90 protein-coding genes and 2 tRNA genes are annotated in these 99238 nt (G+C 67.7%); 54 read left to right on the forward strand and 38 right to left on the reverse strand.

The features are described 5' to 3' along the window. Window positions 1–9 precede the first annotated feature (9 nt). Complete coding sequence (locus tag A5701_RS24625; RefSeq protein ID WP_067760441.1) at window positions 10–996, reverse strand: helix-turn-helix domain-containing protein; 987 nt, start codon at window positions 994–996, stop codon at window positions 10–12. Between the two features lie 323 nt (window positions 997–1319). Between A5701_RS24625 and A5701_RS24630 the strand changes: the two genes are divergently transcribed. Both A5701_RS24630 and A5701_RS24635 read left to right on the forward strand, forming a co-directional pair. After that, a complete protein-coding gene (locus tag A5701_RS24630) occupies window positions 1320–2237 on the forward strand; it encodes an alpha/beta fold hydrolase (protein ID WP_067760442.1) in 918 nt (305 codons plus the stop codon). Then, on the forward strand, window positions 2234–2524 hold the full coding sequence (locus A5701_RS24635) for a putative quinol monooxygenase (protein ID WP_067760444.1): 291 nt from the start codon (window positions 2234–2236) through the stop codon (window positions 2522–2524). Before A5701_RS24630 ends, A5701_RS24635 begins: the two co-directional genes overlap by 4 nt. A 30-nt stretch (window positions 2525–2554) precedes the next feature. On the opposite strand, the gene A5701_RS24640 is transcribed toward A5701_RS24635, so the two are convergent. From A5701_RS24640 to A5701_RS24660, 5 genes are all read right to left on the reverse strand, one after another. Continuing rightward, complete coding sequence (locus A5701_RS24640) at window positions 2555–3013, reverse strand: cupin domain-containing protein (RefSeq protein WP_067760446.1); 459 nt, start codon at window positions 3011–3013, stop codon at window positions 2555–2557. Between the two features lie 147 nt (window positions 3014–3160). Then, on the reverse strand, window positions 3161–4813 hold the full coding sequence (locus A5701_RS24645) for an acyl-CoA synthetase (protein ID WP_067760448.1): 1653 nt from the start codon (window positions 4811–4813) through the stop codon (window positions 3161–3163). An 8-nt stretch (window positions 4814–4821) separates the two neighbouring features. Next, window positions 4822–5442 carry a PaaI family thioesterase gene (locus A5701_RS24650; protein ID WP_067760586.1) on the reverse strand — a complete coding sequence of 207 codons (621 nt, stop codon included), beginning with the start codon at window positions 5440–5442 and terminating at the stop codon, window positions 4822–4824. Beyond that, entirely contained in the window at window positions 5439–6059 is a 621-nt protein-coding gene (locus A5701_RS24655; protein WP_067760450.1) for a cysteine hydrolase, read from the reverse strand. Before A5701_RS24655 ends, A5701_RS24650 begins: the two co-directional genes overlap by 4 nt. Next, window positions 6056–7048 carry a Rieske 2Fe-2S domain-containing protein gene (locus A5701_RS24660; protein ID WP_067760452.1) on the reverse strand — a complete coding sequence of 331 codons (993 nt, stop codon included), beginning with the start codon at window positions 7046–7048 and terminating at the stop codon, window positions 6056–6058. Before A5701_RS24660 ends, A5701_RS24655 begins: the two co-directional genes overlap by 4 nt. Window positions 7049–7197: 149 nt before the next feature. Here A5701_RS24660 and A5701_RS24665 point away from each other — a divergent pair, with 149 nt between their 5' ends. Genes A5701_RS24665 through A5701_RS24675 form a run of 3 tightly spaced genes read left to right on the forward strand, consistent with a single transcriptional unit; the run spans window position 7198 to window position 9736 of the window. Then, window positions 7198–8316: a PHB depolymerase family esterase gene (locus A5701_RS24665; protein WP_067760454.1), complete on the forward strand. Its 1119-nt coding sequence runs from the start codon at window positions 7198–7200 to the stop codon at window positions 8314–8316. Then, the gene (locus A5701_RS24670; protein ID WP_067760456.1) at window positions 8316–8696 is read left to right on the forward strand and encodes a nuclear transport factor 2 family protein; all 381 of its coding nucleotides are present in this window, start codon (window positions 8316–8318) and stop codon (window positions 8694–8696) included. The genes A5701_RS24665 and A5701_RS24670 overlap by 1 nt, the downstream gene beginning before the upstream one ends. Beyond that, the gene (locus A5701_RS24675) at window positions 8693–9736 is read left to right on the forward strand and encodes a TIGR03857 family LLM class F420-dependent oxidoreductase (RefSeq protein ID WP_067760458.1); all 1044 of its coding nucleotides are present in this window, start codon (window positions 8693–8695) and stop codon (window positions 9734–9736) included. The genes A5701_RS24670 and A5701_RS24675 overlap by 4 nt, the downstream gene beginning before the upstream one ends. Before the next feature lie 73 nt (window positions 9737–9809). Here A5701_RS24675 and A5701_RS24680 read toward each other — a convergent pair whose 3' ends face one another. Continuing rightward, window positions 9810–11306, reverse strand: coding sequence for an acyl-CoA carboxylase subunit beta (locus A5701_RS24680; protein WP_067760459.1), 1497 nt, complete (start codon window positions 11304–11306; stop codon window positions 9810–9812). Between the two features lie 85 nt (window positions 11307–11391). Here A5701_RS24680 and A5701_RS24685 point away from each other — a divergent pair, with 85 nt between their 5' ends. The 8 genes from A5701_RS24685 (at window position 11392) to A5701_RS24720 (ending at window position 19101) form a co-directional block, all read left to right on the forward strand. Further along, window positions 11392–12414: an LLM class F420-dependent oxidoreductase gene (locus A5701_RS24685; RefSeq protein ID WP_067760461.1), complete on the forward strand. Its 1023-nt coding sequence runs from the start codon at window positions 11392–11394 to the stop codon at window positions 12412–12414. Window positions 12415–12425: 11 nt separating this feature from the next. After that, entirely contained in the window at window positions 12426–13646 is a 1221-nt protein-coding gene (locus A5701_RS24690) for a cytochrome P450 (protein ID WP_067760588.1), read from the forward strand. Between the two features lie 109 nt (window positions 13647–13755). Further along, window positions 13756–14580 (forward strand): SDR family NAD(P)-dependent oxidoreductase, encoded by an 825-nt coding sequence (locus tag A5701_RS24695; RefSeq protein ID WP_067760464.1) that lies wholly within the window; start codon window positions 13756–13758, stop codon window positions 14578–14580. Window positions 14581–14638: 58 nt separating this feature from the next. Beyond that, window positions 14639–15256, forward strand: coding sequence for a TetR/AcrR family transcriptional regulator (locus tag A5701_RS24700; RefSeq protein ID WP_067760466.1), 618 nt, complete (start codon window positions 14639–14641; stop codon window positions 15254–15256). A gap of 23 nt (window positions 15257–15279) precedes the next feature. Continuing rightward, complete coding sequence (locus tag A5701_RS24705) at window positions 15280–15957, forward strand: hypothetical protein (protein WP_067760468.1); 678 nt, start codon at window positions 15280–15282, stop codon at window positions 15955–15957. Between the two features lie 2 nt (window positions 15958–15959). Continuing rightward, on the forward strand, window positions 15960–17864 hold the full coding sequence (locus A5701_RS24710) for a YhgE/Pip domain-containing protein (protein WP_067760470.1): 1905 nt from the start codon (window positions 15960–15962) through the stop codon (window positions 17862–17864). A gap of 68 nt (window positions 17865–17932) precedes the next feature. Further along, window positions 17933–18373: a VOC family protein gene (locus tag A5701_RS24715; protein ID WP_082954804.1), complete on the forward strand. Its 441-nt coding sequence runs from the start codon at window positions 17933–17935 to the stop codon at window positions 18371–18373. Then, the gene (locus A5701_RS24720; RefSeq protein ID WP_067760474.1) at window positions 18370–19101 is read left to right on the forward strand and encodes an SDR family NAD(P)-dependent oxidoreductase; all 732 of its coding nucleotides are present in this window, start codon (window positions 18370–18372) and stop codon (window positions 19099–19101) included. The genes A5701_RS24715 and A5701_RS24720 overlap by 4 nt, the downstream gene beginning before the upstream one ends. A gap of 1 nt (window position 19102) precedes the next feature. On the opposite strand, the gene A5701_RS24725 is transcribed toward A5701_RS24720, so the two are convergent. Together A5701_RS24725 and A5701_RS24730 are read right to left on the reverse strand one after the other, a co-directional pair. Continuing rightward, the gene (locus A5701_RS24725; RefSeq protein WP_067760476.1) at window positions 19103–20260 is read right to left on the reverse strand and encodes a Zn-dependent alcohol dehydrogenase; all 1158 of its coding nucleotides are present in this window, start codon (window positions 20258–20260) and stop codon (window positions 19103–19105) included. A 9-nt stretch (window positions 20261–20269) separates the two neighbouring features. Beyond that, the gene (locus tag A5701_RS24730; protein WP_067760478.1) at window positions 20270–21496 is read right to left on the reverse strand and encodes a cytochrome P450; all 1227 of its coding nucleotides are present in this window, start codon (window positions 21494–21496) and stop codon (window positions 20270–20272) included. 127 nt (window positions 21497–21623) lie between these two features. Here A5701_RS24730 and A5701_RS24735 point away from each other — a divergent pair, with 127 nt between their 5' ends. The 6 genes from A5701_RS24735 (at window position 21624) to A5701_RS24760 (ending at window position 27781) form a co-directional block, all read left to right on the forward strand. Continuing rightward, on the forward strand, window positions 21624–22007 hold the full coding sequence (locus A5701_RS24735; RefSeq protein ID WP_369807447.1) for a Rieske (2Fe-2S) protein: 384 nt from the start codon (window positions 21624–21626) through the stop codon (window positions 22005–22007). A gap of 5 nt (window positions 22008–22012) precedes the next feature. Further along, window positions 22013–23050 (forward strand): amidohydrolase family protein, encoded by a 1038-nt coding sequence (locus A5701_RS24740; protein ID WP_067760480.1) that lies wholly within the window; start codon window positions 22013–22015, stop codon window positions 23048–23050. Further along, a complete protein-coding gene (locus A5701_RS24745) occupies window positions 23047–24195 on the forward strand; it encodes an amidohydrolase family protein (protein ID WP_067760482.1) in 1149 nt (382 codons plus the stop codon). Before A5701_RS24740 ends, A5701_RS24745 begins: the two co-directional genes overlap by 4 nt. Window positions 24196–24339: 144 nt before the next feature. Next, the gene (locus A5701_RS24750; RefSeq protein WP_067760484.1) at window positions 24340–25311 is read left to right on the forward strand and encodes an alpha/beta hydrolase; all 972 of its coding nucleotides are present in this window, start codon (window positions 24340–24342) and stop codon (window positions 25309–25311) included. An 89-nt stretch (window positions 25312–25400) separates the two neighbouring features. Further along, window positions 25401–26543, forward strand: a complete 1143-nt coding sequence (locus tag A5701_RS24755; RefSeq protein WP_067760486.1) for an acyl-CoA dehydrogenase family protein — start codon at window positions 25401–25403, stop codon at window positions 26541–26543. Continuing rightward, window positions 26540–27781, forward strand: a complete 1242-nt coding sequence (locus A5701_RS24760; protein ID WP_067760488.1) for an acyl-CoA dehydrogenase family protein — start codon at window positions 26540–26542, stop codon at window positions 27779–27781. Before A5701_RS24755 ends, A5701_RS24760 begins: the two co-directional genes overlap by 4 nt. Here A5701_RS24760 and A5701_RS24765 read toward each other — a convergent pair. Next, window positions 27778–29745, reverse strand: coding sequence for a SpoIIE family protein phosphatase (locus tag A5701_RS24765; RefSeq protein WP_067760490.1), 1968 nt, complete (start codon window positions 29743–29745; stop codon window positions 27778–27780). The genes A5701_RS24760 and A5701_RS24765 overlap by 4 nt on opposite strands. 220 nt (window positions 29746–29965) lie before the next feature. On the opposite strand from A5701_RS24765, the gene A5701_RS24770 reads away from it, so the two are divergent. Genes A5701_RS24770 through A5701_RS24780 form a run of 3 tightly spaced genes read left to right on the forward strand, consistent with a single transcriptional unit; the run spans window position 29966 to window position 32274 of the window. Continuing rightward, window positions 29966–30466 carry an oxidoreductase gene (locus A5701_RS24770; RefSeq protein ID WP_067760492.1) on the forward strand — a complete coding sequence of 167 codons (501 nt, stop codon included), beginning with the start codon at window positions 29966–29968 and terminating at the stop codon, window positions 30464–30466. A gap of 13 nt (window positions 30467–30479) precedes the next feature. After that, a complete protein-coding gene (locus A5701_RS24775; RefSeq protein WP_067760494.1) occupies window positions 30480–31973 on the forward strand; it encodes a molybdopterin-dependent oxidoreductase in 1494 nt (497 codons plus the stop codon). Window position 31974: 1 nt separating this feature from the next. Further along, the gene (locus tag A5701_RS24780) at window positions 31975–32274 is read left to right on the forward strand and encodes a hypothetical protein (protein ID WP_067760495.1); all 300 of its coding nucleotides are present in this window, start codon (window positions 31975–31977) and stop codon (window positions 32272–32274) included. Here the strand turns inward: A5701_RS24780 and A5701_RS27775 are convergent. Next, a complete protein-coding gene (locus A5701_RS27775) occupies window positions 32237–32614 on the reverse strand; it encodes a hypothetical protein (protein ID WP_082969832.1) in 378 nt (125 codons plus the stop codon). The genes A5701_RS24780 and A5701_RS27775 overlap by 38 nt on opposite strands. Window positions 32615–32881: 267 nt before the next feature. Between A5701_RS27775 and A5701_RS24785 the strand changes: the two genes are divergently transcribed. Continuing rightward, window positions 32882–33376 (forward strand): DUF421 domain-containing protein, encoded by a 495-nt coding sequence (locus A5701_RS24785; RefSeq protein WP_067760497.1) that lies wholly within the window; start codon window positions 32882–32884, stop codon window positions 33374–33376. Between the two features lie 4 nt (window positions 33377–33380). Here A5701_RS24785 and A5701_RS24790 read toward each other — a convergent pair whose 3' ends face one another. The 3 genes from A5701_RS24790 to A5701_RS24800 all read right to left on the reverse strand — a co-directional run bounded on the left by A5701_RS24790 (window position 33381) and on the right by A5701_RS24800 (window position 36179). Beyond that, the gene (locus A5701_RS24790; protein ID WP_067760499.1) at window positions 33381–34586 is read right to left on the reverse strand and encodes an amidohydrolase family protein; all 1206 of its coding nucleotides are present in this window, start codon (window positions 34584–34586) and stop codon (window positions 33381–33383) included. A 124-nt stretch (window positions 34587–34710) separates the two neighbouring features. After that, on the reverse strand, window positions 34711–35739 hold the full coding sequence (locus A5701_RS24795; protein ID WP_067760501.1) for a hotdog fold thioesterase: 1029 nt from the start codon (window positions 35737–35739) through the stop codon (window positions 34711–34713). Window positions 35740–35816: 77 nt separating this feature from the next. Beyond that, window positions 35817–36179, reverse strand: a complete 363-nt coding sequence (locus A5701_RS24800; RefSeq protein ID WP_067760503.1) for a hypothetical protein — start codon at window positions 36177–36179, stop codon at window positions 35817–35819. A gap of 117 nt (window positions 36180–36296) precedes the next feature. Here A5701_RS24800 and A5701_RS24805 point away from each other — a divergent pair, with 117 nt between their 5' ends. Continuing rightward, window positions 36297–36704, forward strand: coding sequence for a hypothetical protein (locus A5701_RS24805; RefSeq protein WP_231968929.1), 408 nt, complete (start codon window positions 36297–36299; stop codon window positions 36702–36704). Window positions 36705–36713: 9 nt separating this feature from the next. On the opposite strand, the gene A5701_RS24810 is transcribed toward A5701_RS24805, so the two are convergent. Genes A5701_RS24810 through A5701_RS24830 form a run of 5 tightly spaced genes read right to left on the reverse strand, consistent with a single transcriptional unit; the run spans window position 36714 to window position 42466 of the window. After that, entirely contained in the window at window positions 36714–38216 is a 1503-nt protein-coding gene (locus tag A5701_RS24810) for a class I adenylate-forming enzyme family protein (protein WP_067760505.1), read from the reverse strand. Beyond that, window positions 38213–39148, reverse strand: coding sequence for an acyl-CoA dehydrogenase family protein (locus A5701_RS24815; RefSeq protein WP_067760507.1), 936 nt, complete (start codon window positions 39146–39148; stop codon window positions 38213–38215). The genes A5701_RS24810 and A5701_RS24815 overlap by 4 nt, the downstream gene beginning before the upstream one ends. Beyond that, complete coding sequence (locus tag A5701_RS24820; protein ID WP_197499217.1) at window positions 39145–40302, reverse strand: acyl-CoA dehydrogenase family protein; 1158 nt, start codon at window positions 40300–40302, stop codon at window positions 39145–39147. The genes A5701_RS24815 and A5701_RS24820 overlap by 4 nt, the downstream gene beginning before the upstream one ends. Beyond that, window positions 40299–41396, reverse strand: coding sequence for an acyl-CoA dehydrogenase family protein (locus A5701_RS24825; protein ID WP_067760509.1), 1098 nt, complete (start codon window positions 41394–41396; stop codon window positions 40299–40301). Before A5701_RS24825 ends, A5701_RS24820 begins: the two co-directional genes overlap by 4 nt. After that, on the reverse strand, window positions 41393–42466 hold the full coding sequence (locus tag A5701_RS24830; RefSeq protein WP_067760511.1) for an acyl-CoA dehydrogenase family protein: 1074 nt from the start codon (window positions 42464–42466) through the stop codon (window positions 41393–41395). The genes A5701_RS24825 and A5701_RS24830 overlap by 4 nt, the downstream gene beginning before the upstream one ends. A gap of 78 nt (window positions 42467–42544) precedes the next feature. Here A5701_RS24830 and A5701_RS24835 point away from each other — a divergent pair, with 78 nt between their 5' ends. Further along, entirely contained in the window at window positions 42545–43411 is an 867-nt protein-coding gene (locus A5701_RS24835) for an LLM class flavin-dependent oxidoreductase (RefSeq protein WP_067760513.1), read from the forward strand. Here the strand turns inward: A5701_RS24835 and A5701_RS24840 are convergent. Together A5701_RS24840 and A5701_RS24845 are read right to left on the reverse strand one after the other, a co-directional pair. Further along, a complete protein-coding gene (locus tag A5701_RS24840) occupies window positions 43374–44093 on the reverse strand; it encodes an SDR family oxidoreductase (protein ID WP_067760515.1) in 720 nt (239 codons plus the stop codon). The two genes, A5701_RS24835 and A5701_RS24840, sit on opposite strands and share 38 nt — an antisense overlap. Window positions 44094–44103: 10 nt before the next feature. After that, a complete protein-coding gene (locus tag A5701_RS24845) occupies window positions 44104–44925 on the reverse strand; it encodes a FadR/GntR family transcriptional regulator (RefSeq protein WP_067760517.1) in 822 nt (273 codons plus the stop codon). A 99-nt stretch (window positions 44926–45024) separates the two neighbouring features. On the opposite strand from A5701_RS24845, the gene A5701_RS24850 reads away from it, so the two are divergent. Both A5701_RS24850 and A5701_RS24855 read left to right on the forward strand, forming a co-directional pair. After that, window positions 45025–47409 carry a CoA transferase gene (locus A5701_RS24850; RefSeq protein WP_067760519.1) on the forward strand — a complete coding sequence of 795 codons (2385 nt, stop codon included), beginning with the start codon at window positions 45025–45027 and terminating at the stop codon, window positions 47407–47409. Window positions 47410–47427: 18 nt separating this feature from the next. Continuing rightward, entirely contained in the window at window positions 47428–47619 is a 192-nt protein-coding gene (locus A5701_RS24855) for a ferredoxin (protein WP_046185638.1), read from the forward strand. An 8-nt stretch (window positions 47620–47627) separates the two neighbouring features. Here the strand turns inward: A5701_RS24855 and A5701_RS24860 are convergent, their stop codons facing one another. Continuing rightward, window positions 47628–48914, reverse strand: coding sequence for a cytochrome P450 (locus A5701_RS24860; RefSeq protein WP_369807448.1), 1287 nt, complete (start codon window positions 48912–48914; stop codon window positions 47628–47630). 102 nt (window positions 48915–49016) lie between these two features. Between A5701_RS24860 and A5701_RS24865 the strand changes: the two genes are divergently transcribed. The 5 genes from A5701_RS24865 (at window position 49017) to A5701_RS24885 (ending at window position 53239) form a co-directional block, all read left to right on the forward strand. Next, window positions 49017–50144 (forward strand): aromatic ring-hydroxylating dioxygenase subunit alpha, encoded by a 1128-nt coding sequence (locus A5701_RS24865; RefSeq protein WP_156670260.1) that lies wholly within the window; start codon window positions 49017–49019, stop codon window positions 50142–50144. An 11-nt stretch (window positions 50145–50155) separates the two neighbouring features. Beyond that, window positions 50156–51742 carry an AMP-binding protein gene (locus A5701_RS24870; RefSeq protein ID WP_067760523.1) on the forward strand — a complete coding sequence of 529 codons (1587 nt, stop codon included), beginning with the start codon at window positions 50156–50158 and terminating at the stop codon, window positions 51740–51742. Between the two features lie 95 nt (window positions 51743–51837). Next, window positions 51838–52263 (forward strand): nuclear transport factor 2 family protein, encoded by a 426-nt coding sequence (locus A5701_RS24875; RefSeq protein ID WP_067760525.1) that lies wholly within the window; start codon window positions 51838–51840, stop codon window positions 52261–52263. Next, window positions 52224–52793 (forward strand): MaoC family dehydratase, encoded by a 570-nt coding sequence (locus A5701_RS24880; RefSeq protein WP_369807449.1) that lies wholly within the window; start codon window positions 52224–52226, stop codon window positions 52791–52793. Before A5701_RS24875 ends, A5701_RS24880 begins: the two co-directional genes overlap by 40 nt. Then, a complete protein-coding gene (locus A5701_RS24885) occupies window positions 52790–53239 on the forward strand; it encodes a MaoC family dehydratase (RefSeq protein ID WP_067760527.1) in 450 nt (149 codons plus the stop codon). Before A5701_RS24880 ends, A5701_RS24885 begins: the two co-directional genes overlap by 4 nt. Before the next feature lie 157 nt (window positions 53240–53396). Here A5701_RS24885 and A5701_RS24890 read toward each other — a convergent pair whose 3' ends face one another. Further along, the gene (locus tag A5701_RS24890; protein WP_067760529.1) at window positions 53397–54863 is read right to left on the reverse strand and encodes an aldehyde dehydrogenase; all 1467 of its coding nucleotides are present in this window, start codon (window positions 54861–54863) and stop codon (window positions 53397–53399) included. Window positions 54864–54960: 97 nt separating this feature from the next. Between A5701_RS24890 and A5701_RS24895 the strand changes: the two genes are divergently transcribed. Then, a complete protein-coding gene (locus A5701_RS24895; RefSeq protein ID WP_067760531.1) occupies window positions 54961–56307 on the forward strand; it encodes a lipocalin-like domain-containing protein in 1347 nt (448 codons plus the stop codon). Between the two features lie 58 nt (window positions 56308–56365). On the opposite strand, the gene A5701_RS24900 is transcribed toward A5701_RS24895, so the two are convergent. Next, window positions 56366–57514, reverse strand: a complete 1149-nt coding sequence (locus A5701_RS24900) for an SRPBCC family protein (protein WP_067760533.1) — start codon at window positions 57512–57514, stop codon at window positions 56366–56368. A gap of 40 nt (window positions 57515–57554) precedes the next feature. On the opposite strand from A5701_RS24900, the gene A5701_RS24905 reads away from it, so the two are divergent. The 5 genes from A5701_RS24905 (at window position 57555) to A5701_RS24925 (ending at window position 70883) form a co-directional block, all read left to right on the forward strand. Then, the gene (locus A5701_RS24905) at window positions 57555–58454 is read left to right on the forward strand and encodes a MerR family transcriptional regulator (protein ID WP_067760535.1); all 900 of its coding nucleotides are present in this window, start codon (window positions 57555–57557) and stop codon (window positions 58452–58454) included. Between the two features lie 60 nt (window positions 58455–58514). Then, window positions 58515–59237 (forward strand): DUF1906 domain-containing protein, encoded by a 723-nt coding sequence (locus A5701_RS24910; protein ID WP_067760537.1) that lies wholly within the window; start codon window positions 58515–58517, stop codon window positions 59235–59237. A gap of 543 nt (window positions 59238–59780) precedes the next feature. Next, window positions 59781–69035 carry a type I polyketide synthase gene (locus A5701_RS24915; RefSeq protein WP_067760539.1) on the forward strand — a complete coding sequence of 3085 codons (9255 nt, stop codon included), beginning with the start codon at window positions 59781–59783 and terminating at the stop codon, window positions 69033–69035. Between the two features lie 31 nt (window positions 69036–69066). Next, window positions 69067–69459: a holo-ACP synthase gene (locus A5701_RS24920; protein WP_065444533.1), complete on the forward strand. Its 393-nt coding sequence runs from the start codon at window positions 69067–69069 to the stop codon at window positions 69457–69459. A gap of 98 nt (window positions 69460–69557) precedes the next feature. Continuing rightward, window positions 69558–70883: a dipeptidase gene (locus A5701_RS24925; RefSeq protein ID WP_067760541.1), complete on the forward strand. Its 1326-nt coding sequence runs from the start codon at window positions 69558–69560 to the stop codon at window positions 70881–70883. Window positions 70884–70907: 24 nt separating this feature from the next. Here A5701_RS24925 and A5701_RS24930 read toward each other — a convergent pair whose 3' ends face one another. Together A5701_RS24930 and A5701_RS24935 are read right to left on the reverse strand one after the other, a co-directional pair. Further along, window positions 70908–71402 carry a DUF3060 domain-containing protein gene (locus tag A5701_RS24930; RefSeq protein WP_067760543.1) on the reverse strand — a complete coding sequence of 165 codons (495 nt, stop codon included), beginning with the start codon at window positions 71400–71402 and terminating at the stop codon, window positions 70908–70910. A gap of 70 nt (window positions 71403–71472) precedes the next feature. Then, entirely contained in the window at window positions 71473–71763 is a 291-nt protein-coding gene (locus A5701_RS24935) for a hypothetical protein (RefSeq protein WP_067760545.1), read from the reverse strand. Window positions 71764–71966: 203 nt separating this feature from the next. Here A5701_RS24935 and A5701_RS24940 point away from each other — a divergent pair, with 203 nt between their 5' ends. Beyond that, window positions 71967–72323, forward strand: a complete 357-nt coding sequence (locus A5701_RS24940) for an MmpS family transport accessory protein (protein ID WP_068266392.1) — start codon at window positions 71967–71969, stop codon at window positions 72321–72323. 12 nt (window positions 72324–72335) lie between these two features. Here the strand turns inward: A5701_RS24940 and bcp are convergent, their stop codons facing one another. Further along, window positions 72336–72809 (reverse strand): thioredoxin-dependent thiol peroxidase, encoded by a 474-nt coding sequence (gene bcp, locus A5701_RS24945; protein ID WP_067760549.1) that lies wholly within the window; start codon window positions 72807–72809, stop codon window positions 72336–72338. A 98-nt stretch (window positions 72810–72907) separates the two neighbouring features. Here bcp and A5701_RS24950 point away from each other — a divergent pair, with 98 nt between their 5' ends. Beyond that, window positions 72908–73135: a DUF3618 domain-containing protein gene (locus A5701_RS24950; RefSeq protein ID WP_067760600.1), complete on the forward strand. Its 228-nt coding sequence runs from the start codon at window positions 72908–72910 to the stop codon at window positions 73133–73135. Between the two features lie 4 nt (window positions 73136–73139). Here the strand turns inward: A5701_RS24950 and A5701_RS24955 are convergent, their stop codons facing one another. The 3 genes from A5701_RS24955 to A5701_RS24965 form a co-directional block, all read right to left on the reverse strand. Continuing rightward, the gene (locus A5701_RS24955; protein WP_067760551.1) at window positions 73140–74882 is read right to left on the reverse strand and encodes a DUF3556 domain-containing protein; all 1743 of its coding nucleotides are present in this window, start codon (window positions 74880–74882) and stop codon (window positions 73140–73142) included. Window positions 74883–75010: 128 nt separating this feature from the next. Further along, window positions 75011–75083: transfer RNA gene (locus A5701_RS24960), tRNA-Lys, on the reverse strand. Between the two features lie 147 nt (window positions 75084–75230). Beyond that, a complete protein-coding gene (locus A5701_RS24965) occupies window positions 75231–76469 on the reverse strand; it encodes a GNAT family N-acetyltransferase (RefSeq protein WP_067760553.1) in 1239 nt (412 codons plus the stop codon). Window positions 76470–76664: 195 nt separating this feature from the next. Between A5701_RS24965 and A5701_RS24970 the strand changes: the two genes are divergently transcribed. Both A5701_RS24970 and A5701_RS24975 read left to right on the forward strand, forming a co-directional pair. Next, complete coding sequence (locus A5701_RS24970; RefSeq protein WP_067760602.1) at window positions 76665–79022, forward strand: MMPL family transporter; 2358 nt, start codon at window positions 76665–76667, stop codon at window positions 79020–79022. A 201-nt stretch (window positions 79023–79223) separates the two neighbouring features. After that, window positions 79224–80420 (forward strand): Ig-like domain-containing protein, encoded by a 1197-nt coding sequence (locus A5701_RS24975; protein ID WP_082950092.1) that lies wholly within the window; start codon window positions 79224–79226, stop codon window positions 80418–80420. 8 nt (window positions 80421–80428) lie between these two features. Here the strand turns inward: A5701_RS24975 and A5701_RS24980 are convergent, their stop codons facing one another. From A5701_RS24980 to orn, 3 genes are all read right to left on the reverse strand, one after another. After that, window positions 80429–80785: a hypothetical protein gene (locus A5701_RS24980; RefSeq protein ID WP_067760604.1), complete on the reverse strand. Its 357-nt coding sequence runs from the start codon at window positions 80783–80785 to the stop codon at window positions 80429–80431. A 132-nt stretch (window positions 80786–80917) separates the two neighbouring features. Further along, window positions 80918–80993, reverse strand: a tRNA-His gene (locus A5701_RS24985). A gap of 45 nt (window positions 80994–81038) precedes the next feature. Next, the gene (gene orn, locus A5701_RS24990; RefSeq protein WP_067760557.1) at window positions 81039–81686 is read right to left on the reverse strand and encodes an oligoribonuclease; all 648 of its coding nucleotides are present in this window, start codon (window positions 81684–81686) and stop codon (window positions 81039–81041) included. A gap of 117 nt (window positions 81687–81803) precedes the next feature. Here orn and A5701_RS24995 point away from each other — a divergent pair, with 117 nt between their 5' ends. After that, on the forward strand, window positions 81804–83381 hold the full coding sequence (locus A5701_RS24995; protein ID WP_067760559.1) for a helicase HerA-like domain-containing protein: 1578 nt from the start codon (window positions 81804–81806) through the stop codon (window positions 83379–83381). A gap of 3 nt (window positions 83382–83384) precedes the next feature. On the opposite strand, the gene cmrA is transcribed toward A5701_RS24995, so the two are convergent. Then, window positions 83385–84191: a mycolate reductase gene (gene cmrA / locus A5701_RS25000; RefSeq protein ID WP_067760606.1), complete on the reverse strand. Its 807-nt coding sequence runs from the start codon at window positions 84189–84191 to the stop codon at window positions 83385–83387. A gap of 130 nt (window positions 84192–84321) precedes the next feature. Between cmrA and A5701_RS25005 the strand changes: the two genes are divergently transcribed. Then, window positions 84322–85671, forward strand: coding sequence for an MFS transporter (locus A5701_RS25005; protein WP_067760562.1), 1350 nt, complete (start codon window positions 84322–84324; stop codon window positions 85669–85671). Here A5701_RS25005 and A5701_RS25010 read toward each other — a convergent pair. Both A5701_RS25010 and A5701_RS25015 read right to left on the reverse strand, forming a co-directional pair. Next, a complete protein-coding gene (locus tag A5701_RS25010) occupies window positions 85668–86447 on the reverse strand; it encodes an MmpS family transport accessory protein (RefSeq protein ID WP_082950205.1) in 780 nt (259 codons plus the stop codon). The genes A5701_RS25005 and A5701_RS25010 overlap by 4 nt on opposite strands. Window positions 86448–86509: 62 nt before the next feature. Next, window positions 86510–87166: a TetR/AcrR family transcriptional regulator gene (locus tag A5701_RS25015; protein WP_082950206.1), complete on the reverse strand. Its 657-nt coding sequence runs from the start codon at window positions 87164–87166 to the stop codon at window positions 86510–86512. A 193-nt stretch (window positions 87167–87359) separates the two neighbouring features. Between A5701_RS25015 and A5701_RS25020 the strand changes: the two genes are divergently transcribed. From A5701_RS25020 to A5701_RS25065, 10 genes are all read left to right on the forward strand, one after another. Then, on the forward strand, window positions 87360–88106 hold the full coding sequence (locus A5701_RS25020) for a CoA transferase subunit A (RefSeq protein WP_067760614.1): 747 nt from the start codon (window positions 87360–87362) through the stop codon (window positions 88104–88106). After that, on the forward strand, window positions 88103–88753 hold the full coding sequence (locus tag A5701_RS25025) for a CoA transferase subunit B (RefSeq protein WP_067760567.1): 651 nt from the start codon (window positions 88103–88105) through the stop codon (window positions 88751–88753). Before A5701_RS25020 ends, A5701_RS25025 begins: the two co-directional genes overlap by 4 nt. An 11-nt stretch (window positions 88754–88764) precedes the next feature. After that, window positions 88765–90336 (forward strand): carboxyl transferase domain-containing protein, encoded by a 1572-nt coding sequence (locus A5701_RS25030; RefSeq protein WP_067760569.1) that lies wholly within the window; start codon window positions 88765–88767, stop codon window positions 90334–90336. A 5-nt stretch (window positions 90337–90341) separates the two neighbouring features. After that, window positions 90342–92348: an acetyl/propionyl/methylcrotonyl-CoA carboxylase subunit alpha gene (locus A5701_RS25035; protein WP_067760616.1), complete on the forward strand. Its 2007-nt coding sequence runs from the start codon at window positions 90342–90344 to the stop codon at window positions 92346–92348. Then, complete coding sequence (locus A5701_RS25040; protein WP_067760571.1) at window positions 92345–93511, forward strand: acyl-CoA dehydrogenase family protein; 1167 nt, start codon at window positions 92345–92347, stop codon at window positions 93509–93511. The genes A5701_RS25035 and A5701_RS25040 overlap by 4 nt, the downstream gene beginning before the upstream one ends. Beyond that, a complete protein-coding gene (locus A5701_RS25045) occupies window positions 93493–94002 on the forward strand; it encodes a MaoC family dehydratase (protein ID WP_156675552.1) in 510 nt (169 codons plus the stop codon). Before A5701_RS25040 ends, A5701_RS25045 begins: the two co-directional genes overlap by 19 nt. Next, entirely contained in the window at window positions 93999–94820 is an 822-nt protein-coding gene (locus tag A5701_RS25050) for a CoA ester lyase (RefSeq protein WP_067760575.1), read from the forward strand. Before A5701_RS25045 ends, A5701_RS25050 begins: the two co-directional genes overlap by 4 nt. Window positions 94821–95085: 265 nt before the next feature. Then, entirely contained in the window at window positions 95086–96177 is a 1092-nt protein-coding gene (pdhA, locus tag A5701_RS25055; RefSeq protein ID WP_067760577.1) for a pyruvate dehydrogenase (acetyl-transferring) E1 component subunit alpha, read from the forward strand. Beyond that, complete coding sequence (gene bkdB / locus A5701_RS25060) at window positions 96174–97220, forward strand: 3-methyl-2-oxobutanoate dehydrogenase subunit beta (protein WP_067760579.1); 1047 nt, start codon at window positions 96174–96176, stop codon at window positions 97218–97220. Before pdhA ends, bkdB begins: the two co-directional genes overlap by 4 nt. Beyond that, on the forward strand, window positions 97217–98377 hold the full coding sequence (locus tag A5701_RS25065; RefSeq protein ID WP_067760581.1) for a dihydrolipoamide acetyltransferase family protein: 1161 nt from the start codon (window positions 97217–97219) through the stop codon (window positions 98375–98377). The genes bkdB and A5701_RS25065 overlap by 4 nt, the downstream gene beginning before the upstream one ends. Window positions 98378–98381: 4 nt before the next feature. Here A5701_RS25065 and A5701_RS25070 read toward each other — a convergent pair whose 3' ends face one another. Both A5701_RS25070 and A5701_RS25075 read right to left on the reverse strand, forming a co-directional pair. Then, complete coding sequence (locus tag A5701_RS25070) at window positions 98382–98672, reverse strand: hypothetical protein (RefSeq protein WP_156670261.1); 291 nt, start codon at window positions 98670–98672, stop codon at window positions 98382–98384. A gap of 102 nt (window positions 98673–98774) precedes the next feature. Continuing rightward, a partial coding sequence (locus A5701_RS25075) for an enoyl-CoA hydratase-related protein (RefSeq protein WP_197505062.1) occupies window positions 98775–99238 on the reverse strand: 464 nt, incomplete at its 5' end.

Raw genomic sequence — 99238 nt, forward strand, 5'->3', positions numbered from 1 at the left:
CTGGCGCGGTCACCGCCTGCGTGCCGGCGCTGAGACGGAGTTTTCTTCTGCCACACCGCAGTAAGGGTCCCGCGGGGACAGTCCGTATGCGGCGCGGAAGGCGCGGCTGAAACTCGACATGTCGGAGAATCCGTGCCGGCGCGCGACACTGGCGATGGTCACCGTCGCGTCGCTCCGGCCCAGCTCGTGGCGCGCGGCTTCCAACCGCCGGGTACGGATGTACTCGGCCAGGCTGATGTTGGCGTCGGCGCACGTTTTGTACAGATGCCGCACCGAGACGAAGTGTGCCGCGGCGATGCGTTCGGCGTTGAGCTCCGGATCACGCAGATGTCGAGACACGTAGTCCAGAATCCGGACGACCAGCGTGTTGGCGAGGGGTTCGGCCGCGCGCTCTGCATAGCCCAACTGGGTCGTGATCACCGCGCGAAGCAGTTCGATGCTCGGGTGCGCGACGAGATCGCCGTTGACCGCGGTGAACAGGCTCGGATCGGCGGCCACACGCCGGAGGTGATCGAAGGTCAACGTGGCCAGCGGATGCTCAGGGATAAGCGGCACGGCGCACGCTTTGCGGATCAGTTCAGTCGGCAAAGCGAGCGCGGAGTGGGGGATCTGGAAGAACTCCCCGCCCATGCCCTCGGCGTTGAGCAGTGTGTAGGGGGCGCTGGAGTCGTACAGCGCCATCGCACCGGGGTGCAGAACCGCCTCCCTGTCCTCCTGCACCACCATCGCGGTACCGGCGAGCTGCAGATTGACGAAGACCGTGGGCTCGGCGCCATCGCGCGCCAGCGCTGGTGTCCGGACCACCCTGTTGGCGGTCGTCTCTCCGACACAGACGGTCAGGTCACCGAGCGGAGTGACCAGCCCATGAGCGGTCGCGCCCGGGCCGTCTTCCACCCAATGCCACTCGACGGACACCATGGCCGCGCCCATGGCCCAATGCATGTAATCGGAGCGTTCCACCGGGTCGACGGCGTCGGTATCGAGGACGATGGCCATGGGGAAGACTTCCTTTCACCTGGCAGGTGAGCGCTCCCGTTGCGTGATCGCAATCCTAAAACCGGACCCGCGAGGCCGCCAAGCGTCGGGCCAGGCGCCGTCGCACGCGTCGCCCGCCGCGGTGTCCCCGGCATTCCGCTAACACGGAATGCCGCTCCTCGGAGCCCGTGGCCCGATGGTGTTCGGCGTGCCGTCGAGGAGAACTGGTCAATCACCGATCGATTCCAGCCAGGAGCGATTAACCAAACGCGAGCGCTTCTACCATCGCCTTCAAGAGTCCGGAAGGCCTCCGTAGCAGCCTTCTACCGTGGAGGGGGACAGCGATGCCCACGTTCAACCACAACATGTTCGACCACGCGGATGTCCGGATCCATTACGTGACCGTGGGCACCCCGCCGAGTCACGGTGGCGACGATCGGGCCTTGGTGCTGCTGCACGGCTGGCCCCAAACCTGGTGGGAATGGCGCCATGTCATGGGGCCCTTGCACGAGGACGGCTGGTTTGTCGTCGCTCCCGACTACCGAGGCGCCGGGGGGTCATCCAAGCCCGCCGGCGGTTACGACAAACAAACCATGGCAGGCGACATCAAGGCCCTGCTCGACCATCTCGGTGTGCAGCAGCCCATCACCTTGGTAGGCCACGACCTCGGGCTGATGGTCGCCTACGCCTACGCCTGCCTGTACTCGACCGGCGTCGAACGTCTTGTGCTCATGGAGGCGCCGATCCCGGGGACCAATGCGTATGAGAGCGTGGCCACCACCAACTACAGCTCAAATAGACTCTGGCACTTTCACCTACACGGCGCGGCCGACAACGTCGCCGAGACTCTGATCGCTGGCAGCGAATTCCCTTATCTACGTTCGTTCTACCAGCGCCTGAGCGCCAATCCCGACGCGATCTCGATATCGGACGCGCAGCGGTACGTGGCTGACTACACGGCCCCCGGAGCCATGCGTGCGGGCCTTGAACTGTTCCGCGCCTTCGAGCAGGACGCGTCCGACAACCGACGCATTCTGGCGGAGCAGGGCAAGCTCACGCTGCCAGTTCTCGGACTCGGCGGGACCGCGAGCTTCTTCGTACCGATCGCCGAGGCCATGCTCTCGGAGGTCGCCGACAACGTCACGGTCCGGCCAATCCAAGATTCGGGACACTGGATCGCCGAGGAACAACCCGAGACGCTCCTGTCGTGCCTGCGCGAATTCATCGAGACAACCGGCGGTACGAAGGGACGCGCGGCATGATCATCTTGAATGTCTTCTTCGACGTGGCGCAAGCGCACGAAGCCGAGTTTCTGAAGCTGTTGAACCACATGGTGGTCGAGTCCAACAAGGAAGACGGCTGCAGCCTGTATCAACTGTGGCGCAACGCCCATGATCCTTACAGCTACGTCCTCGTCGAACATTGGGCCTCGCAAGAGAGCCTTAACGCCCATGGCAAGACGTCACATTGGATCGACTTCAACGACACCGTCAACGGATACTTGAAGTCCGATTACGAGGAACACCACTACACCGAGATCCCGCGCTGAGCCCTGGGCCGCGAGCGCGGGTGGAGACCGCTACAGCGCATACAGCGCCGGCAGATTGACGACGATCGCCTCCTGGCTGCTGCGGGCAATGACCAACTCCGCCGGCGTGTTTGGATCGGGGTTCTCCTCACGGTGGGGCAGATGTGGGGGTACGAAGACGTAATCGCCGGGATCGGTCCGGACCCGAACCTCGCGCTCCCCGTCGAAGAACACAAACTCCGGATGGCCGCTGCGGACGTAGATCATCGTCTCGGAATCACCGTGGTGGTGGTTGGCCGAGGCGCTGCCCGGCGACGCCAAGGTTTCTCCCATCCACAGCTTCTCGCTACCCACCGTGGATCCACTCAACGCGGCGAAGCGCTGCATGCCGTCCGTCTGCGCTGTGGTGCCATCAAGTTCGGTTGACTTGACGTGGCGGACGCGATTGCGCGGTACATGCTGCTGGGCATTGGGGGTGAAGTCGGGATGAAAACCGTCGGGGCCGGTCATGCAGTCGAGCGTAGACCTCCGGAGCGGTTCAACAATCGCTCCGCCCGGGACGAATTCGAGACAATCAGCGATCAAATCAGGTCATTGTCAACGCATTTGCGGTGGAGACCGCGACGGACGGCGCCAAGCGGCGGTCGACCTTCGCTGTCAGCCGTTCACCGCCTGCTCGCGCGCCCACCGGTAATCCGCCTTGCCCGACGGGCTGCGCTCGATTGCCGCCCGGAACACGATCGCCTTGGGCAGCTTGTAGCGGGCCAGCGATTGCCCGGCGTGGGCGACCAACTCCTCGGCGTCCGCATGAGCGCCCTCGGCCAGCGCGACGACGGCGACGACCTCCTGCCCCCACCGCTCGCTGGGCCGTCCGGCGACGACCACGTCGGCCACCGCGGGGTGCGACGCGATCGCGGTCTCGACCTCCTCGACGAAGATCTTCTCACCGCCGGAGTTGATCGTCACCGAATCGCGGCCCAGCAGCTCGATCTTGCCATCGGCTTGGTGACGGGCCCGGTCGCCGGGAATCGCGTATCGCACTCCGTCGATGACCGGAAATGTCTTGGCGGTCTTGGCGGCATCGCCCTTGTAGCCCAGTGGGACGTAACCGCGTTGCGCCAGCCAGCCCATGCCGTCGTGGCCGGGCGCCAGGATGGTGGCCAAATCCTCGGCCGCCACGAACGTGTCCGGTCCGGCGTTGAAAGTGCCCGTAGACACCGCCCCGGAAGTGGACATGTGGTGCATCTGCGCGCCGGTTTCGGAGGACCCGACACCGTCGACCACGATGGCGTTCGGCAGGACTTCGATCAACCGTTGCTTGACGAACGGGGTGAGCAACGCGCCCCCATTGGCCACCACGGCCAGCGACGACACGTCGGCGATCCCCTTCTCGATGGCGGCGACCAACGGGCGGGCCATCGCGTCACCGACCACCGTCACCACGCTCACGCGCTCGCGCTCGATGGTGCGGACCACCTCGTCGGCGTCGAGACGATCGACGACCGAGGGGAAGACGACAGACTGCCCGGTGGTGATGGCCGTCATCACGCTCCACTGGGCCGCGCCGTGCATCAGCGGGGGCAGGATCATCAACTTGGTGCCGGGGCCCGCCAGCACGCCGGCCGCGATCTCCTCGACGGACCCGAACGGCTCGCCGGTCATCAGGTTGCGGCCGCCGAAAGAGGTCATGAAGATGTCGTGCTGGCGCCACAGCACGCCCTTGGGCATTCCCGTCGTCCCGCCGGTGTACAGGACGTAGAGGTCGTCCGGTGAATTCTGCACCGGTGGCGGTTCGGGTGCGCAGGACGCGAGGGCGCTCTCGTAATCCACTGCGCCGTAAATCAAGTCGTTGCCGGAGTCGTCGGCGATCTGAATCAGAACCCGCAGCTGCGGGAGGTCCGGCAGGATTTCGGCCACCCGTGGCGCGAACGCGGCATGGTAGATCAGCGCGGTCGCCCCCGAATCCGCCAACAGATACTGCAGCTCGCTCTTGACGTATCGGAAGTTGACGTTGAACGGGGCGACTCTGGCCTGGAAGGAGCCCAGCAACGCCTCGACGAATTCGTTTCCGTTGTAGGCGTAGATGCCGAGGAGGTCCTGGCCGGTCTCGTGGCCCGGCAGGCCGGCGCGTTCGGTGTGGCACCCGAGCCCGCGGGAATGCAGGTAAGCGGCGAGGCGGTGGGACCGCTCGATCACCTGTGAATAGCTGTACCGCCGTTCACCCTGAATCAGCAGCTCCCGGTCGGGAATCGCGGCCGCAACGGCCGCCGCGACGGCGGGGACGGTGAATTGTGTTGCTGTGTCGGACATCAGGCCTCTCATGGCTGGTGGGGGAGGAGGCGGACCATCAGGCCGTTGGCCTCGGTGAGCAGCGTGCCATCAGCGGCCGTCATCGTAGCGGAGATGAAGATCTTCCTGCCCTCGATGTCGGTGATGCTGCCGTGGGCGCTCAGCGGCTCGTCGATCGGCGTGATGTTTCGGTAGTCGACATGCAGGTACGCGGTCCGGGTGGGGGGAGTGCCGGCGGTGGAGACCACCATCCCGAACAGCCAGTCGTAGAACAGCGGGATCATGCCGCCGTGCACGGCGTTGTTTCCGCCGACATGCGCGCGGGTGAAGTGGCCCGCCATCGTGACGCCATCCGGACCGGATTCTGAGATCGTCCAGGGTGGCAAGAGCGGGTGGCCGAGGCCGGGGAGTTCGATGACGCGGCCCGCCGGCGCCATGCCTTCGGGCACCTGGTGGCCGTCCAGCAGGGCGCAGGCGTCTTCGACGAGCCGGGCCGCGGCGGTCCATGCCGCGGCGTCCGGGTTGCTGGCGAGGGTCAGATCCTGCAGGCGGCGCGTCGCGGCGACGAATCGGCCCAGCCCGGGGGGCGCGTGTTCGGCCGGCTTGATGTCGGGGAATCCGCCGCGAACCCCGGGTGCGGTGTCGGTCATCGCCGCGTCCACACGCTGAGCAACTCGTCGGTGGTGGTGATGGTCGCGAGCAGCGACAGTGTGTTGGCGATGATGGCCTCTCCGTATTCGGTGGGTATGCCGGCAACGGCGTCCCGGGGAACGATGACGCGATAGGCGGCATTGACCGCGTCCATCACGACGTTGGGGATGGCGATGTTCAGCGACACCCCGACGACGACGATGGTCGACACCCCGAGATTCCGCAGGATCGCGTCCAGGTCGGTGCCGCCCATCGGCCCGACGCCGTGCCAGCGGCTGAGCACCAGATCGCTTGGCTCCGGCCCTAATTCGGGTAACACGGCCGCCCCCGGGGTGCCCGGGGCGATGTCGACCTGGCCGTGCCCCATGGCGAAAATCTTGGCGTTGTGGTTGGAGCCCAGCCCGTCGGGGCGTCGTTGCACCAGGCAGTGCACGACGCGTACCCCGGCCGCCCGGGCCGCCGGCAGCAGCCGGACGATATTGGGCAGCGCGACCCGGCGTGCCTCCTGCGCCAGCATCGCCAAACCGGCGTCGGGGCCGATGACCGCCCCCTGGCACTCCTGCGTGACGATCGCGGTGCGCGCGGGCGCCGCGATGTCGGCGAGTTTCGGTGTCATGCCGGCACTTCGTAGAACTGTCTGGCCCATTTCCGCAGTGCCATATACCCTTTCGCGTCGGCCTTGGACAACGCCGGGTTCTCCACGTACTTCTGGTAGCGCCAGATCTGCAGATCGTCGAACACGGTGGACAGGAACTGCTTTTTGATGATGTCGCGCAGCTTGCCCTGCGGTACGTCGGCGGTGTCGCCGGGGACCCGTGGCCACCAGATCGAGTAGAACAGGTCCGAACACTCGTCGTCGACCGGCGTGCAGGTGAAGATCAGCCGATGGTTCTGCGCCCCCTCGAAGACGCTGATCGCCCCGCCCAGGCCGAACAGGTGGCTGTGGAACCGCAGCGCCAGGTCGTCGGGGTCGTCGCTGCGCGCGTCGGGCCACCCGGCCACGAACTGCCACTCGTGATCCACGATCTTCCAGTCCAGCACCCTCGGGGTCACCGTGGCGTGGTGCACGTATTCGAAATGGGCGCTGTCGGGGGCGTTCTCCGCGACGATCTGCGGATGCACCGGTTCGCGCTCGGTGCGCCGGGAGAACTCCGGATACGCGCGGTAGTAGGCCGCCGGGTCGGTCTCGAACTGCGGAAATTTTCCGAAGATGTCCGGCATCTCCCACTGCGGCTCCTTGCCGTCGGGCTGGTGCCAGATGAACACGCAGTCGTGTTGCTCGCACACCGGGTACACCCGCAGCCGCAGGGCGCGGTTTGGGCGGTCCGGTTGGTAGGGGATGTACCGGTTGGTGCCGTCCGGACCCCAGCGCCAGCCGTGGAAGGGACACTCGACGCAGTCGCCGAGCACCTTGCCGCCGTGGCCGATGTGGGCGCCGAGGTGTTTGCAGTGCCCTTCGAGGACATGCAGCTCGCCGGATTCGTCGCGGTAGGCGACCAGGTCCTCACCGAAGTACTTCAGCGGCCGCACCTCGCCGACGGGGAACTCGGGGGACCACCCGACCATGAACCACCCGGTGACCTTCCAGGTGAAGGGGACTTTCACGCTGCAGCCTCCGATTGCCTGATACTAAGTCCGTTACAGTATAGATTTCAGCAGTCCGGTCCGTGCACGGCAAGGAGTGAAGTGACTGAAGCGGCTGACATCCGGGTCGACGTCGTCGTCATCGGCGCCGGCGTCTCCGACCGCACGCCATGTCGAAGGTGACGCGCGGACTGGGGCTCGCCAAGGAGGCGACCCGCGAGCTCGGCATGCTGCTACCCCGGACGGTGGCCGGCCTGAACGAATCGACCGGCTGGGCTCCGGTGTCGCCGCGAGGCGTGCGGCAGTTCGGCGAGGTCATGTTGGACGAGCTTGTGCTGAGCGGCTTTTCACTACTCGGCGGCGGCCCGGCGGCGATGCGGCCGCTGTCCGGCTGCACGGCGGCGGCCGAGGAGTTGTCGGCCCTGGGCATCGACCGTGCGCACGGGGAACCGGTGCCGCTGCGCGCAACCTCCGTGCGGCGGCGACGCGTCGGTAATTTGGCCTACGAGCGGCTGGCGTTCGAGCACGATCCGGCGTTGCCGCCAACGTTGCAGGCCGAAGGCCTGGGCGGGCCGGCCAGGGCGGTGGTGCACCTGTGCCGGCACGCTGATGGCCCAAGACCGTGGCTCATCTGGGTGCACGGCGCCGGTCAGGGTGGCACGGAAGACCTGCTGTTGACCCGCATCGGCCGGATACATCGCCAATTGGGTTTCAACGTCGCATTGCCGGTGCAGCCCGGTCACGGCTGCCGGCGCCGGGAATGGCCCGCGTACCCCGACATGGACCCCCTGGGCAACGTCGCCGGCATGATGCGCTCGGTGTCGGAGATCCGAGCGCTGGTGCGCTGGGCACAACCGCAGGCGAGCGCCGTTGTGGTGGCCGGTGTTTCGATGGGCACTCCGGTCGCGGCGCTGGTGTCGCACCTGGAGAGGCAGGTCGACGCGGTGGCGCTGTATACGCCGATCCTGGGGCTGAACGCGATGATCGCGCGGCACTTGGGGCGCTGGGGGTCGTCGCGGGACGAATTCCGCGACCTGCTGGCCTCTCCGGAGGTGGCGAAGCTGACCTCGGTGATCGACCCGTTGCGGGTGGATCCGGCACCGCCGCCGCATCGCCGGCTCATCGTCGGCGCGTGGCACGACCGGATGGCGATGCGCGATCCCACGGTCGAATTGCAGGAGCGCTGGGGTGGCCGGCTGTACTGGTATGACGGCAGCCACGTCGGGCACATCTTCTCCCGGCGGGTGCAGAAGGTGACCGAGGGGTTCCTGCGCGAGGTGGCCGGCTGATGGGGGCTCCGCGCTCGGCACGTGAGGTGGTCGAGCTCTACAACCTGGTCGTCTGGAACGAGCAGAACCTGACCCTGGCCGAAGAACTGTTCGCCGACAAGGTGATTCGGCACGGGGTGGGTGAGGCGCACACACTCACCCGCGAACAGGCGGTCAGCCGGGTGAGGGACGTCTGGGCGATGTTCGACACGTTGCGCTTCGATCTGAACGTCGTCGCCGCCGGCGACGACGGCCAGCACGTGGCCATCGTCTACGACTCGTCGATGACTACCAAGGACGGCACCATAACCAACGTCGCCAGCATCGAGGTGTTCCGCGTCGTCGACGGAAAGATCACCGAGGTCTGGAATTGCGGCTACCAGCAAGGAGTTTGGAGTTGAATGAGCGCACTCTCGATGAGTTGGGCTACTACCTGCTGGCGGGTGCCGGCGGAGAGGGGCCGGCGACGCTGATCGACGAGGCCCGCCGCGGCGAGGAGCTCGGCTTCGGCACCGCGTTCATCTCCGAACGCTGGAACGTCAAAGAGGCGTCATCCCTGACGGGGGCCGCGTGCGCCGTGACGACCCGGATGCAGATCGCCACCGCGGCAACCAATCACAACACCCGCCACCCGCTGATCACCGGGTCGTGGGCCACCACCATGCACCGGCTCTCCGGCGGGCGCTTCACGCTGGGGATCGGCCGGGGCATCGCGGCGATCTATGGGGCCTTCGGCATACCGGCGGTCACGACCGCGCAGATGGAGGACTGGGCCCAGGTCATGCGCCGCCTGTGGCATGGCGAACTGATCTTCAACCACGACGGACCGATGGGCAAGTACCCGATCCTGTTCCTCGACCCTGACTTCAACGAGGACATCCGGTTGGCGCTGGTGGCTTTCGGGCCCAACACCCTCGACCTCGGGGGCCGGGTGTTCGACGACGTCATCCTGCACACCTACTTCACGCCCGAGACGCTGCAACGCTGCGTCAAGACCGTCAAGTCCGCGGCGGAGAAGGCCGGCCGCGATCCGGACAGCGTGCGGGTGTGGTCGTGCTTCGCCACGGTGGGTGATCACCTGCCCGAGGAGCTGCGGCTCAAGAAGACTGTCGCGCGTCTGGCCACCTATCTGCAGGGCTACGGCGACCTGATGGTGCGGACGAACGAGTGGGATCCGGCTGTGCTGCAACGCTTCCGGGAAGACCCCGTGGTGACGTCGATCGCGGGCGGGATCGACCACAAGGCCACGGCCGAGCAGATCGAGCACATCGCGACGCTGATCCCGGACGAATGGCTGGAGCCGTCGGCCACCGGTTCGGCCCGGCAATGCGCGGACCGTGTTCGCAAGGAATTCGACTACGGGGCCGACGCGGTGATCATGCACGGCGCCACGCCGGAGGAGCTCGAGCCTGTCGTCAGCGCGTACCGGGCGGTGGATTAGCTCCGCGAGGGTGCGCAGTTGTACGCCGATTGCGGCGTGTCGCCGTACCAACACGCACGCTCGCGACAGAACCTCAGGGCAGGATGACGGTCCGGCTGACCGGCTCCGCCGCGGCCTGTCGGCTGGACAGCCCGCGAAGCAGTGCACCGAGTAGGGCATCACGGGTCTCGCGGGGATCGATGAGTTCGTCGAATCCCAGATGTTCGGCCGAGCGATACGACGCCTGCAACTCGGCGTCACGCAGCTTCGCGGTGATGTCCTCGCCGGCATGGGTCGCCCGGCCCAGCGCGGCCGCGCTCATCGCGCCCATGGTCGCCCCGGGGTAGGCGAACGTCGCGCTCTGGTGGTCAAAACCGAGCAGCGACATGACCATCGAGCCGAATCCGTATGCCTTGCGCAGGGTGACGTGCAACTTGACCGTGGTTGCCGCCGTCTGCGCGGCGAACATCCGCGCACCGGCGCGCAGCACCCCGCTGCGTTCGGACCGACTGCCGGGCAGCATGCCGGGGTTGTCGGCAAGGAAGACGATGGGCAGGTGGAACGAGTCGGCCACCATGATGAAGTGCGCCGCCTTGTCCGCCGCGTCGGCGTCGATGGAGCCCGCGAGCACGTTGGGCTGATTGGCGACGACCGCGACCGGGTGGCCACCGAGATGGGCCAGCGCGCAGATGATCGCCTTGCCGTACCGCGGCTGCACCTCGAACCAGTCGGGCCGGTCGAAGACCACGTCGAGCACGGCGCGCATGTCGTAGACGCGGCGGTTGTCGCGCGAGACGATGTCGAGCAGTTCGGGCGTCGCGCGCTGCTCGCCGGCCTCGTCGGGCGGTAGCTGCGCCGGGTAGGACCACGCGCTCGGCGGGAAATACGACAGGTACCGCCGAATGTCGGCGATCACGGCCTCGTCGTCTTCGGCGACGTTGTGGATCACCCCGCTCGGCACGGCGGTGCCGGGCCCGCCGAGATCCTCCTTCGAGATCTCCTCTCCGGTGGACTCTTTGACGACCGGCGGGCCGGCGGTGAAGATCGCGCCCTGCGCGCTCATGATCCGGAAGTCGCAGACCGGGGCGACGAGCGCGCCGTGTCCGGCCGAGGGGCCGAGCACGGCGGCGACGGTCGGCACCCGGCCCGAGCACTGCGCCTGCGCGAGCAGGTCGGTGGGGGCGCGGCCGTAATGTCCACCGCCAGGTCGGAAGCCCGCGCCTTCCAGCAACATCACCAGGGGAACCTTGTCGCGCAGCGCGAGTTCGGCGATGCGGTAGCGCTTGGAGTTGCCGCCCGGTCCGATGCTGCCGGCCATGGTGGTGAAGTCCTCCGAGCCCAGCATCACCGGCGAACCGTTGATCAACCCGGAGCCGACGACCAGCCCGTCGGCCGCGATCTCGCCGCCGACCAGCGTCCCGATTTCTCGGAACGTCCCCGGGTCGAGGAGGCGCTCGATGCGCGCCCGGGCGTCGAGCTTGCCCTTGCCGCGGTGCTTGTCGAGCCGTTCGGTACCACCCATGCCCCACGCACGCTCACGGCGCCGCCCGAGATCGTCGAGCGTTTCTCCCCAGTCCTGGGCTTTCGACATGCCTCTGTCCTACCTCATGCAAGTTTCGTCTGGTGAGCGGATCTGCAGGGTCACATACTGGATTGCTTACTGTAAAGTTACCCGCATGGCCGACGCCGCCCGACTCAAGGTCGACGGGGGCATCCCCAATCAACTCGCTCGCGCGGCCGACGCGGCGGTCGCCCTGGAACGGCAGGGCTACGACGGCGGATGGACGCCCGAAACCAGCCACGACCCATTCCTGCCGCTGCTGCTGGCCGCCGAGCACACGAAGCGGCTGGAAATCGGGACCAACATCGCCGTGGCGTTCGCCCGCAACCCGATGATCGTCGCCAACATCGGTTGGGATCTGCAGGCGTATTCGAAAGGCCGGTTCATCCTCGGGCTGGGCACTCAAATTCAGCCCCACATCGAAAAGCGGTTCAGCATGCCGTGGAGCCACCCGGCCCGGCGCATGCGGGAGTTCGTCTCGGCGCTGCACGCGATCTGGGACGCCTGGCGCGACGGCGGCAAGCTGCGTTTCGAGGGCGAGTTCTACACCCACAAGATCATGACGCCGATGTTCACCCCCGAGCCGCAGCCCTATCCGATGCCGAAGGTGTTCGTCGCCGCGGTCGGTGAGGTGATGACAGAGATGTGCGGCGAGGTCGCCGACGGACACCTGGGCCACCCGATGGTGTCCAAGCGCTACATCACCGAGGTCACCGCGCCCGCGCTGTTACGCGGCCTGCGGCGGGCCGGCCGCCGGCGCGGCGACGTCGAGTTGTCGGCCGAGGTGCTGGTGGCCACCGGCGAGAGCGACGCCGAGCTGCAGACCGCGACGGCCGCGGTGCGCAAGCAGATCGCCTTCTACGGGTCGACGCCGGCCTACCGCAAGGTTCTCGAGCTGCACGGCTGGGGCGACCTGCACGCCGAGTTGAACCGGCTGTCCAAGCAGGGGGAGTGGGACGCGATGGCCAAGCTGATCGACGACGAAATGCTGGCGACCTTCGCGGTCGTCGGGCCGGTCGACGAGGTCGGCGCCGCGCTGCGAGACCGCTGTGAGGGTGTCGTCGACCGCGTCCTGCCGATCTTCATGACCGCTTCGCAAACCTGTATCACCGCCGCGATGAAGGAGTTTCGCCAGTGAGCACCACGACGATGGACGACGCCGGGAAGTTGTTGGCCGATCCACTGGCGTACACCTACGAGGAGCGGCTGCACGCGGCGCTGGCTCACCTGCGCGCCAACGCGCCGGTGTCGTGGGTCGAGGTGCCGGACTATAAACCGTTCTGGGCGATCACCAAGCACGCCGACATCATGGACATCGAGCGCGAGAACATGTTGTTCACCAACTGGCCGCGCCCGGTGCTGACCACCGCCGAGGGCGACGAGATGCAGGCGGCCGCGGGCGTGCGCACGCTGATCCACCTCGACGATCCGCAGCACCGGGTGGTACGCGCGATCGGATCCGACTGGTTCCGGCCAAAGGCGATGCGGGCGTTGAAGGTTCGGGTCGACGAGCTCGCCAAGATCTATGTCGACAAGATGATGGCCGCGGGTCCCGAGTGTGACTTCGTCCAGGAGGTGGCGGTCAATTACCCGCTGTTCGTGATCATGTCACTGCTGGGCCTGCCGGAGGCCGACTTCCCCCGGATGCTCAAGCTCACCCAGGAATTGTTCGGCAGCGACGACTCCGAATTCAAGCGCGGCAGCTCCAACGAGGACCAGCTGCCTGCGTTGTTCGACATGTTCCAGTACTTCAACGGGGTCACCGAGGCGCGCCGCGAACACCCGACCGACGATCTCGCCTCCGCGATCGCCAACGCCCGCGTCGACGGGGAACCGCTGTCGGACATCGACACGGTGTCCTATTACCTGATCGTGGCCACCGCCGGTCACGACACCACCAGCGCGACCATTTCCGGTGGGCTGCAAGCACTCATCGAAAACCCCGACCAGCTCGAGCGGCTGCAGGCGAATCTCGACCTGATGCCATTGGCCACCGAGGAGATGATCCGCTGGGTCACGCCCGTCAAGGAATTCATGCGCACCGCCAACGCGGACACCACCGTGCGCGGAGTGCCGATCGCCGCGGGCGATTCCGTGCTGCTGTCCTATGTGTCGGCCAATCGCGACGAGGACGTGTTCACCGACCCGTTCCGCTTCGATGTCGGGCGCGACCCCAACAAGCACCTGGCCTTCGGGTACGGCGTGCACTTCTGCATGGGCGCGGCCCTGGCCCGTATGGAGGTCAACAGCTTCTTCACCGAGCTACTGCCGAGGCTCAAATCCATTGAGCTGATCGGTGATCCGGAGTTGGTCGCCACCACCTTCGTGGGCGGCCTGAAGCACCTGCCGGTGCGGTACTCGCTGGCCTGACTTTCCCAGCTCTATTCGCGGCAGACAGCCATCAGCGCTGAATGGCCCTCGCGTCGATGAGCGCCCCGCTTATCGCGTGATCGCTACACTCCGGCGTGGAGGTCTCGCAATGACGCGCAGGACGATTGTCATCACGGGTGCCAGTGACGGCATCGGTGCCGCTGCGGCTCGTCGCCTCAGTCGCACCGGCGCCCGGATCGTCGTGGTGGGCCGCTCCCAAACCAAGACCGCCGCGGTGGCCACCGAATTGGGCGCGGACTACTTCGTCGTCGACTACGCCGACCTATCCCAGGTGCGGGCGCTGGCGGACAATTTGCGTTCGCAGCACCCGCGCATCGACGTTTTGCTCAACAATGCGGGCAGGATGGCCAGCAAGATCGAGCTGACGTCGGACGGCTACGAACGCACCTATCAGGTCAACTACCTGGCGCCGTTCCTGTTGACCACCCGATTGCTGGATGTGCTGCTGGAGTCCCGCGCCACGGTCGTCAACACGACCAGCTCGTCGCACAAGCTGGTCTTCCGTGCCACCGTCGACGACCTGGAGAACACCGCCAGCCGCCGCCCCGCCGCTGCCTACGCGTTCTCGAAGTTCGCAATCGTGTTGTTCACCAAGGAATTACATCGGCGCTACCATGACGCCGGTCTTTCCGTCGCGGCCGTGCATCCCGGCAACGTCAACTCCAACATCGGCATTGCCTCGGGTTCGCGATTTCTCGTGTTCATGCAGCGGTACACCCCGGCGGTGCTCTTCATCTCGAGCCCGGACCAGGGCGCCGACCAGTTGGTGCGGCTGGCGTCGAGCGCGCCCGTATCGGAGTGGACGCCCGGCGCCTACTACGCCAAGCGCAAGATCGCCAAGACCAGTCGCCTGGCAAACGACCCGCGATTGGCCGCCCAGCTGTGGGAGCGCACCGCGGCCAGGCTCGGCTGACGATTCCGCGCGCGGGTGATCTTCGATACTCATTAGTATCTAACCGATACTGACGGGTATGCTACTGCACATGTCGCCCGTCAAACCGCATCGCACCCGCCCCACCCGCGGCGAGGTTCGCGACCGGATCCTGGACGCGGCGTCGAAGGTGTTCGCCGCCGAGGGTTTCGCCGGTGCCACCATCGACGCGATCGGTCAGGCCGCGGGCTTCACCAAGGGCGCGGTCTACTCCAACTTCGAGTCGAAGGACGAGCTGTTCCTGAGCCTGCTCGACCGCGAGTTCGAGCTGCGCGGCGAGCAGATCGCGATAGCGCTCGACCGCAGCGACGGCGACACCGCCGCGGCCGCGCGTGAGGTGAGCCGGTCGGTGCTCGACTCGGTCCGCGACCATTCCGACTACTACGTGCTGCTCGTCGAGTACTGGCTGCGCGCCCAGCGCGATCCGCAGCTTCGGGGGCGCCTGATCGAGCGCCGTCGCGCCGCTGCCGACCAGGCGCTGCACATCGTCGAATCGACCGACACCGTGCCGGGCGACCGGCGGCTGACCGACATCGCCCAGCTCGTCGTCACCCTCAACCTGGGCGTCGCGATGGAAGAGGTGCTGCGTCCCGGAACCATCAACCCCGATCTGCTCGCGCAACTGATCACCGCACTGCTGAAATCGATTCCGGTTTGAAGGAGATCAGGGAAAGTCACACCATGGATGTCAAAGACGAACCGGACGACATCGCACCGGTGATCACCGCCGCCGGATTGGGGGTCGACGGTGAGCACGGACCGCTGTTCTCGGGGGTCGACCTGGCCCTGACGCCGGGGTTCCACGCCATTCAGATGCCCGGGGGCCCGGGTCAGACAACGCTGTTGTTGACGATCGCGGGACGCTTCAAGGCCAGTCACGGCTCGTTGAGCGTGCTCGGCGAAACGACGCCGCGCGCGATCCGCCGCCGGTGCGCGATAGCGGCCTTCGACGACATCGATGAACTCGAAGAGTCGGTGACCGTGGCGACCGTACTCGCCGAGCAACGCCGGTGGCTGGCGCCGTGGTATTCGCTGGTGCCGCCGCAAGCCGGTCAGGCCGGGCTGACGGAGGTCTTCGGCGACATGCCCCCGCCGTCTTCGGACACCTACATCGTCGAATTGTCCGACCTGGAACTGTTTTTGCTGCGGATCACGCTCGCGCTGCTGTCGAATCGTCCGATTCTGGTGGTCGGCGACCTCGAGCAAGTGCGCGACAACTCCCGGCGAGCGATCGCGGTGGAACGGCTCGGCGTGATCGCCCAGCAGCGCACGGTCGTCGTCGGAGTCACCAACCCGCTCGGCACCGACGCACCCGAGCACGAGCTTCACGATCGCCGCGTCCTGACCGGAGGAGATTGACGATGTTGGCTGGACTTGCATTCGGCTCGGAGATCAAGCGTTTCGGTCGCAGCCGTTTGACGCGCGTGGCGATCGTGGTGCTGATGCTGCTGCCGCTGGTGTACGGGGCGCTGTACCTGTGGGCGTTCTGGGATCCCTTCGGCCACACCAACAAAATGCCGGTGGCCCTGGTCAATTCCGACCGCGGCGCCGTCGTCTCCGGCGAGCAGTTCAACGCCGGCGAGGAGATCGCCAAGAGCCTGACCGCGGACGGCGGGTTGGACTGGCACGTCGTGGACCTGGCCGAAGCGCGCAACGGAGTCGACCACGGCAAGTACTACTTCATGGTCGAGCTGCCACCGGACTTCAGCGCGGCGATCGCGTCGCCGGTGACGGGGCAGCCCAAGAAGGCCAACCTGATCGCCGTCTACAACGACGCCAACAACTACATCTCCACCAGCATCGGCCGCACCGCCATCAGCCAGGTGCTCAACGCGGTGTCCAGCCGGATCTCCGGCCAGGCCGTCAATCACATGCTGTCCGTGGTGGTTACGTCGGGCGCGGGCATCAAGCAGGCCGCCGAGGGCGCCGCTCGACTCGACGACGGGGCCGGGCAGCTGGCCGCCGGCCTCGACACGGCCAGGTCCGGCTCGGCGCGCCTCGCCGCCGGGGCCCAGCAATTGTCCGACGGAATCAACCAGGCCACCGACCCGCTGCTCGCGGTGACCCGGGCGCTGTCACAGGTCGGCGGCGACACGCAGCAATTGCAACAGGGCGCTGCCGCGCTGCAGCAGGCCAACGACCAGATCGGCGCCATCGCCACCGCACAAGACGGTGCCGCTGACGCGCTGTCGCCGGTGATCGATCAGCTCGCCGCGCGCCAGGATCCCTTGGCGAACAACCTGCGCAGCATCCAGGATCAACTGCGTGGCCATCAGTTCACGCCGCAGATCCGCCAACGCCTCACCGACGCGCAAAACGCCGCGATCGCGATGACCTCCGCCCTGCGCACGCCCGGCAGCCCGCTGGGTTCGGCCCTCGACCAGGTCGGCAACAAGGGGCAGGAGCTGACGAACAAGCTCACGCAGCTCCGCGACGGCGCCCAGCAGCTGTCCTCCGGCAACGCCGAGTTGGCAAGCGGCATAGTCAAGCTCGATGACGGGGCGCACCAACTCAAGGCGGGATCCGCCGAGCTGGCCGGCAAGCTCGGCGAGGGGGCCAACCAGCTGCCCAACTGGACGACTCAGCAAAAGGACGCGGTCGCAGACACCATCGGTGGGCCGGTGCAGCTCGCAGCCTCGCACGAGAACGCCGCACCCAACTTCGGCACCGGCATGGCCCCGTTCTTCCTGACGCTGGCGCTGTTCTTCGGCGCATTGGTGCTGTGGATGGTGCTGCGGCCCTTGCAGAGTCGCGCGATCGCCGCGGAGGTGCTCGAAATCCGGGTGGTGCTCGCCAGCTATCTGCCCGCGGCCACGATCGCGCTGTTCCAGGCGATCGTCCTCTACTGCGTGGTCCGGTTCGCCCTCGGCATGCGTGCCGTGCACCCGGTCGCGATGCTGGGGTTCATGATCCTCATCTCCGCCGCATTCGTGGCCGCCACGCAGGCGATCAACGCGCTCGTCGGCCCAGCGGTGGGACGGGTGCTGATCATGGCCCTGCTAATGCTGCAGCTGGTCAGCGCCGGCGGCATGTACCCCGTGGAGACCACTTCGCGGCCCTTCCAGGTCCTGCACCGCTTCGACCCGATGACCTACGGCGTCAACGGGCTGCGCCAGCTCATCCTCGGTGGCATCGACGGACGGCTCTGGCAAGCGATCACCGTGCTGGTTGCGATAACGGCTGTCGCGCTGGCAATCTCATCGCTGTCCGCACGGCGAGATCGCCTGTGGAACCTCACCAGGCTGATCCCGGCGATCAAGATGTAGGCAAACGTTCCGCGTCAACAATCGACGTTGCATGATGGTGGGCAAGCTCTGCAATCGAGAGGAAGCCCATGTTAGGTGTGCATCATTCGGCGATTTGCACCTCCGATGTCGAACGGTCGCTCCGATTCTGGTGCGAAGGCCTGGGACTGAGCCAGTTGATGGATTACGACTTCGTCGGCGATTGGCCGGAACTGTTCGGGGCCGGGAGCGATCGGCTGCGATCGGTGTTTCTCGGCGATCCGCAGACATCGGGCAGCGGGTTTGTCGAACTGGTGGAGGTGGCCGGCGCCCTTGAGGCACTGCCGGATTCGACCGCGTTACGGCACGGGTTCATGTTGCTCTCACTGCAGCGTGAAGTCGACGAAACGCTCGCCGCTTTGGCTGCATTGGGTTTCACCGACGGCGTGCGGCGCATCGATGTCGTGGCCCCGGACGGAAGGACCGTCGCGATGGCGGTGATCGAAGCGCCGGACGGGGTACTCGTTGAGCTGATCGGGCGGGCGAAATGAGCATCGCGCTGGTCACGGGCGGTGCGTCCGGAATCGGGCGTGAAGTTGCCGGACGGTTGCGCGATGCGGCTCACGACGTCGTCGTGTGGGATCTCGCCGATGCGGACATCGTCTGTGACGTCAGCGATCCCGACGCCGTGTCGGCCGCGATGGAACAATCGGTGAGCGAGCATGGCGCGCCCACCCGGATCGTCGCCTGCGCCGGGGTCGGTGCTTCGGGGCTGTTGCTCGAACAGTCGCCCGCGGAATGGAACCGGGTGTTGGGCGTCAACCTCACCGGCACCTGGCTGACGATCCGTGCCGGGGCGCAAGCGATGGTCGACGCCGGGGTTTGCGGCTCGATCGTCGCGGTTTCCAGTATCAGTGGCACCGTCGCCGACCGGGACATGGGCGCCTACTGCGTGTCGAAGGCCGGGGTGGACATGTTGGTGAAGGTCGCCGCCGTGGAATGGGGCGTGCACGGCATCCGGGTGAATGCCGTCGGGCCGGGCGTCACACGCACACCGATGCTGGCCAAGCCCGAACAACTCCCCGGCTGGGTGGAGGCACTGTCCGAACGCACGGCGCTCGGCCGGCTGGGGGAGGCAGACGACGTGGCCGGGGCGATCGTGGGCCTCCTCGAGTTGCCCTGGGTGACAGGACAAATCGTGCACGCCGACGGCGGCCTGGCCCTACACAGTCCGATTGACGCCTACGGCCAAGTGCAGCGATTGATGCGTCGGCGGTGATTCACCCGACTCCGTAATCGATGATGCCCCGGATGATCTTGCCGTTGCGGAGGTCGTCGTAGGCGTCGTTGATCTCGTCGAGGCGATAGCGGCGGGTGATCATTTCGTCGAGCTGAAGCTGCCCGGTCTGATAGAGCCGGGCGAGGCGGGAGATGTCGGCCCTCGGGTTGCACGATCCGAATATCGTTCCGGCCAGCGTCTTGTTCATCAGGATGAAGTCCTGCAGGTCGATCTTGACCGACCGCGTGAGCTGTGACGTCATTCCGGTGAGCACGCACGTCCCGCCCTTGCGGGTGAGCTGCAGCGCGTCGCGGACGTCGGCGGCGGTGATCAGCGAAGGCGAGACCACGACGGCGTCGGCCATGACGCCGTAGGTCAAGTCCCGCACCATGTCCTGCGCCTCGGCGATCGTGGCCGCGCTGTGGGTGGCCCCGAACTGCAGCGCCGATTTCTGCTTGAACTCCACCGGGTCCACGGCGACGATCTGAGCGGCGCCGCTGATCCGCGCGCCCTGGATCGCGCCAGTCCCGATCCCGCCCGCACCGATGACCACGACGGTGTCCCCGCCGCGTACACCGGCACGGTTGGCGGCCGAACCATAACCGGTCGGAATGGCGCATGACAGCAACGCGCTCGGAGCCAGCGGCAGGGTCGGCTCGATTTTCACCAGCGAATTCGTCGACACCACAGTGTGTTCGGCGAATGCCCCGACCTTCGCCAGATGCCCCAGTGGCCGGCCGTCGGCGGTGTGATGACGGAAGGTGCCGTCGGTGGGCATCCCCGGGGTGAGGGTGAAAGCGCCGACGTCGCAGATGTACTCCATGCCGGTCGCGCACCAGCGGCACTGCCCGCACACCGCGACGAACGACATCACCACGTGGTCGCCGGGCGCGAAATCCGTTACCCCCTCGCCTACTTGCCGCACGATGCCCGAGCCCTCGTGGCCGCCGATCGTGGGAAACATCGTCGGCAGGCCGAGCGATCGCATCACCTCGTTGGGCGCCGACATGTCGCCTTTGAGGATGTGGTCGTCGGAGTGGCACAGCCCGGCCGCCGCCATCTCGACCAGCACTTCGCCGGCCCGGGGTGGGTCGAGCTCGAATTCCTCGACCGACCACGGCCCGCCGACGTCGTGGAGGAGCGCTCCTCTAGTTTTCAAGCGGCCTCCTCATGCGACCGGGGAGAAGGTGACCGGAAGCTTGTTGGGGGAGCGGAAGGTGAGCCCGACGATCTTGGACTCCTGGCCGGTCCCGTCGTCGGCCACGAAGGTCAGATCCTTGACGCGATCGAACAGGCTGTTCAGCATCACCTGCGTCTCGAGGCGGGCGAGATGCATGCCGAGGCACATGTGGATGCCGCCGGCGAATGCGATGTGCGCCTGGCGCGGCCGGCGGATGTCGAAGGTATTCGGGTCGGTCCAGCGGCTCTCGTCGCGGTTGGCCGATCCCATGCACATGTCGATCTGCGCGTCGGCCGGGATTGTCTTGCCGCCGATCTCGACCTCTTCGGTCGTGGTCCGCATGACCATGGTCAGCGGGGTTTCATAGCGCAGGCCCTCCTCGATCGCCATCGGGATCAGCGATCGGTCCCGGTAGACGAGCGCCAGCTGCTCCGGGTGGGTCAGCAACAAGTAGAGCAGGTTGCCCGACGAGCGGTAGGTGGTCTCCAGCCCGGCAGGCAGCAGCAGCCGCAGGAACGCGATGATGGCCTCGTCGGAAAGCTTCTCGCCGTCGATCTCGGCGGCCACCAGGTCCCCGATGATGTCATCGGTGCGTTTGCGCCGCCGCTGCTCGACCTGATCGAGGAAGTAGCCGTGCAACTCCGCTGCGGCGTTGAGCCCGGCCACGATGTCGGTCGGGATGGAGATGAGGTCGAGGGACAACCGCCGGAAGAGGTCGAGGTCCTCAGGGGGCAGGCCGAGGAGCGTGGAGATGATCCGGGTGGGGAACTCGAACGTCACCGCCTTGACGAGGTCCGCCTGGCCGTCGTTCTTGATTTCGTCGACCAGTTGGTCGCATACCGGCCCGATGACCGACGGTTCCCAGCGTTCCAGCGCGGTGGCGCGGAAGGCCTTGGCCACCAGGTTGCGGTGGTCGTGGTGTTCCTTGCCGCCCATCGCCAGGATGGTGTGGCCCATCACCAAACCGATCGTCTCGTCGTACTTGTGGGAGCTGAAGATCCGGTCGTCGCGGAAGGCCTGAAACAGGGGGTCGTAACCGAACAGCACCCACTCGTCTTTCGGTCGCAGCTCTTCCGGCATCTGCGAGTGGTCGGCCAGGGCGCCGTGCCAAACCGGGTCCGTATGCCTCATGTACTCGAAGAACGGGTACGGGCTGGTTTCACCGGTGAAGTCGAGCGTGACGGGCTGGTTGGCGGGGTCGGTGCTGAGCGTCATTCAGCGCTCCTCCTGAGCAGCCGGTAAGCGGATTGGTACGCTGGGAATTTAGCTATCATAGTATAAATAGCAAGTAAGCCCAACGGGCTTGTCGTGGTTACCGTAACGGGCACAGTATTGATGCTGCGTGGCGTCGAAGGCGGTGATGCAAATGCCGGAGCGACGATTCGTGTGCGCACTGGACGACCTGCCGCCCGGCCAGATGAAGCTGGTCGACGTCGGCAAGTTCGGCGTCGGCGTGTACAACGTGCGGGGCGAGCTGTACGCGATCGTCAATTACTGCTCGCACGAGGGCGCCCCGCTTTGCCTGGGTCTGATCGGTGGCACCAATGAGTTCGCCCCGGACGAACCCGGCGGCCTGCGCCGTGTCCGCGACGGTCAAATTGTCCGATGCCCTTGGCACAACTGGGAATTCGACATCACCACCGGACAAAACCTCGCCGATCCGACGCGCCGCGTCCGTACCTACCCGGTTGACGTCACCGACGGGGAGGTGTTCTTGACCGCATGAGCCCCATGATCATCGACGCCAACGTGCAACCGCATTTCCGCTACAACGCGGAGATACGGCGCTATCTACCTGCCGCTCACCAGTTGCGGTCGATTCCCGACGTCGAACAGCAGTGGTACCAAGCGCCCGGCGGCGACTACCGGCAAGACCTCTACGGTGACCACTACCCGGGATCGGATCCCGAGACCGTCAGCCGGCACCTCTTCGAGCGCGGTGTCGAGTACGCCATCCTCAACCCGCTGACCCGGGGCAACATCGCCGACTACCTGCTCAACAGCCGCATCTGTGCTGCGGTCAACGATTGGCTGCTCGACCGCTGGCTCGAGCCCGACCCCGCGGATCGGTTCCGGGGCACCATCCGCGTCAACCCGGAAGACCCCAGGGGCGCCGTCGCGGAGATCGAGCGGTTGGCCGACCACCCCAAGCTGGTACAGGTCGGCGTCCCGATGCAGTCGCGCGAACCGTACGGCAAACCGATGTTCGAGCCGATCTGGGAGGCCGCCGCCGCCCATGGGCTGCCGGTGGCGGTGCACATCAACGGCGGCAACGGCGTCGACTATCCGCCCACCTTCGCCGGACACGCCCACACCTATCCGGGCTATGCGGCGTTCATGCCGCTGAACTACTTCGTGCACCTGGCCACCCTCATCGTCGAGGGCGTGTTCGGCAGGCATCCCGGCCTCAAGTTCGTCTTCGCCGACGGCGGCTACGACATCCTCACCCCGTTGATCTGGCGGCTCGACACCTTCTGGGTTTCGATGCGGGATCAGACCCCGTGGGTGGACCGCTACCCGAGCGAATACCTGCCCGGCCACGTTCGGTTCTGCTCCTCGGCGTTCGACGGGCCGACCGATGCCACCGACACGCAGCGCTGGATTGAATTCACCGGGAAGTCCGACCTGCTGATGTATGGGTCGGCCTACCCCCACTGGTCCACCTCGCCACCCGAGAGCGTTGCCGACGGCCTCGACGCCGCGCAGCGAGACAAGGTGCTGTGGCGCAACGCCAGCGAGCTCTACGGATTGAAGGAGCGTGTCCGATGACGACGATCGAGCGGATCGACTCCGCAACGGGTCGAGAAGACGAAATAGCGGTCACCATCGTCGACACCGATGTGCACCCGCTGCCCGTCTCGACCGAGGTGCTCAAGTCATACGCGGCGGCCGAATGGGTGGACAAGATCTGGCCGACCGGCAACGCGGTCGCCCCGGTGCCGCATTTCTACGACACACCCGATTCGTACAAGACGATGTCGCTGCGACTGGACGCCGCCCCGCCCGACGGGGGCGTCGCGGGCAGCGACCCGGAATTCGCCGCCAAGCAGCTGCTGCTCGATGCCGGTGTCAGCATCGCGACCCTCGAGCCGATGTGCGACGCCCAGCTGCCGCAAGCCGAACACGCGCTGAAGTCCGCCTACAACGACTGGCTCGCCGACGTCTGGCTCGACAAGAACAACCGGCACGGCCGTTGGCGCGGATCGATCAGCGTCAGCGCGCAGACGCCCGAGCGCGCGGCGCGCGAGGTCGAGCGCTGGGCGGGCCACCCGTACATGGCCCAGGTGCTGATGACGCCCCAGACTCGTGGGATCCCCTTCGGCAACCCGCATTTCGACCCGCTGTACGAAGCCGCGGCCCGCAACGGATTCCCGGTGGCGACGCACCTGATGGGGCAGACGCCCTTCGAACTGATCCCGCTGTATCCGGTTGGCAATCCGGCACATTGGCACGACTTCTTCGCCTCCTGGCCGCTGCTGTACGTCTCGCACCTGATGAGCCTGGTGTTCGACGGCGCGTTCGACCGTCACCCCGACCTGCGGGTGGTGTTCGTCGAAGGCGGCTTCACCTGGGCCATGCCGGTCATGTCGCGGATGGACCGCATCTGGGAGGCCCGCCGCGGCGACCTGCCACACGTGCGCCGGCGCCCGTCGGATTATGTGCGCGAACATGTTCGGTTCACCACCCAGCCGCTGGAAGACACCGACACCGTGCAGTTCCGCGAGTACCTCGAGATGATGGACATGGGCGACAACCTGATGTTCTCGACGGACTACCCACACTGGAGCTACGACGCGCCGTCCTACGCGATCAACCGATTCCCGGCCGACCAGCGCGAGCGGATCATGCGCGGCAACGCGACCGCCCTCTATGGGCTGCCGGCGACGGTCAAGGCGCTTCCCGGGGAACGCTGAGTCGGGGCCCATGGCCGGGGCTCCGGCGACAAGCGCCTCGTCTTTCACCACACCTGATCACAGGTCTACCTTGAAGAGGGTTTCCGGCACGTCCCGCGCCGGGATCCGACGAGCCCGCATGGTGAGCCCGGAAGCGGAGAGGGTATGACACAAACGAATCTGACGCGCCCGCAGGGCCTTACCCGGATCGACCCCGTGCTCCGGGAGGCCGCCACCGCACTGGGCGTCGTCGAATTCCGCGCCGGGACGCTGCCCGCCGAACGCGAACACGCCGGCCGACTCGCCGCCGAGCGCGCCGCGGACGTCGACACCGCCGATGTCGCCATCGAGACCCGCACCATCGCCGGCCCGGGCGGCCACCAGCTGAATCTTCGTCTCTACCGGGGGCCCAACCTGGATCGGGCCGAGTCGGGCTCGCCGCTCGTCCTGTACGCCCACGGCGGAGCCTTCGTGACCGGAAATCTGGACACCGATCACGCGCAGTGCGTGGAGTTGGCCAGGGCAGGCGGTTGCCTGTTGATTTCGGTCGACTACCGGCTCGCCCCGGAGCACCCCTGCCCGGCGGCGTTGGACGACGTCGAGGCCGGCTTCTACTACGCCATCCGGAATTGCGCGGACCTGAACGTGGACGTCAACCGCATCGCGGTGATGGGCCGCGACGCGGGCGCGGCCCTGGTCGCGGGCCTGAGCCAGCGCATGTTCGATGACGAAGGCCCCCAGATCCTGGTGCAGATCCTGCACCAGCCGATGCTCGACTCCGACGCCACCCAGTCGCGGCGTGAGTTTCAGCGCACCCCGGGTCTCAACGGGCCTGCGGTGAGCCGGGCATGGGGGCACTACCTTGGGCACGCCAGCGCCAACGGTCAGCACGTGCCCGCGCACCGGGCGAACCTCGAGGGCCTACCGCCCACCTTCATCAGCTGTGCGGAGATCGATCCGTGCCGCGACGAGGCCATCGATTACGCGAACAGGCTGTTGCACGCCTACGTGCACACGGAATTGCACGTGATCGCAGCGGCATTCAATGGGTTCGACTCGATGGTTCCCGATTGGGTTGTTTCGCAGGAGAACCGGGCCCTGCACGCCCGCTCGCTGCGCCGTGTGTTCGCCATGTAGCGGTGCACTATCGAGGGGACTCCGGTAGCTCTTACCGTAGCGCCCGTTGCTAACATCGAAACGCCAGCGAATCCTCCACGAGAGGCAGCATGACGACACTCGACTCTCCCGAAAAGACGCTGTTCACCTCGACGACCCAAGCCTTCCTGGAAAAGGAAGCGCCGCTGCGCCGCGTGCGCGAGTTGCAGGCCGCGGGGGAGTCCTTCGATCCGGCTTGGTGGCTGCGCGCCGCGGAGCTCGGCTGGACCAGCCTGCTGGTGCCCGAGGAATTGGGCGGCGGCAGCATTACGGAGAGCGGTTTGGCGGATCTGGCGCTGGTCGCCGAACAGCTCGGGAAGACGGTGGCGCCGGGACCCTTGTATCCGGTTAGCGCCGTGCTGGCCGCGCTCGTCGGGTGCGCGGACCGGCAGCCCCACCTCGCGACCATCGATGCGTTGATGTCCGGCGAAACCGTGGCGTCGTGGGCGGTTTCGGAGCCCGGCCGCGGATGGGCGCCGCTGGACCCCTCGGTGACGGCCACCCCCACCGATTCCGGCTACCGGATTGACGGCACCAAGGACCGGGTCGAGGCGGGCGCGCAGAGCGCGGTGCTGCTGGTGGTGGCGCGTTGCGGTGACGGGGTGCGCCAGTTCCTGGTCCCGACCGATGCGCCCGGCGTCACGGTGGTCCCGCAGCAGTCGGTGGACATGGTCAAGCAATACGCCAGGGTGCGGTTCGACGGCGTGGTGGTGGAGCGATCCGCGGCCGTGGGCACCGCCGCCGAGACGGCCGCGCTCGTCGACCGGCAGGGCCAAATCGCCCAGGTCCTGCAGTGCGCCGAGGTGGTCGGGATCCTGCAGACAGTGTTCGACCTGACCGTGCAGTGGGCGCTGGATCGGCACACCTTCGGGCGCCCGTTGGCGTCCTATCAAGCCCTCAAGCACAAGTTCGCCGACATGAAGCTGTGGCTCGAAGCCTGCCGCGCCACTACGGCCGCGGCGGTCGCCGACGTCGCGGCGAACTCGCCAGAGGCGGGGCTGTCTGCCAGCATCGCCAAGTCCTACGTGGGTGAGATGGCCGGCCAGATCGTTCAGGCCTGCGTGCAGATGCACGGCGGCATCGGCGTCACCTGGGAACACGACCTGCACCTCTACTTGCGTCGGGTCACGTTGTACCGCTCCATGTTCGGGACGCCCGAGGAACACAACCTGCGGGTGTACGAGCACGAGAAGGCGGGGCGTTCGGACCCATGACGACCGAATCCGTTGCCGACTTCGCGGCCCGGGCCAGGGCATGGCTGGCGGACAATATGCCCCCCATCGATCCCGAGTCACCCCCGCCCGCCCCGCGCGACGACGAGCGATCCTGGCTTCGGGCTCGGGAACTCCAAAAGCGCTTGTACGAAGGAGGATTCGCGGGGATCTGCTTTCCCCGCGAGTACGGTGGACTCGGACTCGACTACGAGTATCAGAAGGCCTTCGACGCCGAATCCCTCACCTACGAAATGCCGCTGATCCTCAACACCCCCACGTTCACCATCTGCTGTGCCACACTGCTCGACACCGGCAGCGAGGAGCAAAAGAAGCGCCACATCGCCGCGGCGCTGCGCGGTGACGAAGTGCTGGTTCAGTTGCTGTCCGAGCCCAGCGGCGGGTCCGACCTGGCCGGCGTCATCACCCGGGCCGATCGTCAGGGCGACCGCTGGATACTCAACGGCGCCAAGACGTGGAGCACCAGCGCGTTCGCCGCCGACTACGGGCTGTGTCTGGCCCGCACCAATTGGGACGTCCCCAAGCACGAGGGCTTGACCATGTTCCTGGTGCCCATCGCGCACCCGGGAATCACCTTGCGCCGCATCACGATGCTGAGCGGTTCCACCGAATTCTGCGAGGAGTTCCTCGACGGGGTGGACGTCGGCGACGACGCCGTCGTCGGCGAGGTCGACGGCGGCTGGGCGGTGGCGTCGAGGCAGCTGTACCACGAGCGCCGGGCGGTGGGGCAGGGGTCCGAGTTCGCCAGCGGCAGCGGCAGCGAGGGCGGCCACACGATTCCCGTCGACTACGTGAGCCTGATCGAAAAGACGGGCCAGGCCGGTAACGAACGCGTCGAGCAGTTGGCCGGCCGCGCGCTGGTGCAGCGCGCGGTGGCCGAGCAGCTGATCGGCCACGTTTACCGGAGCGTCCGAGACGGCACCCTGCCGCCGGCCGGCGGCACACTCATCAGGCTGTTCCACGCCGAGACGGTGTTCGTGAACGTCGACACCGCCATGGCGATCGCCGGCAGCGCCGGCGTTGTCGGGGAACCCGGCGAAGGCCTGGAAACCGGGCTGCGCTACCTGTCCCGCCAGACCGTGGCGATGGGCGGTGGCACCACGGAGATGGCCCGCAACGTCATCGGCGAGCGGGTGCTGGGGTTCCCGCGGGAGTTCGCTGCCGACCGCGGTGTGCCGTTCAAGCAGGTGCGGCACGGCCAGCGGTCCGACCGCCCCTAGCCCTCCGCGACGAGATTCTCGGCGAGCCCTCCGGCGACGGGGAGCTGCACCAGCGACAAGACATGGTGCGCGGGGCTTCCCGGCGGGGCCACCAGAACGTACTCGCTGCCCTGCCGCTGCGCGCGGTCGCGGGCGGCGGCCAGCGCGCTGACACCGGCCGATCCGAGGTGGGTCACGGCGCTGAGATCGATCGTCAACGGCGCTACGCCGGAACGGCTTTCGACCGCGATCTGTCGATCCAGCGTGGATGCCGTGGTGGAGTCCACGTCGCCGCTGACCGCGATGCGGCCCGGTTCGGTGACCAAGGAGACGAACTCGGAGTCGACCGACTTCGGCCGATCTCCCCGGCTGACAAGCGTGTCGGTGACGAAATTGGCCGGTCGCGACAGGCGGTGCGTCAAGCTGGCGGTGGTACCGCCGGGCCCGTGACTGACGTGCGCGTGGGACACCAGGGCCTCGGCCATGGCAAGGCCGCGGCCGCGGCCCTGCTCGCCTTCCCGGTGATCCTTCCACTGCCCGTGGTCGATGACCGACGCATACAGGTTGCCGTCGCCGGACAGCGATGCATCGAGGACGATCCCGTCGGAAACCTCTGCGCCGTAACCGTGTTCGACCGCGTTCTCGACGAATTCCGAGACCGCGTGCACGATGTCGGAAATGTCGTCGGGGGAGGCGCCGACGTCGGAGAGCCATTGACGCAGGCGGCCGCGGACCGCGCGGGCGGCCTGAATCGTCGCGTCCACCGTCATCTGCAGCGGAGGCGGCGGCGTCCGCCGTTGCGCGGCGAGCAGTGTGATGTCGTCGTTGTAGCCGGTCGGGCGCAGCAGCAGTTCCAAAGTCTCCGAACAGATCCGGTCGATGGGCCGCGCCGACGACTCGATGACGAACCCGCCCTGACCGCCGGCGATGTTCGCGGCCAGGTCGGCGAATTCGGCGGTGCTGGCCATCAGCGGCCGGCCGGGGCGCTCGATCAGGCCATCGGTGTAGAGCATGACCGCGTCGCCCACGTCGAGGAACTCCGTGCGCACCGGGAAACCCGTGCCGCTGCCGAGCGGGCCGCCGCCGGACGGCTCGAGGTAGCGCGCGTCGGCCTCCGCCTTGACCAGCAATGGCGGAGGGTGCCCGGCGGTGCAGTACTGGAATTCGCCGGTGCCGAAGTCGAGCGACCCCACGCACACGGTGGCCGACCTGGACCCGGGCACATGCTCGTGGAAGCGGTCGACGGCCGCCAGCGCCTCGGCGACCGGATACCCCGCCAGGAGTTGCATCCGCAGCGCGGTGCGCAACTGCGACATGACCGCGGCCGCCTCGACGCCATGGCCGACGACGTCGCCGACGATGAGAACCAGTCGATCCCCAAGGGGGATCGCATCGAACCAGTCGCCGCCGGCGGCGGTGTCCTGCGCGGCGACCAGGTACTCGGCGGCCACGTCCGCACCGGGAACGACGGGCACCGACGGGGCCAGCAGCGCCTGCTGCATGACGGTGGCCGAGTCGCGGACGTTGCGGTACCGCTCGGACAACTCCGCCATGCGGGACTCGGCGGCCAGTCGCGCCTGCACCCGGTCGGTGACGTCGACGAAGGCGAGTTGCACCCCCTCGATCGAGCCGTCGTCGGCGCGCCGCGCGGTGACGATGAAGTCGAAGAAGTGTTCCTGCGCCGTCCCGGAGCCCTCGAAGTCCGCCTGCACGCGCCACTCGGTTCCCGACTGGGGTTCGCCCGTTTGATACACCCGGTCGAACATCTGCAGGATTTGCTGACTCTCCAGCTCCGGATAGACCTCGCGCACCAGGAGCCCGATGCTGTCGACCGGGGGACTCAGGGCCCGGTAGGCGGCGTTGACCGCGACGAATCGGTGGTCGGGCCCCTCCAGGCCGACCAACAGCGCGGGGACATTCTCGAAAATGCGGCGCACGTCGTCGGCCGCACCCACGGTCTTGTCCCAGTTTCTCTGGGCCGCCATCGGCCGTCCCTCCTACGGACCCTTCCTCGGACCGAGTCCCGCAAGCTGGCCCAAAAGCGCTGAGCACTGGCCAGGCACAGACATCAAGACTAGCAATGGCGGCCCCGTGCCCGGTGCAACGGTTTTCCTAGCGTGGCGTGCGGCTCTTCGGTGTCCCGGCGCGGGTCGAGTGATTAAACCAGGCTTGTTTGTATTTACTCGGCGCGGGTATCACGCGCCCATGGTCAATGTCGGCCCAGGGCGGTTGATCTCGTTCTGGCGGAGCATCTGGTCCTCATCGGTGCTCACCTTCAACGGTTGGGTCGCCTTCAACCTGCCGCGGACGGTGACCGCGCTGGGCGCTGCCCTGCTGGGCGGCCTGGTGGCCCTGCATGCCTACGTCTTCGCCACGCTTTCGCCGGCGCCCTGGTACTTCGCCGTCTACGCGGGCCTGGTGGTGGTCGGTTGCCTGTCGGCGATGACGGCGATGGTGTTCGCCCTCAAACCGCGTGTGCCTGCGGCGGGCTGGTACCTCGGGAGTCTGCTCTGCCTGGCCTTTCTCGCCGTCTACCTGATCAGCCGATGGGTCACCCTCGGCGGGCTGGACGCGGTGACGGGCCGATGGGACTTCACCCCGGGCACATTCGCTTTCGCGCTCGCCGCAGCCTTCGTTGCGGTGCACGCGACCGTGCTCTCGGGAGTCAACGTGGCCTACCCGCAACGGCAACAGTGGTACGACTGACTGGAGCTCAGGCATGACGACGCTCGACTATCCGGTGTGGCTGCGGGTCGACCATTGGCTCAACGTCTTGTTCGTCACGCTGATCATCCGCAGCGGCATCGAGATCCTCAGCACCCACCCCAAGTTGTATTGGCACGACGACAGCAAACCGGGCAGCGAATGGGCGCGTTTCACCCGCAAAGTCATGCCGCGGCACCGGCTATACGACACCCTCGACGAAGAAGAGTCCTACAGCTCACTGGTCGCGCTTCCCGGTCACAACAAATTGGGCATGGGACGCCATTGGCACTTCTTCTCGGTGATCGGCTGGATTCTGCTCGGACTGTCGTACTACGTCCTGCTTTTCGCGACCGGTCAATGGCACCGGTACTGGCCCTATTCATGGTCGATCTTTCCCGAAGCCGTCGACGACATCGTCACCTACCTGTCCTTCAACCTGCCGCCGCTGTTGCCCGGCGAGCCGTTGGACGCCATTCAGAAGCTGACCTATGCCGGCGTCGTTTTCCTCCTGGCGCCATTCCAAATCCTGACCGGGGCGGCGCAGTCACCGGCGATCGAGGCGCGCTTTCCGTGGTACGTGCGGATGTGGGGCGGCCGGCAGTGGGCGCGGAGCCTGCATTTCCTGGGATTGCTGGCCTTCGTCGTCTTCATCGTCATCCATCTCTCGATGATCTTCTTTTGGGGCTGGGGTCAACTGACGGCGTCGATGATCTTCGGATCCGTGCGCAACGTGTACTGGGCCACCGCGCTGTCGTTCGTCATCATCGGAGCGATCATCGCCGTCCACATCGCGGCCACGAAGTGGAGCCTCCGCAATCCCACCCAAGTGCAAAGCGTCCTCGGCGGCGTGGTCACCCGGGTTCGGCTGCTCCTGCTGCGCCCGCTGAATTCGCGGCAGGACTACCCGGCCCGCAAGCTGACCGAAGATCACCGAGTGAACGGAAAGCCGCCCGCCAGTACCGAATACAAGGTGATGGCGGTCCACAATTTCGTCGATTGGCGGCTAGCGGTCGGCGGCCTCGTGGAGAATCCGGTGACCCTCGACCTGGCCGCGCTGCGGGCGCTCGCCGAGCGGCAGACGCAGCGGACGATGCACAACTGTGTGCAGGGTTGGACCAGTATCGGCGAGTGGAGCGGGATCTCGCTGGCTGCGCTGGCGGATCTCGTTAAGCCGTTGCCGCAGGCCAAATACATCTGCTTTCTCAGCATGCAGGACACCGGGCGTGACGAACCGGCGGCAGAGACTCCCGGGGGCCAGTTCTACGAGGTGATGGACCTCGAATTGGCCTACAAGCCGCAGACACTGCTGGCATACGAGATGAACGGCCGGCCGTTGCCCATCAAACACGGCGCCCCTCTGCGGTTGCGGGTGGAGACACAGGTGGGATTCAAGATGGTCAAGTGGATCAACGGGATCGAGTTCATCAACGACTATTCCGGCATCGGTCACGGCCTGGGTGGCTGGCGCGAGGACCACGTGCACTACGACAAGGACGTGGAGATCTGAGGTGACCGACCACGACCCGACGGTGCGGCCGGAGCTCATCGAGCTGAATTCGGCTGCGCGGCATCGCGTGCTGGAATGCATCGACGCCAAGGGTGGCCACTGCGAGCGGTGCGGTGGCACCGCCTTCGACGTCGGCCGCGCGCTATACCTCGGATTCCTGTTCTTGAACGAGGACGACGATGCCTACATGGTGGCGCTGACATGTCGCAATCCGGAGTGTGCCAAACCGCGCACTGGGATCGTGTTGCCGGACAAGGAGTTTCTCAGCTACGGCGCATCGGGGAACGCGACCGCATCCTGAGACGACGATGCGTCTTCGTCGTCGCGGCCCTGTCGTCCGACAGGACGGGGCGCGGAAGTCCCAACCGCTCGGCACTTTCGGAGACCCTGCGGAGGTCAGCGCACAGCGACTCGAATCGGTGCCGGTCCGCATCATCGAGCAGACCGAGGGAGCTGTAGTGGACCAGTCGGGGCAGCCGGCCCGCCAGCACAGCGCCCCACCGGACGCTGAAGTCGTAGACCTCGCCGTCCTCGACCAGATCCTTTCGTCCCAGCGCTTCGAGTGCCTGAATCTGGGCGGCGAGTAGTTCGACATCGGTGTCGATGGTCACCGGCGCCCGGCCTTCCGATGCCACACTCATCTGTCCTCCCATCGTCGCGGCCGCCGAACGTGCGCCAGTCTGGCGAATACCCAGCGACAGTCGTTTACACGCGGCGTCCGCGGGTATTGCCGGTCGCGGGGCGGTCCCCGGACCGCAACGACCATGCGCGCAAGGAGGACTGCCATGAGTGAGCCCGGCGGGATCATCGAACTTTGGGCTAAGGGCCTCGGTGTCGATCGTCAACGCGCCCTGGTCCTCGCCCGGCGCGGCCGCGTCTCGTAATTGCAGTGCGAGCAGGCGGCGGCGATGAGTGACCTACTGCTGCAGTTCTACAGCGGGTGGCGGCCAGCGGCCTACGCGGCACTCAAGGCGCTCGCGTTATTCGTCACCGCCGCAGCCGCTTTCCGGCTCATGCTGCGGCGCACGATCGCTGAGTTCACGCCGTTCGATTGGGTCACCGCAGTCGCCGTCGGCGCCATTGTCGGGCGCACCGCGACGGCGGCCGACACTTCGTGGCTTACCGGGGTCGCCGCCCTGCTCACCCTGATCGGCGCCCACGACCTCGTTGCGCGGCTGCGCTTCAAGCCCTGGGTGCGCCGCCTCGTGGATCCACCGGTTCGGGTGCTGATCAGCGACGGCGAAGTGGACGAAAAGAACCTCAAGCGCTGCAGGCTAACTCGGGGAGACCTGGACGCGATACTGCGCCAACACGGTCACCGAACGCCCGCCCACGTCCGCCTCGCCTTATTCGAAACCAAGGGTGTGGTTTCCGTCATCGCCGACGGCGATTCCGCCGAGTGACCGGTCAGGCCGAGACGGGCTTCTTCGCCGGTGCGGAGACCTTCATCAGCTTCATCAGGTTGCCACCCATGATCTTGGCGATGTCCGCCTCGTCGAAGTCGGTCAGCTCGTCGACGAAGGAGATGGGGTCCTTCAGGCCTTCGGGGTGCGGCCAGTCGGAGCCGAACAACACCCGGTCGGTGCCCACCATCTTGACGATCTCGGTGAACCGGTCCTCCCAGAACGGGGTGATGTAGACGCAACGCTTGAACGCCTCGATCGGGTTCTCGCTGAACGACTGCGGCATCTTCTTGTAGACGCCCTTGAGGCCCTTGAACAGGTCCGGCACCCAGTCGGCGCCGTTCTCGATCGACAGGATCCGCAGCTCGGGGTTGCGGGACAGCGCGCCGTGACACACCAGCGCACCCATGGCGTCGATGATCGGCCGGTGACCCATCACGAGGCTGCGGAACGGGGTCGGCTTGAACGGCAGGAACTCGTCGCCGGGCTCCCACACGTTCGCGAACTCCGAATAGCCGCTGTCCGAGGCGTGCATCGAGACGGGGATCTCGGCCTTGATGCAGGCCTGCCAGAACGGGTCGAACTCTTCGAGCCCGAACGACCGGCTGCCCTTGTAGCCGGGCACCGGCGCCGGGCGCACCAGGACGGTGCGGGCGCCGCGCTCGAGGCACCATTCGAGTTCTTCGAGCGCGCGCTCGACGATCGGCAGCGTGATCACCGGGGTGGCGAAGATGCGGTCCTGGTAGTTGAACGACCACTGCTCGTACATCCATTGGTTCAGCGCGTGGATGACGTCGTGGGTCATCTCGGGGTCGTCCTTCATGCGCTCCTCGACGAGGCTGGCCAGCGTCGGGAACATCAGGGCGTAGTCGATGCCCAGCTCGTCCATGACCTCCAGCCGCGCGCCGGGCTCGCGGAAGGCGGGGATGGCCTTCATCGGCTCGCCGAGGATCTCGCGATAGCTCTTGCCCTGCGCGCCGTTGCGGAAGTAATCCTCCTGGGCGCCCGGCTTGGCGACGACCTCGAACGTCGGGTTGGGGATGTACTCGCTGATGTGGCCGCGCACCACGATCTTGGTGCGGCCACGCACCTGGACGTAGTCGATGACGCGTTTGCGGTTCTCCGGCAGGAACTTGGTCAGGGCCTCCTGCGGCTCGTACATGTGGTTGTCGGCGTCGAACACGGGGAAGGAAAGTTCGCGAGACGGCATGGCGATCTCCTCGGGGCAAATCTGGGGTTCTCAGTAGGTGGTAATGACGTTACCACTCATGAGGGCCTTGCGTGTAGCGCCCATTGGGCCCGGTCGTCGCCGGCGTGACGCCCGATGACGCCGGCTAGGTGCCCGGCCAGGTGGGGATCTCCGGTGTTTTTCCGTCGATGACGGCGAAGTTCACGGTCGCCGTCGCGAGGAGCTCGTCGTCCGCCTCGCCGTAGATGTCGACCTGCATCACCATCGCCCGCCGGCCGGATCGCAGCATCCGGGGCACCGCGAACGCCAAGCCCTGCCGGATCGGGCGAAGGTAGCGAACGAAGAGGTCCGCCGTGGTCATCGTGGTGCCCGGCGTCAGGTATTCGAGGCCGAACTGCCCGCCTGCCACGTCGACGAGCGTCGCGATCAGGCCGCCCTGCAACGCGCCCGAGGTGTTGACGACGGCGGGACTGACCGGCATCGTCATCGCGAATTCACCGTCGCGGGTTCCCGGCCGCAGGCCGATCTGGGCGAACAGCTCGGACAGCGACAGCTGGTTCGACTCCTCGCTGTCCCGGATGCCCAGGGCGCGACTGCAGAACTCGTAGAGGTGCCCGACGTCGACCGGCGTCCCGTTCAATTCCGCACCCAGCCAATGCAATCGCTGCGCGCCCATCACCGTCTGCATCACGATGGCGGCCGACGCCGCGACGTCCAGTCCCGGGTTGAACACGCCCTCGGTGATGCCCTGCCCCACGATGTCGCGGATCAGGCGATGCAAAGGGGAGAGGACCCGCGCGTAATCGCGGGGGCGGGTCTCGGCCAGGTGCTGGTTATAGAGGGTCAAGGCGCGATTGAGGCTGTCTTGTGTGCTTGATTCCGGTTGCTGGCTGATGCGGTCGATCACCAGCTTGAGCGCCGCGGTGCTGTCCAGCCCCTCGGTCTCGGCGCGCCAGGCCTGGACCGATTGGGCGATGGTCCGGTCGAACAGTGCCAGCAGCAATTCGTCCTTGCTGCTGAAATGCTGGTAGAAGGCGCGCAGCGACGTCTTGGACCGGCCGACGACCTCCTGCACCGTGAAGTCGGTGCGGCCGGTTTCGCCCAAGATTTCGACGGCCGTCTTGATGAAGCGGTCGCCGCGGGTCACTTCGCCGTCGTCGCCAAGGTCGGCCATGAGCGCTTCGTCCCCTTCCTCGGCGCGCTGCTCGCGCTATGAGAATGAGGTTACCGCGCCTCCCGGCCGATGTGCGCTCACGCCCTGGGGCAGAAGATTCCGAGTATCTGCTGGCAGTTGTCTTTGTTGATGAGGGCCGGCGGTGGTGGCGGCTTCGGCGGCGGGTTGTCCCCGTCCCAGATCATGCTCGAGACGTTGCCCATCCCGGGCCAGAGGTAGTAGTAGGTGTGGCACACGTTCATGTCCCAGCCCCGAAAAGGGTCGGTGACGTGGTTGCCGGTGGCCGGCAGGGGTTGCCCCGGGCACCATTGATGCGCAGGGCCCCAATCCGGATTGTCGGCCTGGGCGGGGCCCGCGGCGAGCCCGGTCGCGGTGACCGCCAGGCCACCCGAAAGCAGTGCGCCGGCGATGAGCTTCTTCAGGGTGCGGATGGTGTCCACGACGTTCCTTTCGCTTGATTGGCGAAAGTCTTGCCTCCGGTTCCGGTTACCGATCCCAATTACGGCGCAACAATGTCGACACGGTCGGCGTCCCGGACAGGCCCTAATGTTGTGACCGTGTTGACAAAACCGCTGACCGCCGCGGCGGCCGTGCTGGCCGCATGCACGCCGACGTTCGCCCCGCCGGCCGCCGCCGACCAGGACAACTACGTGGCCTTCCTGTCGCCGTCGCGCAACATCAGCTGCGAGATCGACTACCAGCGCCACGGCATCCCCGACGAGGCGTTCTGCTTCAGCATCTCCCCGCCGCAGTCGGTGACCATGGACCCCGCCGGCGTCCTGTCCCGCTGCACCGGCGAAAGCTGTCTGGCCAACCCGCCGGAAGGCACGCCGAGCCTCGGCTACGGGAAGACGGCTGGAGCCGGGCCGTTCAGCTGCCGGTCGGAGACGGACGGCGTGACGTGCACTGTGAGCTCGGGTCGCGGCTTCACCATATCCAACGCAGGGATTGCCGCCGTAGGCTGACTTTGGCCTTCAGCCGCCACGGGCCTCGATCATCGCCGAGCGATTCACCTTGGTCGCCGCGGTGCGGGGAATCGCGTCGACGAACTCCACGGTCTTGGGCGCCTTGTAGTGGGCGAGCCGGCTCTTCGCGTACTCGATCACCTGTTCTTCGCTGAGCACCGCGCCGTCGGCCGGCTGCACCACCGCGTGCACCCGGCGACCCCACTGCGGGTCGGTGAGTCCGATGACGACGACGTCGGCGATGTCGGGATGACCCGCCAGAGCCGACTCTACTTCCGCCGGAAAGACATTGGCACCGCCGGTGATGATCATGTCGACGCGGCGGTCGACGATGTAGAGATAACCGTCCTCGTCCAGGTAGCCGATGTCGCCGGCGGAGCGAAAGCCGTCTTCGGTGGTCGGTAGCGGCGCCGCGCCGCCGATATAGCGCGACCCCGCGCTCATCGGTGCGCGCAGGTAGATCTCGCCGTGTTCGCCGGGCCCGAGCGGTTTCGTTCCGGCGTCGAGAATCCGGATCTCGGTTTCCCGGAAACCGCGGCCGACGCTACCCGGGTGGGCGAGCCACTCGTCGCCCCGCAATGCGGTGAGCCCGAGGTTCTCGGTCATGCCGTACGCCGACACGATCTGCTGCGGGCTCAGCAGTTCGAACCAGGTGTGCATGAGCGACGGCGGCATGACAGCGGCGCCCTGCAGAATGAACACGATGCTGGACAAGTCGCGCTCCCGGACGTCGGGCCGGGCCGCTATGCGCGCCAGCATTGTGGGCGTGGCCGTGAAATTGGTGATCCGGAAGCGTTCGATGACATCCAAAGCCAGGGCAGCATCGAACTTTTCGAGTATCACCAGATGGTCGCCGGCCAGCAGGAAGAAGAAGGTGGCGAACCCGTTGGTGTGGTACATCGGCGCGGGCACCATGATGGTCTGCGGCTGGGCGACGGGCGTCCAGTTCGACAGGAAGGGCTCGCCGTGTTGGGGGGTCCACAGCGAGGGCGCCAGGCTCAGGATGACTTTCGGTATGCCGGTCGACCCGCTGCTGCAGATGCCGTTGGCGTTGGGGGAGATGGCGTCGGGCAGAGCCTCAGCGGACTCGGCACCGGCCTGGGCATCCAGGCGCCAGCGGCTCACCTCGTCGACGACGACGGCGGGATCGATCACCTCGCGTACCCGATCGCGCTCCCATTCGGGCAGGTCCCAGTGCATGGGAACTGGAACGGCGCCGATCTTCCAGCAGCCCAGTGTGGCCAGGACCAGGTGTATCGAGTTCGGGATCGCCAGGGCGACAAGGGAACCGGTTCCGGCACCTTTTGCGGAAAGCGCGCGGCCCCATTGGTTGGCGCGCGCGTCCAGCTCACCGAACGTCAGCGACTTCGTGGTGCCGTCGAGGGCGACGATGGTTACGCCCGTGTCGTCGCCGCGCTCCTCGGCGAGCTCGGAAAGCTTGGCGCCGAACGGGATTCCGTCCGCTAACGGGTTGGCCGCCCCTTCGGCCGCGATCGGTTCGGTGGCGCTCACGCCGATACCGGCCCGCTGAACAGTGTCTCCAACGAGCCATCCGGGACACCGGGAATCAGTCGCAACGCGAGCGCCTCGGCGCCCAGCGGCAAACGGATCAGCGGTTGCGTGTGACGGTCGAGCACGCTGACGTCGGACTCATCGCAGAAACCCAAGGCGCCGAGCAGCTGATGGGAGGTGCGCAGCACCTGACGCGCGGTGTCGGATGCCTTGAGCCGCAGGACGAGTGCATCAGCCGAGCGGACCGGCAGCGGTAGCGACTCCGGCCGGCAGACGGTGTATTTGGCCAACTCGTGCAGCCCGCGCACGGCGACGGCGGCCTCCGCGACGGCGAACCTGACCGCCTGGAAATCGGCCAGCGGCTTACCGAACTGCACGCGGGCGCGCACATGATCGGTGACGATGTGCAGCGCCTGCTGAACGGATCCCAGAATCCGCCATGATCCCAGCACGAGATGAAGGTTAATGTCGTCGGCGGGGACGATTCCATCGGGTGCGCCGAGGGAAGCGGGCACCAGGAACGGGCCGAGTTTGGCGCTGGTCCGCGACGCCGGCTCCGGGGGGTAGCGGTTGCCGTCCAGGTCGGCGGCGATCCAGTCGCCCGGTAGGTCGCCGTGGTCGATGCGCGGCGCCTCGGGGTTGACCAGGGCCAGGCGGGCGCCGTCGATCGCGAGCAGCTCCTCGACGAGGGGATAGGGCAACACCATCGCGCCGGCGGCCCGGCACAGCACGGCGGCGGCCAGCAGGTCGTCGGGTGCCGACCGCACATCGAGCTCGAACGCACCGACCTCGGTGAGGGCCGCGCGCGCCGCGTCCCGGATGGTGTCGTCGGTCTCGGCGCGCAACGCCGCCTGCGGGCCGCCCAGCCGGGCGAACCGCTTGGCCGCGACCGCGGCGAAGTCGCTGATGTCTTGTGGCAGATCAGTTTTCACCGGTGCTCTCCCAACACGTCGCGGGCCACCAACATCTTCTGCACTTCGATGGTGCCCGACGCCACGGTGGCGGCCTGTGCGTACCGCCAATGGTCTTCGATTGCCCCGTGCAGCGCGGCGCCGCTGCCACTGTCCAGCGCTATCGGGCCCAGCACGTCGAAGAGCAGCTCGGCGACCTGCTGGTCGCACGTCGTGGTGGCGATGCGGGCGGCACTGGCCGCGGCGCCCGCCGCCGGGTCGTCCTGCAACGACACCGCCCGGTAAGCCAGCAACCGGGCCACCCGAAGATCGACGAGCGCCCGGACCCAGCGGGAGCGGAGCGACTCGGGCAGCGTGGACCAGTCGTCCCCGAGCTGGGTGCTCATCCGGTCGAGCAATGATTCGCAGCGCGCGTAGCGGGCGATGCCGACGCGCTCGAATGCCAGCGCCTCGCGCATGACCCGCCAGCCGTCGCCGACCTCGCCGAGGACGTCGCCGGGAAGCGCCTGCACGTCGTCGAGGAACATCTCGTTGAGGTGATGTGGTCCCAGCATCGACCCGATCGGCCGGACGGTAAAGCCGGGGCGGTCCATCGGAATCAGAAAGAGGGTGAGCCGCTTGGGCTTTGGCGCCTCGGGATCGGTGCACGCCGCCAGCACACACCAGGATGCCATCAGCGCATAGGACGTCCACACCTTCTGGCCGGTGATGCGCCAACCGTCCCCGTCCGGCACGGCGCGGGTGCGCAACGAGGCGAGGTCGGTACCGGCCTCGGGCTCGGAGAAGCCCTGGCACCAGATCACATCTCCCGCGGCGATGGCCGCCAGGTGCCTGGCCTTCTGTTCGGCCGTGCCGTAGCGCATCAACGCCGGGCCGACCCAGTTGACCCCCATGTACTGGGGACCACGTGGTTCGTGCTGGGCCCACATCTCCTCGCGCAGCACCGTCTGCTGCCAGACCGAACCCCCGCCGCCGCCATGCTCTTTCGGCCAGGCCAGCGCCAGCAGTCCCTCGGCCGCCAGCAGTTTGCAGAAGGTCTCGGTGGTGGCCAGATCCCGGGGGTTCTCGGTGCAGGCGCCCAAGAAGTCGGCGGGGATGTGGTTGGCCACGAGCTCGCGCAGGTGATTCCGCAGTTGTGCGGCGTCGTCGCCGAGGTCGTAATCCATCGTTGTCATCCCTTCGGCAGCCCGAGCACCCGCTCGGCGATGATGTTGCGCTGGACCTCCGATGTCCCGCCGTAGATGGTCGCGGCAAGCGCGTCCTGGCGTTCGAAGAGCAGATCCGGGTCGCTCAGCGATTGCGTTCCTTGCGCAGCCGCGGCGAGATCCCAAACACGCTGCAAGGTAACGGATCCGAGCAGTTTCATGGAGTCGGCCTCGGGGCTCGGTCGTCCGGCGAGTTCGTTGCCCAGGGCGCGGTACCCGGTGGCCCGCAACGCCTCGGCGTCGGCGAGCAGGGAACCGAGTTCCGCGCAGATGTCCGCGGTCGGCTGCGCGTTGCGCACCGACTCGAGCCCTCGCTTGATCTCGACCCAGTTCATGATCCAGATCATCTGGCGTTCATGGTGCAGCGACGACAGGGCGACGTTCCACCCGCCGTGCAATGGACCCAGCAGGTTGTCCGCAGGCACCTCGACGTCGTCGAGGAAGACCTCGCAGAACGTCTCGTCGGAGATCGACGCCATCCGGATGGGCTCGATCCGCACCCCGGGCGAGTGCAGATCGAGAATCAGGCAGGAAATCCCGCGGTGTTTCGGGGCTTCCGGGTCGGTGCGGGCATACAGTGTGCACCACCGCGATTCATGGGCTTGGGTGGTCCAGATCTTGTGGCCGTTAACCCGGAAGCTGTCCCCATCGCGTTCGGCGCGTGTGCGCAGACCGGCGAAATCCGACCCGGCCTCCGGTTCGGACATGCCCAGCGCCCACCATTCCTCACCGCGCAGCAGCGGGACGAGCAACCGCTCGATCTGCGCCGGGGTGCCGAACTGGCGGATGCCGGGCGCGGCCACGTTGGGACCCGCGATGTTCGGCAGCTTGGGCGCCGAGCGCATCGCCGCCTCGAGCCGAACCTCCATCGCGTCGCGCAGGCCCAGCGATCGACCGCCGTGTTCTTTCGGCCAGGTCGGCTGAATCCATCCGGCCTCGAAGGCCGCCCGCTGGTAATCACGCCGCAGCGGCAGATCCCAGCGGTACTCGCGGTAGTTTTCGTAATAGTCGTTCGGCAGGAAGTCCGTCAGCCAGGCGCCGAATTCTTCGACCACCCCGGTCATGCCGCGCCGCCCGCGAAACGGCGTCCCACTTCGTGGTACAGGGCGCGGCTGTCGCCCAGCATCGCGGCGGCCTGCCATGCGTGCCGGACGTAGAGGTGGGCGTCGTGCTCCCAGGTCTGCCCGAGCGCCCCGTGCACCTGCACCGCGGTTCTCGCGCAGGTGGCCGCCGCATCGCCGGCCGCCGCCTTGGCGAGCGCCGCGGTGGTCCACGCTTCCGCGGGCGCCGTGGTCGGGTCGCCCAGCCGGGCCGCCGCGGCGTAGGTGAGACTGCGGGCGCGCTCCAGCCCGACGTAGTTGTCGGCCAAAGCGTGCTTGATCCCCTGGAACGCGCCGATCGGCGTGCCGAACTGGCGGCGCGTCTTCGCGTGCTCGACGGCCCGGTTCAAGGCGGCGCTCGCCGTGCCGACCAGGTCGGCGGCCGCGGCCACCAACGGCGCCGTCAACGCTCGCTCGGTGTCGACCGGTGCGATGGCCAGCGGCTCGGCGTCGACCTCGACGTCTGCCAGCGGCTGCGCGGGGTCGGTCGACTCGCCGGGGATGACGGTCACCCCGTCGCCGCAGCGCGCGACCGCCACCACGGCGCCATCGGGGGCGGTGTCGGCCCGCGCCAGCGTGACGAGCAGCTCGGCGCGCGACAGGTTGGGGACCGCGACCGCCCGTCCGCGCAGGCGCCCGGCGCGCAGCGTCATCGGCGCCCCGGGCAGCCGAGATCCCTTGGCGTGCACGGCCAGGGTGGCGACCACGCCGCCGGCGATGTCGTCGAGAACCGCGTCGAGGCCCGCGTCGCGTAACGCGCCGGCGGCCAGCCCGACACTGCTCAACAGCGGGATCGGCGCGATGGCCGCACCGCATTCCTCGAGCACCAGCGCGAGCTCAACCGGTCCGTAGTCGCCGGTCCCCGGGGCGGCCAATTCCGTCCAACCGAGGTCGACGACCGTCTTCCACAGCGTCCGCCACCGCTCCGGATCCGTCATCGCCTGCCGGGCGGAGTCGGGCGGGCACTCGGCACGCAGGATGTCGCGCACGGTCTCGCGCAGCGACAGCTGCTCCGCGTTCAGTCCAACATCCATAAGACCCCTAACATAATAAAAATAGTAAACTAGCGGCCCGGTCCGCAATCGCACGGGAATAGACGCATAGGTGGGCGCATGGTCGAGTGGTATTTGTTCCTGCCGCAGGTTCGGCTGTCGGCGGCCGACATCGTGGAGCGGGCCCGGCACGCCGAGGACAGCGGCTTCGACGGCCTGGCGTTCATCGATCACCTCGAGGCGCCGGGGTTGCCCGACGAAAGCATCTGGGAAGCAATGGGGATTGCCGGCTGGGTGGCGGCCAAGACGGAGCGACTGCGGATCGGCCACCTGGTGCTGTGCGACGCGTTTCGCCATCCCGCCGTGCTGGCCAAACAGGCCGTCACCCTGTCCGACGCATCCGAGGGCCGGTTCGATCTGGGCCTGGGTGCGGGATCCTGGCCCACGGAGTTCACCAGATTCGCTGTGGGTCAGCAAGATCCGAAGGCCAGGGTCGCGCAACTCGGGCGGCATCTCGAGCTGATCCGGCAGTACTGGGGCGACGGGACGGGGGAGTCCGCGCAGTCCCCCCGCCGGTCCCATCCGATACCCCTGGTCCTCGGCGGAACGGGACCGCGGATGATGGAACTCGTTCGCAGGCATGCGGATTGGTGGAATGTGCCGGCAAACCACCTCGACCGGCTGCCCAAGCTGGCCCCGGAAGCGGGGTCCGCCCGGGTATCGATCCAGCAGATGGTGGGATTTGTCCGGGCCGCCAGCGATCCCAAGGCCGTGCGCGAGGTGAGCTTCCGCCGATTCGGCAACCTGGGCTCCGGCCTGGTGTGCGGCGACGCCGACGAGTTGATCGGTCACTTCGACGGTCTGTCCGCTCAGGGGGTCGAGCGGTTCTACGTGTGGTTCACCGACTTCGCGAAGCCTGATTCCCTGCACGAATTCGGCGAATCGGTGATCAAGGCGTTCCCTGGCGGCGCCGCCGCGCCTCGGTAGGAACGACCGGCGGCCGGGCGAACGGCCCGCGCTGCACCGCGCTGAGCCGGACCTCCGGCAGGTCAAGGGACGGGTCGACGGTGTCCAGCCACGCGACGGCGTCCGCCACGTCGGAGACCCGAATCGCGTACATCTCGAACGGCACATCCTGCAGCATCTCGGTTTCCACCGGTCCCGGCGTCACGAGGTGCACGGCGATGCCGTCGCGGTCGACCTCCAGGGCCAGGGCGCGGGCGAACGCGTTCATGCCGGCCTTGGACGCCGAGTAGGCGGTGCGGGCCATCATCGGTTCGTGCGCCGCGGACGACGAGATGAACACGAACCGCGAACCCGCACGCATCTTTGGCAGCGCGGCGGAGGTGACCACGAAGCACGAGTCCAGGTTGGCCGAGATGATGGTCCGCCACTGCTCGAACGTCTGCTTGCGCGCGTACGTTCCGCCCAGCGTGCCCGCGGCGTGGACGACCAGGTCGATGCTTTCCAAAGCGCTTGTGGCCGCGACGAATCCGTCCGGATCCGAGGCGTCGGCCACCAGGTGACGCGCGCCGATCTCCTGGGCGGCGGCACGCAACGGAGCCTCGCGACGCGCGGCCAGCACCACGTCGTAACCCAGCTCGACCAACTTGCGACCGCACGCCTTGCCGATCCCGCCGCTGCCGCCGGTGACCAATGCGGTTCTCAAGGGGCGCCTCTTAGGGTTGCCGGAAATCCCGCGTCCGCGACAAAGCCTGCGGCGACAGCGCGTGGATACGTTGGTCGTGCCGATCCGAGAGCACGTAGGTCTGCGTGTCGGCGAGATGGCGACCCGCGATGCGGCGCGCCCTGTCGACGTCGCCCTCCGCGATGGTCTCGGTCAGCTTGACATGCGTGCCGAGGACGGCGCGGCGTTGAGCCAGCGAGGGGTAGGTGCCCCGGGCCGCGCTCTCGTCCGCCCACTGTTGTTCGTGGCTGGTCCACAGCGTCTCCAAGCTGCCGACCACCGCGATGATGGTGTGGTTTCCGCAACCGCGCACCACGAGATCGTGGAATTCCCGGCCGATTTCGGTGAACAGCGCGCCGTCCTCGATGTTTTCGGCCATGGCGTCGTTCACCCTGTTGAGCTCTGGAACCAGCGTGTCCGCGCGGTCCGGCCGCCGGGCGGCCAGCGCGGCGCACGCGGGCTCGAGTTCCTGCAACGCCATACCGAGGTCGGCGACCGCGACCGACTCGCTTTGCAGCAAGAGCCCGAGCATGTACGCGGCGCTGGTCTTCGCCGGCGCGTGCACGACCGCGCCGCCGCGATTACCCCGCCGGACCGAAACCAGGCCCTCGGTCTCGAGGATGCGCAGCGCTTCGCGCAGCGAAACCAAACTCACGTTGAACTGCTCGACGAGGACCTCTTGGCGCGGCAGGAGGTCGCCGTCCGCCAGGTCGCCGTTGATGATCTGGCGGCGCAATTCGTCGGCTACGATCTCAGCGATCCGCGGCGCCGACAATCGGCGACGGGCGTCGCGCCCAATTCCCAAGTCGGTCATCCGATCCTCGAAACCAATCAACTCGCTGGCTTAGCTATTTTAGCAGTAATGGTATAAATAGCTTCTTCGATCGCGTGTCGATCGGGAGGGCGGGTGTAAGTGAGCGAGCGGTCCGACAGCCGGCCCACACCGCTGCACGACCTGTGTGTCGTCGAGATCAGTGACCGGATCGCCGGCAGCTACTGCGGGAAGCTGCTGGCCGATGCCGGGGCGCAGGTGCGCAAAATCGAACCGCCGCAGGGTGATTGGCTCCGCCACTACTCCGCGACGCGGTCACCGGTGCCGGACGGGCAGAGCTCGCCGTTTTTCGCGTATCTCAGCGCAGGCAAGCGCAGCATCACGTGCCCGCCCGGCTCCGCGCGGTTTTCCGCGGAACTCGCCGCGGCGGACGTGGTGGTGCTCACGGCCGGGCGCGAGCGGGCCGCGTCGCTGGGCGTCGACCCGCAGCTGCTGCTGGCCGCGGCTCCGGGCGCGATCATCGTCACGATCTCCGACTTCGGCTGGACCGGACCGTACGCCGGGCGAGCCGCCAGCGAATTCACCCTGCAGGCGTGGGCGGGCTCGCCCGGCTTCCGGGGTGATCCCGCCGGGCCGCCGATCTCCATCGGCGGCGACCTAGGGGAGTACATGGGCGGCGTGTATGCCGCGTTCGGCGTGCTGGCCGTGCGCCGCCGCGTCGAACGCGGCGGACCCGGCGAGCACCTCGACCTGTCCATGCTCGAGGCCCTGACCGCGATGCAGAGCAGCGAATGGCTGCACTCTCAGCTGCTCCGCGTGCCGCCGGTTCGCCGCACGCTGGAAGTCCCGTCGATCGAGCCCGCCAAGGACGGCTACGTCGGGATCACCATGGTCACCGGCCAGCAATGGCTCGACTTCGTCGCGATGGTCGAGTGCCCGCAGCTGGAGGAGATCGAACAGCTCCGCTTCCAGATCGGCCGGTGGGCCTACCGCGACCTGATCCGCGAACAGATCGGCCCCTGGCTGGCTGAACGGACCGTCGAGGAGATCGTCGAGCTCGGCCAACTGTTCCGGTTGCCCATCGCGGCGCTCGGCAACGGCTCCACGATCCGAGAGATGGAGTACGTGACGCAGCGCGGCGCCTTCGTGGCCAACCCCGCCGGCTTTCACCAGCCGCGAGCGCCGTGGCTGATGTCGGAGTGCGCGCCCGCCCCACCGCGCGTAGCCCCCGCCCTGGGCGAGGCTGACGATGAAAACGCTCCGCTTCCAAGAGAAATGGCCGTGGTGTCGCCGGCGACGGATCTTCCCCTGTCCGGTGTGCGCATCGTCGACCTGACTGCGTTCTGGGCCGGTCCCGCGGCGACCCACCTGCTGGCCGCGTTCGGCGCCGACGTCGTCAAGGTCGAATCGATACAGCGGCCCGACGGCATCCGCTACTCGGGCGGCATGCGCACCGACGTCGACGATTGGTGGGAATACGGTTGGGTCTTCCACGCCATGAACACCAACAAGCGTTCGGTGACATTGGATTTGGGATCCGAAGACGGGCGGCGCCTGTTCACCGAGCTGGCCGCCGGCGCAGACGTGGTGATCGAGAACTTCTCACCCCGGGTGATGGAGCAATTCGGCCTGACCGCCGACGTGCTGCTGGACGTCAACCCCAAGCTCGTAGTCGCCCGCATGCCCGCCTTCGGGCTGGACGGCCCGTGGCGGGACCGGGTCGGATTCGCCCCCACCATGGAGCAGATCGCCGGCCTGGCGTGGGTGACCGGACTGCCCGACACCCCGCCTGTCACGCCGCGCGGGGCATGCGACCCGCTGGCCGGCGTGCACGCCGCCTTCGCCGTGCTGGCCGCGCTGAACTTCGCCGACCGCACCGGATCGGGCCAGCTCGTCGAGCTGCCGATGCTGGAAACGGTGCTGAACGCCACCGCGATACAGGCGATCGAGTCGGAGGTCTTCGGGACGACGCTGACCCGGCGGGGTAACCGCGGTTTCGGCGATGCGATCCAGAACATCTACCGCTGCGCCGGGGAGGACGACTGGATCGCGGTCACCGTGCGCGACGACCGGCAGTGGCATGCGCTGGTCGAGTTGATGGATCGACCGGCGTGGTGTGACGAGCAGCTGTCCACCGTCACGGGGCGGTGTCAGCGGGCCGACGACCTCGATCGCCGGCTAGCGGAGTGGTTCGGCCGGCAACCGCGTGACCCGACGGTGGAGCGCTTGGCAGCCGCGGGCATACCCGCCGCTCCGGTCGTGTCGCCGTCGCTGGTCACCGACAATCTCCAACTGCGCCACCGGGGCTTCCTGGAGACGCTGCACCACCCCAGCACCGGCGCGGGCTTGTACCCCTGCCCACCGTTCGCGCGGCTTTCCGGCCAGGACAGCTGGCTGTTGCGACCACCGCCGCGGTTGGGCGAGCACAATGAGGACGTGCTGCGTGATCGGTGCGGGCTGACCGACGAAGAACTGACGCGCCTCGCGAGCAGCGGGGTGATCGGGACCCGACCCAAGGGCCTCTAGAGAAGTGGAGGGCATCTGATGCGCGTGACGGTTGACGAAAACCTTTGTGAGGCCAACGGTTTCTGCGAATCGCTGGCGCCGGAAGTCTTCGAGCTGGGCGACGAGGACGTGGTGCAGATCGCGGACGGACCCGTGCCGCCGCGGCTCGAGATCGACGTGCGGGCCGCGGTGGACCAGTGCCCCAAGGCCGCGCTGCGGCTGATCGACTGACCTGGCGGCTAGCGCCGCTCGGTCAGCGAGATCGACATCTCGTCGTAGATCGACATGTTGGTCATCAGGTTCGGATAAGCCACCGTGGCCGGCCCGATCTCGATCTCGTCGCAGCGCAGCAACAGCTCGTCGAAGACCGCGCGAAGTTCCGCCCGCGCGAGCATCGCGCCGAGGCAATGGTGCGGTCCCCCGCCACCGAAGGCCACGTGCGGGTTGGGTTGACGGCCGATGTCGAAGGTGAATGGCGAGGAGAAGACCTCCTCGTCACGGTTCGCCGACCGCAGCATCGACACCACCCGCTCGCCCTTGGCGATGTGCTGGCCGTCCATCTCCACGTCGACCTTCGCGGTGCGCGTCCAATAGGCCACCGGTGACGCCCAGCGCAACACCTCCTCGATCGCGGTCGGGCGCAGGCCCTCGTCCGTCCGATAGCGTTCGATCTGCTCGGGGTTGGCGAGAAAGGCCTGCAGCCCGATCGCGAGTGCGTTCTTGGTGGTGTCGCTGCCGGCGAAAGCCAGGACGAAGAAGAAGAATTCGAGTTCGTTGGGGGGCAACCTGAATTCCACACCGTCGTCGCCGGTGATCACCGCCGACGCCAGGGTGCTCCAGATGTCATCGGTCGGGTTACGCCGCTTCTCGGCGGTCAGCTCCATGGCGTAGTCGAAGACCGAGGCGAAGAGCTCGAGTTCCACCTGCCCGGTCGGACGGGCTTCGGGCGCAAGCGCCTTCAGGATGCGGTCGAAGAGGTCGAATACGCGCGGTCGGTCCTGATCGGGGATGCCGATGATGTCGCCGATCACGGTCATCGGCAATGCGTCGGCGACGTCGGAGATCCAGTCGCCGCCGCCCGCGGCGAGCAGGTCGTCGATCATCCGCGCCGCGCGCGCCCGGATGCCGTCCTCCAGCTTTGCGATCGCTCGCGGATTGAACGCATTTGAGATGAGTTTGCGGCGTTTGTTCAGGTCCGGGGGGTCCAGCGTGATGATCGTTGGCGACGACGAGAACATCGCGACCGGCTGAATCAGCGGCCCGTCGGCCGCGGTGAACGACTCGGTGTCGCGGTGCAGGCGAACGGCGTGCCGGTGTCGGGTCGCCACCCAGAAATCGCGGTGCACCGTCTTGGCCACGCCGGGGGTCAGTTCGTGCCTGAACAGTGGCGTGTTGCGCCGCAGGTCAGCGAACAGGTCGTCGGGAAACCCGTTGCGCCACAGGGCGAAGTCGGAAAGGTCCACCGCCGCAGCCGTCATCTTCAAACCCCGCTCTGTCGGACGCGTTGGCGCCGCGTTGACGTTCAATGCTTAAAATAGTAAAAATAGACCTTGTCGTCGAACCGCGGTGATCGAAGGGCGGCCCAGTTGCGCTCGGCTCGCCTGGGCAGGGCGGGATATGGAGAGCTCGTGACGCATACAATTTCGGACCCGGCTTCGGATCCGGCGGGAGATCCCTCGGAACGCGAGTTCGGACAGGCCGGCATCGCGCTGTCGACCTATCGGTTCCCGACCGGTTGGTTCATCGTGGCATTCGGCTCCGACCTGGCCGCCGGGGCGGTCAAGCGGGCGCACTACTTCGGTGAGGAACTCGTCATCTTCCGCACCGAGTCCGGCCAGGTGCACGTGATGGACGCTTATTGCCAACACCTCGGCGCCAACCTGGGCGTCGGCGGCACGGTGGAAGGCGACAACATCGTCTGCCCCTGGCATGGCTGGCGCTGGCGGGGTGACGGCACGAATGCGCTGATTCCCTACAGCAAGATCGGTTGCAAGAACAACGTCCGCATCCGCACCTACCCGACCGTGGAGTGGTACGGCTTCATCCTCGCCTGGCACGAGCGGCACGGGCGGGCACCGTACTGGCAGCCGCCGGTGCTGCCCGAACTGGAAACCAACGAGTATTACCCGCTGCACCCGCACACGCAGATGCTCAACCGGGTGAAGGTGCACCCGCAGATGATCATCGAGAACGCCGCCGACCCGTACCACGTGCAATACGTGCACAAGGCCGCCAATCCCGCCACCACCGCGTCGTTCGAGGTCTCCGGGTATCACCTGCACGCGACCGTCAACGCCCATTTCGGCGGCGGGCGCGCGTCGACCTGGCTGACCCCCAACGGGCCGGTCGACGCCAAGATCATCTACGACAACTACTCCCTGGGGCTGGGGGTGGTCCGCTTCCCGAGCGAGCTGGTGGCCACCGTGCAGGTCACGGGGCAAACGCCGGTCGACGAGGACTACACCGACTACTTCTACACACAGGCGTCGGTCCGCGAGCCCGGCGATACGGGCGACGTGCCGACCGGTCGCGCGGCCAAATTCCTGGCGCTGCAGCAAGAAGTCATCAAACAGGACTTCTTCACGTGGGAGAACATGAAGTACCTGGAGAAGCCGAACCTGGCTCCCGAAGAGGCGCACGACTATGCGGCCCTTCGCCGGTGGGCGCACCGCTTCTACCCCGGCACCGAGGCCTCGCCGTCCGACTTCGGTTACACCGCAGCCGGTGAGCCCGATCCGGCGGCCGCGAAAGCCTAATCGGCGAGCCGATGCACCCCGACCGGAGCGCGCCGTTAGGGCCCTCCGATTTCGGCGTCGACGATTTCACCGTGCCGGCGGTGCTCGACCGGCGCGCCGAGCAATATCCCGACCGGGTGATGATGTCGATCGCCGGCGTCGAGGTGACCTTCGAGCAGATGCGGCAGCGGTCCTGCGCCGCGGCGAACATGCTCGCGGACTTCGGCGTTGGCCCGCGTGACTGCGTGGCGCTGTTCACCGCAACGTGCCCGGAGTGGGTGTACTTCTGGCTGGGTGCGGCGCGCCTCGGCGCGGTGAGCGCGGCCGTCAACGCCGCCAACAAGGCAGACTTCCTGCTGCACGCCCTGCGGTTGTCGCAGGCCAAGGTGATCCTCACGGATGCCGAGCGGCGGCCCAGGGTCGACGAGGTTGCCGACGCGCTGGAAGCCGCGCCCAGCGTTGTGCTGCAAGATGATTCACTCCGGGCGGCATTGAACCGCGGCGGGGGGCCGGCGGTCGCCGGGGCGCACACCGCGGCGGGGGAGGTGGGATGCCTGTTCTTCACGTCGGGCACCACCGGCCCGTCCAAAGCGGTTGCCACGACATGGCATTACCTGTTCACCGTGGCCGCGACCGTCGCGTCGGCCTGGGAACTGCGGGACGGGGAGGTGCTCTGGACGGCGATGCCGCTGTTTCACCTGAGCGCGGCTCCCAGCGTGTTGGCGCCGATGCTGTTCGGCGCGACGACCGTGCTGGCCCAGGCGTTTCACCCCGGCCAGGTGTGGGACGACATCCGTGCCCGCGGCGCCATCGGCTTCGCCGGCGCCGGTGCCATGGTGTCGATGCTGCACAACCTGCCCGCGGACCCCCGGGACGCGCAGCTGCCACTGCGATTCATCTCCGCGGCTCCGATCGACGCCAAGGCGTATCGCGACATCGAAAACCGTTACGGCTGCCGGATTGTCACGATGTACGGGATGACCGAGGCGTTCCCGATCGCCGTCAAGGCCCTGGCCGACGAGGGGGTCCCCGGGACGTCGGGGCGGCCGAATCCGAACTTCGACTTACGCATCGTCGACGAAGCCGGCGACCCGCTGTCCGCCGGTGCGGTCGGGGAGATCGCCTGCCGGGCCCGGTACCCGGGTGTGATGAGCGAAGGCTATGTCGGCGAAGGCTCACGGGTGGTTCCGCACCAGGAATGGTTTCGCACCGGCGACCTCGGCCGGCTCGACACCGAAGGCAACCTGACCTACGTCGACCGCCGCAAGGATTCGTTGCGCCGGCGGGGAGAGAACGTTTCCTCGGTCGAAGTGGAGGCCGTCGTCATGAGCCATCCCGCCGTGGCCGAAGCGGCCGCGGTCGGGGTGCCCAGCTCGTTGGGCGAGGACGACATCCTGCTGGTGGTGACGTTGCGGCCCGGGACCACAGTCGATTACACCGAGCTGCTCGATTTCTGCGCGGCCCGGATGCCGTACTTCTGCGTGCCGCGATTCGTGGAGACCGTCCGCGAACTTCCGAAGAACGTCATCGGGCGGATACGCAAAGACCTGTTACGCGAGCGGGGGGTGACTCAGGAGGCGTGGGATCGTGAAGCTCAGGGCTATAACGTTAGCCGGTAAGTTACGTTAATGTTACGTAATCGTCGGAAAGTTACTTTAATGTTACGTCCGTCCGCTCGTTGGCAGTCGTTTCCCGGGAGAGTCTGGAGACCGCAATGACCATGTCCTATCAGGAACAGCAAATGCTGCAGGCCGCCACGGGTCGAGCCGCCATCCTCAATCTGAACGCCCGGCACAACCGGGCCTACTCCGACGGCGACCGCGAGCGCTGGATCGCCACGTTCCGCCACTCCGGCGCGACCTACCACCGCGACGGCGACACGTTCGACGACCTGCGTGCGGCGTTCGACGGAGGTGACGGACAACGGCTTGTCACCCTCGACCACGAGATCCGCGTCGACGGGGTCAACGCGACACAGCATTGTGTCGCCGTGCTTTTCGCCGCCATGTACGGCGACACCACGTTGCGGGCCACCGGGATCTTCCGGGACACGCTGATCTATGAGCGTGGCGGCTGGTACTTCACTTCCCGCACGCTGCAATGGGATTCGGTGCCCAGCAGGCACCCGCTCGTTATGTGAGCGGCGTGGATCTGAGTTACGAGCTGGCCTTCGGCACCTACGAAGACGCGCTGCGGATGGTCGGCGCGGCCAGCGAGCCCCGCACCGCGGCCACGGCGGTCAGCGGCGCGCGCATCCAGTTGTTCGCGGCGATGGTCCACGACCGCAATCGGTCCTATTGGGACGCCGACTTCGCGAACCGGACGTGGGGCGGGCTGCCGGCGCCCCCAGCGATGTTGATGGGTTGGCTGATCCCCCCGCCGTGGCTGCCACAGGGCAGGCCGCCGGCGGCGTCCCTGGTCCTGCGGGTGCCGTTGCCCGGCACCACCTTCATCAACGCGGCCAACGACGTCGAGTTCCTCGAGCCCATCGTCGAAGGTGACGTGCTCACCGTCGTCGAGGAACTGGTGTCGGTGTCGCCGGAGAAGCGGACGCGGCTGGGCGTCGGCCATTTCGTCGAGACGCTGGAGACCTATCGCCGCCAGGACCAGACGGTGGTCGCCACGTGCCGCAACACGTTGTTTCGGTTCACCCCGGGGGGATCGCCGTGAGCGACGACGGCCTGGACTTCGACGCGATCACCGTTCCGGCAGACCTGCCCGAGGTGGTCGACCACATCAGCTACCAGCGAGTGGTCGAGAACGCCGGAGCGACGTGGGACTACTTCCCGGGCCACTTTGACCCGGAATATGCGCGGCGCCAGGGCAATCCGACAATCTACGTCAACACGATGCACCTCGCCGGCTTCGCCGACCGTGTCGCGACCGACTGGGCGGGCCCGAGCAGCCGCGTGGTGCGGCGCTCCTTGCGGCTGACGGGTTCGGTCTACGCCGGCGACACCATGATCGGTCGGGGACGCGCGGTGGCCAAGCGTCGCGACGACTCCGTGGACCCGCCCCGCTGTCTCGTGGACATCGAGATCCAGGTGACCAATCAGCACGGCGCGCTGTGCTGCCCGGTCGAGCTCACCCTGCAGCTGCCCGCCAGTGGCCGATGACGACGTAGCACCGCCGGGCCGCGACCCGTCATGGCGGCCGGAGACGGCGTAGCGATGGCCGCGACCATGGGACGGGTTCGGATTGTGATATCACCGGTGATATCGCAAATGGCAATCGCCATATGCCCCCGATCACGGGCAGGGCACTGACGGCGGGTTATAGCGGCGGCAACTGCCCCTTGCACACCAACGTCTGCAACTCGACGTATTCGTCGAGCCCCTCCGGGCCGAACTCGCGTCCGATGCCCGATTGCTTGAAGCCGCCGAAGGGGGCGCCGATGTCGAGCGTGTACATGTTGATGCCGTACGTGCCGGTGCGCACCCCCGCCGCAATCTCCATGCCGTGTGCGATGTCGGAGGTCCACACGGAACCGGCCAAACCGTAGTCGGTCTCGTTGGCGATGCGTATCGCGTCGTCCTCATCGCGGTAGCGCAGCACGGTCAACACCGGGCCGAAGATCTCCTCCCGGGCGATGCGCATGTCGTTGGTGGCGTCGGCGAAGAGCGTCGGCCGCACATACCAGCCGCGGTCCGAAGGGCTGTCCAGGCCGCCGAGGACCACGCGGGCCCCCTCGGCCTGACCCGACTTGATGTAGTCCTGGACGCGGCGTTGTTGCCGTTGCGCGACAAGGGGTCCGATGTCGGTGGTGTCATCGGCCGGATCGCCGACCTGCAGGGCCGACATCATGTCGGCGAGCGCGTCGACGACCTCGTCGTGTCGCCGGTCGCTGACCAGGATGCGGGTCTGGGCGACGCAGGCCTGGCCATTGTTCATCAGGCCTGCGGTTTTCAATCCGGCGACGGTCTTGCCGATATCGGCGTCGTCGAGAATGATCGCCGCGGATTTACCGCCCAATTCCAGGCTCACCCGCTTGAGTTGTTCGCCGCACAGAGCGGCGATGCGGCGGCCGACGGCGCTCGACCCGGTGAACGCGATCTTGTCCACACCCGGATGACGCACCAGCGCCTCGCCGATCTCGGGGCCGCCGGGCAACACCGAGACCACCCCTTCGGGCAGGTCCAGCTGCTCGATCATCTCCGCCAACCACAAAGCGTCCAGGGGAGTTTCGGGCGCGGGTTTGATGATGACGGTGCACCCGGCGATCAGCGCCGGGATCAGTTTGGGCATGATCAGGAACTGCGGCACGTTCCACGGGACGATCGCGCCGACCACCCCGACCGGGGCCCTGCGCAGGTGCACTTCGCCGAGCACGCCCTGGCGCCGTTCCTCCCACGGGAAGTCGCGCGCGGCGGCCAGCGCCAGATGGATGAGCGTCGCCGCAGCCGCCCCCTGGCCCATCCGGCTGAAGCTGCGCGGGGAGCCCATCTCGTCGGTGATCAGGTCGGCCATCTCCTCAATGTGGCCGCCGTAGATCGTGGCGAGCTGCTCGACCTTGGCCATCCGCTCGGCGTGGGACATCCGCGGCCACGGGCCGTGGTCGAAGGCGCGGCGCGCGGCGGCGACGGCCGCTTCGACGTCCTCCGGCCCGGCCACCTGGACGTGTCCGACCGGCTCTTCCGAGTGCGGGGAGATGACGGCGAGCTGTTGGGGATTGGCGGGCTTACGCCACTGCCCCCCGATGAAGAGTTCGCTGTAGGACCGGTGGTCGGCAATTGCTGTCATCGGGCACTTCCTCGACGGGTTGGGCGCGTGCACATGGCGCAGTGACCGTGATTTCGCTATTGACGCTAACATAGCGAAAAAAGCAGCGAGGCCCCATATGACCAGCGATTGGCGCAGTTACCCGTTCCAGTTGGTGCCCGGCGACAGCCAGCTGGACTTTCCCGCCGCCGAGGGCGAACACCCGGACCAGGAATCGGACACCTGGTTCATCGCCGGGCAGCTCGATGCCGCCGAGGACGACCGATCGTTTGCCTTCCTGACCATCTTCAACAAGAACCGGCCCGGCGGGACCGTGGTCGCGGACTTTTACACGCTGGCGCTGTTCGATCTCGCCACCGGTGACTACGGCACCTACACGGACTACGACATGCCGCCCGCCAACATGAAGCCCGGTGCGCAGCGCAAGCTCAGCCTGGCGCCGGGTTATCTGGACATCCATTACTCCAGCGGGGCCGGCACCGCGTCGTGGACCACGTGTCGCGACGCCGACGGAGAGCTGCTGCCCTACACGTATCGCGTCAGCCTGGTCGGCGAGGATCAGTCGGGTCGTCCGATGCGCCTGGACTTGGCCGTAACGCCAACGCGCGCACCGACACCGGTGGGCGCCTCGACATACAACGGGAAGATCTGTTGCTTCGGCCAAACCGAGACCTACTCGTACTTCCAGACCGGCATGGCGATGACCGGCACGCTGCGTTGGGGCGATGAAGTCGAACAGGTTTCCGGCAGCAGCGGTCACATCGACCGGCAGTGGTTCCCGAAGTACGCGGGCGGCGGCGGGACCGGGGGAGACCCGCGGGCCCGGTCCCACGAATGGCGCACCATCAACTTCGACAACGGCGTGGACCTGAGCATCTGGCGGCAGTTTGATCGCACGAACGCCAATGCGCTGCAGCCGTTTACCGGCGTGACGATGAGTCATCCCGACCCGGCCATCCCGCCGGAGTGCGCCGAAGACGTCGAGGTGACGGTCAGCAGCTATGTGCGATGGCCGGAGGCGGTGCAGCCGTTGGTGCGGCCGCATGCGGCCGCCCGATATATGCCGGATCGCCACCGGATCACCTGCCGCACCATGCAACTCGACATCGTCGGGGAACCACTGGTGCCCGCGCCCGCGCACGGCCTGCCCATCGAATACATGGAGGGCCCGTACCGCTACAGGGGGACCCTGTGGGGCACGCCCGTGACCGGTTTCGCGTTCAACGAGCGCTCCCTGGCCCTGTATCGGGACTGGGAGCTGGTCGAGGTGCTGGCCACCACCGTCGCGAACCTCGAACCCGCCGACCGGGACCTGCAGACGGCCGCGGGCCTGCTGGTGCAGCTGTTGGCCCGAGGACGCCGACAGGAAGCGGTCGGGCTGTTGACCACGGTGCGCGCCGCCCAAAGCGGCGATTTGGCAACGCTATTGGATGACCTCGTGGCGGCGCTGACCGTCGACGATTGAGGGAGCCGCATCGAGACTGAAACCACGCACACGTTCTGCGGCGTGTCGTGTGCGTGGTTTAGGTGTCGCAAACCTCGGCGAGCGCCCGGTCCCAGGCGATGTGGCGATGTTGCAGCCCGGGTTCGTTGCGGCCGAACAGCAAGTGGTCGCGAACGCCCGAATCGAGGTTGGCCTGCAGGCCCTCGACGAGGCGGTAGTCCTCGTCGCGCACGGTGGCGTGGGCGTACTCGAAGACCGCCTGCGCGCCAGCCGCCACCGATTCGTCGGTCAGATCCAGCGGTGTCGAATTCTGGTGCACGGTGACCGATTTCCCCGGTCGATCGCCGGGGTAGATCCGGAACAGCTCGCCGTTGGCGATGGTGACCGACAGCACGATGTTGGGGAACAGCGCGTAGATGACGACCATGTTCTGGAACGGATCCCACTGATCTTCGGGGACCTCGTCCAGCCCCAGGATCGTGTTGAGCGGGAAGATCAACCGGTGGTGCGGACCGAACGCATCGAAGACCGTGCAGTTACTGCGGGCGATCGTGGCGAAGGTCTGCTGGTGGACGGTGGCGAAATGGTAGTTCTCCGAGAAGGTGTCGACCGCGAGCTTCCAATTGATCGGGCAGTCGAGCACCTTCTCGCCCAGCGGCGACCACCGCCCGATGCCCCACGAATCGAGCTCGGGGGCAAGCGGGCCGAGGTGTGCGGCGACGTCCAGTGGGGAGCCGGGATCCATTGCGATCCAGAGGAATCCGGCGAACTCGGCGGCCGGGAGTTCGGTCAGGCCGTCGACTTTGACGCTGATGTCCGGGAACCCTTCCCGACCCGGCAGGCCGACCAAGCGCCCGGTGTTGTCGTAGGTCCACGCGTGGTACGGGCAGGTGAATCGCTTTGCGCTGCCGCATCCCGTCGCCACTTGCGACTGGCGGTGCAGGCAGACGTTGTTGAACGCCTTGACCGATCCGTCGGCCGTGCGGGTCAACAAGATGGACCGGCCCATCACCGTCTTGGTGCAATACGCGCCGGGGGAGGGTAACTCCGAGGCATAGCCGACCAACTGGGGGCTGGCCATCACCAGGGCGCGGTCCTGGACGTGGCGCTCGGTCGACGTGTATGCCCGCGCCTCGACCCGGTGCTCCTGCGGGGCGAGATCGGTGGTCCTGTCGCGCGCCAACTTCAAGGCGCGGCGGGTGAGGTCGATCAGCTGGTCGCGTTCCATCTGATCAGTACAGACCTTGCCACAGTTGTAAGGTCAAGGAGTGGCTGAGCAGTTGCTGATCGGCGACGTCACGGCCCTGACCGGGATCGCTTCCGGTCGCATCCGCCACTACGAGAAAATCGGCCTGCTGCGCGCCGAGCATCTGTCCAACGGCTATCGGGTCTTCGACGTCGAGCAGGTGCTCGACCTGTTGCGCATCGATTTGATGAGAAGTCTCGGCGTCAGCATCAACGACATCCAGCGGCTGATCGCGGGTGGGCGCACCACGTTGGCGGGTGTGCTCGATGAGCACCGCACGTTGCTGATGCGTCAGCGCGACCGGCTGGACCAGCTGATCGCGGCCATCGATCGCTCCCGTGCCGCCACCGATTGTCCCGCCGAAGACGTCAACGAGGACATCCTGCGCAGGCTCGCGACCACCCACCGCGACAGCATCGGGGTCATCGGGCGGCTCAGCGCGCCGCTGTCCGAGCCCGTCGCCGCCATGTACGCAGACCTGTTCGAGGAGTGGGACCTGCCGGTTCCGGTGCTCTTCGGGCAGATGGTCCTGCCGGCGGCGGCCAGCACCCTGCTGGCGAAACTGGCCGAGACGCCGGGGCGCCAGGTGTTGTTCGATCGATTGCGTGACCTCGCCGGCGAGGTCATCAAGTTGGCCGACGACGGCGCGGCCACGGAGCTCGCCCGGCGTTGGATCGACAACCAGCTCGCCGACCCACTGCCCGACGACGTGGTGTGCGTGCTGCGGGGAGTGCAACCGTCACTCGAGCGCGACCCCGTCATCGTCCAGGGCTTCCGGGCCTGGGCGGGATCGATCAACCCGGCGGCCGCACACTTCCTCGACGAGATCGCCCGACAGACCGCCGGCCGCGGCCTTGACGGCGTGAGCGTCATCGTGCTGCCCACGGCGGCGTCGCCCCAAACCCAGGATGCGGCACCGTGATGCAGATGTGACCAGTGTGGTCAATGTGTCGGATGGGGTTACTGTCGTACCCTGTCGCTTGTGTCATCGGTTTCGCGGCGCGACCTCCTCAGACTGGCGGCCGCGACCCCGGCCTTGGTGGGCCTGGGCGTCGCGGGCGCGTCGCTGGGCGCCACACCGGCGTCGGCGTCGCTCGGCACCCTCTTGGACTACGCGGCCGGCGTCATCCCAGCCAGTCAGATCCGGGCCGCCGGTGCCGTGGGCTCGATCAGGTACGTATCGGACCGGCGACCCGGCGGCAACTGGATGCTGGGCAAGCCGATCCAGGTCGCCGAGGCGCGTGACCTCAACAGCAACGGGCTGAAGATCGTCTCCTGTTATCAGTACGGGAAGGGGGACACCGCCGATTGGCTCGGCGGGGCCAGCGCCGGGCTCCAGCACGCGCAGCGCGGGATGCAACTGCACGCCGCCGCCGGCGGCCCCGCCAGCGCACCGATCTACGCCTCCATCGACGACGACCCCTCTTACGACCAGTACAAACAGCTGATCGCGCCCTACCTGCGGTCCTGGGAGTCGGTGATCGGTCATCAGCGCACAGGTGTGTACGCCAATTCGAAGACCATCGACTGGGCGCTGCACGACGGTCTGGGCTCGTACTTCTGGCAGCACAACTGGGGGTCACCCAAGGGATTCGCCCACCCGGCCGCCCATTTGCATCAGGTCGAGATCGACAAACGCAGCGTCGGCGGCGTCGGCGTGGACATCAACGAAATCCTCAAGCCGCAATTCGGCCAGTGGGCCTAGCCGCCGGGTTTCCGTCACCCGCCACCGTCGGGCCGCGAGTCTTAGAGATCCCAGCAAACACTCGTTCGCTCATTTCTGGCGGCGGCGGGCGCGGATGCCGCCCGCGCGACGCGGCCGAGGCGGGATCGACGCGGCTCGACGGCTCGAAATTTTTACATAACGATTACATAACAAAACTGCTTTGATCAGCGCAGTTATAGCTACTCGACCGTAACCACCTGCACGCAGCGGGTTTGTTCGCGGGGCCCGCGCCGCCGATTCAGACCGGTGTTACCCACGACACGGTTACCCATGCGTAGAACTCACCAGTAACCAATCACCACGCGAAACGGGGGTCGATCCTTATGACACTCTTAGTACAGCCGATGCAGTCCGCCGCGCCGCTCCACCCATGCGGACGGCCCGCCGACAACACACCGGTCAGACGGATTTTCGGTCGCGATTCGATGCGGAATCGACGGACTCTCTCGAGTTCCTGTCCCCTTCGGACCGGCTGAAAGCACTGATACGTAAGACGTACATGACGCATTGAGGGAGATAGACGTGACGATCCACGAGCACGACCGGGTGTCCGCCGATCGCGACGGGAAAGGCCCCCACGCACCTGCCGGGGACACCCATGCTCTGGTCGACCGTCTGACGGCAGGCGAGCCGTACGCCGTCGCATTCGGGGGCCAGGGCAGCGCCTGGCTGGAAACCCTGGAAGAACTGGTGTCGTCGGCCGGGATCGAGGCCGACCTGGCAACGCTGGTCGGTGAGGTGGAGCTGCTGCTCGAGCCGGTGGCCAAAGAGCTCGTGGTGGTGCGCCCGATCGGTTTCGAGCCGCTCACCTGGGTGCGGGCGCTCGCGGCCGAGGACCCCGTCCCGTCGGACAAGCACCTGACGTCGGCCGCGGTGTCGATTCCCGGCGTGCTGCTCACTCAGATCGCCGCCGTGCGCGCGCTGGCGCGCCAAGGCATGGATTTGAACGACACCCCGCCGGTGGCCGTCGCGGGGCATTCGCAAGGGGTCCTCGCGGTCGAGGCGCTCAATGCCGCCGGTACCCGCGACGCCGAACTGCTGGCGATGGCCCAGCTGATCGGTGCGGCCGGGACGCTGGTGGCTCGTCGGCGCGGAATCTCCGTGCTCGGCGACCGCCCACCGATGGTGTCGGTGACCAACGCCGACCCCGAGCGCATCGGCCGCCTGCTCGACGAGTTCGCGCAGGACGTCCGCACCGTGTTGCCGCCGGTGCTGTCGATTCGCAACGGCCGGCGCTCGGTCGTCATCACCGGCACCCCCGAACAGCTGTCCCGGTTCGAGCTGTACTGCCAGCAGATCTCCGAAAAGGAAGAGGCCGACCGCAAGAACAAGCTTCGCGGTGGGGACGTCTTCGCACCGGTCTTCGACCCGGTGCAGGTGGAGGTCGGCTTCCACACGCCCCGGTTGGCCGACGGCATCGACATCGTCGGCGGCTGGGCCGAAAAGGTGGGGCTCGACGTCGCGCTGGCGCGCGAGCTGACCGAGTCCATCCTGGTGCGCCGCGTCGACTGGGTCGAGGAGATCGGCCGGGTGCACGACGCCGGTGCGCGCTGGATCCTCGACCTGGGGCCCGGTGACATCCTGACCCGGCTGACCGCGCCGGTGATCCGGGGCCTGGGTGTGGGCATCGTGCCCGCCGCGACCCGCGGCGGGCAGCGCAACCTCTTCACCGTCGGGGCCGTCCCCGAGGTGGCGCGGGCGTGGTCGACGTACGCCCCCACGGTGGTGAGCCTTCCCGACGGCCGGGTCAAGCTCTCGACGAAGTTCACCCGGTTGACCGGACGCTCGCCGATCCTGCTCGCGGGCATGACCCCGACGACCGTGGACGCCAAGATCGTCGCCGCCGCGGCCAACGCGGGGCACTGGGCCGAGCTGGCCGGCGGTGGGCAGGTCACCGAGGAGATCTTCGCCGCACGCGTCGATGAGCTCGCAACGCTGCTCGAGCCGGGCCGCACCTATCAGTTCAACGCGTTGTTCCTCGACCCGTACCTATGGAAGCTGCAGGTCGGCGGAAAGCGGTTGGTGCAGAAGGCGCGTCAGTCCGGTGCGGCGATCGATGGCCTCGTCATCAGTGCCGGCATCCCCGACCTCGAGGACGCCGTGGAGCTGATCGAGGAGCTGAACGACGTCGGCATCAGCCACGTCGTGTTCAAGCCCGGCACGGTCGAGCAGATCCGCTCGGTCATCCGGATCGCGACCGAAGTGCCCACCAAGCCGGTGATCATGCACATCGAGGGTGGGCGCGCCGGCGGCCACCACTCCTGGGAAGACCTCGACGACCTGTTGCTGGCAACGTATTCCGAGCTGCGGTCGCGCCCCAACATCACCGTCTGCGTCGGCGGTGGAATCGGCACGCCCGAGCGGGCGGCCGAATACCTGTCCGGGCGCTGGGCGCAGGCGTACGGCTTCCCGCTGATGCCGATCGACGGCATCCTGGTGGGCACCGCGGCGATGGCGGCCAAGGAGGCCACCACGTCGCCGTCGGTCAAGCGGATGCTGGTCGAGACGCAGGGCACCGACCAGTGGGTGGGCGCCGGAAAAGCCGTGGGCGGCATGGCTTCCAGCCGCAGCCAGCTGGGCGCCGACATCCACGAGATCGACAACAGCGCTTCGCGGTGCGGGCGGCTCCTCGACGAGGTCGCCGGTGACGCGGAGGCCGTCGCGGCTCGCCGCGACGAGATCATCGCGGCGATGGCCAACACGGCCAAGCCGTACTTCGGCGACGTCGCCGACATGACCTACCTGCAGTGGCTGCAGCGCTACGTCGAGCTCGCCATCGGGGAGGGCAACTCCACCGCCGACACCGCCGCACCGGGCAGCCCGTGGCTGGCCGACACCTGGCGCGACCGGTTCCAGCAGATGCTGCAACGCGCCGAAGCCCGTTTGCACGCAAACGATTCCGGACCCATCGAGACGCTGTTCAACGATGCGGCCCTGCTGGAAAGGCCTGACGACGCGATCGCCGCGCTGCTGGCCCACTACCCCGACGCCGACACCGTGCAGCTGCACCCGGCGGACATCCCCTTCTTCGTCACCCTGTGCAAGACGCTGGGCAAGCCGGTCAACTTCGTGCCGGTCATCGACAAGGACGTGCGGCGCTGGTGGCGCAGCGACTCGCTGTGGCAGGCGCACGACGCCCGATACGACGCCGACCAGGTGTGCATCATCCCGGGCACCGCGGCCGTGGCCGGCATCACCCGGATGGACGAACCGGTCGGTGAGTTGCTGGACCGCTTCGAGCAGGCCGCCATCGACGAGGTGCTCTCCTCCAACGGGCGGCCCCGGGCCGTCGCGTCGCGTCGGCTGGGCCGCCCGGACGTCACCGGCCCGCTGGCCGTCGTGCTGGACGCCCCCGACGTGCAGTGGGCCGGCCGCACCGCGACCAACCCGGTCCACCGGATCGCCGACCCCGGCGATTGGCTCGTGCACGACGGGCCCGAAAGTCGCCGCGCCACACACTCATTCACCGGCGCGCGGCTCGAGGTCGACGGCGATCGGGTGATGCTCAGCGTCCCGATCTCTGGAACCTGGATCGACATCCCGTTCACCCTGCCGCCCAACACCGTCGACGGCGGCACCCCCGTGGTGTCCACCGAGGACGCCGCCACCGCCATGCGCGCCGTGCTGGCGATCGCCGCCGGTGTCGACGGGCCGGAATTCCTGCCCGCGGTCGTCGACGGCACGGCCGCCGTGACGGTGGACTGGGACCCCGAGCGGGTCGCCGACCACACCGGGGTCACCGCCACCTTCGGCGAGCCGCTCGCTCCCGGCCTCACCACCGTGCCCGACGCGCTCGTCGGCCTGTGCTGGCCCGCGGTTTTCGCGGCGATCGGCTCGGCGGTCACCGACGCCGGCGTGCCGGTCGTCGAGGGCCTGCTGAGCCTCGTGCACCTGGACCACGCCGCCCATGTGGTCGGCGCGCTGCCCAAGGTGGAGGCCGAATTGGCAATCAGCGCAACGGCTTCCCCGGCCGTCGACACCGACATGGGCCGAGTGGTCAGGGTCGCGGTGACGATCGCCGGCGCCGACGGCGCGACCATCGCCCGTCTCGACGAGCGCTTTGCGATCCTCGGTCGCACCGGCGCCGCCGAGCTCACCGACCCGGTGCGGGCCGGCGGTGCGGTGTCGGAGAACGCGACCGACACCCCGCGCCGCCGCCGCCGCGACGTGCGGCTGACCGCCCCGGTCGACATGCGACCGTTCGCGGTGGTGTCCGGCGACCACAACCCGATCCACACCGACCGGGCGGCCGCCCTGCTGGCCGGCCTGGAATCGCCGATCGTGCATGGGATGTGGTTGTCGGCCGCGGCGCAGCACGCGGTGACCGCCACCGACGGCCAGGCGCGCCCGCCGGCCCGGCTGATCGGCTGGACCGCCCGATTCCTGGGCATGGTGCGTCCCGGCGACGAGGTCGACTTTCGCGTCGAGCGCGTCGGAATCGACCAGGGTGCAGAGGTTTTGGAGGTCGCGGCGCGCATCGGGTCCGATCTGGTGATGTCGGCGACGGCGCGCCTGGCCGCCCCGCACACGGTGTACGCCTTCCCGGGTCAGGGCATTCAGCACAAGGGCATGGGCATGGACGTCCGCGCCCGCTCGAAGGCCGCCCGCAAGGTGTGGGACAAGGCGGACAAGTTCACCCGCGACACGCTGGGCTTCTCGGTGCTGCACGTGGTGCGCGACAACCCGACCAGCATCATCGCCAGCGGCGTGCACTACAACCACCCCGAGGGGGTGCTGTACCTGACGCAGTTCACCCAGGTCGCGATGGCGACCGTCGCGGCGGCCCAGGTCGCCGAGATGCGGGAGCAAGGCGCCTTCGTCGAAGGCGCGATCGCCTGCGGCCACTCGGTCGGCGAGTACACCGCGCTGGCCTGCGTCACCGGCATCTACGAACTGGAAGCGTTGCTGGAGACGGTGTTTCACCGGGGTTCGAAGATGCATGACATCGTGCCCCGCGACGAGCTGGGCCGCTCGAACTACCGGCTGGCCGCCATCCGCCCGTCGCAGATCGACCTGCCCGACGACGAGGTCCCCGGCTTCGTGGCCGGAATCGCCGAGCGCACCGGCGAATTCCTGGAGATCGTGAACTTCAACCTGCGCGGTTCGCAGTACGCGATCGCAGGCACGGTCCGCGGCCTCGAGGAGCTGGAGGCCGAGGTGGAGCGGCGCCGCGAGCTCACCGGTGGCAAGCGTTCGTTCATCCTGGTGCCCGGCATCGACGTGCCCTTCCACTCGCGGGTGCTGCGCGTCGGGGTGGCGGAGTTCCGCCGCTCGCTGGAACGCGTCATGCCGCGCGACAAGAATCCCGACGTCATCATCGGGCGCTACATCCCGAACCTGGTGCCCCGCCCGTTCACCCTCGACCGCGACTTCATCCAGGAGATCCGCGATCTGGTGCCCGCCGAGCCGCTCGACGCGATCCTGGCCGACTACGACACCTGGCTGGCCGAGCGCCGGAACGAGATGGCGCGCATCGTCTTGATCGAGCTGCTGGCCTGGCAGTTCGCCAGCCCCGTGCGTTGGATCGAAACCCAGGACCTGCTTTTCACCGAGGAGGCCGCGGGCGGCCTGGGCGTGGAGCGGTTCGTCGAGATCGGTGTGAAGTCCGCGCCGACCGTCGCCGGACTGGCCACCAACACCCTCAAGTTGCCCGAATATGCCCACAGCACAGTCGAAGTGCTCAACGCCGAGCGCGACGCCGCGGTGCTGTTCGCCACCGACACCGACCCCGAGCCGGAGCCCGACGCCGACGAGCCGGCCGCCGATTCCGACGCTGCCGCGTCGGACGGTGGGCCCAACCCCAATGTCGCCCCAGTCGTCGCTGCGGCTCCCGCCGCAGTTCCGTCCGGTGCTCCGAGGCCCGATGACATCGGGTTCGACGCCGCCGACGCCACCCTGGCGTTGATCGCGCTGTCGGCCAAGATGCGCATCGACCAGATCGAGGAGCTCGACTCCATCGAGTCGATCACCGACGGCGCCTCGTCGCGGCGCAACCAGTTGCTGGTCGACCTCGGGTCGGAGTTGAACCTGGGCGCCATCGACGGCGCCGCCGAGGCTGACCTGGCCGGCCTGCGGTCGCAGGTCACCAAGCTGGCCCGTACCTACAAGCCTTTCGGCCCAGTGCTTTCCGACGCGATCAACGACCAACTGCGCACCGTGCTTGGGCCCTCCGGCAAGCGGCCCGCCGCGATCGCCGAGCGTGTCAAGAAGACGTGGGAGCTCGGCGACGGCTGGGCCAAGCACGTCACGGTCGAAGTCGCGCTGGGTACCCGCGAGGGCAACAGCGTTCGCGGGGGCGCCATGGGACACCTGCACGAGGGCGCGCTGGCCGACGCCGCGTCGGTCGACAAGGTCGTCGACGCCGCGGTCGCTTCCGTGGCCGCGCGGCGCGGGATCGCGGTGGCGCTGCCCTCTTCGGGAGGCGGCGGCGGTGCGACCGTCGACGCGGCCGCGCTGAGCGAATTCACCGACCAGATCACCGGTCGCGACGGTGTGCTCGCCTCGGCGGCCCGCCTGATCCTGGGCCAGCTCGGCCACGACAACCCGGTGAGCGCGCCGCCGGCCGCCACCGACGCCGAGCTCATCGACCTGGTCACCGCCGAACTCGGCGCGGACTGGCCGCGTTTGGTGGCACCGGCTTTCGACGCCAAGAAGGCCGTCGTGTTCGACGACCGGTGGGCCAGTGCCCGCGAGGACTTGGTCAAGCTCTGGCTGGCCGACGAGGGTGAGATCGACGCCCAGTGGAAGAGCCTGTCCGAAAGGTTCGAGGGCGCGGGCCACGTCGTCGCGACCCAGGCCACCTGGTGGCAGGGCAAATCGCTGGCCGCCGGTCGCCAGATCCACGCCTCGCTGTACGGCCGCATCGCGGCCGGCGCCGAGAACCCCGACCCCGGCCCGTACCGCAGCGAAGTCGCCGTCGTGACGGGCGCTTCCAAGGGATCGATCGCCGCGTCGGTCGTCGCGCGACTGCTCGACGGCGGAGCCACCGTCATCGCCACGACGTCCAAACTCGACGACGAGCGGCTGGCGTTCTACCGCGGGCTCTACCGCGACCACGCCCGGTACGGTGCGGCGCTGTGGGTGGTCGCCGCCAACATGGCGTCCTACTCCGACATCGACGCGCTGGCGGAATGGATCGGCACCGAGCAGACCGAAAGCCTTGGGCCGCAATCCATTCACATCAAGGACGCGCAGACACCGACGCTGCTCTTCCCGTTCGCGGCGCCGCGTGTCGCCGGGGACCTGTCGGAGGCGGGTTCGCGCTCCGAGATGGAGATGAAGGTTCTGCTCTGGGCGGTGCAGCGGTTGATCGGTGGGCTATCCAAGATCGGTGCCGAGCGCGACATCGCGTCGCGGCTGCACGTGGTGCTGCCCGGTTCGCCCAACCGCGGCATGTTCGGTGGCGACGGCGCCTACGGCGAGGCCAAGTCGGCGCTGGACGCGGTGGTGAGTCGCTGGCACGCCGAATCCTCGTGGGCCGCGAGGGTCAGCCTCGCGCACGCGCTGATCGGCTGGACCCGCGGCACCGGGCTGATGGGCCACAACGACGCCATCGTCGAGGCCGTCGAGGAGGCCGGTGTCACCACGTATTCCACCGAGCAGATGGCGGCCATGCTGCTGGGTCTCTGCGACGTCGAGTCCAAGGTGGCGGCGGCCGGCGCGCCGATCAAGGCCGACCTGACCGGCGGCCTTGCCGAGGCCAACCTCGACATGGCCGAACTGGCCGCCAAGGCGCGCGAACAGGCCACGTCGGGCGATCAGGTCGTGGATGACGTTGCGGCGGAAGGCACCATCGCCGCGCTGCCGTCCCCGCCGCGAGGCTTCAAGCCGGCGCCACCGCCCGAATGGGCCGACCTGGACGTCGACCCCGCCGACCTGGTGGTGATCGTCGGCGGCGCCGAGATCGGTCCCTACGGTTCGTCGCGCACCCGGTTCGAGATGGAAGTCGACAACGAGCTGTCGGCCGCGGGCGTCCTCGAGCTGGCCTGGACCACCGGGCTGGTCCGGTGGGAGGACGACCCCCAACCCGGTTGGTATGACACCGAATCCGGAGACCTGGTCGACGAGACCGAACTGGTCGAGCGCTACCACGACATCGTGGTCGAGCGGGTGGGCATCCGCGAGTTCGTCGACGACGGCGCGATCGATCCCGATCACGCATCGCCGCTGCTGGTGTCGGTGTTCCTGGAAAAGGACTTCTCCTTCGTGGTGTCCTCGGAGGCCGACGCTCGCGCCTTCGTCGAATTCGACCCCGAGCACACCATCGTGCGGCCGGTGCCCGACTCCAGCGACTGGCAGGTGATCCGCAAGGCCGGCACCGAGATTCGGGTCCCGCGCAAGACCAAGCTGTCGCGGGTCGTCGGCGCGCAGGTCCCCACCGGATTCGATCCGACCGTGTTCGGCATCAGCCAGGACATGGCCAGCTCGACCGACCGGGTGGCGTTGTGGAACATCGTCGCGACCGTCGACGCATTCCTGTCGTCGGGATTCACCCCGACCGAGTTGATGCGATGGGTGCACCCGGGCCTGGTCGCCAGCACCCAGGGCACCGGAATGGGCGGCATGACGTCGATGCAGACGATGTATCACGGCAACCTGCTCGGCCGGAACAAGCCGAACGACATCCTGCAGGAAGTGCTGCCGAATGTGGTTGCCGCGCACGTCATTCAGAGCTATGTGGGTAGCTACGGCGCGATGATTCACCCGGTAGGCGCGTGCGCGACCGCGGCGGTGTCGGTCGAGGAGGGCGTCGACAAGATCCGCCTCGGCAAGGCCGAACTGGTGGTCGCCGGCGGCTTCGACGACCTGACGCTGGAAGCCATCATCGGCTTCGGTGACATGGCCGCCACCGCCGACTCGTCCATGATGCGGGGCCGGGGCATCCACGACTCGAAGTTCTCCCGGCCCAACGACCGGCGCCGGCTCGGCTTCGTCGAGGCGCAGGGCGGTGGCACCATCCTGCTCGCCCGGGGCGACCTGGCGCTCAAGATGGGCCTGCCCGTATTGGCCGTGGTCGCCTACGCGCAGTCGTTCGCCGACGGCGTGCACAGCTCGATCCCGGCCCCGGGCCTGGGTGCGCTGGGCGCCGGCCGCGGCGGCAGGGACTCGCAGTTGGCGCGGGCGCTCGGCAAGCTCGGCGTCGGTGCCGACGACATCGCGGTGATCTCCAAGCACGACACCTCGACGCTGGCCAACGATCCCAACGAGACCGAGCTGCACGAGCGGCTGGCCGACTCGCTGGGCCGCTCCGAGGGCGCACCGCTGTTCGTGGTGTCGCAGAAGAGCCTCACCGGCCACGCCAAGGGCGGCGCGGCGGTGTTCCAGATGATGGGCCTGTGCCAGATGCTGCGCGACGGGGTGATCCCGCCGAACCGCAGCCTGGACTGCGTCGACGACGAGCTGGCCGGCTCGGCGCACTTCGTGTGGGTGCGCGAGACGCTGCGGCTGGGCGAGAAGTTCCCGCTCAAGGCGGGGCTGCTGACCAGCCTCGGGTTCGGCCACGTGTCGGGGCTGGTGGCGCTGGTGCACCCGCAGGCGTTCATCGCGTCGCTGGATGCCGATCAGCGCGCGGACTACCAGCGGCGTGCGGAGGCGCGGCTGCTCGCCGGTCAGCGCCGGTTGGTCTCGGCCATCGCCGGCGGCGCGCCGATGTACGAGCGGCCGGCGGACCGTCGTTTCAGCCATGACGCACCGGAGAAGCGCCAGGAGGCGGCGATGCTGCTGGACCCGGCGTCTCGGCTCGGTGAGGGCGAGGCGTACGAGGTCTCGCCCGGATGACGTCAACTACCGTCCGTTAGCCTGGCGTCCCATGGGAATTGTCGGTGTGGGGATCGACGTCGTCTCCATCCCTGATTTCGCCGAGCAGGTCGACCAGCCGGGAACCGTCTTCTCCGAGACGTTCACTCCGGGTGAGCGCCGCGATGCCTCGGACAAGAGTTCGTCGGCGGCGCGCCACCTGGCGGCACGGTGGGCTGCGAAGGAGGCGGTGATCAAGGCCTGGTCGGGGTCCCGGTTCGCCCAGCGGCCCGTGCTCCCGGAGGACATCCACCGGGACATCGAGGTGGTCACCGACATGTGGGGCCGGCCCCGGGTGCGGCTCAGCGGCGACATCGCCAAGCACCTGGCCGACGTGACGATCCACGTGTCACTGACACACGAGGGAGACACCGCGGCCGCGGTGGCGATCCTGGAGACGACCTGACGCCTCTCGCGAGCAGATGCAAAGTCGCATCTGCCGCGGAGGATTCATGCGACTTTGCGTCTGCTGGGCCGGGAAAGTGGGGGACTAGCCTCGAGATCATGAGCGATCTGGTGGAACGCGTCCGCGAGCTGTTGCCGTCGGTGCGCCGCGACCTCGAGGACCTGATCCGCATCGAGTCGGTGTGGGCCGACCCGGGCCGCCGCGACGAGGTGCATCGCAGCGCGCGGTCGGTGGCGGAGCTGTTGTCGCAGGCCGGTTTTGGCGATGTGCGGGTCGTCAGCGAGGGTGGGGCGCCCGCGGTCATCGCGCGACACCCCGCGCCGCCGGGCGCGCCGACCGTGCTGCTGTACGCCCACCACGACGTGCAGCCCGAAGGCGACACCGGCCAGTGGGCGTCACCGCCCTTTGAGCCCACCGAACGTGACGGGCGGCTCTACGGCCGTGGTAGCGCCGACGACAAGGCTGGTATCGCAACGCATTTGGCGGCGTTCCGGGCGCACGGCGGCCGGCCCCCGGTTGGCGTGACCGTATTCGTCGAGGGCGAGGAGGAATCCGGCTCGCCGTCCTTGGGCCGGTTGCTCGCCGCCCACCGCGACGCGCTGTCCGCCGACGTCATCGTCATCGCCGACTCCGACAACTGGAGCACCGGCGTTCCGGCGCTGACGGTTTCGTTGCGCGGCCTCGTCGACTGCGTGGTCGAGGTCGCCACGCTCGATCACGGCCTGCACTCCGGTATCTGGGGTGGCGTGGTGCCCGACGCGGTGAGCGTCCTGGTGCGGCTGCTGGCGAGCCTGCACGATGACGACGGCAACGTGGCCGTCGCCGGCCTGCACGAAAGCACCGCCGCCGCCGTGGATTACCCGCCCGAGCGGGTGCGCGCCGACTCCGGGCTGCTGGACGGGGTGTCCGAGATCGGTTCGGGCCCGGCGCCGCAGCGGCTGTGGGCCAAACCGGCGATCAACGTGATCGGCATCGACACCACGCCGATCGACAAGGCGTCGAACACGCTGATCCCGCGTGCCCGGGCGAAGATCAGCATGCGGGTTGCGCCCGGCGGCGACGCCGAGGCGCACCTGGACGCGTTGACTTCGCACCTGCGCGAGCACGCACCTTGGGGCGCACGGGTCACCGTCACCCGCGGCGACGTTGGCGAGCCCTACGCCATCGACGCCAGCGGCCCGGTGTACGACGCCGCGCGGGCCGCGTTCCGGCAGGCCTGGGGGACCGACCCGATCGACATGGGCATGGGCGGCTCCATCCCGTTCATCGCCGAATTCGCCGAGGCGTTCCCGCACGCCAAGATCCTGGTCACCGGCGTCGAGGACCCAAACACCCAGGCGCACAGCATCAACGAGAGCCTGCACCTCGGCGTGCTGGAACGCGCCGCGATCGCCGAGGCGCTGCTGCTGGCCAGCCTGGCCTGACGGCGGCCCTACCGCACCAACGCTTTACCGCCGTTGTGATACGGCGTTGTTGTTTCCCGTCTTCTCGATTCTCGGTGAACCCGAGTGATAGGTCACCGCGTTGTCGTCGCCGAAAACGTCGAGGGTGTCGGCGCTGTCGAGTGCGACATGATTTCCGCTGCCGAAGACCTCGAGCCGTTGGCAGTGGCCGGTGACGGTATAGGTGTTGTTGTCGCCGTCCAGCTTCAGGTTGCCGTTGTTGCAGTCGATCGTGGTCTTCGCGCCGCTATTGATCATCACCAGATTTCCTTGGACGGTGGTGCCGGCGTGGCTCAAGAAGAACGCGACCGCCAGCGCCGCCACGACCGCGCACATCCCCAGCATCAACTTGCCTCGCGACGTATTCGCAAGCTTCGCGATTTCGCCGAACCAGCGCGGGCCGCCGAACTGTCCGCCACTGGGCGCCGCGAACGGCTCCGGCGCGGTGCCGGAGCCGTTCTCGAGGTCGCGGATGTATTGCTCGGGGTCGTCCGCGTCCACGGCTAAATGATCCGCCTCGGCCTGCGTGGAGTGCAATGGTCGCCCCTGATCACCGGCATCGGGCTGACCGTTACGGCCAGGGGAAGCCGGGTGCCGGCGCGGGCACCTCGGACGGGTCAGCTTCCCGGAAGTGATACACCGGGCCCGACGGGGTGCTTTCAGCGGTCACCGCGAACCAATGACAAACGCTCAGGTCGAACCCGGGCGGTATCGGAACCGTGTATCCCCATTTCTGGCCGGGGCAGTAATGCCAATAGGACGGCGGCGTAGCTTCGGCGCGTGCGGCCAAGCCCATAGCGGCCGCCGCGACGCCGCCGGAAATCATTGCCGCCCCGATGATGCGACTGAGGGGTCCGTTCATATGAGAAAGCCTTCCGTTGCCAATTGTGCTGCACGCTACGGCGCACCACTGGTGAAATTCTTGGCGTTCGCTTCCGCTACCGATCTCAACTTGCCTGACGGCCCGCCCGCCGACCTCCTCACGGCAACCCCCGCGTGCAAAAGTTGCCGAGGCGCCCGAACCGGCGCAAAGTACCGGTCAGCGGGGGCAGTAGGGAGCAAGTGATGAAGACACAGTTTGCTGCGGCCTCCGCGGCATTGGTTTCAGCGTCGCTGCTAACGGCGCAGGGTGCGGTCGCCGCGCCGGGCGATGCGGTGGTGTACACCGTGACCTCGGACGCCCCGTTGGCCGCGGTGTCGTATATCGATGCGACGGGCACGCTGCAGATGCTGACCAATCAGCCCGCGCCGTGGTCGATCTCGTTCACCAGTAAGGACACCAGTCCCGCGGCGGTGCTGACGGTCGCCGCGAACCCGACCGGTCAGAAGACGACCTGCACGATCACGGTCAATGGGACGGTGAAGGACACCAAGTCGACGACGGGCACGGGTGAAGCCGGCCTGGCGCAGTGCGCCGCGTAACCGCTCCGCGGTTCACACCGACAGGTCGCGCCGAAGCTTGGCCACGTGGCCGGTGGCCTTGACGTTGTATTGCGCGACGGCGATCTTGCCCTTCTCGTCCACCACGAAGGTCGAGCGGATCACGCCCTGCACCGTCCTGCCGTACATCTGCTTCTCGCCGTAGGCGCCCCAGGCCGTCAGCACCTTGCGGTCGGGATCCGAGAGCAGCGGGAACGTCAGCTTCTCGGCGTCGCGGAATTTGGCCAGCTTCTCCGGCTTGTCGGGGGAGATGCCGATGACGTCGAGGCCGGCGTCGCCGAGTTCGCGCAGGTTGTCGCGGAAGTCGCAGGCCTGCTTCGTGCAGCCCGGCGTCGAGGCCGCGGGGTAGAAGTACACGATGACGCGACGGTCCTTGTAGTCGGACAGCGACACCTTATTGCCGTCGGCGTCGGGCAGGCTGAAGGGGGGCGCTTTGTCGCCCGGCGCAAGCCGCGTGGTCTCGGCCAATTTCTAGGCCCCTTTCTGTTCACCGGAGCGTTGGGGTTATCGCCAGCTGATCTAGGGTAGTGCCTCAGGTGCATCAGGCCGATTGGGAGGACAGACACGTGGCGGACCGGGACCCCGAGGCCATCAAGCGGGACATCGACGTCGCCCGCGACCAGCTGGCGGCCACCGTCGACTCGCTTGCCGTGCGCGCCAACCCGCGCCGCCTCGCCGACGACCTCAAGGTTCGGGTGATCGCGTTCGTCAAGAAGCCCGCGGTGACGGTCTCACTGGCCGGCGTCGGCGTCCTCGTCGTCGTGGTCGTGGTGCACCGGGTGCGCAACCGCTGACCCGTCAGGTCATGCCGGCGCCCGTGCCGCTCTGAACGTGCACCGGGAGGTCATCGGCCCACGGCTGGGTGGTAGCCATGTCCTCGACCTCGACGTAGCCGCGCTCGAATTCGCCGGTCGCCGCGTCCACCAGGCGGTACTCCTGACGCTGGATGTGGATGGGCTGCGCGTCCAGGATCACCACCCGCACGTCACCGGGCTCGAAGTTGCAGCGCTGCTGTAGCGCCTCGATGAGGCATTCGTTGTGCATGTGCCCATCGCCGAAGTTCCAGCCCAGCACCATTGCGCAGAGATTCTCGCCTTCGCAGAGGTTGTAGTCGGCCTCGTCGTAGCCGGCCAAAGCGCGGTGTACCAGGGTGTAGAGCGCGCGGCCGTGGGTGTTCATCCCTCGGAAGGCGTAGGCGAGGTGAATGGGGACCAAGGTCTCTTCTTTGGTTTTGTAGAGACGCTCGAGCTGTAGGTGATACATCGGTCCCAGCGCGCGGGAGCCGGTGCGGATCTTCTCGTCGACCGACGGCTTGACGCACCACACCGTGGTGTCCCAGTTGCCCGCGTAATACCGCATGCCCGGCAGGAAGGACACCTTGCGCGGGTAGAGGTTTCCGACGACGACCACCCCGGCGATGACGACGAACAGGATCGCCACCGGCAACGGATTGGCCACATCGGACAACCCGAGCCAGGCGTGCGCCACGAACAGCGACAGCACGCCGAAGATCATGAAGACGTTCCACTCCAGCGGCACCCCCATCGGGAAGGCCAGCAGGATGTTCAGGTGGAAGACGATCATCACGAACGCGGCGATGGCCGTCGGCCAGCCGCCGTGGGAGAACAGCAGCGCCAGTGGTACCAGGCCTTCCACGGCGGTGGAGAAGTGCGCGATGAAACCCGCCAGCGCGCTGGGGCGCAGGTCGTCCGGGTAGCGCTTGAACATCGAGCGCTTGAGCGCCCCGGAGGGGATGAACGGGTTGTTCGCGAGCATCGTCGAGATCACGAACGGGAAGTGCCGGTTGAGCTTTGAGGTGGCCGCCCCGAGCCAGATCACCATGAAGACCACCTTGGCCCCGATGATGGAGTCCGCCCCGGCGAACAGGAAGACCAGCGCCAGCGGCGCATAGACCTCACCGCGCGCGGCCAAAAAGATCACCTTGTCGCGCAGACCGAGGACGGCCAGGACCGACAGGATCGCGACGGTGTGCCAAGGGGCCAGCACGCCAATGTCGGTGTGCAGGGCGGGGATTGCGCCGGTGCCATCGGACACCAGCGCGATGGCGAGCAGCGCCAGCAGCGCGCCGTAGAGGATGGCGTCGAGCGGGCTGCGGACGCTGCCCTTGGTCAGCGGCACCCGATCGGGCCACGGGGGCAGCCGGATGGTGCTGGGCCGCAACCAGTACAGGATGGAGCCCATCGGCGGGAAGTACCGGCCGGCCAGCGGCCCGAAGCAACAGCCCAGGCCGATGACTTCGAACAGCATCGTGTACAGCACGGCCTTCTCGAACACGATCGGTTCCGACCACCAGGCGGCGACGCCCGTGAAGCTGCCGATGCCCGTCGTGCACCACCCGAACACCCAGCCGCCGAGGATGTACAGCGCGATCTTCACGCCATACATCACATGCATCACCAGCGGGGTGCCGAACCCGTTCTCGGCGATGTGGCGCACCATCGGGACGATCCGTTGCGCGCGGGGTTGCTTGCTCCACTCGGCCACGTCGACGACGGGCAGGTTCGGCTGGATGAACCCCATGGCAGCTCCTTCGACGCAAAGGGCGTTCGCTGTGAAGGAGAAGCTACCTGCAGCATCAATCGTGTGGCGGCCAAATCACGACGAAAAGTGGTCCGAGCGGCCGTTAGCCGCCCCCGGTATGTCAACTGTGCGCCGTCAGGGTTTCGAACCCCGGACCCGCTGATTAAGAGTCAGCTGCTCTACCAACTGAGCTAACGGCGCTTTCGACGGCCGAGACCGCGTACGCGACAATAACAGGCGTCCTGCCGCGGAGTGAAATCCCGGTTTCCTTCCAGGTTAGCCACCCGAGAGCGCTCGCGGGGGCCTCGGGAAACCCGATCGCTGAAACCGTCTGCCGCGCAAGCCCCGTCAGAACAGGGTCCCGCAGTAGGGGGCCCGATCGGTGCTGAAGGCGGCATCCAGGTCGCGTATCGCGCCCGGGCGCTCTTCGGTGATCCGGCCCGCTCGCAGGAGCTCGGAGGCCGGGTGTGCGCCCATGTAGATGGTGGCCAGATCTGCCAGGCCGATGCCGACGTCGGTGGGCCCGTCGTGCGGTGTGCACTTGCCCACGCCGTCACGGGCCTGCAGGAGGAACCGCCCGCCGGCGAGGTCGAGGGGGTCGGTGACCTCCAGCGCGAGGTCGATGTCCGCCGCATACGCGCGGGTGCCCAGCACCTCGGGCACGTCGTTGATCCGCACCCAGAGGAAATCGCTCACACCGGTGGTTTCGGCGGCCCGCAGGTCGGTGAGCTTGAGCGGCAGCGGGTCGTCGACCGGCACGTCGATCTCGACCGTGTTGAACATCTCCAGGGCCAACAACGTTTGCAGCAGCTCGGTATGGGCCTCGTCGGTGATGGGGCAGAAGTCTTCGACGACCACGGTGCCCAACGGTGGCCGGTAGCCGTGATTCGACTCACCCACGACGCGGTAGGTCAGGAAGCCGTCCGGATGGATCGTGTAGTTCAACGGGCTGCCGTTGCCTCGCTGCACCGGCAGGTCCTGCCGATGGTCCGCCCACCAGGCTTCGTTGCGGGCCACCGCCCCATTCGTTGCAGCACACCATCTTTCGTAGATTTCCGGCAAGTGGTCTTTTGCCTCGGCGGCGGTGATCTCGCGCGCCCGGATCTCCGCCGGCGGCGTGCGCAGCTTGGCGAAGCGGCGGTCGACGGAGTAGCTGCGCAGATAGCTGCCCACGCCGGCGCCGAAGCCGTCGTACATCGCGGTCTGGGTCGGCACCCCGAAGACGATCGGGTAGCCGCGTTCGATCAGTATGCCGAGCCCCTTCGCGCTGAGCTGCCCCCAGACGCCCTTGCCTTGGTGAGTGGACGCGACGGCGATCATCGTCAGCCACGCGGCCCGCAGGCTGGCGCCGCCCGCCACGGTGAGTCGCGTGGGATAGATGATCGACGTCCCCACCAAGAACGGTTGCTGAGGATCGGAGGCGTCCTCGGCAACGAGGATGTCATCGACGCTGACGCGTCGTTTCCACGCCTCGACGCCGCGTGGGTCGACCGGATCACCGAAAGTGCGAGCCTGGTTCGCATACACGGCGGCGAGGTCGTCTTCGGTTGGATGCCTCATGCTGATGGCGTCGTCCGTCGAGGTCATCACGCATCCAATCCGCTTATCGCCCAGCCGAACAGTCGCTCCGCACAGCGAATGACGCAGTGCGGTCTCCCGTTTGACTCCGATACCCGAGTGATCGATTACCAAACATGGCCGCCCGTCCCGGTGAAGGTGGGTCAGTGCGTCCGGTTCGGGTATAGGGATACGCCGGGGGACTTCGAGCTGAAAGGACCGAAGATGCTGCAGGCGATCACCAGAGTTGCCATCGCCGCGCCGCGCCGCATCATCGGGCTCGCCTTCCTGGTCCTCGTTGCGGCGGCCGTCTTCGGTCTTCCGGTGATCAACAACCTGTCGGGGGGCGGCTTTCAGGACCCGACCTCGGAATCCGCGCGGGCCACCGAGGTACTGCGGGACAAGTTCAACCAGACCGACCAGCAGATGATCATCGTCGTCACCGCCCCGGACGGAGCCCAGAGCTATCAGGCGCGCGACGTCGGAACCGACATCGCCAACCGCTTGAAGACATCACCATGGGTGCTGAACGTGTCGTCGGCGTGGACGGCCCCGCCGCAGGCCGCCGCCCAACTGGTCAGCAAGGACCAGAAGTCCGGGATGATCGTGGCCGGCCTGAAGGGCGGCGAGAACGACGCCCAGAAGTACGCCAGCCGGCTCACCGACCAATTGGTGCACGACCGCGACGGCGTCACGGTGCGCGCCGGCGGCATGGCCGTGGCGTACGCCCAGATCAACGACCAGAACGAGCGTGACCTGCTGTTGATGGAGTCCATCGCGATCCCGCTGAGCTTCGCGGTGCTGGTCTGGGTGCTCGGTGGCGTGGTGGCGGCGGCACTGCCCATCGTGCTGGGCACCCTCGCCATCGTCTGCACCATGTCGGTGTTGCGGCTGATCACCTTCGCCACCGACGTGTCGACGTACGCGCTGGACCTGAGCATCGCGATGGGACTCGCCCTGGCGATCGACTACAACCTGCTGATCATCAGTCGTTTCCGCGAGGAGCTGGCGCGCAGCGGCGACCGGGAGCGGGCACTGCGCAGGACCATGTCCACCGCGGGTCGCACGGTGCTGTTCTCCGCCACCACGGTCGGGTTGTCGATGGCTGTGATGGCGGTCTTCCCGATGTACTTCCTGAAATCGTCGGCCTACACCATCGTGGCCACCGCGGCCATCGTCGCGATCGCGGCGGTCGTCGTCACCCCCGCGGCGATCGCGCTGCTGGGTCCCCGGCTGGACTCCCTCGACGGCCGCCGGGTGCTGCATCGCATCCTGCACGGGCAGCGGTCGTTCCGTGATCACGCGCACAAGCCGCTCGAGGAGCAGTTCTGGTACCGGTCGACCCGATACGTGTTGCGCCACGCCCTGCCGGTCGGTCTCAGCGTCGTCGCGTTGCTGCTCCTGCTCGGCGTCCCGTTCCTGGGCGTGAAGTGGGGCTTTCCCGACGAGCGGGTGCTGCCCCGGTCCGCGTCGGCGCGCCAAGTCGCCGACATGCTGGACGACGACTTCGCCAACGGATTCGGCAACGGCGTCACCGTCGTCGTCCCCGACGCCCGCGGCGTGGGGGCCGCCGACCTGAACCGCTACGCCGCCGCGCTGTCGCGCGTGTCCGACGTCTCCTCGGTCACCGCCCCGACCGGGACATTCGTCGCCGGCAACCGGATGGGACCGCCCGCGACGGCCGCCGGCGCTGCCAACGGCGGCGCCTTCTTGACCGTGGCCAGCAGCGCGCCCCTCTACTCGCAGGCGTCGAACGCGCAGCTCGACCAGCTGCACAAGGTCCCCGGACCGGCGGGACGGTCGACGGAGATGACCGGGCTGGCGCAGATCAACCGCGACAGCGTCGGCGCGATCACCAAGCGGTTACCCCTGGTGTTCGGGTTGATCGCCGTCATCACCTTCGCGCTGCTGTTCCTGCTGACCGGCAGCGCGGTGCTGCCGCTGCAAGCGTTGGCGTGCAACCTGCTGTCGCTGACGGCCGCATTCGGGGCCATGGTGTGGATCTTCCAGGACGGCAACCTCGGCGCGCTGGGCACCACGCCCAACGGCACGTTGAACGCCAACATCCCGGTGCTGTTGTTCTGCATCGCCTTCGGCCTGGCCATGGATTACGAGGTGTTCCTGGTATCCCGGATCCACGAATACTGGCAGGCGTCGCAAGCCATCCAGGAAACGCCGCCCACTTCGGCCGAGGCGCGCGCCGCCACCGACGAGAGCACGGCCCTGGGCATCGCCGGCATCGGCCGGGTGGTGACCACCGCGGCGGTGGTGATGTCGATTTCCTTCGCCGCGTTGATCCCCGCGCACGTGTCGTTCATGCGCATGCTCGGCGTCGGCCTGACCCTGGCCGTCCTCGCCGACGCCACCCTGGTGCGGATGGTCCTGGTGCCCGCGTTCATCCACCTGCTCGGCCGATGGACGTGGTGGGCCCCCAAACCGTTGGAGGTGCTGCGGCAACGGTCCGATACGGGTGAAGACGCGGCCGCCGCGGTGGGGCGGCGGCGCTGGGCCGCTGACGCGGCCGAGCCGGAGCGCCCGTCGATCCGGAGGTGGCCCACCAAAGCCGCGACGTATCGTCACTAGCCCACTCTTGGCTCGCGCGGGTAGAGGCCGCCGCGACAGGGTCGGCCAACCGGCCTGAGCGCACCTTCCGGCCGGCCCTGCGTGACACCTGATCACGGACCTGTCAAGGTCGGCGTGCTTGTGCACAAAACGCATTACAATGCATGCACTGTTTCTGGTCAGCGGTGACCAACTACATCGGATTTCGTGGAAGGTCACTCGATGACGCCTTTGCGCAGACGACGATCGTGGCTGGCCGCCGCGATCGCTTCGGTTGCTGTGTTCGGCGTCGCCTGCGGGGGCAGCCATACCGCTGCCCCGGCGAAAGTGATCTTCGACAAGGGCACCCCATTCGCGGACCTGCTCGTCCCGAAGCTGACCTCCTCGGTGACCGACGGGGCCGTCGGTGTCACCGTCGACGCCCCTGTGACCGTCAGCGTGGCCGACGGTGTTCTCGCGTCGGTGACCATGGTCAACGAGAACGGCAAATCCATCAGCGGGCAGCTCAGCCCCGACGGGCTGCGCTGGTCGACCACCGAGCAACTCGGCTACAACAGGCGCTACACCCTGAGCGTGAAAGCGCTGGGCATGGGGGGCGCGGCGAATCGGCAGATGACCTTCCAGACCAGTTCGCCCGCCCACCTGACGATGCCCTACGTCGCCCCGGGCGACGGCGAGGTGGTGGGCATCGGTGAGCCGGTGGCGATCCGGTTCGACGAGAACATCGCGGACCGCGCCGCCGCGCAGAAGGCGATCAAGATCACCACAAACCCGCCCGTCGAGGGCGCCTTCTACTGGCTCAACAATCGCGAAGTACGTTGGCGCCCAGAGCATTTCTGGAAATCCGGGACGGCCATCGATGTGGCGGTCAACACTTACGGCGTCGACCTGGGTGACGGAATGTTCGGCGAGGACAACGTCAAGACCCACTTCACCATTGGCGACGAGGTCATTTCGACCGCCGACGACACCACCAAGACGGTGACCGTGCGCGTCAACGGTGAGGTGGTCAAGACGATGCCGACGTCGATGGGCAAGGACAGCACGCCGACGGACAACGGCTTCTACATCATCGGCGGCCGGTTCAAGCACATCATCATGGACTCGTCGACCTACGGTGTTCCGGTCAACTCGCCCAACGGATATCGCACCGAAGTGGACTGGGCCACCCAGATGTCCTATAGCGGCGTCTTCGTGCATTCCGCGCCCTGGTCGGTCGGCGCCCAGGGGCACACCAACACCAGCCACGGGTGCCTGAACGTGAGCCCCAGCAACGCCGAGTGGTTCTATGACCACAGCAAGACCGGCGACATTGTCGAGGTCATCAACACTGTGGGGCCGACGCTGCCCGGCACCGAGGGGTTGGGCGACTGGAACATTCCCTGGCCGCAGTGGAAAGCGGGCAACGCCAACACCTGACGTGCGGTTCAGTCGACCTTGTGCCAGGCCGCACAGTTTCTGGTCATGAACGCGCGGTCGGTGGGCAGGATCTGCACCACCTGCGGGCCGTCGTTGACGTTGTTGTCGATGATGTCATTGGTGTCCAGGCTGCGCAGACGCGCCCAATAGCACCCGTATTTCCCGGCGCTGCGATAGGTGCCCGGTGCGATGTCGCTGCCGACGATGAACGTGCCGTCCGACTCGATGGTCGTCTTCGGTCCCGGCGGGGGCGGCGGCACGGCGGTCACGGTCACCGTCTTGGTCGCTGCCGGCACCGTCGACGTGACGGTGGTCGCCGTGTGGTTCGACCCCCCGCAGCCCGCGAGCAGGACAGCGCAACCCATGATGGCCGCGTTCAGGGGGAGCAATTGGCGGTTCGGCGGCACGGCGCGCTGTCCCTCCCGTTCAGGGTGCAATCGCGTGCCGGGGGCCGCAACGACCCGGCGGTCAGGAAGCAACACGGGCCTCCGGCCGATTGGGGTGGCTGACGGGGCTCGAACCCGCGACATCCAGGATCACAACCTGGTGCTCTACCAGCTGAACTACAGCCACCATCGCCGCCGGCGGCCTCGAGGCCTTCGAGCGGCGACGTCGATACTAGCCGGTCGGTGGCTCGGTGGCCGAATCGATTTCGTTCGGGGTGCCGCCGTCGCCCTCCAGTTCGGCGACTACGGCCTCGATCTCGCTGGTAGAAGGTCCCGGCGGGGAGACGAACGCCGTCCGGCGGTAGAACCGCAACTCGCGGATCGATTCGTGAATGTCGGCCAGCGCGCGGTGCGCGAGCCCCTTGACCGGCTGGCCGAAATAGATCCGCGGATACCAGCGCCGGCAGAGCTCCTTGATCGAGCTCACGTCGATCATCCGGTAATGCAGGAACGAATCCAGCGCGGGCATGTCGCGGGCGATGAACGCACGGTCGGTGGCGATGGAATTGCCCGCCAACGGCGCCGTCTTGGGTTGCTTGACATGCTTGCCGACGTAGTCGAGCACCATCGCCTCGGCGGTAGCCAGGTCGACGGTCGACGCCCGCACCTCGTCGATCAGCCCTGAACGCGTGTGCATTTCGGTGACCACGTCGATCATCGACGACAACGCTTCGTCGTCGGCGTGGATAACCACGTCGACGCCGTCGCCCAGGATGTTCAAATCGGCGTCGGTGACCAGGGCCGCGATTTCGATCAACTTGTCGGAGCCGAGGTCCAGCCCCGTCATCTCGCAGTCGATCCACACCAACTCGTCTCGCACAGCGCTCAGACTAGGCTCCCGCGCCGCCCGCGCCGGCCATCGCCCCTAATTGCGCCGGAGAAGTAGTGTGAGCGTTGCCGGACCACCTGCCGAAGCACTGGGAACGGGGGCACCACGATGAGCACCGAATCCGCGGAAACACCCGCGCGCCGGATCGCCAACGGGTACGCCGTCGACGGGCAGGCACTCGAATTGGGCACGGTCGTCGTCGACGGCGCCGTCGACCCGACGGCGCAGATTCGCATCCCCCTGGCCACGATCAACCGGCACGGCCTGGTGGCCGGTGCGACCGGAACGGGGAAGACCAAGACACTTCAGCTGATCGCCGAACAACTCAGTGCGGCGGGCGTTGCGGTGATGATGGCCGACGTCAAGGGCGACCTGTCGGGTCTGGCCCGGCCGGGGGAGGCCAACGACAAGACCGCCGCGCGCGCCAAAGACACGGGCGACGACTGGGCGGCGACCGGCTTCCCGGTGGAGTTCTTGTCGCTGGGCACCGGGGGACTGGGCGTGCCGGTCCGCGCGACGGTTGCCAGCTTCGGTCCGGTTCTGCTGTCGAAAGTGTTGGGGCTCAACGCCACTCAAGAGTCGACGCTGGGGCTGATCTTTCACTGGGCCCAGCAGGCGAACCGTCGGCTGGTCACCCTGGGTGATCTGCGTGGCGTGATCAGCCACCTGGCGAGCGACGAGGGCAAGGCCGACCTGAAAGACCTGGGCGGCGTTTCACCGACGACGGCGGGCGTCATCCTGCGGGCGCTGGTCAACCTCGCCGGCGAGGGCGGCGACACGTTTTTCGGCGAGCCGAAGCTCGATCCTCAGGACTTGCTGCGCGTCGACGACCAGGGTCACGGCATCATCTCGCTGCTCGAGTTCAGCGGTCAGTCGCTACGCCCGGTCATCTTCTCCACGTTTCTGATGTGGGTGCTCGCCGACTTGTTCGCGGTGCTGCCCGAGGTCGGCGACATCGACAAGCCCAAGCTGGTCTTCTTTTTCGACGAGGCGCACCTGTTGTTCGCCGACGCCTCCAAGGCGTTCCTCGAGCAGGTCGAGCAGACCGTCAAGCTGATCCGCTCCAAGGGCGTCGGGGTGTTCTTCTGCACGCAACTGCCCACCGACCTGCCCAACGATGTGCTCTCCCAGCTCGGCGCCCGGATCCAGCACGCGCTGCGGGCGTTCACCCCCGACGATCAACAGGCGCTGAGCAAGACCGTGCGGACGTATCCGAAAACCGATGTCTACGACCTGGAATCGGCGCTGACGTCGCTGGGTATCGGGGAGGCCGTGGTCACGGTGCTGTCCGAGAAGGGCGCGCCCACGCCCGTCGCGTGGACCCGCATGCGCGTGCCGCGGTCGCTGATGGCGTCGATTGGAAACGACGCGATAGCGGCCACGGCGAAAAGCAGTGCGCTGCAGCAGAAATACGGTCAGACGATCGAGCAACCGGCGCAGCCCCAGGCCGGTGCGCCGGATCCTCAGGCCCAGCCGCCGCAGGCCCAGCCGCCGCAGGCCCAGTCCGACTACCCACCCGTCCCGGCGAACGAGCCGCCGCCGCCGATGCCACAGCCGGCGGAGCCGAAAGGCCCCGCCATGTGGGAGGAGGTGCTGAGTAACCCGACGGTGAAAAGCGGCATCAACACGGCGATACGCGAGATCACCAAAAACATCTTCGGCACCGGCCGCCGCCGCCGGAAGTAGGGGCTAGCTGCCGCCCAGCTTCTTGTAAAAGCTGCCGACGATGGGCGCGACGATAGCGCGCGGGGCGTACCCGCTGGCCACCGACATCGCCTTCGACGTCAGGCCCGGAACCACCCGCATCTTGTTGCGCGCCAAGGCATCCAGCGACACCTGGGCGGTGTGTTCGGTGGAGATCCACAGGAATTCCGGCACCAGCCGCTCGACCAGCGACCGTTCGGCGTCGTCGGGCAGGTCGGTGCGCACGGGTCCGGGAGCCAGCAGCGTGACGTGCACGCCCGAGTGGCGCAGTTCGCCGCGCAGCGACTCGCTGAAGGTGTTCGCGAACGCCTTGCTGGCCGCGTAGGTGGCGTTGTAGGGAATCGGCGAATTGCCCGCTGCCGAACCGGAAATCAGGATCCCGCCGGCCCTGCGCTCGACCATGCCGGGCAGCACCGCCAACGTCAGGTCGTGCACGCCCAGCACATTCAGCTGCAGCTGGGCCTTCTCGCCATTGGGATTCAACGTCGCCACCGGGCCGAAGGTCGCGGTGCCGGCATTGGCGCACAGGATCGAAATGGGCCGGGCGGCCAGTTCTTCGCACAATTTCGCCCGTTCGCCAGGATCGGCGAGGTCGGCGGGGCGCACGTCGACGGTGACGCGGTACTTGTCGCTCAGGCGAGCGGCCAGTTCGTTGAGCAGGTCTTCGCGTCGCGCGGTGACGATCAGGCTGTGTCCGCGCGCGGCCAGTTCGGTGGCCAGCGCCTCGCCGATGTTCTGCGAGGCTCCGGTCACAACGGCACGCGCGTCTGGGCTGGGCGCGGGGATCGGCATGAGCCAATCGTAGACAGCGAGCGCGGCGAAGTCGGGCGCGGCGGGTCGGCTGCCAAACACATTGCAGCGATCGCGAGCGCGGCGAAGCCGGGCGCGGCGGGTCGGCTGCCAAACACATAGGCTGCCGGGCATGGGCCAGCCGTCGTCGCGTTCACTCACACCGGTGCCGTCCCGGGTGGTGGCGTGGGCGCTATGGGATTGCGGCTCCACCGGCCTGAACGCGATCGTGGCAACCTTCGTCTTCTCGGTGTATCTGACCACCAGCGTGGGGGTGGGCATCTCCGGCGCCACCACGCCGGCAAGCTGGTTGGGGCGCGCCGCCGCCATCGCCGGGTTGACGGTCGCGCTGCTGGCGCCGGCCGTCGGCGTGTGGGTGGAGTCCCCACATCGCCGGCGGGTGGCCTTGAGCGTGTTGACCGCGTTGGCCGTCGCGCTGACGTGCGCGATGTTCTTCATCCACGACCGCCCCGGCTACCTGTGGGCCGGGCTGGTGCTGATGGGGGCTACGGCGGCCTGCAGCGACCTGGCCAGCGTCCCGTATAACGCCATGCTGCGCCAACTTTCGACGCCGCAGACCGCCGGCCGGATTTCGGGTCTGGGCTGGGCGGCGGGTTACGTCGGCAGCGTCCTGCTGTTGCTCGTGGTCTACAGCGGATTCATCTCCGGGCGGGGCTCCGGGCCGGATGCGACGCGTGGGTTCTTGCGGGTGCCCATTCACGACGGCCTTTACGTCCGCGAGGCGATGTTGGTCGCGGCGGCCTGGCTGGCGATCTTTGCCTTGCCGTTGTTGTTCGTCGCGCATCGGCTTCCCGACTCGGGCGAGATCTACGAGCCGACGAGCATGCTCGGTGGTTATCGCAAGCTGTGGAGCGAGGTCTCCGCGGAGTGGCGGCGAGACCGCAATCTGGTCTACTTCCTATTCGCCAGCGCACTTTTCCGAGACGGGCTGGCGGCGATCTTCGCGTTCGGCGCCGTGCTCGGCGTCAACGTGTACGGCATCTCGCAGGGTGACGTGCTGGTGTTCGGTGTGGTGGCCAGCGTGGTGGCGGCGGTAGGGGCGGTCCTGGGCGGGTTCGTCGATCACCGGGTCGGGTCGAAACCCGTCATCGTGACTTCGCTGGCCGCGATCGTCGTCTTAGGGCTCACCCTGATGCTGCTGTCCGGTTCGGTGGCGTTCTGGATCTGTGGGCTCCTGCTGTGCATGTTCATCGGGCCGTCGCAGTCGTCCTCGCGTGCCCTGCTGCTGCAGATGGCCAAACACGGCAGGGAAGGCGTCGCCTTCGGCCTGTACACGATGACCGGGCGGGCGGTCGCGTTCGTCGCGCCGTGGCTGTTCTCGGTCTTCGTGGACGTATTCGGCGCCGTGCGCGCCGGGCTGGGCGGCATCTCACTGGTACTGCTCGCCGGTCTGCTGGCCATGCTGGCGGTCCGGGTTCCGGCCCGCGGCGCCCTCGCGGCCGAACCGTCGGGGGGCGGTTAGCTCCTCGAGTCGCAGATCGTCAGGCCCACGCCGACGCGCTTGCTCATCTGGACACCGTCGACGGTGACCGAGCACGTGACGTTGTGGCCGATGTTGACGACCGTGACGTTGGCCGGGTGCACCGCCGCCTTGGACAGGCTGACCTCTTTGGTCCACGGCAGCGCGACGTTGAATTCGGTTTGGATCAGGTCGCCGGTGTCGATGTACATGATGCTGATCGCCCTGCCCTCGCCGGCCACGCTGTAGACGATGTCCTGCATCGCGGCCGGGCCGGTGGACTCGGTGGGCGTCGGGGAGCCGCCGGTGGGCGGCACCGGTGCCGGAATGCGCGGCGTCGACGTGCGGGTGGACGGGCTCGGCAGCGTCGGAGTCGTCTCCGGCATGGCGGGCAGCGGCGGGACGGCGGTCTGAGTCTTGATCGCGTCGTTCACCAGCACCAGGGCAATGACCAGGGCGACCACCAGCAGCACGGCGGCGCCGGCGACGATCCACAGCCACCGCGGCGGAGGTTTCGGGCCATCCGGCGGCGGGGGAGCCGACCCCGGGTGTTGTCCGGACGGAGGCAGCTCGTGCTGCCAGTACGCCGGCAACTCTCTGGTGGTGTTGGTCTCGTTCATGTTGGGTGCCCACGGCGGAGCCTGCCCGCCATAGGTGGGCGCGTAGGGCGCCTGATCGGCGTACGCGGGGTCGGCGGGCGGATACCACGGGCCCTGCGGTCCCGACCCCGGCAGAGAGGGGCTGAACCGGTCGGTGGGACGTGAATCGTTCATGTCCACCTCATGGATTGCAGAGTACCTGCGCCGGGCGCACGAACGGCGAATCACCTCACAGCGGTGACTCAGGGGCACTGGTTCCCGGCGGCCAGCGCGGCGACGGTCATCGCCCGCATCACGGCGCGCGACCGCGCGGTGCGGGCCGACTTTCCGCGCGACATGTCGGGGGATTTCATGCTGTGTGGCGTCGAATTGAGGAGGCCGAAGACCGCGTGGGCCGCCAGCCGGGCGTCGGCCTCGGCTAGGTCGGGGTCCAGCTCGCGCAGCACCCCGACCCACACCTCGACGTATTGGCGTTGCGCTTTGCGCACCTGTTTCTCGGCCGCTTCGGGCAGGTGCGCGAGGTCGCGGTCCTGGATGCGGATCAGGTCGGGCTCGCCGAACGCGAAGTCCAGGTGGAAGTCGATCAGCCCGTCCAGCGCCGTCGCCGCGTCGGAGCTGCGAGCCCGCACGCCGCGAGCGCCCGCGAGCAGGCGGGCGCTGATGCCCACCAGCAGCTCCACCAGCAGCGACTCCTTGTTGGGGAAGTGCCGGTAGATGGCGGGGCCGCTGACACCGGCAGCGGCCCCGATGTCTTCCAGCCGCACCGCGAGGAAGCCGCGCTCGGCGAACAGGCGCTCGGCGGCCGCCAGCAGCTGGAGACGCCGGTCGGATTTCAACTGGCTGCGTCGATTTGGGACATCCGGCGCGCTGGGTTGGCCGTCCGAGGTGGACGTTGTCATGACGAACCCCCGTCCGGTTGGTTAATCGTCACTAACTTAGCACGAGTCTTCGACCGGTTAACCTGCCCTAATGGACGGCGACGGCCCGGTCTTGCCGTCCCTGGACCGGGGGGATCGACGATGGTATTCTCACCCTGAGTTAATGGAGATTAACTCAAAAACCCCGCCCGACGGCAAGGAGGCTGCTGCGGCGATGGACAAGGTGGTGGCAACGGCCGCCGAGGCGGTTGCCGACATAACCGACGGGTCGTCTTTGGCGGTCGGGGGCTTCGGGTTCTGCGGCATCCCCGAGGCGTTGATCGCCGCGCTGGTCGAGACCGGCGTGCGCGACCTGGAGACGGTGTCCAACAACTGCGGCGGTTACGGCGTCGGACTGGAAGCGCTGTTGCACCACAAGCGAATTCGCCGGGCCGTCGCCTCGTATTTCGGTGACAACAGGGAATTCGCCCGCCAGTTCCTCGCCGGTGAACTGGAGGTGGAGCTCACCCCGCAGGGCACGCTCGCGGAGCGGTTGCGCGCCGGTGGCGCCGGCATCCCTGCGTTCTACACGCCCGCGGGCGTCGGCACCCCCGTCGCCGACGGCGGCCTGCCGTGGCGCTACGACGCTTCCGGCGGGGTGGCGGTGATGTCGCCGCCCAAGGAAACGCGCGAGTTCGACGGCGTGACCTACGTTCTCGAGCGGGCGATCCGCACCGACTTCGCGCTGGTGCACGCCTGGAAGGGCGACCGGCACGGCAATCTCGTCTACCGGGCGGCCGCGGCGAACTTCAACCCCGACTGCGCCACGGCCGGCAGGATCACCATCGCGGAGGTCGAGCATCTGGTCGAGCCGGGCGAGATCGACCCCGCCGCGGTGCACACGCCCGGCGTCTTCGTGCATCGGGTGGTGCATGTGCCGGACCCGGCCAAGCCGATCGAGAAGGTGACGGTGCGCCCGTGAGCTGGAGCAAGCAGGGCCTGGCCGCACGGGTGGCCGCCGAATTCGAGGATGGCCAATACGTCAACCTCGGCATCGGGATGCCCACGCTGGTGCCCAACCACATTCCGGCCGGTGTCACCGTCGTCGTACATTCGGAAAACGGAATCCTGGGCGTGGGCCCGTATCCGGAGCCCGAGGACGTCGACGCGGATCTGATCAACGCGGGTAAGGAGACGATCACCACGATGCCGGGCGCGGCGTTCTTCGGTTCCTCCGCCTCGTTCGGCATCATTCGCGGCGGACACCTCGACGTCGCCGTGCTGGGGGCCATGCAGGTCTCGGCCACCGGCGACCTCGCCAACTGGATGATTCCCGGAAAGCTGGTCAAGGGCATGGGCGGCGCCATGGACCTCGTCCACGGCGCCCGGAAGGTGATCGCGATGATGGAGCACACGGCCCGCGACGGCAGCCCGAAAGTCGTTGAGCGGTGCACCCTTCCGCTGACGGGTGCGGGATGTGTCAACCGCATCATCACCGACTTGGCCGTCATCGACATATGCGATGACGGTTTGCGCCTGGTCGAGACCGCCCCCGGCGTTTCGGTCGACGAGGTGCTCGACAAGACCGAACCGCCGCTTGTGCTGGCGAGGACCGGGAGGCATTCGTGAGTTCAGCAGTGATGACCGCGCCATCGTTCGCCGACGAGCATCGCCGGCTGGTAGCCGAGTTGAACGCCAAGCTGGCGGCCGCCGCGCTGGGCGGCAACGAACGCGCCCGCGAACGTCACGTCAGCCGCGGCAAGCTACTGCCGCGCGAACGGGTGGATCGACTGCTCGACCCCGGCAGCCCGTTCCTGGAGTTGGCCCCGCTGGCGGCCAACGGCATGTACGACGACGAATCCCCCGGCGCCGGAATCATCACCGGGATCGGCCGGGTGTCGGGGCGCGAGTGCGTGATCGTCGCCAACGACGCCACGGTCAAGGGCGGCACCTACTACCCGATGACCGTCAAAAAGCACCTGCGCGCACAGGAAGTCGCCCTGCAGAATCGCCTGCCGTGCATCTACCTGGTGGACTCCGGGGGCGCCTTCCTGCCCCGCCAGGACGAGGTGTTCCCCGACCGCGAGCATTTCGGCCGGATCTTCTACAACCAAGCGACCATGAGCGCCAAGGAGATTCCCCAAGTGGCCGCGGTCCTCGGATCGTGCACGGCGGGCGGCGCCTACGTGCCTGCCATGAGCGACGAGGCCGTCATCGTGCGCGAGCAGGGGACGATCTTCCTCGGCGGTCCGCCCCTGGTGAAGGCCGCCACCGGCGAGGTCGTATCGGCCGAGGAACTCGGCGGCGGCGACCTGCACTCGCGGGTCTCCGGTGTCACCGACCACCTCGCCGACGACGACGAGCACGCGCTGCGCATCGTGCGGGCCATCGCCGCGACCTTCGGCCCCCGTGAACCCGGCACGTGGGAGGTCCGGCCCGTGGTCGAGCCCAAGCATCCGCAGAGCGAGCTCTACGACGTGGTGCCGCCCGATCCGCGGGTGCCCTATGACGTGCACGAGGTGGTCGTTCGGCTGGTCGACGGCGGCGAATTCAGCGAGTTCAAGGCCAATTACGGCAAGACGCTGATGACCGCGTTCGCCCGCATCCACGGACACCCGGTCGGGATCATCGCCAACAACGGCGTCCTGTTCAGCGAATCCGCTTTGAAGGGCGCCCATTTCATCGAGCTGTGCGACAAGCGCAAGATCCCCCTGTTGTTCCTGCAGAACATCGCCGGTTTCATGGTCGGCCGCGACTACGAGGCCGGCGGCATCGCCAAGCACGGCGCCAAGATGGTGACCGCCGTGGCCTGCGCCCGGGTGCCCAAACTGACCGTCGTGATCGGCGGATCCTATGGCGCGGGCAACTATTCGATGTGCGGTCGGGCGTACTCGCCGCGCTTCCTGTGGATGTGGCCCAACGCCCGCATCTCGGTCATGGGCGGCGAGCAGGCGGCATCGGTGCTGGCGACGGTGCGCGGCGAGCAGCTCGCCGCGGCCGGTAAACCGTGGCCGCCCGACGAGGAGGAGGCGTTCAAGGCGCCCATCCGCGCGCAATACGAGGACCAGGGCAACCCGTACTATTCGACCGCCCGCCTGTGGGACGACGGCATCATCGATCCCGCCGACACCAGAACCGTTGTCGGGCTGGCCCTTTCGGTATGCGCCCACGCCCCGCTAGATCCGGTCTCCTACGGCGTCTTCCGGATGTGATGACCATGTTCGAGACCGTCTTGGTGGCCAACCGCGGCGAGATCGCGGTCCGTGTCATGCGCACCCTGCGCCGGCTGGGTATCCGATCGGTCGCGGTGTACAGCGACCCCGACGCCAACGCCCGCCATGTGCTCGAGGCCGACACGGCCGTTCGTCTGGGGCCCGCCGCCGCGCGGGAGAGCTACCTCGACATCGGGAAGGTGCTCGACGCGGCGGCGCGCACCGGCGCCCAGGCGATCCATCCCGGCTACGGATTCCTCTCCGAAAACGCCGAATTCGCCGCCGCCTGCGAGCGGGCCGGCGTGGTGTTCCTCGGCCCGCCGGCGCGGGCCATCCAGGTGATGGGCGACAAGATCACCGCCAAGAACGCGGTAGCCGCCTTCGACGTGCCGGTCGTTCCCGGCGTGGCCAAGCCCGGACTGAGCGACGACGAGTTGGTGGCGGCCGCCGAAGATGTCGGCTATCCGGTCTTGATCAAGCCCTCGGCGGGCGGCGGCGGCAAGGGCATGCGCCTGGTGGACGACCCGAGCCGGCTGCGCGACGCGCTGGTGGGCGCGCGACGGGAGGCCGCCGCGTCGTTCGGTGACGACACCCTGTTTCTGGAGCGATTCGTACTGCGCCCCAGGCATATCGAAGTACAGGTGCTCGCCGACACGCACGGCAACGTGGTGCACCTGGGCGAGCGCGAGTGCAGCCTGCAGCGGCGCCACCAGAAGGTGATCGAGGAGGCGCCGTCGCCCCTGCTCGACCCGCAGACACGCGCGCGTATCGGGGCGGCGGCCTGCAACACCGCCCGCAGCGTCGATTACGTCGGCGCGGGCACGGTGGAGTTCATCGTCTCCGCCGACCGGCCGGACGAGTTCTTCTTCATGGAGATGAACACCCGCCTGCAGGTGGAACACCCGGTCACCGAGGCGGTTACCGGCCTGGACCTGGTGGAGTGGCAGCTGCGGGTGGCCGCGGGCGAGAAGCTGGGGTTCGCGCAGGACGACATCGAACTGCGGGGCCACGCGATCGAGGCCCGGGTGTACGCCGAGGATCCCGCCCGGGGATTCCTCCCCACCGGCGGCCAGGTGCTGCAGGTATCCGAACCGTCCGGCGCCGGCGTGCGGGTGGACTCGTCGCTGCTGGCGGGCACGGTGGTCGGCAGCGATTACGACCCGATGCTGAGCAAGGTGATCGCCTACGGCGAGGACCGCGACGAGGCGCTCGCGAAACTCGACGCGGCGCTGGCAAAGACCGCAATCCTGGGCGTGCAGACCAACATCGAATTCCTTCGGTTCCTGCTCGCCGACGAGCGGGTGCGCGCCGGCGACCTCGACACGGCGCTGCTGGACGAGCGGGTAGCGGACTTCGCGCCGCGGCCCGCCCCCGACGACGTGCTCGCCGCCGGGGGGCTTTATCGCCAGTGGGCGCTGGACCGTCGCGCCGCGGGCAACCTCTGGGCCGCGCCGACCGGATGGCGGGTCGGGGGTGCACCCGCTCCCGTGCGGACCGAGATGCAGACGCCGCTGCGCAGCGACACCGTGTCGGTTTGGGGGCCACCCACCGACGCCCGGGTGCAGGTCGGTGCGGGCGAGATCCATTCCGCCACCGCGCAAGTCGACGAGGACCGCATGGACGTCACGCTGGACGGGGTGCGCCGTGAATATCGCTGGGCGGAGGCCGACCGACACCTGTGGATCGCCGACGATCGCGGAGCGTGGCACCTGCGCGAGGCCGAGGAACACAAGATCCACCGCGCGGCCGGTGGGCAGCAGGCCGAGATCCTCAGCCCGATGCCGGGCAGCGTGATCGCGGTGCAGGCCGCCTCGGGTGCCGAGGTGTCCGAGGGCGACGTCGTGGTGGTCGTTGAGGCGATGAAGATGGAACACTCGCTCTCCGCGCCGGTTTCGGGACGAGTGGAGCTCCTGGTGTCCGTCGGCGATCAAGTCACCGTCGACCAGGTACTGGCCCGGCTGGTGCCCGAAGAGCCCGAAGCAGCAGCCGATTCGAGTAAGGACGAAACATGACGACATCCATTGCCGCGGGAACGCTTCCCAAGGAATACGAGGATCTGCGCGACACGGTGGCCGAGTTCGCGCGCACCGTGGTCGCGCCCGTCTCGGCCAAACACGATGAGGAGCACAGCTTCCCCTACGAAGTCGTCGCCAAGATGGGCGAGATGGGGTTGTTCGGCCTGCCGTTCCCCGAGGAGTACGGCGGCATGGGGGGCGACTACTTCGCCTTGTCGCTGGCGCTCGAGGAACTCGGCAAGGTCGACCAATCGGTGGCGATCACCTTGGAGGCCGGCGTCAGCCTCGGCGCGATGCCGATCTACCGCTTCGGCTCAGAAGAGCAGAAGAGCAAGTGGCTGCCGGACTTGACGGCCGGCCGGGCGCTGGCCGCGTTCGGGCTCACCGAGCCGGGTGCCGGTTCCGATGCGGGCGCCACCCGGACCACGGCGCGCCTCGATGACGGGGAGTGGGTGATCAACGGCTCCAAGCAGTTCATCACCAACTCCGGCACCGACATCACGAAACTGGTCACCGTCACCGCGGTCACGGGGACGATCGGTGACGGCAAGAAAGAGATCTCGACGATCATCGTGCCCAATGGCACATCGGGATTCACCGTCGAACCGGTTTACAGCAAGGTTGGCTGGAACGCCTCGGACACCCATCCGCTGAGCTTCGCCGATGCCCGCGTCCCGGAGGAGAACCTGCTCGGTCCCCGCGGCAACGGCTACGCCAACTTCCTGTCCATCCTGGACGAGGGCCGCATCGCGATCGCCGCGCTGGCAACCGGCGCCGCCCAGGGTTGCGTCGACGAGAGCGTCAAGTATGCCAAGGAGCGCCAATCGTTCGGGCAGCCGATCGGCTCCTATCAGGCGATCAGCTTCAAGATCGCCCGGATGGAAGCGCGCGCGCATGTCGCCCGCACTGCTTACTACGACGCGGCGGCAAAGATGTTGGCGGGCAAGCCCTTCAAGAAGGAGGCGGCCATCGCGAAGATGATCGCGTCGGAAGCGGCCATGGATAACGCCCGAGACGCGACCCAGATTCACGGCGGATACGGCTTCATGAATGAGTACCCGGTGGCGCGGCACTACCGCGACAGCAAGATCCTCGAGATTGGCGAGGGTACCACCGAAGTTCAGTTGATGCTCATCGCGCGATCGCTGGGGCTGTCGTGAGCGACAAGTCAATCCTCCAGCGCGGACTGTGGTTCGAGGAATTCGAGATCGGCACGACGTACCTGCACCGGCCCGGCCGCACCATCACCGAGGCCGACAACGTCTTGTTCACCACGCTGACGATGAACACCCAGTCGCTGCACCTGGACGCGGCGTGGGCCGCCGAGCAGCCGGGCTTCCGGGGCGAGCGGTTGGTGAATTCGATGTTCACGCTGTCCACGCTGGTCGGGTTGTCGGTGTCGCAGCTGACGCTGGGCACCATCGTCGCCAACCTGGGCTTTTCCGAGGTGTCATTCCCCAAACCAGTCTTCCACGGCGACACGCTGTACGCCGAGACCGTATGTACCGGCAAGCGCGAGTCGAAGAGCCGGCCAGGGGAAGGGATCGTCACGCTCGAGCACACGGGGCGCAACCAGCACGGTGACGTCGTGGCGCGGGCGATGCGGACGACGCTGGTTCAGAAGCGGCCGGACGGGGAGGAGTCCCGATGAACCTGCAAGCCGCCGGTCCGGGCTGGCTGTTCTGCCCGGCGGACCGTCCCGAGCGATTCGCCAAGGCGGCGGCCGCGGCCGACGTGGTGATCCTCGACCTGGAGGACGGCGTGGCCGAGGCGGACAAGCCCGCCGCGCGCAAGGCGCTGCGCGAGACCCCGCTGGATCCCGAGCGCACCGTGGTGCGGATCAACGCGGCCGGCACCGAGGAGCACGGCCTCGACCTGGACGCCCTGGCCGAGACGCCCTACACGACCGTGATGCTGTCCAAGACGGAATCGGCCGCGCAGGTTTCGGCGCTTTCGCCGCGCGACGTCATCGCGCTGATCGAGACGCCCCGCGGTGCGGTCTTCAGCACCGAGATCGCCGCCGCGGAGGGGACCGTCGCCATGATGTGGGGTGCAGAGGACCTCGTCGCGGCCCTGGGTGGCAGTTCCAGCCGCCTGGCCGACGGCACCTACCGCGACTTTGCCCGCCACGTCCGGTCGACGGTCCTGCTGGCGGCGTCCACCTTCGGCCGGGCCGCCCTGGATGCGGTGCATCTGGACATCCACGACGTCGACGGCTTGCGGGCCGAAGCCGCCGACGCCGTCGCCGTGGGTTTCCACGGAACCGTCTGCATCCACCCGACTCAGATCCCGGTCGTGCGCGACGCCTACCGTCCCAGCGAGGAGAAACTCGACTGGGCGCGAAGAGTATTGGATGCGGCGCGCACCGAGCGCGGCGTTTTCGCGTTCGAGGGCCAGATGGTGGACTCGCCGGTGCTCAAGCACGCGGAAATGCTCGTGCGCAGGGCGGGGCAGTCCGCCGCCGGCTGAAACCGCGAAAGCAGTGTCACCGGCGATATTCGGAAGTCCTCTGATGGCTGGAGCCTGCGGCTGACCCGCCACCTGGCCGTGCTGCCGCTGGGCGCGCGACACGTTCGCGATCACCGCGGTCTGTTCTCATTCGAGCGCATAATGGTGGGTACGCCAGTGTCGCGGCGAGCGAAGCCTTTCGGGTAGCTGGCGATCGGCTTCGGCTCGCGGTAGGTCCCGGCTGAGCTTTTGCTGTGGCCCTGCGGCACCGAGGTAGGGAGACGGTATGGCGATGGTGCCCCAATTGCCGATGACCGTCGATCTCGAGCCCGTGCAACTCGTCGCCGCCGACGGCACACCGACCCGAGAACCCCGGTACGGCCGCGACCTTCCGGCCGAGACGTTGTGCTGGCTCTACGAAATGATGGTCGTCACGCGCGAGCTGGACACCGAATTCGTCAACCTCAAGCGCCAGGGGGAGCTGGCGCTGTTCGCGTCCTGCCGCGGTCAGGAGGCCGCCCAGGTGGGCGCGACGGCGTGTCTGCGCAAGACGGACTGGCTGTTTCCCCAATACCGGGAGCTCGGCGCGTACCTGGTGCGCGGCATCCCGCCCGCTCACGTGGGCGCGGTTTGGCGCGGAACCTGGCATGGCGGACTGGAATTCACCAAGAAGTGCTGCGCCCCGACGTCGATCCCGATCGGCACCCAGACCTTGCACGCCGTCGGCGCCGCGATGGCCGCGCAGCGTCTCGGCGAGGATTCGGTGACGGTGGCCTTCCTCGGTGACGGCGCCACCAGCGTCGGGGACGTGCACGAGGCGCTGAACTTCGCCGCCGTGTTCGCGACGCCGTCGGTGTTCTTCGTGCAGAACAACCAGTGGGCGATCTCGATGCCCGTCCACAAACAGACCGCGGCACCGTCCATCGCGCACAAGGCAATCGGCTACGGCATGCCGGGAATCCGGGTGGACGGCAACGACGTGCTGGCCTGCTACGCGGTGATGGCCGAGGCGGCCGCCCGCGCCCGGACCGGCGGTGGGCCGACCCTGATCGAGGCGGTCACCTACCGGCTCGGACCGCACACCACTTCCGACGATCCCAGCCGCTACCGGACGCAGGACGAGGTGGACCGGTGGGCCGCACTCGACCCGATCCCGCGTTATCGCACCTACCTTCAGCACGAGGGCCTGTGGTCGATCCGCTTGGAAGACCGAGTCGCCGCCCGCGCGAAACGGATGCGCGCGGACCTGCGGGACGCGGTCTTCGGCGCACCCGATTTCGACATCGACGAGGTGTTCACCACGGTGTACGCCGAGATGACGCCCGGGTTGGAGTCGCAACGCCGACAGTTGCGAACCGAACTGGGGAGACGCGAATGACGCAGCTCGCGGACCGTCCGGCCAGCTCCGACGAAACCCTCGCCGCCCCAGCGCGCGGCGTCGCGCAGTCGCTGACCATGGTGCAGGCGCTCAACCGTGCGCTGCACGACGCGATGGCCGCCGACGATCGGGTGCTGGTGTTCGGTGAGGACGTCTCGGTCGAGGGGGGAGTGTTCCGCGTCACCGAAGGGCTGGCCGAAATCTTCGGCGAGAAACGCTGTTTCGACACGCCGCTGGCGGAATCGGCCATCATCGGGATCGCGGTGGGGCTGGCGCTCCGCGGCTTCGTGCCGGTGCCGGAGATTCAGTTCGACGGCTTCTCCTATCCCGCCTTCGATCAGGTGGTCAGCCACCTGGCGAAGTACCGCACCCGCACCCGCGGCGAGATCAACATGCCGGTGACCGTGCGGATCCCATCCTTCGGCGGAATCGGTGCGGCCGAACATCATTCGGACTCCACGGAGTCGTATTGGGCCCACACCGCCGGCCTGAAGGTGGTGGTTCCCTCCAGCCCGTCGGACGCCTACTGGCTGCTTCGCCACGCGATCGCCTGCCCGGATCCGGTGATGTACCTCGAGCCGAAGCGGCGCTATCAGGTGCGCGGCACGGTCGACACCGAGCGGCCCGAACCGGCCATCGGCCGCGCGATGGTGCGCCGGCCCGGCTCCGATGTCACCGTCGTGACCTACGGCAGCTTGGTCAGCACCGCGGTCGGCGCCGCGGAAGAGGCCCAGCGCCAACGCGGTTGGAGCCTGGAGGTCATCGACCTGCGGTCACTCGTTCCCCTGGACTTCGACACCGTCGCGGCGTCGATTCGCCGGACGGGGCGTTGCGTGGTGATGCACGAGGGCCCGCGCAGCCTCGGGTACGGCGCCGGATTGGCCGCCAGGATTCAAGAGGACATGTTCTACGAGCTCGAGGCGCCGGTGTTGCGCGCCTGCGGGTTTGACACTCCGTACCCACCGGCCCGACTGGAGCGGCTGTGGCTGCCCGGACCCGACCGGCTGCTGGACTGCGTCGAGCGTGCGCTGGAAATGCCATGAGCGCCGAGATCAGGGAATTCCGGGTTCCCGACCTCGGCGAGGGATTACAGGAAGTGACCGTGACGCGCTGGAACGTCGTCGCGGGCGACGATGTCGAACTCAACCAGGTGTTGTGCTCGGTGGAAACCGCCAAGGCCGAGGTCGAGCTGCCCAGCCCCTACGCCGGGCGAATCGTCGAAACGCACGGTGCCGAAGGCGATGTGCTCGACGTGGGGGCGGTGCTCGTTCGCATCGACACCACACCGCTCAACAACGACACCCCCCTGACGGCAGGGGCGCTGCTGCCGACACTCGTCGGTTACGGGGCGGACGACGGCATCGACGCCAGCCGACGGACCGGCCGCCCGCTCGCCGCCCCGCCGGCGCGCAAACTGGCCAAGGAACTGATGGTCGACCTGCGCTCGCTGCAGCGCGATCCCGACAGCATCATCACCCGGGCGGACGTGCTGGCGGCGGCCGACCAGAACGGTGCCGACGTTCGGCCGGTTCGCGGCGTGCAGGCCAGAATGGCCGAGAAGATGACGTTGTCGCACAAGGAGATCCCCGCGGCCAAAGTCAGCGTCGCGGTCGACTGCACCGAACTCATGCGGCTGTCGAACCGAACGCCGGCGGACCAGAAGATCACGCCGTTCGTCCTGACGATGCGGTTGCTGCTGATTGCGCTGCGGCACAACGAGATTGTCAACTCGACATGGGTCGACTCGCCCGACGGCCCGCAGATTCGGGTCCATCGGCGGGTGCACCTGGGATTCGCAGTGGCCACCCCGCGCGGCCTGCTGGTCCCGGTGATCACCGACGCGCACGACAAGACCACCCGCGAACTGGCAACTCGGGCAGCCGAGTTGATCGGCGGCGCGCGGGCGGGCACGCTGACGCCGGGGGAGTTACGCGGCTCCACATTCACCGTCACCAACTTCGGGGCGCTCGGCGCCGACGACGGCGTGCCGGTGATCAACCACCCAGAAGCGGCGATCCTGGGGATGGGCGCGATCAAACCGCGCCCCGTCGCCGTCGATGATCGGGTCGTGGTGCGCCAGACGATGACACTGACGTGCGTCTTCGATCACCGCGTGGCCGACGGCGCACAGGCGGCCCGGTTCGTCACCGAGCTGCGGGATCTGGTCGAGTCACCGATGACCGCGCTGCTCGACCTCTGAAGGCTCAGGAGTGCGGCGGTACGGGGCACCAGAACAGGCCGCAGTTGAAGCTGGGCGCGTGCGAAGGCGGCGGGGGCGGGTAGTGCGGCGGGTTGTCGGTGTCCCAGCATTGATTCCAGTACTTGTTCTCGCCCCATGCCGGGTTCCACGGCTGGTTCGGGCACCAGTACACCTGCGGTGCGGGAGCCGGCTGCGCCTGGGCGATCCCTTCGGCCAGAGCTGATCCGGCCGACGCGAGGCCGCTGACCAGCAAGGCCCCGGCGGCAATTCGGGTGAGGGTGCGGTTGATCTCCACTTGCATGTCCTTCGCTAGGGCGCCGGGTCTGCCGGCCTCTTCGTAGCAAAGCACACTTTGGTCGGGTCGCTACCGATCCCAACCTGCGAACCTGCGACGGTGCTACCGGCGTTGCGCCGCGGCCAGTCGTTGAGCGAATTCCGGCGATTGGATGGAGTACGCCTGCGGGCCGAGCTCCGTGCGCATGGCGAAGACGTGCTGCTCGTAGTCCAGCGATCCCGGGCTGATGGTCGCGCGCATCGTCGCCTTCGTCGCCAGCACCACCTCGCGCGGGGCGGCCGCGGGCCCGGCGGCCAACGCCATGGCCGCGGCAACCGGATCGTCGGCGACGGCGAGCGCCAAGCCGTGGCGCACCGCGGACTCGGCGTCGAAACGCATGCCGAACAGCAAGGCCGCGCGTGCGACCTGGGGGCCCACCGCCCGCTGCAGCATCCAGGTCGCGCCGCCGCCGGGGTGCAATCCCAGCTGCTGGAATCGCGCGTCGAACAGGGCCGCCGGGCCCGCGATGCGCACATCGGCGGCCAACGCGAGGTTCAGACCCGCGCCGACGGCCGCGCCGTTGACGG

It is taken from the genome of Mycobacterium sp. E3305, assembly GCF_001666785.1.
In the GTDB taxonomy this organism is placed as follows: domain Bacteria; phylum Actinomycetota; class Actinomycetes; order Mycobacteriales; family Mycobacteriaceae; genus Mycobacterium.

Coding starts and splice junctions, on each gene's coding strand:
- A5701_RS24625 (WP_067760441.1), bottom strand. CDS start 996: ATGGCCATCGTCCTCGATACCGACGCCGTCGACCCGGTGGAACGCTCC.
- A5701_RS24630 (WP_067760442.1), top strand. CDS start 1,320: ATGCCCACGTTCAACCACAACATGTTCGACCACGCGGATGTCCGGATC.
- A5701_RS24635 (WP_067760444.1), top strand. CDS start 2,234: ATGATCATCTTGAATGTCTTCTTCGACGTGGCGCAAGCGCACGAAGCC.
- A5701_RS24640 (WP_067760446.1), bottom strand. CDS start 3,013: ATGACCGGCCCCGACGGTTTTCATCCCGACTTCACCCCCAATGCCCAG.
- A5701_RS24645 (WP_067760448.1), bottom strand. CDS start 4,813: ATGTCCGACACAGCAACACAATTCACCGTCCCCGCCGTCGCGGCGGCC.
- A5701_RS24650 (WP_067760586.1), bottom strand. CDS start 5,442: ATGACCGACACCGCACCCGGGGTTCGCGGCGGATTCCCCGACATCAAG.
- A5701_RS24655 (WP_067760450.1), bottom strand. CDS start 6,059: ATGACACCGAAACTCGCCGACATCGCGGCGCCCGCGCGCACCGCGATC.
- A5701_RS24665 (WP_067760454.1), top strand. CDS start 7,198: ATGTCGAAGGTGACGCGCGGACTGGGGCTCGCCAAGGAGGCGACCCGC.
- A5701_RS24670 (WP_067760456.1), top strand. CDS start 8,316: ATGGGGGCTCCGCGCTCGGCACGTGAGGTGGTCGAGCTCTACAACCTG.
- A5701_RS24680 (WP_067760459.1), bottom strand. CDS start 11,306: ATGTCGAAAGCCCAGGACTGGGGAGAAACGCTCGACGATCTCGGGCGG.
- A5701_RS24685 (WP_067760461.1), top strand. CDS start 11,392: ATGGCCGACGCCGCCCGACTCAAGGTCGACGGGGGCATCCCCAATCAA.
- A5701_RS24690 (WP_067760588.1), top strand. CDS start 12,426: ATGGACGACGCCGGGAAGTTGTTGGCCGATCCACTGGCGTACACCTAC.
- A5701_RS24695 (WP_067760464.1), top strand. CDS start 13,756: ATGACGCGCAGGACGATTGTCATCACGGGTGCCAGTGACGGCATCGGT.
- A5701_RS24700 (WP_067760466.1), top strand. CDS start 14,639: ATGCTACTGCACATGTCGCCCGTCAAACCGCATCGCACCCGCCCCACC.
- A5701_RS24705 (WP_067760468.1), top strand. CDS start 15,280: ATGGATGTCAAAGACGAACCGGACGACATCGCACCGGTGATCACCGCC.
- A5701_RS24710 (WP_067760470.1), top strand. CDS start 15,960: ATGTTGGCTGGACTTGCATTCGGCTCGGAGATCAAGCGTTTCGGTCGC.
- A5701_RS24715 (WP_082954804.1), top strand. CDS start 17,933: ATGTTAGGTGTGCATCATTCGGCGATTTGCACCTCCGATGTCGAACGG.
- A5701_RS24720 (WP_067760474.1), top strand. CDS start 18,370: ATGAGCATCGCGCTGGTCACGGGCGGTGCGTCCGGAATCGGGCGTGAA.
- A5701_RS24730 (WP_067760478.1), bottom strand. CDS start 21,496: ATGACGCTCAGCACCGACCCCGCCAACCAGCCCGTCACGCTCGACTTC.
- A5701_RS24740 (WP_067760480.1), top strand. CDS start 22,013: ATGATCATCGACGCCAACGTGCAACCGCATTTCCGCTACAACGCGGAG.
- A5701_RS24745 (WP_067760482.1), top strand. CDS start 23,047: ATGACGACGATCGAGCGGATCGACTCCGCAACGGGTCGAGAAGACGAA.
- A5701_RS24750 (WP_067760484.1), top strand. CDS start 24,340: ATGACACAAACGAATCTGACGCGCCCGCAGGGCCTTACCCGGATCGAC.
- A5701_RS24755 (WP_067760486.1), top strand. CDS start 25,401: ATGACGACACTCGACTCTCCCGAAAAGACGCTGTTCACCTCGACGACC.
- A5701_RS24760 (WP_067760488.1), top strand. CDS start 26,540: ATGACGACCGAATCCGTTGCCGACTTCGCGGCCCGGGCCAGGGCATGG.
- A5701_RS24765 (WP_067760490.1), bottom strand. CDS start 29,745: ATGGCGGCCCAGAGAAACTGGGACAAGACCGTGGGTGCGGCCGACGAC.
- A5701_RS24770 (WP_067760492.1), top strand. CDS start 29,966: ATGGTCAATGTCGGCCCAGGGCGGTTGATCTCGTTCTGGCGGAGCATC.
- A5701_RS24775 (WP_067760494.1), top strand. CDS start 30,480: ATGACGACGCTCGACTATCCGGTGTGGCTGCGGGTCGACCATTGGCTC.
- A5701_RS27775 (WP_082969832.1), bottom strand. CDS start 32,614: ATGAGTGTGGCATCGGAAGGCCGGGCGCCGGTGACCATCGACACCGAT.
- A5701_RS24785 (WP_067760497.1), top strand. CDS start 32,882: ATGAGTGACCTACTGCTGCAGTTCTACAGCGGGTGGCGGCCAGCGGCC.
- A5701_RS24790 (WP_067760499.1), bottom strand. CDS start 34,586: ATGCCGTCTCGCGAACTTTCCTTCCCCGTGTTCGACGCCGACAACCAC.
- A5701_RS24795 (WP_067760501.1), bottom strand. CDS start 35,739: ATGGCCGACCTTGGCGACGACGGCGAAGTGACCCGCGGCGACCGCTTC.
- A5701_RS24820 (WP_197499217.1), bottom strand. CDS start 40,302: ATGACAACGATGGATTACGACCTCGGCGACGACGCCGCACAACTGCGG.
- A5701_RS24825 (WP_067760509.1), bottom strand. CDS start 41,396: ATGACCGGGGTGGTCGAAGAATTCGGCGCCTGGCTGACGGACTTCCTG.
- A5701_RS24830 (WP_067760511.1), bottom strand. CDS start 42,466: ATGGATGTTGGACTGAACGCGGAGCAGCTGTCGCTGCGCGAGACCGTG.
- A5701_RS24835 (WP_067760513.1), top strand. CDS start 42,545: ATGGTCGAGTGGTATTTGTTCCTGCCGCAGGTTCGGCTGTCGGCGGCC.
- A5701_RS24845 (WP_067760517.1), bottom strand. CDS start 44,925: ATGACCGACTTGGGAATTGGGCGCGACGCCCGTCGCCGATTGTCGGCG.
- A5701_RS24855 (WP_046185638.1), top strand. CDS start 47,428: ATGCGCGTGACGGTTGACGAAAACCTTTGTGAGGCCAACGGTTTCTGC.
- A5701_RS24870 (WP_067760523.1), top strand. CDS start 50,156: ATGCACCCCGACCGGAGCGCGCCGTTAGGGCCCTCCGATTTCGGCGTC.
- A5701_RS24875 (WP_067760525.1), top strand. CDS start 51,838: ATGACCATGTCCTATCAGGAACAGCAAATGCTGCAGGCCGCCACGGGT.
- A5701_RS24880 (WP_369807449.1), top strand. CDS start 52,224: ATGGGATTCGGTGCCCAGCAGGCACCCGCTCGTTATGTGAGCGGCGTG.
- A5701_RS24890 (WP_067760529.1), bottom strand. CDS start 54,863: ATGACAGCAATTGCCGACCACCGGTCCTACAGCGAACTCTTCATCGGG.
- A5701_RS24895 (WP_067760531.1), top strand. CDS start 54,961: ATGACCAGCGATTGGCGCAGTTACCCGTTCCAGTTGGTGCCCGGCGAC.
- A5701_RS24900 (WP_067760533.1), bottom strand. CDS start 57,514: ATGGAACGCGACCAGCTGATCGACCTCACCCGCCGCGCCTTGAAGTTG.
- A5701_RS24920 (WP_065444533.1), top strand. CDS start 69,067: ATGGGAATTGTCGGTGTGGGGATCGACGTCGTCTCCATCCCTGATTTC.
- A5701_RS24925 (WP_067760541.1), top strand. CDS start 69,558: ATGAGCGATCTGGTGGAACGCGTCCGCGAGCTGTTGCCGTCGGTGCGC.
- A5701_RS24935 (WP_067760545.1), bottom strand. CDS start 71,763: ATGAACGGACCCCTCAGTCGCATCATCGGGGCGGCAATGATTTCCGGC.
- A5701_RS24940 (WP_068266392.1), top strand. CDS start 71,967: ATGAAGACACAGTTTGCTGCGGCCTCCGCGGCATTGGTTTCAGCGTCG.
- A5701_RS24955 (WP_067760551.1), bottom strand. CDS start 74,882: ATGGGGTTCATCCAGCCGAACCTGCCCGTCGTCGACGTGGCCGAGTGG.
- A5701_RS24965 (WP_067760553.1), bottom strand. CDS start 76,469: ATGACCTCGACGGACGACGCCATCAGCATGAGGCATCCAACCGAAGAC.
- A5701_RS24970 (WP_067760602.1), top strand. CDS start 76,665: ATGCTGCAGGCGATCACCAGAGTTGCCATCGCCGCGCCGCGCCGCATC.
- A5701_RS24975 (WP_082950092.1), top strand. CDS start 79,224: ATGACGCCTTTGCGCAGACGACGATCGTGGCTGGCCGCCGCGATCGCT.
- A5701_RS24980 (WP_067760604.1), bottom strand. CDS start 80,785: ATGGGTTGCGCTGTCCTGCTCGCGGGCTGCGGGGGGTCGAACCACACG.
- A5701_RS24995 (WP_067760559.1), top strand. CDS start 81,804: ATGAGCACCGAATCCGCGGAAACACCCGCGCGCCGGATCGCCAACGGG.
- cmrA (WP_067760606.1), bottom strand. CDS start 84,191: ATGCCGATCCCCGCGCCCAGCCCAGACGCGCGTGCCGTTGTGACCGGA.
- A5701_RS25005 (WP_067760562.1), top strand. CDS start 84,322: ATGGGCCAGCCGTCGTCGCGTTCACTCACACCGGTGCCGTCCCGGGTG.
- A5701_RS25015 (WP_082950206.1), bottom strand. CDS start 87,166: ATGACAACGTCCACCTCGGACGGCCAACCCAGCGCGCCGGATGTCCCA.
- A5701_RS25020 (WP_067760614.1), top strand. CDS start 87,360: ATGGACAAGGTGGTGGCAACGGCCGCCGAGGCGGTTGCCGACATAACC.
- A5701_RS25030 (WP_067760569.1), top strand. CDS start 88,765: ATGACCGCGCCATCGTTCGCCGACGAGCATCGCCGGCTGGTAGCCGAG.
- A5701_RS25035 (WP_067760616.1), top strand. CDS start 90,342: ATGTTCGAGACCGTCTTGGTGGCCAACCGCGGCGAGATCGCGGTCCGT.
- A5701_RS25040 (WP_067760571.1), top strand. CDS start 92,345: ATGACGACATCCATTGCCGCGGGAACGCTTCCCAAGGAATACGAGGAT.
- A5701_RS25050 (WP_067760575.1), top strand. CDS start 93,999: ATGAACCTGCAAGCCGCCGGTCCGGGCTGGCTGTTCTGCCCGGCGGAC.
- pdhA (WP_067760577.1), top strand. CDS start 95,086: ATGGCGATGGTGCCCCAATTGCCGATGACCGTCGATCTCGAGCCCGTG.
- bkdB (WP_067760579.1), top strand. CDS start 96,174: ATGACGCAGCTCGCGGACCGTCCGGCCAGCTCCGACGAAACCCTCGCC.
- A5701_RS25065 (WP_067760581.1), top strand. CDS start 97,217: ATGAGCGCCGAGATCAGGGAATTCCGGGTTCCCGACCTCGGCGAGGGA.